The 113867-nt window shown below is 66.7% G+C and carries 104 protein-coding genes (1 of these 104 only partly in view); 47 read left to right on the top strand and 57 right to left on the bottom strand.

Features of this window, described 5'->3' with window-relative positions; genetic code table 11:
• From AC3EDY_RS03600 to AC3EDY_RS03615, 4 genes are all read right to left on the bottom strand, one after another.
• Positions 1-1021 carry the 5' portion of a TonB-dependent receptor gene (locus tag AC3EDY_RS03600; RefSeq protein WP_488571095.1) on the bottom strand. 1328 nt of this gene lie to the left of the window's left edge, so 1021 of the gene's 2349 nt are visible here — the first part of the coding sequence; it begins with the start codon at positions 1019-1021; its stop codon lies off the left edge, out of view.
• Between the two features lie 84 nt (positions 1022-1105).
• A complete protein-coding gene (arsB, locus tag AC3EDY_RS03605; protein ID WP_488571096.1) occupies positions 1106-2140 on the bottom strand; it encodes an ACR3 family arsenite efflux transporter in 1035 nt (344 codons plus the stop codon).
• Between the two features lie 2 nt (positions 2141-2142).
• On the bottom strand, positions 2143-2571 hold the full coding sequence (gene arsC, locus AC3EDY_RS03610) for an arsenate reductase (glutaredoxin) (RefSeq protein ID WP_488571097.1): 429 nt from the start codon (positions 2569-2571) through the stop codon (positions 2143-2145).
• A gap of 11 nt (positions 2572-2582) precedes the next feature.
• Positions 2583-2927, bottom strand: a complete 345-nt coding sequence (locus AC3EDY_RS03615; protein WP_488571098.1) for an ArsR/SmtB family transcription factor — start codon at positions 2925-2927, stop codon at positions 2583-2585.
• A gap of 127 nt (positions 2928-3054) precedes the next feature.
• On the opposite strand from AC3EDY_RS03615, the gene nfsB reads away from it, so the two are divergent.
• The gene (nfsB, locus tag AC3EDY_RS03620; RefSeq protein WP_488571099.1) at positions 3055-3738 is read left to right on the top strand and encodes an oxygen-insensitive NAD(P)H nitroreductase; all 684 of its coding nucleotides are present in this window, start codon (positions 3055-3057) and stop codon (positions 3736-3738) included.
• Between the two features lie 41 nt (positions 3739-3779).
• Here nfsB and AC3EDY_RS03625 read toward each other — a convergent pair whose 3' ends face one another.
• The 3 genes from AC3EDY_RS03625 to AC3EDY_RS03635 all read right to left on the bottom strand — a co-directional run bounded on the left by AC3EDY_RS03625 (position 3780) and on the right by AC3EDY_RS03635 (position 9376).
• The gene (locus AC3EDY_RS03625) at positions 3780-5528 is read right to left on the bottom strand and encodes a methyl-accepting chemotaxis protein (RefSeq protein WP_488571100.1); all 1749 of its coding nucleotides are present in this window, start codon (positions 5526-5528) and stop codon (positions 3780-3782) included.
• 36 nt (positions 5529-5564) lie between these two features.
• Positions 5565-8087: a TonB-dependent receptor domain-containing protein gene (locus AC3EDY_RS03630; RefSeq protein ID WP_488571101.1), complete on the bottom strand. Its 2523-nt coding sequence runs from the start codon at positions 8085-8087 to the stop codon at positions 5565-5567.
• Between the two features lie 158 nt (positions 8088-8245).
• Positions 8246-9376, bottom strand: a complete 1131-nt coding sequence (locus AC3EDY_RS03635; protein WP_488571102.1) for a DUF2332 family protein — start codon at positions 9374-9376, stop codon at positions 8246-8248.
• Positions 9377-9586: 210 nt separating this feature from the next.
• On the opposite strand from AC3EDY_RS03635, the gene AC3EDY_RS03640 reads away from it, so the two are divergent.
• From AC3EDY_RS03640 to AC3EDY_RS03675, 8 genes are all read left to right on the top strand, one after another.
• Entirely contained in the window at positions 9587-11752 is a 2166-nt protein-coding gene (locus AC3EDY_RS03640) for a response regulator (protein ID WP_488571103.1), read from the top strand.
• A gap of 122 nt (positions 11753-11874) precedes the next feature.
• Complete coding sequence (locus AC3EDY_RS03645) at positions 11875-12474, top strand: biliverdin-producing heme oxygenase (RefSeq protein WP_488571104.1); 600 nt, start codon at positions 11875-11877, stop codon at positions 12472-12474.
• Positions 12471-15248, top strand: coding sequence for a bifunctional diguanylate cyclase/phosphodiesterase (locus tag AC3EDY_RS03650; RefSeq protein ID WP_488571105.1), 2778 nt, complete (start codon positions 12471-12473; stop codon positions 15246-15248). Before AC3EDY_RS03645 ends, AC3EDY_RS03650 begins: the two co-directional genes overlap by 4 nt.
• Positions 15249-15360: 112 nt before the next feature.
• On the top strand, positions 15361-16293 hold the full coding sequence (locus AC3EDY_RS03655) for an MBL fold metallo-hydrolase (protein ID WP_488571106.1): 933 nt from the start codon (positions 15361-15363) through the stop codon (positions 16291-16293).
• Complete coding sequence (locus tag AC3EDY_RS03660; RefSeq protein ID WP_488571107.1) at positions 16275-16961, top strand: DUF4230 domain-containing protein; 687 nt, start codon at positions 16275-16277, stop codon at positions 16959-16961. Before AC3EDY_RS03655 ends, AC3EDY_RS03660 begins: the two co-directional genes overlap by 19 nt.
• An 88-nt stretch (positions 16962-17049) precedes the next feature.
• On the top strand, positions 17050-18036 hold the full coding sequence (gene nadA / locus AC3EDY_RS03665) for a quinolinate synthase NadA (protein WP_488571108.1): 987 nt from the start codon (positions 17050-17052) through the stop codon (positions 18034-18036).
• 22 nt (positions 18037-18058) lie between these two features.
• Complete coding sequence (locus tag AC3EDY_RS03670; RefSeq protein ID WP_488571109.1) at positions 18059-18688, top strand: FMN-binding negative transcriptional regulator; 630 nt, start codon at positions 18059-18061, stop codon at positions 18686-18688.
• Positions 18689-18862: 174 nt separating this feature from the next.
• On the top strand, positions 18863-19984 hold the full coding sequence (locus AC3EDY_RS03675; RefSeq protein ID WP_488571110.1) for an alkene reductase: 1122 nt from the start codon (positions 18863-18865) through the stop codon (positions 19982-19984).
• A gap of 26 nt (positions 19985-20010) precedes the next feature.
• Here AC3EDY_RS03675 and AC3EDY_RS03680 read toward each other — a convergent pair whose 3' ends face one another.
• Both AC3EDY_RS03680 and lipB read right to left on the bottom strand, forming a co-directional pair.
• Positions 20011-20325 carry a hypothetical protein gene (locus AC3EDY_RS03680; RefSeq protein WP_488571111.1) on the bottom strand — a complete coding sequence of 105 codons (315 nt, stop codon included), beginning with the start codon at positions 20323-20325 and terminating at the stop codon, positions 20011-20013.
• A complete protein-coding gene (gene lipB, locus AC3EDY_RS03685) occupies positions 20325-21017 on the bottom strand; it encodes a lipoyl(octanoyl) transferase LipB (RefSeq protein ID WP_488571219.1) in 693 nt (230 codons plus the stop codon). Before lipB ends, AC3EDY_RS03680 begins: the two co-directional genes overlap by 1 nt.
• Before the next feature lie 135 nt (positions 21018-21152).
• Between lipB and AC3EDY_RS03690 the strand changes: the two genes are divergently transcribed.
• On the top strand, positions 21153-21974 hold the full coding sequence (locus AC3EDY_RS03690) for a hypothetical protein (protein WP_488571112.1): 822 nt from the start codon (positions 21153-21155) through the stop codon (positions 21972-21974).
• Positions 21975-22067: 93 nt separating this feature from the next.
• On the opposite strand, the gene AC3EDY_RS03695 is transcribed toward AC3EDY_RS03690, so the two are convergent.
• The 3 genes from AC3EDY_RS03695 to AC3EDY_RS03705 form a co-directional block, all read right to left on the bottom strand.
• Positions 22068-22694, bottom strand: coding sequence for a class I SAM-dependent methyltransferase (locus AC3EDY_RS03695; protein WP_488571113.1), 627 nt, complete (start codon positions 22692-22694; stop codon positions 22068-22070).
• Between the two features lie 136 nt (positions 22695-22830).
• Positions 22831-23784, bottom strand: coding sequence for a 2-hydroxyacid dehydrogenase (locus tag AC3EDY_RS03700; RefSeq protein WP_488571114.1), 954 nt, complete (start codon positions 23782-23784; stop codon positions 22831-22833).
• Between the two features lie 55 nt (positions 23785-23839).
• Positions 23840-24355: a DUF2141 domain-containing protein gene (locus tag AC3EDY_RS03705; RefSeq protein WP_488571115.1), complete on the bottom strand. Its 516-nt coding sequence runs from the start codon at positions 24353-24355 to the stop codon at positions 23840-23842.
• 349 nt (positions 24356-24704) lie between these two features.
• Between AC3EDY_RS03705 and rpe the strand changes: the two genes are divergently transcribed.
• Genes rpe through purH form a run of 3 tightly spaced genes read left to right on the top strand, consistent with a single transcriptional unit; the run spans position 24705 to position 28921 of the window.
• Entirely contained in the window at positions 24705-25367 is a 663-nt protein-coding gene (rpe, locus tag AC3EDY_RS03710) for a ribulose-phosphate 3-epimerase (protein WP_488571116.1), read from the top strand.
• 3 nt (positions 25368-25370) lie between these two features.
• Positions 25371-27305: a heparinase II/III family protein gene (locus AC3EDY_RS03715; RefSeq protein WP_488571117.1), complete on the top strand. Its 1935-nt coding sequence runs from the start codon at positions 25371-25373 to the stop codon at positions 27303-27305.
• A gap of 11 nt (positions 27306-27316) precedes the next feature.
• Positions 27317-28921 (top strand): bifunctional phosphoribosylaminoimidazolecarboxamide formyltransferase/IMP cyclohydrolase, encoded by a 1605-nt coding sequence (gene purH / locus AC3EDY_RS03720; RefSeq protein WP_488571118.1) that lies wholly within the window; start codon positions 27317-27319, stop codon positions 28919-28921.
• Positions 28922-28949: 28 nt separating this feature from the next.
• Here the strand turns inward: purH and AC3EDY_RS03725 are convergent, their stop codons facing one another.
• A complete protein-coding gene (locus AC3EDY_RS03725) occupies positions 28950-30407 on the bottom strand; it encodes a PQQ-dependent sugar dehydrogenase (RefSeq protein WP_488571119.1) in 1458 nt (485 codons plus the stop codon).
• 73 nt (positions 30408-30480) lie between these two features.
• On the opposite strand from AC3EDY_RS03725, the gene AC3EDY_RS03730 reads away from it, so the two are divergent.
• The gene (locus tag AC3EDY_RS03730) at positions 30481-30960 is read left to right on the top strand and encodes a GAF domain-containing protein (RefSeq protein ID WP_488571120.1); all 480 of its coding nucleotides are present in this window, start codon (positions 30481-30483) and stop codon (positions 30958-30960) included.
• Here the strand turns inward: AC3EDY_RS03730 and AC3EDY_RS03735 are convergent.
• The 9 genes from AC3EDY_RS03735 to hemE all read right to left on the bottom strand — a co-directional run bounded on the left by AC3EDY_RS03735 (position 30957) and on the right by hemE (position 40229).
• Positions 30957-31928, bottom strand: coding sequence for a ParB/RepB/Spo0J family partition protein (locus tag AC3EDY_RS03735; RefSeq protein ID WP_488571121.1), 972 nt, complete (start codon positions 31926-31928; stop codon positions 30957-30959). The two genes, AC3EDY_RS03730 and AC3EDY_RS03735, sit on opposite strands and share 4 nt — an antisense overlap.
• Positions 31925-32701, bottom strand: a complete 777-nt coding sequence (locus tag AC3EDY_RS03740) for a ParA family protein (protein ID WP_488571122.1) — start codon at positions 32699-32701, stop codon at positions 31925-31927. Before AC3EDY_RS03740 ends, AC3EDY_RS03735 begins: the two co-directional genes overlap by 4 nt.
• Positions 32698-33399: a 16S rRNA (guanine(527)-N(7))-methyltransferase RsmG gene (gene rsmG, locus AC3EDY_RS03745; protein ID WP_488571123.1), complete on the bottom strand. Its 702-nt coding sequence runs from the start codon at positions 33397-33399 to the stop codon at positions 32698-32700. Before rsmG ends, AC3EDY_RS03740 begins: the two co-directional genes overlap by 4 nt.
• Positions 33400-33402: 3 nt before the next feature.
• Positions 33403-35256 (bottom strand): tRNA uridine-5-carboxymethylaminomethyl(34) synthesis enzyme MnmG, encoded by a 1854-nt coding sequence (gene mnmG, locus AC3EDY_RS03750; protein WP_488571124.1) that lies wholly within the window; start codon positions 35254-35256, stop codon positions 33403-33405.
• Positions 35257-35336: 80 nt separating this feature from the next.
• Positions 35337-36650, bottom strand: a complete 1314-nt coding sequence (gene mnmE / locus AC3EDY_RS03755; RefSeq protein ID WP_488571125.1) for a tRNA uridine-5-carboxymethylaminomethyl(34) synthesis GTPase MnmE — start codon at positions 36648-36650, stop codon at positions 35337-35339.
• Positions 36651-36682: 32 nt separating this feature from the next.
• Positions 36683-36952 (bottom strand): DUF6489 family protein, encoded by a 270-nt coding sequence (locus AC3EDY_RS03760; protein WP_488571126.1) that lies wholly within the window; start codon positions 36950-36952, stop codon positions 36683-36685.
• A 246-nt stretch (positions 36953-37198) separates the two neighbouring features.
• Positions 37199-38455: a transcription termination factor Rho gene (gene rho, locus AC3EDY_RS03765; protein ID WP_488571127.1), complete on the bottom strand. Its 1257-nt coding sequence runs from the start codon at positions 38453-38455 to the stop codon at positions 37199-37201.
• 175 nt (positions 38456-38630) lie between these two features.
• Complete coding sequence (locus AC3EDY_RS03770; protein ID WP_488571128.1) at positions 38631-39074, bottom strand: CopD family protein; 444 nt, start codon at positions 39072-39074, stop codon at positions 38631-38633.
• 126 nt (positions 39075-39200) lie between these two features.
• The gene (gene hemE / locus AC3EDY_RS03775) at positions 39201-40229 is read right to left on the bottom strand and encodes a uroporphyrinogen decarboxylase (RefSeq protein WP_488571129.1); all 1029 of its coding nucleotides are present in this window, start codon (positions 40227-40229) and stop codon (positions 39201-39203) included.
• 365 nt (positions 40230-40594) lie between these two features.
• Here hemE and AC3EDY_RS03780 point away from each other — a divergent pair, with 365 nt between their 5' ends.
• From AC3EDY_RS03780 to AC3EDY_RS03820, 9 genes are all read left to right on the top strand, one after another.
• A complete protein-coding gene (locus AC3EDY_RS03780; protein ID WP_488571130.1) occupies positions 40595-41437 on the top strand; it encodes a pyruvate, water dikinase regulatory protein in 843 nt (280 codons plus the stop codon).
• Complete coding sequence (locus AC3EDY_RS03785) at positions 41434-42018, top strand: nucleoside triphosphate pyrophosphatase (RefSeq protein WP_488571131.1); 585 nt, start codon at positions 41434-41436, stop codon at positions 42016-42018. The genes AC3EDY_RS03780 and AC3EDY_RS03785 overlap by 4 nt, the downstream gene beginning before the upstream one ends.
• Positions 42015-42890, top strand: a complete 876-nt coding sequence (locus AC3EDY_RS03790; RefSeq protein WP_488571132.1) for a shikimate dehydrogenase family protein — start codon at positions 42015-42017, stop codon at positions 42888-42890. Before AC3EDY_RS03785 ends, AC3EDY_RS03790 begins: the two co-directional genes overlap by 4 nt.
• Positions 42887-43492: a dephospho-CoA kinase gene (coaE, locus tag AC3EDY_RS03795; protein ID WP_488571133.1), complete on the top strand. Its 606-nt coding sequence runs from the start codon at positions 42887-42889 to the stop codon at positions 43490-43492. Before AC3EDY_RS03790 ends, coaE begins: the two co-directional genes overlap by 4 nt.
• A 47-nt stretch (positions 43493-43539) precedes the next feature.
• Entirely contained in the window at positions 43540-44271 is a 732-nt protein-coding gene (gene dnaQ / locus AC3EDY_RS03800; RefSeq protein ID WP_488571134.1) for a DNA polymerase III subunit epsilon, read from the top strand.
• Positions 44272-44344: 73 nt separating this feature from the next.
• Complete coding sequence (hpf, locus tag AC3EDY_RS03805; protein WP_488571135.1) at positions 44345-44926, top strand: ribosome hibernation-promoting factor, HPF/YfiA family; 582 nt, start codon at positions 44345-44347, stop codon at positions 44924-44926.
• Positions 44927-45092: 166 nt separating this feature from the next.
• The gene (locus AC3EDY_RS03810; protein WP_488571136.1) at positions 45093-45554 is read left to right on the top strand and encodes a PTS sugar transporter subunit IIA; all 462 of its coding nucleotides are present in this window, start codon (positions 45093-45095) and stop codon (positions 45552-45554) included.
• Between the two features lie 12 nt (positions 45555-45566).
• Positions 45567-45923, top strand: coding sequence for a DUF1491 family protein (locus tag AC3EDY_RS03815; protein ID WP_488571137.1), 357 nt, complete (start codon positions 45567-45569; stop codon positions 45921-45923).
• A gap of 190 nt (positions 45924-46113) precedes the next feature.
• Positions 46114-46803, top strand: coding sequence for a cell wall hydrolase (locus AC3EDY_RS03820; protein ID WP_488571138.1), 690 nt, complete (start codon positions 46114-46116; stop codon positions 46801-46803).
• Between the two features lie 24 nt (positions 46804-46827).
• On the opposite strand, the gene AC3EDY_RS03825 is transcribed toward AC3EDY_RS03820, so the two are convergent.
• Entirely contained in the window at positions 46828-47652 is an 825-nt protein-coding gene (locus AC3EDY_RS03825) for a DUF815 domain-containing protein (RefSeq protein WP_488571139.1), read from the bottom strand.
• Between the two features lie 68 nt (positions 47653-47720).
• Between AC3EDY_RS03825 and AC3EDY_RS03830 the strand changes: the two genes are divergently transcribed.
• Positions 47721-48686, top strand: a complete 966-nt coding sequence (locus AC3EDY_RS03830) for an L-threonylcarbamoyladenylate synthase (protein WP_488571140.1) — start codon at positions 47721-47723, stop codon at positions 48684-48686.
• A 27-nt stretch (positions 48687-48713) separates the two neighbouring features.
• On the opposite strand, the gene AC3EDY_RS03835 is transcribed toward AC3EDY_RS03830, so the two are convergent.
• The 6 genes from AC3EDY_RS03835 to rpoZ all read right to left on the bottom strand — a co-directional run bounded on the left by AC3EDY_RS03835 (position 48714) and on the right by rpoZ (position 53853).
• A complete protein-coding gene (locus AC3EDY_RS03835) occupies positions 48714-48968 on the bottom strand; it encodes a hypothetical protein (protein ID WP_488571141.1) in 255 nt (84 codons plus the stop codon).
• Positions 48969-49108: 140 nt separating this feature from the next.
• Positions 49109-49633 (bottom strand): CarD family transcriptional regulator, encoded by a 525-nt coding sequence (locus AC3EDY_RS03840; protein ID WP_488571142.1) that lies wholly within the window; start codon positions 49631-49633, stop codon positions 49109-49111.
• Between the two features lie 432 nt (positions 49634-50065).
• Positions 50066-50404 (bottom strand): ferredoxin FdxA, encoded by a 339-nt coding sequence (gene fdxA / locus AC3EDY_RS03845; RefSeq protein ID WP_488571143.1) that lies wholly within the window; start codon positions 50402-50404, stop codon positions 50066-50068.
• Positions 50405-50419: 15 nt separating this feature from the next.
• The gene (locus AC3EDY_RS03850; protein ID WP_488571144.1) at positions 50420-50710 is read right to left on the bottom strand and encodes an RNA-binding S4 domain-containing protein; all 291 of its coding nucleotides are present in this window, start codon (positions 50708-50710) and stop codon (positions 50420-50422) included.
• 25 nt (positions 50711-50735) lie between these two features.
• Positions 50736-53402 (bottom strand): helicase-related protein, encoded by a 2667-nt coding sequence (locus AC3EDY_RS03855; RefSeq protein ID WP_488571145.1) that lies wholly within the window; start codon positions 53400-53402, stop codon positions 50736-50738.
• A 106-nt stretch (positions 53403-53508) separates the two neighbouring features.
• On the bottom strand, positions 53509-53853 hold the full coding sequence (gene rpoZ, locus AC3EDY_RS03860) for a DNA-directed RNA polymerase subunit omega (protein ID WP_488571146.1): 345 nt from the start codon (positions 53851-53853) through the stop codon (positions 53509-53511).
• A gap of 281 nt (positions 53854-54134) precedes the next feature.
• Between rpoZ and AC3EDY_RS03865 the strand changes: the two genes are divergently transcribed.
• The 4 genes from AC3EDY_RS03865 (at position 54135) to AC3EDY_RS03880 (ending at position 58826) form a co-directional block, all read left to right on the top strand.
• On the top strand, positions 54135-54803 hold the full coding sequence (locus AC3EDY_RS03865) for a PilZ domain-containing protein (protein WP_488571147.1): 669 nt from the start codon (positions 54135-54137) through the stop codon (positions 54801-54803).
• Between the two features lie 90 nt (positions 54804-54893).
• Positions 54894-56510, top strand: coding sequence for an NAD(P)/FAD-dependent oxidoreductase (locus AC3EDY_RS03870; RefSeq protein ID WP_488571148.1), 1617 nt, complete (start codon positions 54894-54896; stop codon positions 56508-56510).
• 73 nt (positions 56511-56583) lie between these two features.
• Complete coding sequence (locus AC3EDY_RS03875) at positions 56584-56997, top strand: GtrA family protein (RefSeq protein ID WP_488571149.1); 414 nt, start codon at positions 56584-56586, stop codon at positions 56995-56997.
• The gene (locus AC3EDY_RS03880) at positions 56997-58826 is read left to right on the top strand and encodes a hypothetical protein (protein ID WP_488571150.1); all 1830 of its coding nucleotides are present in this window, start codon (positions 56997-56999) and stop codon (positions 58824-58826) included. Before AC3EDY_RS03875 ends, AC3EDY_RS03880 begins: the two co-directional genes overlap by 1 nt.
• Positions 58827-58848: 22 nt before the next feature.
• On the opposite strand, the gene purD is transcribed toward AC3EDY_RS03880, so the two are convergent.
• Positions 58849-60129, bottom strand: a complete 1281-nt coding sequence (gene purD / locus AC3EDY_RS03885) for a phosphoribosylamine--glycine ligase (RefSeq protein ID WP_488571151.1) — start codon at positions 60127-60129, stop codon at positions 58849-58851.
• Between purD and xseA the strand changes: the two genes are divergently transcribed.
• From xseA to AC3EDY_RS03900, 3 genes are all read left to right on the top strand, one after another.
• Positions 60128-61663, top strand: a complete 1536-nt coding sequence (gene xseA, locus AC3EDY_RS03890) for an exodeoxyribonuclease VII large subunit (RefSeq protein WP_488571152.1) — start codon at positions 60128-60130, stop codon at positions 61661-61663. The genes purD and xseA overlap by 2 nt on opposite strands.
• Before the next feature lie 51 nt (positions 61664-61714).
• Positions 61715-61921, top strand: a complete 207-nt coding sequence (locus tag AC3EDY_RS03895) for a DUF2093 domain-containing protein (protein WP_488571153.1) — start codon at positions 61715-61717, stop codon at positions 61919-61921.
• Positions 61922-62306: 385 nt separating this feature from the next.
• The gene (locus tag AC3EDY_RS03900) at positions 62307-65159 is read left to right on the top strand and encodes a TonB-dependent receptor domain-containing protein (protein ID WP_488571154.1); all 2853 of its coding nucleotides are present in this window, start codon (positions 62307-62309) and stop codon (positions 65157-65159) included.
• Positions 65160-65423: 264 nt separating this feature from the next.
• On the opposite strand, the gene AC3EDY_RS03905 is transcribed toward AC3EDY_RS03900, so the two are convergent.
• Entirely contained in the window at positions 65424-65978 is a 555-nt protein-coding gene (locus AC3EDY_RS03905) for a cell wall hydrolase (RefSeq protein WP_488571155.1), read from the bottom strand.
• Between the two features lie 361 nt (positions 65979-66339).
• Here AC3EDY_RS03905 and AC3EDY_RS03910 point away from each other — a divergent pair, with 361 nt between their 5' ends.
• From AC3EDY_RS03910 to AC3EDY_RS03920, 3 genes are all read left to right on the top strand, one after another.
• On the top strand, positions 66340-66879 hold the full coding sequence (locus tag AC3EDY_RS03910; protein ID WP_488571156.1) for a TIGR02594 family protein: 540 nt from the start codon (positions 66340-66342) through the stop codon (positions 66877-66879).
• A 97-nt stretch (positions 66880-66976) separates the two neighbouring features.
• Positions 66977-67186, top strand: a complete 210-nt coding sequence (locus tag AC3EDY_RS03915; protein ID WP_488571157.1) for a hypothetical protein — start codon at positions 66977-66979, stop codon at positions 67184-67186.
• A complete protein-coding gene (locus tag AC3EDY_RS03920; protein WP_488571158.1) occupies positions 67179-68192 on the top strand; it encodes a sensor domain-containing diguanylate cyclase in 1014 nt (337 codons plus the stop codon). Before AC3EDY_RS03915 ends, AC3EDY_RS03920 begins: the two co-directional genes overlap by 8 nt.
• A gap of 46 nt (positions 68193-68238) precedes the next feature.
• Here the strand turns inward: AC3EDY_RS03920 and AC3EDY_RS03925 are convergent, their stop codons facing one another.
• Together AC3EDY_RS03925 and AC3EDY_RS03930 are read right to left on the bottom strand one after the other, a co-directional pair.
• A complete protein-coding gene (locus AC3EDY_RS03925) occupies positions 68239-68982 on the bottom strand; it encodes a glucose 1-dehydrogenase (protein WP_488571159.1) in 744 nt (247 codons plus the stop codon).
• On the bottom strand, positions 68975-70456 hold the full coding sequence (locus AC3EDY_RS03930) for an aldehyde dehydrogenase family protein (protein WP_488571160.1): 1482 nt from the start codon (positions 70454-70456) through the stop codon (positions 68975-68977). Before AC3EDY_RS03930 ends, AC3EDY_RS03925 begins: the two co-directional genes overlap by 8 nt.
• Before the next feature lie 68 nt (positions 70457-70524).
• Between AC3EDY_RS03930 and AC3EDY_RS03935 the strand changes: the two genes are divergently transcribed.
• Together AC3EDY_RS03935 and AC3EDY_RS03940 are read left to right on the top strand one after the other, a co-directional pair.
• A complete protein-coding gene (locus AC3EDY_RS03935; RefSeq protein WP_488571161.1) occupies positions 70525-71925 on the top strand; it encodes an amidase in 1401 nt (466 codons plus the stop codon).
• Positions 71922-72977 carry a P1 family peptidase gene (locus AC3EDY_RS03940; RefSeq protein WP_488571162.1) on the top strand — a complete coding sequence of 352 codons (1056 nt, stop codon included), beginning with the start codon at positions 71922-71924 and terminating at the stop codon, positions 72975-72977. The genes AC3EDY_RS03935 and AC3EDY_RS03940 overlap by 4 nt, the downstream gene beginning before the upstream one ends.
• Here the strand turns inward: AC3EDY_RS03940 and AC3EDY_RS03945 are convergent.
• The 16 genes from AC3EDY_RS03945 to AC3EDY_RS04020 all read right to left on the bottom strand — a co-directional run bounded on the left by AC3EDY_RS03945 (position 72926) and on the right by AC3EDY_RS04020 (position 94314).
• Complete coding sequence (locus AC3EDY_RS03945) at positions 72926-74530, bottom strand: dipeptide ABC transporter ATP-binding protein (RefSeq protein WP_488571163.1); 1605 nt, start codon at positions 74528-74530, stop codon at positions 72926-72928. The two genes, AC3EDY_RS03940 and AC3EDY_RS03945, sit on opposite strands and share 52 nt — an antisense overlap.
• Positions 74527-75321 carry an ABC transporter permease gene (locus AC3EDY_RS03950; RefSeq protein WP_488571164.1) on the bottom strand — a complete coding sequence of 265 codons (795 nt, stop codon included), beginning with the start codon at positions 75319-75321 and terminating at the stop codon, positions 74527-74529. Before AC3EDY_RS03950 ends, AC3EDY_RS03945 begins: the two co-directional genes overlap by 4 nt.
• The gene (locus tag AC3EDY_RS03955) at positions 75318-77837 is read right to left on the bottom strand and encodes an ABC transporter substrate-binding protein (RefSeq protein WP_488571165.1); all 2520 of its coding nucleotides are present in this window, start codon (positions 77835-77837) and stop codon (positions 75318-75320) included. The genes AC3EDY_RS03950 and AC3EDY_RS03955 overlap by 4 nt, the downstream gene beginning before the upstream one ends.
• Positions 77834-79195, bottom strand: coding sequence for a tetratricopeptide repeat protein (locus AC3EDY_RS03960; RefSeq protein WP_488571166.1), 1362 nt, complete (start codon positions 79193-79195; stop codon positions 77834-77836). Before AC3EDY_RS03960 ends, AC3EDY_RS03955 begins: the two co-directional genes overlap by 4 nt.
• A 104-nt stretch (positions 79196-79299) precedes the next feature.
• The gene (locus tag AC3EDY_RS03965) at positions 79300-80256 is read right to left on the bottom strand and encodes an alpha/beta fold hydrolase (RefSeq protein WP_488571167.1); all 957 of its coding nucleotides are present in this window, start codon (positions 80254-80256) and stop codon (positions 79300-79302) included.
• A gap of 1 nt (position 80257) precedes the next feature.
• Entirely contained in the window at positions 80258-82489 is a 2232-nt protein-coding gene (locus AC3EDY_RS03970; RefSeq protein ID WP_488571168.1) for a TonB-dependent receptor, read from the bottom strand.
• Between the two features lie 72 nt (positions 82490-82561).
• The gene (gene aptA, locus AC3EDY_RS03975) at positions 82562-83902 is read right to left on the bottom strand and encodes an omega-aminotransferase AptA (RefSeq protein ID WP_488571169.1); all 1341 of its coding nucleotides are present in this window, start codon (positions 83900-83902) and stop codon (positions 82562-82564) included.
• 239 nt (positions 83903-84141) lie between these two features.
• Positions 84142-86523, bottom strand: coding sequence for a TonB-dependent receptor (locus AC3EDY_RS03980; protein WP_488571170.1), 2382 nt, complete (start codon positions 86521-86523; stop codon positions 84142-84144).
• Between the two features lie 17 nt (positions 86524-86540).
• Positions 86541-87269 (bottom strand): phosphatase PAP2 family protein, encoded by a 729-nt coding sequence (locus AC3EDY_RS03985; RefSeq protein WP_488571171.1) that lies wholly within the window; start codon positions 87267-87269, stop codon positions 86541-86543.
• A gap of 134 nt (positions 87270-87403) precedes the next feature.
• The gene (locus AC3EDY_RS03990) at positions 87404-88747 is read right to left on the bottom strand and encodes a HAMP domain-containing sensor histidine kinase (protein WP_488571172.1); all 1344 of its coding nucleotides are present in this window, start codon (positions 88745-88747) and stop codon (positions 87404-87406) included.
• Entirely contained in the window at positions 88744-89427 is a 684-nt protein-coding gene (locus tag AC3EDY_RS03995) for a response regulator transcription factor (RefSeq protein WP_488571220.1), read from the bottom strand. The genes AC3EDY_RS03990 and AC3EDY_RS03995 overlap by 4 nt, the downstream gene beginning before the upstream one ends.
• A gap of 84 nt (positions 89428-89511) precedes the next feature.
• Positions 89512-90186: a hypothetical protein gene (locus AC3EDY_RS04000; RefSeq protein WP_488571173.1), complete on the bottom strand. Its 675-nt coding sequence runs from the start codon at positions 90184-90186 to the stop codon at positions 89512-89514.
• Between the two features lie 172 nt (positions 90187-90358).
• Entirely contained in the window at positions 90359-91012 is a 654-nt protein-coding gene (locus AC3EDY_RS04005; protein ID WP_488571174.1) for an N-carbamoylsarcosine amidohydrolase, read from the bottom strand.
• Positions 91013-91041: 29 nt separating this feature from the next.
• Positions 91042-91221: a hypothetical protein gene (locus AC3EDY_RS04010; protein WP_488571175.1), complete on the bottom strand. Its 180-nt coding sequence runs from the start codon at positions 91219-91221 to the stop codon at positions 91042-91044.
• Positions 91222-91269: 48 nt separating this feature from the next.
• On the bottom strand, positions 91270-92793 hold the full coding sequence (locus AC3EDY_RS04015; protein WP_488571176.1) for an MFS transporter: 1524 nt from the start codon (positions 92791-92793) through the stop codon (positions 91270-91272).
• 207 nt (positions 92794-93000) lie between these two features.
• Positions 93001-94314 (bottom strand): dicarboxylate/amino acid:cation symporter, encoded by a 1314-nt coding sequence (locus AC3EDY_RS04020; RefSeq protein ID WP_488571177.1) that lies wholly within the window; start codon positions 94312-94314, stop codon positions 93001-93003.
• An 86-nt stretch (positions 94315-94400) separates the two neighbouring features.
• Here AC3EDY_RS04020 and AC3EDY_RS04025 point away from each other — a divergent pair, with 86 nt between their 5' ends.
• From AC3EDY_RS04025 to AC3EDY_RS04040, 4 genes are all read left to right on the top strand, one after another.
• Positions 94401-94529, top strand: a complete 129-nt coding sequence (locus tag AC3EDY_RS04025) for a hypothetical protein (protein WP_488571178.1) — start codon at positions 94401-94403, stop codon at positions 94527-94529.
• Between the two features lie 242 nt (positions 94530-94771).
• Entirely contained in the window at positions 94772-95563 is a 792-nt protein-coding gene (locus AC3EDY_RS04030; RefSeq protein WP_488571179.1) for an SIS domain-containing protein, read from the top strand.
• 1 nt (position 95564) lies between these two features.
• A complete protein-coding gene (locus AC3EDY_RS04035) occupies positions 95565-95723 on the top strand; it encodes a hypothetical protein (RefSeq protein ID WP_488571180.1) in 159 nt (52 codons plus the stop codon).
• Positions 95720-97567 (top strand): bifunctional diguanylate cyclase/phosphodiesterase, encoded by a 1848-nt coding sequence (locus AC3EDY_RS04040; protein ID WP_488571181.1) that lies wholly within the window; start codon positions 95720-95722, stop codon positions 97565-97567. Before AC3EDY_RS04035 ends, AC3EDY_RS04040 begins: the two co-directional genes overlap by 4 nt.
• A gap of 26 nt (positions 97568-97593) precedes the next feature.
• Here AC3EDY_RS04040 and AC3EDY_RS04045 read toward each other — a convergent pair whose 3' ends face one another.
• Positions 97594-98565, bottom strand: a complete 972-nt coding sequence (locus tag AC3EDY_RS04045) for a hypothetical protein (RefSeq protein ID WP_488571182.1) — start codon at positions 98563-98565, stop codon at positions 97594-97596.
• Positions 98566-98705: 140 nt separating this feature from the next.
• A complete protein-coding gene (locus AC3EDY_RS04050; protein WP_488571183.1) occupies positions 98706-99560 on the bottom strand; it encodes a LysR family transcriptional regulator in 855 nt (284 codons plus the stop codon).
• A 91-nt stretch (positions 99561-99651) separates the two neighbouring features.
• On the opposite strand from AC3EDY_RS04050, the gene AC3EDY_RS04055 reads away from it, so the two are divergent.
• From AC3EDY_RS04055 to AC3EDY_RS04075, 5 genes are read left to right on the top strand one after another with little or no spacing between them, the layout of a single operon-like run.
• Positions 99652-100818, top strand: a complete 1167-nt coding sequence (locus AC3EDY_RS04055) for an isovaleryl-CoA dehydrogenase (protein ID WP_488571184.1) — start codon at positions 99652-99654, stop codon at positions 100816-100818.
• Positions 100815-102416 carry a carboxyl transferase domain-containing protein gene (locus tag AC3EDY_RS04060; RefSeq protein WP_488571185.1) on the top strand — a complete coding sequence of 534 codons (1602 nt, stop codon included), beginning with the start codon at positions 100815-100817 and terminating at the stop codon, positions 102414-102416. The genes AC3EDY_RS04055 and AC3EDY_RS04060 overlap by 4 nt, the downstream gene beginning before the upstream one ends.
• A gap of 4 nt (positions 102417-102420) precedes the next feature.
• A complete protein-coding gene (locus tag AC3EDY_RS04065) occupies positions 102421-104268 on the top strand; it encodes an acetyl/propionyl/methylcrotonyl-CoA carboxylase subunit alpha (protein ID WP_488571186.1) in 1848 nt (615 codons plus the stop codon).
• Positions 104269-104270: 2 nt separating this feature from the next.
• Positions 104271-104738 (top strand): MaoC family dehydratase, encoded by a 468-nt coding sequence (locus AC3EDY_RS04070; RefSeq protein WP_488571187.1) that lies wholly within the window; start codon positions 104271-104273, stop codon positions 104736-104738.
• Positions 104735-105568: an HpcH/HpaI aldolase/citrate lyase family protein gene (locus AC3EDY_RS04075; protein WP_488571188.1), complete on the top strand. Its 834-nt coding sequence runs from the start codon at positions 104735-104737 to the stop codon at positions 105566-105568. Before AC3EDY_RS04070 ends, AC3EDY_RS04075 begins: the two co-directional genes overlap by 4 nt.
• Before the next feature lie 12 nt (positions 105569-105580).
• On the opposite strand, the gene AC3EDY_RS04080 is transcribed toward AC3EDY_RS04075, so the two are convergent.
• The 6 genes from AC3EDY_RS04080 to AC3EDY_RS04105 all read right to left on the bottom strand — a co-directional run bounded on the left by AC3EDY_RS04080 (position 105581) and on the right by AC3EDY_RS04105 (position 110751).
• On the bottom strand, positions 105581-106363 hold the full coding sequence (locus AC3EDY_RS04080) for an enoyl-CoA hydratase/isomerase family protein (RefSeq protein WP_488571189.1): 783 nt from the start codon (positions 106361-106363) through the stop codon (positions 105581-105583).
• Positions 106360-107445 (bottom strand): phosphotransferase family protein, encoded by a 1086-nt coding sequence (locus AC3EDY_RS04085; RefSeq protein ID WP_488571190.1) that lies wholly within the window; start codon positions 107443-107445, stop codon positions 106360-106362. Before AC3EDY_RS04085 ends, AC3EDY_RS04080 begins: the two co-directional genes overlap by 4 nt.
• On the bottom strand, positions 107435-108640 hold the full coding sequence (locus AC3EDY_RS04090; protein ID WP_488571191.1) for an acyl-CoA dehydrogenase family protein: 1206 nt from the start codon (positions 108638-108640) through the stop codon (positions 107435-107437). Before AC3EDY_RS04090 ends, AC3EDY_RS04085 begins: the two co-directional genes overlap by 11 nt.
• Positions 108641-108666: 26 nt before the next feature.
• The gene (locus AC3EDY_RS04095) at positions 108667-109737 is read right to left on the bottom strand and encodes a class 1 fructose-bisphosphatase (RefSeq protein WP_488571192.1); all 1071 of its coding nucleotides are present in this window, start codon (positions 109735-109737) and stop codon (positions 108667-108669) included.
• A gap of 97 nt (positions 109738-109834) precedes the next feature.
• Entirely contained in the window at positions 109835-110443 is a 609-nt protein-coding gene (locus tag AC3EDY_RS04100) for a DUF1465 family protein (RefSeq protein WP_488571221.1), read from the bottom strand.
• Positions 110444-110553: 110 nt separating this feature from the next.
• Positions 110554-110751 carry a YdcH family protein gene (locus tag AC3EDY_RS04105; RefSeq protein WP_488571193.1) on the bottom strand — a complete coding sequence of 66 codons (198 nt, stop codon included), beginning with the start codon at positions 110749-110751 and terminating at the stop codon, positions 110554-110556.
• Between the two features lie 405 nt (positions 110752-111156).
• Between AC3EDY_RS04105 and AC3EDY_RS04110 the strand changes: the two genes are divergently transcribed.
• Both AC3EDY_RS04110 and ptsP read left to right on the top strand, forming a co-directional pair.
• Positions 111157-111315 carry a YdcH family protein gene (locus tag AC3EDY_RS04110; protein WP_168555703.1) on the top strand — a complete coding sequence of 53 codons (159 nt, stop codon included), beginning with the start codon at positions 111157-111159 and terminating at the stop codon, positions 111313-111315.
• Positions 111316-111530: 215 nt separating this feature from the next.
• Complete coding sequence (ptsP, locus tag AC3EDY_RS04115) at positions 111531-113810, top strand: phosphoenolpyruvate--protein phosphotransferase (RefSeq protein WP_488571194.1); 2280 nt, start codon at positions 111531-111533, stop codon at positions 113808-113810.
• Positions 113811-113867: the final 57 nt, after the last annotated feature.

Raw genomic sequence — 113867 nt, forward strand, 5'->3', positions numbered from 1 at the left:
CATAAGGGGCATTGCCATAGCCGAACTGCAGATAGCCGCTGGTATCGAGCGTGAGCCCCGTGCCAAGGACCAGATGCACCGGCGCGGCGAAATAGAGGTTGCGGAACGGCTGGCGATAGAGCTTCCAGTAATCGAGGTCTCCCTGGCCATAGCGGGCCGAAAGACTGTAGGCGCGCCCCTGCGCCCGCCATTCCTCCAGCGTCGGGCTGGGATAGGTGGTGTTGCCGGCATCGTTGTACGAAACGGCCAGGCTGGCGGTGTTGCCGTTGCCCCATTCCCGGGCGATCTTGGCGTCGACATGCTGGCGCTTGTCCACGCCGGGGCCGCGCCAGTTTTCGGCCCGATTGTTGGAATAGGAGACGAAGGCACGCAGGCCGCTCTGCGCGATGGCCCCCGTGTCCACCCGCACGAAGATGCGGCGCTGGTTGAACGACCCCAGCGACGCAGCGGCGAGCACGCCGAAAGTGCGGTGCGGGGTATTGAGGCTGAGGGCCAGAAGGCCGCCCACGGCATTGACCACCGGGGCGGCAATGTCTGCCGAACCCTGGCTCAGTTCCACCCGCGCGACGTTCTCGGCATCGGCAAACTGCGCCGGATAGGCATAGTAATAGCCGATGTCGTTCTGCGGCGCGCCTTCCATCGTCACGCCAATGGCATCCTGCCCCAGCCCGCGCAGAGTCAGGCTTGACGATGTCGAAAGGCCGAAGGGATCGGTGCTGGCCACGTTGGCGCCGGGCAGGATATTGACCAGCTGAAACGCGTTGGCCGTGGCCGCCTGCTTCTGAATGAAAGCCGCGCCAACTGCGCTGAGGGCCTTGGGCGCATCGGTATCGGGCAGCAGTCCTTCGGGATCGGGATGACCGATGACGCGGATCGGGCGATTGGCGCCGGTTTCCTCGCTCTCGCCACCGGGGCCATCGGCAGCGGCCGCGCGGGCCGCGCCGGCGACAAGGGCCATGGCCATCGCGGGAACGATGGCGGCCGAAATGATCCGGGCCGTTCTGGGCCTGCTGCCGTTCATCGCCGTTACGCTTTCTTCCGCTGCAAAGCGTGGGCGCCTACACCCATATGCCCGGCAAGGCAAAGCGCGCCGGTTTCCCGGCGATCAGGCGGGTGCGCCGCCGCGTTCGTACCAGCCGCGCGTGGCTTTCACGATCGACACGATCGACAGCATCACCGGCACTTCCACCAGAACCCCCACCACCGTGGCCAGCGCCGCGCCCGATTGCAGGCCGAACAGCGAAATCGCCGCGGCGACGGCCAGTTCGAAAAAGTTCGACGCGCCGATCAGCGCGGCGGGAGCGGCCACGCACCAGGCGACGCCCAGCCGGCGCGAAAGCCAATAGGCCAGGGCCGCATTGGCATAGACCTGGATCAGGATCGGCACGGCCAGCAGCGCGATGACCAGCGGCTGCGCCACGATGGCCTTGCCCTGAAAGCCGAACAGCAAGACCAGCGTGGCCAGCAGCGCTGCGAGCGAAACCGGCGCCAGCCGCGCCAGAAGCCGATCGAGCCCGGCCTGGCCACCGCGCCCCAGCACGGCGCGTCGCAGTGCCTGGGCCACCATCACCGGCACCACGATGTAAAGCACGACCGAAAGCAGCAGCGTGGCCCACGGCACCTGCACCGCCGCCACCCCCAGCAGCAGGCCCACCAGCGGGGCGAACAGGAACACCATGATCACATCGTTGAGCGCCACTTGCGAAAGAGTGTAGGTCGGCTCCCCATCGCAAAGGTTGGACCAGACGAAGACCATCGCCGTGCAGGGCGCCGCTGCCAGCAGGACAAGCCCGGCGATGTAGGAAGGCCCCTGCCCGGCCGGCAGCAGCGGCGCGAACAGCCAGCCGATGAACAGCGTGCCCAGCAGCGCCATCGAGAATGGCTTGACCACCCAGTTGATCAGCAGCGTAACGCCCACGCCTTTCCAGTGCTGGCGCACCGCACCCAGCGCGGTAAAATCGATCTTGAGCAGCATGGGCACGATCATCAGCCAGATCAGCCCCGCCACGACCAGATTGACCTGGGCCACCTGCGCCGCCGCGATTGCGCCGAACACCCCGGGCAGCGCCTGCCCCAGAACGACGCCGGCCACGATGCACAGCGCCACCCACAGTGAAAGATATCGCTCGAACCTGCCCATGATCAGACCAGCCGGCGCCCGGCGGCATCGACGACCGCCTGCCCGTCTTCCTTGGCAAAGGCACCCCGCTGTGCGGCGGGCAGCAGATCCAGCACGGCCTCGGACGGGCGGCACAGCTTCACGCCCAAGGGCGACACCACCAGCGGGCGGTTGATAAGAATGGGATGGGCGATCATCGCATCGATCAGGGCATCGTCGTCAAGTGCGGGATCGTCGAGCCCGAGTTCGGCATAAGGAGTGCCTTTCTCGCGCAGCAGCGCCCGCGGTGTGATCCCTGCCCGCGCGATCAGGTCCACCAGCAGCGCGCGGGCGGGCGGGGTCTTGAGATACTCGATCACGTGCGGCTCTATCCCCGCGTTGCGGATCATGGCCAGGGCATTGCGCGACGTGCCGCATGCCGGATTGTGATAGATGACGATGTCCACGCTCACGCGATGTCCTTTCAGCAGCAGGGAGAAAGCGCGGCGACGAGCGGCGCGCAAAGCGCGGGATCGCCTGCGCAGCAATCGGTGACGAGGAAGAGCATCAGCGCCCGCAGGCCGTCCAGATCGGCCCGATAGACGACGCTGCGTCCCTGGCGATCAGCCCGCACCAGCCCGGCGCGCGTCAGGATGCCCAGATGGGCCGACATGGTGTTTTGCGGCACGCCCAGCACCCGCGCGATTTCGCCGGCGGGCAATCCCCCGGGCTCGCGGCGCACCAGCAGCCGGAACACGTCAAGCCGCGTGCTCTGCGCCAGGGCACCCAATCCGGCAATGGCCGATGCGTTGGCCGATGCGTTTTCCATATATCCAGATTAATGGATATTTAGCGCCTTGCCAAGCCCTGACGTTTCCTGTCTGGCCCTCTGGATCGCAGGCCGGGCAATCCCCATAGACGGTATCGTTCGTCACCCGTCCGCATGGAGTGTTCCCGTGCTCACCAATCCTGTGCCCGATATCCTTGCCACCGCGCGCAAGCGCCACACTGCCAAGGCCTATGACCCGGCGCGCCGCATCAGCGACGCCGACATGGCGAAGCTGGAAAATCTGCTGCGCTTCAGCCCGTCGAGCACCAATCTGCAGCCCTGGCATTTCATCATCGCCGGCACGCCGGAAGGCAAGGAGCGGGTCGCCAGGGCTGCGCAGCAAGACCGCTTTGCCTATAATGCCAGGTCCATCCGCAATGCTTCTCACGTGATCGTCTTCGCGAGCCTTATCGAAGTGACGCCCGACTACATTGCCCGCATCACTGCGCAGGAAGAGGCCGACGGCCGCTATGCTGTCGATCCGGAGGGCATGAAAGCCCGGGGCAATGCCGGCCGCATCACCTTTTCGGGGCTGCACAAATACGAATTGCGCGATCAGCCGCACTGGCTGGACAAACAGGTCTACCTCAATCTCGGCCAGTTCCTGCTCGGCACGGCGGCGCTGGGCATCGACGCCACCCCGATGGAAGGGATCGATACCCAGGTACTCGATGCCGAATTCGGCCTGCGCCAAAAAGGCTACAACAGCCTGTTCGTGGTCGCGCTCGGCTATGCCGATGGCGAGGCCGATTACAACGGCCGCCTGCCCAAGTCGCGCCTGCCGCTCGAAACGATCGTCACCCGCGTCTGACCGCCAGGGGGCGATCGACGGGGGGCGATAAACGGGGCGCGTCAGGCCGCGTAGCGGTGGCCCGGCGCCTCGCGCGGTGGCGCGGCCGGCCCGCCATCGATGCGGAAGCTGGCAAACGACTGCGCCAGCATGTTGACTTCGCGCGCGAGCGATTCGGTAGCGGCAGTGGTCTGTTCCACCATGGCCGCGTTCTGCTGCGTAGTGCCGTCCATCGAGGCGATCGCGCTGTTGATCTGGCTCAATCCTTCGGATTGCTGGGTCGCGGTTTCCGAAATCGCCGAAATGACGCCACCCACACCGCTGACCTTGGCAATGATCCGCTGCAGCGATTCGCCGGTGTCATGCACCAGTTCCGAGCCGGACCGGACATGCTCGGTCACCGCGCCCACGCGGGTCTTGATTTCATGCGCGGCTTCGGCGCTACGCTGGGCCAGGGCGCGCACTTCCGAGGCCACCACGGCAAAGCCCTTGCCCGCCTCGCCAGCCCGGGCCGCTTCGACCCCGGCGTTGAGCGCCAGCAGGTTGGTCTGGAATGCGATGCCATCGATCAGGGTGATGATCTCGGCGATCTCGCGGCTGGCCTGGTCCACGTCGCTCATCGCGGCGATGGCGCGGCCGACCACGTCCCCGCCGCGCGCCGCCTCGCTGCGCGCTTCGGCCATGGCCTGGTTGGCGCTGCTCGTCAGGTCGGCATATTCCACCACCTTGCGGGTGATATCGGCCATGGCCGTGGCCGAAGCCTGGACGTTGGCCGCCTGGCGCTCGCTGCGGTTGGACAGGTCGATCGTCGCCTGCTTGATTTCGCCGGTGGTGCTGCTGATGCTGGCGATGCTGCCCTTGACCGTGCGCATGGCCGCCCCAAGCCGGGCCAGGGCCTGGTTGAAATGATCGGCAAGCTCTTGGAAATCGGCCGGCAGGCCATCCAGCCGCACGGTCAGATCGGCATCGGCTAGGGCATGCAGGCCCTTGGCCAGGCTGGCCATGGCGCGTTCGCGATCGTGCACTGCGGCCACGCGCATGCGCGCGGCATCGCGGAACACTTCCACCGCCCGGGCCATTTCGCCCAGTTCGTCGCGGCGATCGGCATCGGGAATGTCGATGTCGTTGTTGCCCGCCGCCAGTTCCTTCATCGTCTGCGTCAGGACGGTGATCGGCGCGGCAATCGACCGGCTGAGCAGGCGCGAGAGAAAGAACGGCAGGCCGATCAGCAGGACGCCGCCCAGTGCCAGCGTCGTCCAGGCGAGCGTGATGGCATTGCTCTGGCTTGCGGTATTGGCATCGATCGCCGCGCCTTGCAGGTCGCGCAGCTTGCGCAGCGGCAGCACGGCGTTGGTGACCAGCACCGCCTTGCCCGCCGCGCGCACGGCCGTCTGGGCTTCCATCTGGCGGCCGGCCTTGACCACCTCGACATATTTGTCGCCCCAGTCGCGCCGCCACGATAGCGTGGCCGCGCGCGACTGCAGCACCAGATCGCGCTGTTCCGGATCGGTCAAGGTCGTTTCAAGCTCGTGGCTGACCTTGTCGTAATCGTCGCGCCCTTCGTAATAGGATTTGAGATAGGACGGGTCGGCCGTCACCAGATAGCCGCGCAACTGGCTGTTCTGGCGCAACAGCGCGGTTTCGAGCGAGAGCGCCGCGGCATGGACACCGCGGCTGTAATCGCTGCGTTTGGCCGAGCCGCTGATCTGGGCGATGTTGAGACCGAAGATCAGGCTCATCAACGCCGCGGTCAGCGCCACGGCCATCAGAGCGAAGGCCAGCTTGCGGGGAATGGGCAGGTTGCGTTCCATGTACGATCTTTCCGGCTCGGCCGTGGGGAAAAGCGATCAGAAGTTGAGGCGCACCGAACCGGTCACGGTACGGCCGTTCAGCACCTGGGCTTTGGCAACGCCGTTGGCCGGAATGCTCGAGGCCCCCAATTGCACGATCGCCAGCTTGTCGAACACGTTGAACGCGGTCACGCCCAGTTCCAGCCGCGGCAGGGGCCGCACGAAGACATAGGGATTGACGATGATATAGCCCGGCTGGCGCAACACGTTGCCATCCTGGGCATAGCTGCTGGTCTGCCCGTTGATCTGCGCGCCCACGTTGAACAGCGTGGTGGCATATTCCGGACGCGCCTGGAACAGCAGGGAAGGCTGGCGGCGCGGCGTGTTGCCCACGATCGCCGGATCGGTGAGGTCGCTGTCGATCCGCGCTTTCACGTAAGTGGCGCCCAAAGTGAGGTGATAGGGGCCATGATGCGCCTGGGCTTCCAGTTCGGCGCCTTTGGCGCTGTATTCGCGCACGAGGTTGTTGAGCACCGTCGCACCCGAGCCGTCGATCCCGATCTGCACGTTCTGTTCGCGGGTGGCCGCCCAGAACCCGGTCAGATAGACTTCAAATGCGGATTTGCGCAGCTTGAAGCCGGCTTCGGCCTGCTTGACCGGTGCGGACGCAAACGACGAGTCGGTGAGCTTGCCCGTGCCCGGGTTGAGCGCGCCCGAGAACAGCAGGCGGTCGGCCGCTGCGCGGCCGCCGCGGCTATAGCGGGCAAACACCGATGCGTCGGCGGCGAGGCGATAATTGATGCCCGCCGAATACGAAACGTAGTGATAGTTGTAATCGACCACCCCGGGCTGCTCCAGCGGCAGCACGGCCACCCGCGTTTCGGGCAGGCTGATCTGCCCGTCGCGGTTCATGTCGACGCTGGCCGCCCCCTGGCGGCCGCCGAGATCGGCACCATAGATCACGCCGCGCACTTTGCCGGTGTCGAGACGCACACTGGCGCCGATCGCCAGACGGCCGAACTGGTAGTTGGCAGAACCGTAGGGCGCCAGGATCCGGTAGTTGACGTCATACCGTTGACGCCCGGTGTAGATCGGGCCGCCATAGCCGAAGCCATAGGCCAGGACCCCGTTCTGCGTCACGGGCGTGCCACCGGCGGTGGTGATGTCGATCTGCGTGCTCTGGGCATTGCCGGCAAGATTGACGACGGTGCTGGCCAGATTGACCATCATGCCGATATCCTGCTTGGAAGCATAGAGACCGGCCGTGGTCGTCAGGGTTCCCTGCCCTACCGACCAGGACCGGCTGGCGCGAACGTCGTTCACCACGTGATCGAGCTTGTCGAGATCGGTATGGAATTCGATCTGCGCCGACAGCATGCCATTGCCGCCAAGCCCGGTGGGATCGGCAATGGCCTGGCCGGCATTCGGCCCCGTGGCATAGCTGAGCTGTGCGCCCGGCCCGCCAAAGATCGAGGCGATCGCGCCGGCCCCGCCCGTCAGGATCGGGACTTCCTGGTTGAACTGCCCGCTGTTGGCGGCATAGCGAAAGCGGTCGGTGATCGTCCAGCCGCCCAGCTCGAACTGGGCTTCCACGCCAAAGGCGCGGGACACGCCATGCGCGCCGTCGTGACCGTCGATGGGGGTGGGGCTGTTGTTCCGATCGAGGCCCAGACCGAGCGCGGTATACTTGGAATTGAGCGCATCGCGCCGCGCGTCCACGCCGCCCAGATTGCGGATGACCGGCTTGTCGTTGGTGCCCGAAAGCAGCACGGGATAATCGAGGTAGGTCGGCTGGCGATCGTCGAGATACTTGCCATAGAACCGGATATAGCCGCCCGCGAAATCGCGGGTGACGTTCAGCCGCACCTGCCCGCCGGCAAAGGCGTTGTAGCCGATGCGGCGCGGCCCTTCGCCGGTGCGATAGAAACCGCCGACGTGAAAGCGCCAGCCCTGGCCCACCGGCGAGCCATAGGAAAAGTCCACCCGGTTGAGATCATACCCCAGGCCCGCCGAATAGCGCACGGCGCCGCCGGTGGTTTCGCCCGTTTTGGAAATCAGGTTGATCACCCCGCCCGGCGAGTTGGACGCGAAGGCCGAGGCCGAACCGCCGCGAATGGCCTGAACCTGCGAGAGGCCCAGATCGACCCGCACGAACATGTCGAGCCCGGCGGAAACGATATCGCCGAACTCCAGCACCGGCAGACCGTCTTCCTGGATCAGCAGATACTTCGACAGGTCGCTCGAAATGGGCAGGCCGCGCACGGTCATCGAGGTGAAACCGTCGGTGCCTGTGTTCTCGACGCGGATGCCGGGCATGTTGCCGATGATCGCGGTCGTCGCAGTGACGCCCAGGCGCTCAATGGCGTTCTCGTCGAGCGAAGTTGCCGAAATGGCCGAATCCAGCAGATCGCGTCCCTTGGCAACGCCGGTGCTGAATGTCTTGCCCGCAGGTGCGGGGGCAGCGACCCTTCCCTGACTTCCGCTGCGGCCTTCGCCGTTGGTGTCCGCCCCATCTGCGGCATAGGCGGCGGTCGAACCGATCATCATCGCCGAAGCCAACAAGGTAAAACGCAAAGCCATTCTGGTAACCTCCCTATGCCATGGCATTTCAGGAAGGCGATTACGAAGAATTCGCGAATTTATCCGTTGTGACGATATAGGCAAATTTGCGGATTTTCTCGGCAGAGATGACGAAATAACCGTAAACTTTAGGTGGAAATACTTAAAGCATGTCCCGGTCAGTCCAACCATTCGATCCATTCGCCATAAGGATGGCAATGCGCCAGCAACCGTGTCTGCCCGCGATGGCCGTCCTCGCTGCCGCCGCCGCTGCTCGCCAGGCCGCTCCAGTGCGTGACATGCAGCTTTACCGCGCTGCGATCGGCGCTCCATTCCAGCGCGATCCAGGCCAGCGGCCGTTCCGGCGTAGCGAGGGCGCCGGCGCGGATAATGGCCGCCGTGATCTCGCCCCGGTCGGCCGCCGACAGATATTGCATGACCATCGAATGGACGATCACCCGCCGCGTGCCGGCACTCTGGGGCGCGCGCAGGCGCCTTTCCAGCCAGGGCGCGGCGCTGCCCCGATCCACCCGTGGCGGATGGTCGCGGGCGATGGCCAGAGCACGCGCCAGCCGCGCCAGCCGGTCGGGCTTGTCCGGCCAGACATAGGCCTGCATGCGCCGCACGCTGTCCGGATCGCGCGGATCGACGGGCGCCAGGTCAACGCCGCGCGCCGATGCGATGCGCAGGGCGCCGGACGGCGGCGACGGGCCGCGCCAGTCGGGCACGATGTGCAGTGACGCGGCATCCGGGCCGCATTCGGTGCGTCCCAGCGTGAAGCGATACCGCGCAAGGTTCAGATTGAGGCCGGCGCTCGCCCCCACTTCCAGCAATTCCACCGGCATTTTCGCCGGCGCGTCGAGCGTCAGCAGCGCCGCGGCGAAAGCGGCCGATCGCGCCACCTCGTTGGTCTGGGTGGGGTGGGCCATCCATTCGATGATGAAGCTCTGGTGCAAGGCCAGCGCCTCTGCCACCGCCGCGTCGAAATCGCCCTGCCGCGCGGCGATCAGGGCCGCCAGGCGCGCTGGCTGCCCGTCGAGCGCCAGGGCGTGCAGCGCCGAAGCGAGCCGGAATGCGACGGCATCGGCGCCGAATTCGCCGGGCCAGTTGTCGAACATCAGCGCAAGGCCGGGGGCACGATCCAGTTGCCGCCAGGCCGCTTCCACCAGGCGCGCCACGAAAGGGGAGCCGAGCGCGGCAATGCGGGCCGCATGCACGCACAGCCCGTCGCGCCGCGGCGCGATCGCCCGTGCCGCTTCCCGGTCAAAGGACACCGCCGTCATCGTTTGCGTCACGCCTGCCTGATCCATGATCCACGGCTTCTATGGCCGGCAAGGTCCTGCCAGTCCGCCACCGGCGCAGCCGTAGAGTTACGTAAAAGCGCCGAGAAACAACGCTGCTGTGGCCATTGGCCAAGGCCGCGTGGCGCATCGCACGGCACGTTTCGCGATCTGATGCGTTACGGGCCTACGGGTTCTTGCGCGCCCTCTCTCGCATCAATCGAGGACACCAGCCCGATCGTGACCGATCCCATGCCCGAGATGCTGTCCCGTGCCGAACTGGACGCAGAAGTGCGGCGCCTGCGCCAGTCCCTGGCCGAGGGCGGGAGCGGCATCGCCACCGAACGCGCCGAGGCCCGTCGCCAGGCATTGTTCGAAACGATCGACGATGGTTTCTGCATCATCGAATTCTTCGACGGTCCGCATGGCCCGTTGAGCGACTATCGCCATGTCGAGGCCAATTCGGGCTATGAGCGCCATACCGGCATTGCCGATATCGTCGGCAAGACCCTGCGCGACATCGCCCCGGACGAGGCGGATGACTGGCTGGCGCTTTATGGCCAGGTGCTGAGGACTGGCGAGCCGCTGCGCTTCGAACGCGAATTCCGCTCCGCCAGGCGCTGGATCGAGGTTTCCGCCCGGCGGATCGGCCAGCAGGGCGATCGCCAGGTCTCGGTGCTGTTCCGCGACATTACTGCGCGCAAGGCATCGGAACAGGCCTTGCGGCAGAGCGAGGCACTGGCCCGCGACAGTGTGCAACGCATGCAGCTGGCGCTTTCGGCCGGGGCGATCCTGGGCACATGGATGTGGGATATCGCGGCCGGGCTGGTGATCGTCGACGAAGGCTTTGCCGCCGCTTTCGGCGTGCCGGCGGGGGCGGATTTTTCGCGGCAGGAGCCCGAGCGCCTGATCGCGGCCATTCACCCCGACGACCGGGACGGCGTCCGGGCCGCCATCGCCGCCTGTCTGGCCGCGCCAGGCCCGTATCGCGTCCAGTATCGCGTCCGGGGCCACGACGGCCGCGATACCTGGGTGGAAGCGGTGGGCCGGGTCGAAACCGACGCGCATGGCGTGGCCGTGCGCTTTCCCGGGGTGCTGCTCGACCTCGAGGCGCGGCGCAGCGTGGAGGCCGAGCGCGACCGCGTGACCGAGGAACTGCGCCGTCTGACCGAAACCCTGGAACAACGCGTGGCCGATCGCACGGCCGAACTCATGCATGCCGAGGAACAGCTGCGCCAGGCGCAGAAGATGGAAGCGGTGGGGCAACTGACCGGCGGACTGGCGCACGATTTCAACAATCTGCTGGCCGGCATCTCCGGCTCGCTGGAAATGATCGGCGTGCGCCTGGCACAGGGCCGCTTTGCCGAAGTGGAAAAGTACCTGGCCCTGGCCCAGGCGGCCGGTCGCCGCGCTGCCGCGCTCACCCATCGCCTGCTGGCCTTTTCGCGGCGGCAGACCCTGGCGCCCCGCGTCACCAACATCAACGATCTGGTGGATGGCATGGCCGATCTGGTGCGGCGCACCGTCGGCCCGGCCATTGCCGTGGAATGCGTCGGCGCGGCCGGCTTGTGGACCGCGCAGGTCGATGTCAGCCAGCTGGAAAATGCCCTGCTCAACCTGTGTCTCAACGCGCGCGATGCCATGCCCGAAGGCGGGCGCATCACGATCGAGACCGCCAACCGCTGGTTCGACAAGCGCGCGGCGAGCGCGCACGACATTCCGCCCGGCCAGTACGTCGCGCTCAGTGTGACCGACACCGGCGTCGGCATGTCGGATGACGTCATCGCCAAGGCTTTCGACCCGTTCTTCACCACCAAGCCGCTGGGCCAGGGCACGGGGCTGGGCCTTTCGATGATCTACGGCTTTGCCCGCCAATCGGGCGGACATGCGCGGATCTATTCCGAACTGGGGTGCGGCACCACCGTGTGCATCCATCTGCCCCGGTATTATGGCGCCGGCGAAACGAACCCGGATGAAGGCCTCGCGACGGCCGCTGCGGCCGCCCCGCCGGCGCCGGTGCCCGGCCAGGGCACCGTGCTGGTGGTCGACGACGAACCGCTGGTGCGGATGCTGGTGGTCACCGCACTGGAAGACATGGGCCATGCCGTGCTGGAAGCCGAAGACGGGGCACAGGGGCTCAAGATCCTCCAGTCCGCCGTCGCGGTCGATCTGGTGATAACCGACGTTGGCCTGCCAGGCGGCATGAACGGGCGGCAGATGGCCGATGCGGCGCGCGGCCATCGTCCCGACATGCCGGTGCTGTTCATCACCGGCTATGCCGAAAACGCGATCATCGGCAACGGCCATCTGGACCCTGGCATGCAGATCCTGACCAAGCCCTTTGCCGTGGCCGATCTGGAACAGCGGGTACAGGCCATGCTGCCGGGCGCGGCGCACGCGGAATGATAGCGGATCAAACCCCTTCCGCGATGAGAAGATCGTTAACCAAATTGCCCTATTGCTGAAACAAAGCGCAAGGAGGGGCTTGGCATGCCGATGATAGGCTGGCGCGCCGCAAGGACGCCGCGATGACCGCGATGGTCACCGTCTCTTTAGGGACGCAGATGGTGTGCAGCCCCGCACGGCTCAGCGCCGTTCTGCGCGAACGCACCCGGCACGAGCATGAAGCCTGTGAAGATGCGATGGACCTGGCGCGCCGGCTGGGCAGTGCCGCTGCCTATGCCGGCCTGCTGCGGTCCATGCAATCGGCCTATCTCCAGCTTGACGGCGACGAAGCCATGCAGCGCGCCGGGCAGGCCCTGGGCATGCCGGGCCTCGTCCGGAATGCGCTGGATCGTCTGGCCGGCGATCTCGGCTCGGCAGGTACGGCTGCTGTGGCAAGGCCGGTGTTCTCCACCGTGGCCGAAGCCGTCGGCGGCATTTATGTCGTCCTGGGCTCCCGCCTGGGCGGGCAATTGATCGCACGGCTGGTCCGCGAACGGTTGCCCGGCGCCCCGGTGCAGTTTTTCGCCGGCCCGGACGATGGGCTGCCCTGGCCGATCTGCAAGGCGCGGCTTGACGAATATGGGCAGCGCTTTCCGGAAACGACCGAACGGGTCGTCGACGGCGCGCGCACCGCGTTCGGCCTTTTTGCCACGGCGCTGACGGAAACCGACCCGTGCAGGTGAGCGACACCGCGCTGGCGGCGTGCGACCGGGAGCCGATCCACCTGCCAGGTGCCATCCAGCAGTTCGGCGCGCTGGTGGTTGCCGATGCCCAGGGCCGGATCGTGCAGGTTTCGGCCAACCTGGCAGACTGGCTAGACATTCCCCCCGGGGCGGCGCTGGGCCGATCGATCGAGGCTCTGTTCGGCAGCGCCTTTGCCGATGCGGTGGGCAAGGCCCTGGCCAGCGATGCCAACCGCCGCGCCAATGTGCTGAAAGGCCCGCCGGGCCTGGACCTGGCCGTGACCGCGCACCAGTACCAAGGCGTGACGTTCCTCGAGTTCGAGACGAATGCGGCAAGCGGGCCGAACGACCTCGACGATGTGCATCGCCTGGTTTCCGGCCTGCGCAGCGCAACCACCAGCGACGAGCTGGCGGGCGATGTGGTCCGCGATCTCAAGCGGCTCAGCGGCTTTGACCGGGTGATGCTGTACCGGTTCGACGAACACGGCCACGGCCAGATCATTGCCGAGGCGCTGGCCGAGGGGTTGGAACCCTATCTCGGTCTGCATTACCCGGCCACCGACATACCCCGGCAGGCGCGCCGCATGTATCTTGCGCAGCGCCTTCGCTACATTGCCGATGTCGGCTACGATCCGGTGGCGATGCAGGGCCTGCCCGGGCACGAAGCGCCCGTCGACATGACTTTCTGCGCGCTGCGCAGCATCTCTCCGGTGCATATCGAGTATCTGCGCAACATGGGCGTCGGGGCAACCCTCGCCTTGTCGGTGGTCATCGACGACAAGCTATGGGGCATGGTGGTGTGCCATCACCGCACGCCGATTTTCCTGTCGCCACAGCGGCGGGCGATCTGCGATCTGGTCGGCCATCTCACTTCGGCCCTGCTGGCGGCCCGACTGCGCGCTGAAACGATGGCGGCGCGGGTGAGCCGGCAGCACATGCTGGCAGCGCTGGGTGAACGCCTGCTGACGGGGGCCAGCGTGGCCAGTGCGCTGGCAGACGATCCCGCCAGCCTGCTCGGCGTGGTGAAGGCCGACGGCGTCTACCTGCGGCTGGGCGGTGAAACGCGGCTGATCGGCAAGACGCCTGACGCCGACACCGCGCGCCTGGTCCTTGCGGGGCTCCAGGCCTCGGACGGCCAGCCGCCCTATGCTTCGGCCTCGCTGGCGCAAGCCTTTCCCGATCTGCCCCTGGGCAATATCGCCGGGGCGCTGGTCATTCCGATTTCGCACAATCCCGAAGACGGCATCGTCTGGTTCCGGCACGAGGTAACGCAGAACGTCACCTGGGGCGGGGATCCTTCGCAGCTCAAGATCGCCGACGGAGAACGCCTGACGCCCCGCAAATCGTTTGCCGCCTGGCGCGATACCGTGCGGGGGCGGGCTTTGCCGTGGACCCGCGTGGACCTGGGCAACACGCGCGAGTTGCGCCGGATGGTCACCGCCGCGCTGCTGCGCCAGACCGAACAGCAACTGGCCGTGCTGAGCCATTACGATCCGCTTACCGGCCTGCCCAACCGGCGGGCACTCCAAGAAGAGCTGACCGCGCTGAGCGGGGCGGGCGATCCGGCCGCGGCGCTGCTGTTCCTCGATCTCGATCGCTTCAAGACGGTGAACGATTCGCTCGGCCATGCCGCCGGCGACGAATTGCTTGTCCAGGTGGCAGAGCGTCTGCGGGGCGCGATCGGCCGCGAAGGCGTTGTCGCGCGGCTGGGCGGCGACGAATTCGTCGCCCTGCTGCCGGGGGCCGACGAGCATGCCGGGCGGGTTGTCGCATCGCGCATTCTCGATGCGTTCAGCCACCCTTTCCTGATCGAAAACCGCCCCCACCGCGCCAAGACCAGTATCGGCCTGGCCCTGTCGCCCGCCGTTTTGCCCGAAGACCTGCTGCGGGCGGCCGACGCGGCGATGTATGCCTCTAAGCGGCAGGGCGGCGCAGAGCTCACGGTGTACGAGGCGCGCCTCCATGCCGAAGTGATGGACCGCTTGCGGCTGGAGCAGGACCTTTTCGTGGCGGGGGAGCGCGACCAGTTCTTTCTCGTTTTCCAGCCCATCGTCGAGACCGGCACGCATCAGATCGTGGGATACGAGGCGCTGCTGCGCTGGCGCCATCCCGAACGCGGTGTCGTGGTGCCTTCGGATTTCATTCCGATCGCCGAGGAAACCGGCCAGATCCTGCCCATCGGCCGCTGGGTGCTCGATCAGGCGGTGGCCACGGTGACCGCTTGGAACCGCCGGTTCGGCACGCGGCTGTTCGTGTCGGTCAATGTTTCGCCCCAGCAGCTGGCCCACTCCCATTTCGTGCATGCGGTCGAAGCTGCGCTCGTTGCCCATCGCGCCACACCCGGGGCAATCGTTCTGGAAGTGACCGAAACCACGATGATGGACCGTTCGGCCCTGCTCCGGCTGGAAGCGCTGCGCCGGCTGGGGGCGGGAATCGCGATCGACGATTTCGGCACGGGCTTTTCCAACCTCGCCTATCTGCGCGATCTGCCGGCCGACAAGGTCAAGATCGATCGCCGCTTCATCAAGGCCGCCGTCGAAAGCGCCGATGATCGCGCGTTCCTGGGGGCGATCGTCAACCTCGCCCGCACCACGCGGATGACGGTACTGGCCGAAGGTGTCGAAACCGAGGAGGAAAGCCGTATCGTGACCGAGGTGGGTTGCGATCTGATCCAGGGGTATTTCTTCGGGCGCCCGCAAGAAACGGATGGCGTGGAAGCAACGCTGGCGGCTTTGCCGGGCACGCCCCCGATCCGGATAACCGGCGGGCGATAACCGGCAGAACGCGCGCCGCCGGGCATAACAGGGATATCATGGCCGGGTGTCGCGGCCGGATGGCGCAGGCGCGCGGCTTGCGTCGATGGCCCCGCATCCCCATAGCGGGGCTATGGCCAGTCACTCTTTTCCCGATCGTTCCACGTGGAACACCGGTATCGCCCGGCAGCTCGAGCCGCTGGTGCGGCGGGTGCTGGCGCCCAATCCATCGCCTTTCACGTTCACCGGCACGCAAACCTATCTGGTGGGGGCGGGTGACGATGTGGCGGTGATCGATCCCGGCCCGGACGGCAACGGCGCCTCCCCCGGCCCCGCCAACCATGCCGATACCAATGGCGAAGGGCACGTTGCCGCGATCCTGGCAGCGGTGGGCAACGCACGGATCGCGGCGATCGTGTGCACTCACACCCATCGTGACCACAGCCCCGCCTCGCGCCCCCTCGCGGCCCTTACCGGGGCGCCGATCATCGGTTGCGCGCCCCTGGCGCTCCATGACGAGGGGCCGCGGGCCGATGCCGCGTTCGATCCCGACTATGTGCCCACCCGCGTGCTCGTCGATGGCGATGAGTTGACCGGCGACGGCTGGACGCTGCAGGCCGTCGCGACGCCTGGCCACACCAGCAACCACTTGTGCCTGGCGCTCAAGGAAAGCGGCGCCCTGTTCACCGGCGACCATGTCATGGGCTGGTCCACCAGCGTGGTCTCGCCGCCCGACGGCGACATGGCCGCCTATATGGCTTCGCTGCAGAAGCTGTACGACCGGCCGCAGGATCGCGTCTATTACCCCGCGCACGGTGACCCGGTCGACAATCCCCACCAGTTCGTGCGCGGGATGCTGGGCCATCGCCGCCAGCGCGAGCGGCAGATCCTGCGCGTGCTCGAAAGCGGCGCGCAGGCCATTCCCGCCATGGTGGCGCAGATGTACAAGGGGCTTGACCCCCGCCTTGCCGGCGCGGCCGGCCGTTCGGTGCTGGCCCATCTGCTCGATCTGGAACGGCAAGGGCGAGTCGTTCGTTCGGAGGAAGAATGGATGATCCCGCGCTGAACTCGTCGCTGAACCCGTCACCGGGCACCGTGCCCCCTTCGCGGCCGCGTCTCGCCCTGGCCCGGCGCAGCGCTTTGCCCTGGCTGCTGTTCTTCGGCGCGCTGGCGCTTGCCGCCTTTCTCGGCTGGCGACTGTGGAAGCCGCAGGATATCGGCGATCCGCTGGCCACCAGCCTCGTCGCGTTCCAGCGGCAGAACAGCCTGACGGTATTCAGTGCCGAGCTGGCGCCCGTCGTCTCCAGCAACGATAGCCGCCTGTTCGGACTGGTGCAGTCCAAGCAGGTGGCGGTGATCCCCGCGCGCATCGATTACACGATCGATCTGGCGCAGATGAACCCTGGCCGCATGGCCTGGGACGCGGCCAGCCAGACATTGTCGGTGCGCCTGCCGCCGCTGCGACTCAGCCGGCCCAACCTGGACGAGGCGCGGGCGCAGTATCTGCGCGAAGGCGTGTGGATCACCCGCGCCGCGCAGGACGAGCTTACCCGCGACAATACCCGGCTGGCCGAACGGCTGGCCGGCCAGCAAGCCGCCAATCCGGTGCTCATGGGGCTGGCCCGCAATGCCGCCAAGGACGCGGTGCGCCAGAACCTGGCCATTCCGCTGCACGTCGCCGGCTATGGCAAAGTGAACGTTGCCGTCAGCATCGACGGGGAAACCGCGCCATAGGCCCGCTATGGCTCTTGGCATCGGGTGCGCAGGTCCCTAAGTCGCGCGCAGAGCCGGCACGCCCACCGTCCGGCAGCAGGAGCGATCGATGACGGCCCAGCCCACCAACCTGTCAGGCCTCGACCTGCGCGCCGAGATCGACCGGCTGCGCACGGAGCGCAAGGCCGTGATCCTGGCGCATTATTACCAGAAGCCGGAAATTCAGGACCTGGCCGATTTCGTCGGCGATTCGCTTGAGCTTTCGCGCAAGGCCGCCGCGACCGATGCCGAAGTCATCGCTTTTTGCGGGGTGCGGTTCATGGCCGAAACCGCCAAGATCCTGAGCCCCGACAAGATCGTGGTGCTGCCCGATCTCGATGCCGGATGCAGTCTCGAGGATTCGTGCCCGCCCGACCAGTTCGCCGCGTTCCGCGCGCAGCATCCCGATCATATCGCGTTGACCTACATCAACTGCTCGACCGAAGTGAAAGCCCTGTCGGACGTTATCGTGACGTCATCGAGCGCCGAAACGATCCTGGCCAAGATCCCGCCCGAACAGAAGATCATCTTCGGGCCGGACAAGCACCTGGGCGGCTATCTCAACCGCAAATTCGGACGCGACATGCTGTTGTGGCCCGGGGTGTGCATCGTGCACGAGGCGTTCAGCGAAACCGAGCTGCTCAAGCTCAAGGCACGGCATCCCGATGCGCCGATCGCCGCCCATCCCGAATGCCCGGCGCATATCGTCGATCATGCCGATTATGTCGGTTCCACCAGCGGCATTCTCAACTATGCCAAGACCATGGCGGGCGACACCCTGATCGTGGCGACCGAGCCGCACATCATTCACCAGATGGAACTGGCCATGCCCGGCAAGACGTTCATCGGCGCGCCGGGTGCCGATGGCAATTGCAACTGCAACATCTGCCCCTACATGGCGCTCAACACGCTGGAAAAGCTCTACCTCGCGCTGTGTGACCTGACCCCGCGGATCGAGATCGAGGAAGGCCTGCGCCTGGAAGCGAAGAAAAGCCTCGATGCCATGCTCGCGATGGCCAGCGGCACCGTGGGCCAGGGCGATCTGGGGCGGCGTTGATCTGGGCAGGGTTGGCAGCAAAATGTATTCTCCTTCAGCCTTCAAGGAAGACCGTCAGGATTTGCTGCGCGAGGCCATAGGCCGCTTTCCACTCGGCACGCTGATCACCTGCGGTACCCTGGGTCTGATCGCCAACCTCGTGCCGTTCAGCCTTCGCAGGGGCGCACACGGGGATGTTCTCTGCGCACACCTGGCCAAAGCCAATACGCAAATTGCAGATCTGAGCGCGGGAACGCAGGCACTGGTGGTGTTTCAAGGGCCGCAAGCCTATGTAAGCCCGTCGTGGTATCCCACCAAGCAGCAGCACGGGAAAGTGGTTCCAACCTGGAACTATGTGGTTGTGCAGGTTCGGGGCACGCCCCGCATCATTGACGATCTCGTCTGGCTGCGTGACCAGCTTGGCAAGTTGACCGACACGCACGAGCACGGGCGCGCGGACCCTTGGCGGATCGATGATGCTCCGGCGGACTTTATCGCCGGACAGATGAGAGGCATCGTCGGCCTGGAAGTGCCGGTCGAGCAGATCGAAGGGAAATGGAAGGTAAGTCAGAACCGGCCCCTGGCCGACCGGCTCGGAGTGGAGGCAGGACTGCGGGCGGCAGGAGCGGTTGATCTTGCTGAAGAAGTGTCTATTCGAACGGAGGGTCGGTAGACCGCAGGACAGACAGCCTCTTGACGGCCTGCGCAGTGGCAGACTTTTCTTTTGCGGTTCCAAGCAAATCCTGTGGCATCAGATGTCGGCAGCCTCTTGCGTAACGGTCAGGTCGGACGCAAACTGCGTTTCAAATGAAAACGCAGTTTGCGTCTGCATCAAGAGGCCCTTCGCATGACCCAGTCTTCTGACCAGCCCCACCATGCCCCGCTGTTCCAGCCGATCGATTTCGGCGCGATCGCGGCGCCCAACCGCATCGTCATGGCCCCGCTGACGCGCGCCCGCGCCGGGCGTGACGGGGTGCCGACGCCGATCATGGCCACCTATTACAGCCAGCGCGCCAGCGCCGGGTTGCTGATCTCCGAAGCCACCGGCATCAGCCGGGAAGGGGCCGGCTGGCCCTATGCCCCCGGCTTGTGGACCCAAGCCCAGGTGGAAGGGTGGAAGCCGGTGACCGACGCGGTGCACCAGGCGGGCGGGCGCATCGTGGCCCAGCTGTGGCACATGGGGCGCCTGGTCCATCCCGATTTCATCGATGGGCAGCGGCCCGTCTCCGCCTCGGCCACGCGTGGTCCCGGCTATGCGCATACTTATGATGGCAACCAGGACTATGTCGAAGCGCGGCCGCTGCGGGTGGACGAGTTTCCCCGCCTGCTCGACGATTATGCCCATGCCGCCGAGAATGCCCGGAAAGCCGGTTTCGACGGCGTGCAGTTGCACGCGGCGAACGGCTACCTGATCGACCAGTTCCTGCGCGATTCGGCCAATCTGCGCACCGACGATTACGGCGGCAGCCCGGAAAACCGCGTCCGCCTGCTGCGCCAGGTGATGGAGCGCCTGATTGCCGTGTGGGGCGCAGACCGCGTCGGCGTGCGCCTTTCGCCCAACGGCGAATCGCAAGGGGTGAACGACAGCGACCCGGCGGCGCTTTTCGGCGTGGCGGCGCGCGTGCTGCAGGATCTGCAGCCGGCTTTCGTGGAGCTGCGCCAGCCCGGCCCCGATGGCAGCTTCGGCGCCAGCGACGTGCCCCAGCAGGACGCGCTGATCCGTTCGCTCTATACCGGGCCGCTGGTGCTCAACAGCGATTACACGCCCCAGGGCGCGGCGGCCGATGTGGCCGCGGGCCGGGCCGATGCTATCAGCTTTGGCCGTCCGTTCATTTCCAATCCCGATCTGGTGGAACGCATCGCGCGCGACGCGCCCCTGGCACCCAATCGCGACGTGCCGGCATCGTGGTACACCCCGGGGCCGCAAGGCTATATCGACTATCCCACCCTGGCCCAGGAAACGGTCTGAAAAGCCGCTGCGACCGGGAGCCGGCGCTATGGCGCCGGGGCCTGGTCCGCGCCGGCGGGGGCGGTTGGCGGGCTTTCGCGCGGCCCGTCGTCCGGGCCGGTCGGGCCGGTCTCTTCGGGGTCCGGGCGGGCGGCCCTGCCATCGGCGGTGTTCACCACAGGCTGCAATGGCGGCGTGCCGGTGGCGCCGTCCAGATCGATCATCGCATCGCTGACCGTGCCGGGCAGAACCTCGCCGCCCGCCGCCTTGGCTGCGCCCTTGTCGCGGTCGTCGGTTTTCTGACAACCGCCCAGGCCGGCGAGGAGGACGACGGCAGACAGCGAAGCGAGCGCGGTTTTCATCAAGGGTTCTCTCCCAAGGGCGGACTTGGTTCCACAGGCGGACAGGGCACGTCGAGCTTGGCCAGAAAGCCCGGCAAACGGGCCAGCAGCGCTTCGTCCCATTGCGCGCTGCCCACCGGGCGGCCCAGGTCCTGCAGGCTGGTGACCCCGAATTCCTCGATCCCGCAAGGCACGATCCCGCCGAAATGTGCAAGATCGGGCGACAGGTTCACCGCAAAACCGTGCATCGTCACCCAACGGCGGATGCGCACGCCGATCGCGCCGATCTTGGCTTCGCGCCCGTCGGCCCCGGCGCACCAGATCCCGATGCGTCCTTCCGCTCGCCAGGCCGTAACGCCGAAATCGGTCAGGGTATCGATCACCCAGCCTTCCAGCGCATGGACGAAGCCGCGCACGTCGCGCGCGCGCCGGCGCAGATCGAGCATGACATAGCCGATGCGCTGGCCAGGCCCGTGATAGGTATAGCGCCCGCCCCGCCCCGCTTCGACCACCTCGAAACGCGGATCGAGCAGTTCGGCGCGGTCGGCGCTGGTTCCGGCGGTATAGACGGGCGGATGCTCGAGCAGCCACAGCATCTCGGCCGCGCTGCCTTCGGCAATCGCCGCATTGCGTGCCGCCATCGCGTCCAACGCCGGACGATAGGGCACGAGGGTGGTTTCCCGCACGATTTCGATGCTGTCGGGCGTGGTCATCATGCCTTGCGACTTGGCCTCGAAGCCGGCCGGGCGCAAGAGGCAAGCGGCCGGGAAGACGCGTGCGTGCCGGCGCGGGCTTTGCTAAGGGCAGGCACGCGCAAGCTGTGAACAGGCAAGCCACAAGGAAACCAAGTGACCAAACCTTCGATCGCCCCGCTGGACAGCATGGCCGCCTGGCAGGATGCCACCCGCATCGTTTCGGCCAACACCGACGTGCTGCTGGCGATCGCCGGGGTGTTCTTCCTGCTGCCGATGCTGGTCTGGGCCGTGTTCGTGACACCGCCGGTCGTCAATCCGGATATGCAACCCCAGCAACTGACCCAGGTGGTGCGGGATTACTATGTCGCCAACCTGCCCTATCTGCTGGTGCTGTCACTGCTGCTGGCTGTCGGGTTCGTCACCATGCTGGTGGGCATTCTCGATCGCAGCCGCCCCACGGTGGGGCAGGCGCTGCGCAACTGCGCCGTGCGCGTGCCCGCCTATGTCGCCGCGCAGATCCTGATAGGCCTGGTCGCCACGCTGCTGATGTCGGTGACAAGCGGCGTGCTGATCGCGCTGCGCATGCCCCCCGCGCTGGCGGCCGGTGCCGGCCTTGCGGCCATGATCTATCCCCTGCTGCGCACGATCATGGTCGGCCCGGTGCTGGGCGTGGGGCGAACGCACAACCCGATCATGGCGATCCGGGCCAGCCTGGCCCTGACACGCGGCAACACCAGCCGCATCTTCTTGTTCCTGGGCCTCGCGACAGTGACTTTCCTGGTGGCGCACAGCGTCATAACCCTGCTTGTGGGCCTGGTCGGCGCACAATTGCTGGGCGCCGAAAGCGAAACCGCGCGGGTGATCAACGAGGCCGTCTCGGCCCTGCTCTATTCGGCGGGCTACACCTATTTCGTGGCCATGCTGGCGGGCATCCACAGCCAACTGACCAAAGACCTGCCACGCCGCGCCGCCTGAACGAAACGGAACGGTTCTGTTCCATTATCGCGACGGGCCACGATCGCGACTGGCCATAATCGCGACTGGCCATGATCGCGAAAGACGTACCGGTCAGTCTTTCCAGCCCCACGAAATCACGCACGGGGGGAAGTTCGCCGGCTCGAAGCCCTTGTCGATGCGATTGAAATAACGGCTCATGAGCGTGCGGGCGCGGGCGGTGTACTGGTAGACCAGAAAGGCCCCGCCCTGGCGCAGCACGCGGTGGGTGGCGGCCATGATCGCCGGGCCGACCCCTTCGGGAAGCGTGGTGAAGGGCAAGCCCGAGAGCACGTAGTCGGCATGGTCGAACCCATGCTGGCGCACGATGCTTTCCACATCGGCCGCGGACCCGTGCACCGCGATGAAGCGGCTGTCGGCAATCGTGCGCGAGAGATAGGCGATGAAATCGGGGTTGGTGTCGATCACGATCAGCCGCGCATCGCCGCGCAGGCGATCGAGCACCGGCTGGCAGAACGTGCCGACACCCGGGCCATATTCCACGAACAGGTCGCAGCGTTCCCAATCGACCTTCGACAGCACGCGCGCGATCGTGCGGCGCGAGGACGGCGCAATTGCCCCCACCATCACCGGATGCTTGAGGAAGCCCTTGAAGAAAATGCCCGCCGGACCGAGCATGCGTTCCGCCTTGCGTCGAACCCGCTGATGCAAGGGGACACGCGCCGCCTGGGTCGAATTCATTGTGGACAGGCTTCCCTATTTTCGTTTGTACGCAGCGCACGTTGCAAATCTGCGGCATTATTGCAAGCGTTCGACATGCCACACGGTGCCATGCGGCGAACCGTTACAGAACCCGTTGTTTGCACGATCCGTCGCATCAGCCCGGCAAATGCGGCGTTTCGGGCACTGGCGTAAGCGCCCGGCCAGTGGTGAACCAGGCGGAAAGATTGTCGATCATCAACTGGCCCATGGCCTGACGCGTGGTGACCGTGCCGGAACCGACATGGGGCAGCAGCACGACATTGTCCTGCGCCAGCAGGGCGGGCGGAACATGTGGTTCGTTGGCAAAGACATCGAGCCCGGCGGCCAGGATGGTGCCGGATCGGAGAGCCGCAATCAGTGCGGCTTCATCCACGACGCTGCCCCGCGCCACGTTGATCAGCACACCTTGCGGCCCCAGCGCGGCCAGCACCCCGGCATCGACGAGCGCCGCGGTCGAAGCCATGCCGGGCACGATCACGATCAGTACGTCGACGGCCTGCGCCAGCGCCACGACGCTGGGATACCACGGATAGGCGATGTTTTCCTGCCGGGTGCGGCCGTGATAGGCGATCGCGACGTCAAAGCCCTCCAGCCGCCGCGCCACGGCCTTGCCGATGGCACCCAGGCCAAGAATGCCGATACGCCGGCCGCGCAGCGTGGGAGAAAGCGGAAAGTTGCGTTGCGGCCACTGCCCCGCGCGCAGATGCCGTTCGGCCTGCGGCAGGCGCCGGATCGTGGCGAGCAGCAGCCCGAGGGTAAGATCGGCTACTTCCTCGTCCAGCACGCCGGGGGTGTTGGTCACCACCACGCCGCGGGCACGCGCTGCCTCCACGTCGATATTGTCATAGCCAACGCCGAGGTTGGCGATGATTTCAAGCGCCGGCAGACGCGCCATCAGATCCGCCCCCAGGCGCCCGAACAGGGCATTGGTGGCAAGCGCGCGGATCGACCCGGCGGCTTCCTCGGGGAACCCGTCCTGCAGGCGGTGAACGGTGAACGCGGCTTCCAGCGGGGCCATGGTGAAAGGCGGAAACGGCGCGGCGGCAAGAACGGCGGGCTTGGTCATCATGCCGCGATCCTAGCGGGCAATCGCCCGGCCTGTCAGCCCCCGGCTGCGCTGCGCGTCAGGGGTAGCGCAGCTTGATGCGGGTGGAAAGGTTGCTCCGCGGCACGGCGAGGCGGACCGAACGGAACGCCAGCAGGCTTTCGATCGACCCGGGATTGCCGGAAAAGCCGAAACCTTCGGAGGGCAGGCCCATCGGCCCAATGCGATTGAGCGCCCCGGAACTGTCCTCGTCATGATAGACCGCCAAGGCATAGACGCCCGGACGCGGCAGAAACAGGCACAGGCGCGTCTTTTCCGCCCGCGCCGGCACCCGGCTGACATAGAGCGAGCCGCCATCGATCAGGAACTTGCCGGCATCGTCGGGATAGAGCGTGATCGTGATCGTGCCGCGATCGGATCGCACCTTGTCGACCGTGACGTTGAGCCAGGTATCGCTCGGCGGCCCGGCACATCCCAACGGGGGCAGGCGCACGCGATGGGTCTCTGCCGATGCCGCTGCGGGTGCAAGCGCTAGGGCGCAGGCCATGGTCAGGCCGGGAACGACACGGTGCAGGGATTCGATCAGCGCTTTCACACTCTTGTCGATGGCAAGCCCGGCGCATCATGGCAAGAGGGCGCCGCCACGCCCCGGTCTTTCGCCCGGCAAGCGTGGCATCGTTGCCAGTGGTGGCTGCGGAAGTGCCTCGATCGGGGCAAGCGCATGATCGGGGCTGGCGCATGAGCCCGAAACCGGACAATCCGTGTGGAAAAGACCGCCAAGGCGGCTTGTGGCTCCGATTCGGCCCGGTTAAGCGCCGGATGGCGCCTGCTTGGCGAGCGGGCCGGGCCGGGTTATCCCCGGACGGCCGGATTAAGGTCATCTGCCGGTCCTTCGCCCGGTTTCTTCACGTTCGGTCCCTTCCCGTCGCAATCGGATCCTGTCGATGCCAGTGCCGTTGATTTCCCCCTCGATCCTGTCCGCCGACTTTTCCCGGCTGGGCGAGGAAGTGCGCGCGATCGACGCGGCCGGGGCGGACTGGATCCATGTCGACGTGATGGACGGCCATTTCGTGCCCAATATCACGATCGGCCCGGCCGTGGTGAAGGCCTTGCGCCCGCATACGGCCAAGCCGTTCGACGTGCATCTGATGATCAGCCCGGTGGACCCGTACCTGGAGGCTTTTGCCGAGGCCGGGGCCGACATCATCACTGTCCACCCTGAGGCCGGGCCGCACGTGCATCGCAGCGTGCAGGCGATCAAGAACCTGGGCAGGAAGGCCGGAATCGCGCTGAACCCGGCGACCCCGGCCAAGATGCTGGACTACCTCATCGACGAGATCGACCTGGTGCTGATCATGAGCGTGAACCCCGGCTTTGGCGGGCAGAGCTTCCTTGCCAGCCAGTTGCGCAAGATCGAGGCCGTGCGCAAGGCGATCGACAAGACCGGCCGCCCCATCCACCTGGAAGTGGACGGGGGAGTCGATGCCGCGACCGCTCGCCGCTGTGTGGAGGCCGGGGCCGACGCCCTGGTGGCCGGCACTGCCACGTTCAAGGGCGGGCCGGCGCATTACGCCGCGAATATCGCGGCGCTCAAGGGGATCGGCTGACCCGTGAGCAAACCCGGCTTCTCCATCGCGCGCGGCCTGTCTGGCAAGACCCCGGCTGGCCCCACGGACGAAGCCAGCCCCGCCCTGCCCCTGGGGCTGGAAAGCGAGCCCCGGCCGCGCGACACCCCGGGCCAGACCGTGCGCGCCGCTCACCCCGCTGCTGCCGATGACGACATGCCGCTGCGCCCCGAAGTGGTCGAACCCGGCCGCGCGCTGGCCCTTGCCGATTTTTCCCCGCCGGTGGTGAGCGCGGGCGAACGCGTCATGCGTTTCGCCTATCGCCTGGGATTGCCGGCCACGGCCCTGCAACCCTTTCGCAAGCGCGCGCGACCGCGCCTGACGGCCACGGTCAGCAATCCCCTGCCCGGCGATGGCGTGGCCGGCAAGGCGCTGCGCGCCGGGCATTTCCTGGTCCACGGGATGAAGGCACCGATCGCCGATACCGAAATGACCGGGCCGCGCCTGCCCCCGCCGCTGGAACGCGTGGTACACGGCTTTGCCTGGTTGCCCGATCTGGAGGCGAGCGGCCCGCGCGCGCAATGCACAGCCATCGCCGAGCGCATCCTGGGCATGTGGCTCGATGCCAATCCCCAGCCCAATGCCAGCCCAGCCTGGGACGTGGGCCATACCGGCCACCGCCTGTTGGCCTGGCTGATCCACGCCCCGCTGCTGCTGTCCGGCAACGACAAGGCATTTCGCAGCCGCCTGCTGCATGCCATGGCCGAAACGGCCCGCTGGCTCGATCGTCATGTCGTGCGCGCCGACGACAAGCTGGCGGAGGCGGCGGGCTGGGCCGGGATCACCGCGGCCGGCCTGCTGATGGCCGATGGCGGCCCGCGCCGTCTGTTTGGCGAAGCCGGCCTGATCCGCGCGCTGGGCGACATGGTGGGCGATGACGGCGGCGTGCTTTCGCGCAGCCCGTTGGGCCAGATCGAGGCGATCACCGTCCTGGTGCGGTTGCGCGCATGCTATGCCGCCGTGCGCCGCGAGCCGCCGCAGCAGATCGAAACGATCCTTTCGCTGCTGGTGCCACCCCTGCTCGCCCTGCTGCACGGCGATGGCGCACTGGGCAGTTGGCAGGGGGCCGGCGCGGTGCCGGCCGAGCGGATCGCGGCATTGATCAAGGCCAGTGGCGTGCGCACGCGGCCGCTGCGCGATGCGCGGCAATGGGGCTATCAAAGGGTGGCAGCAGGCAAATCGGTGCTGATGCTGGATGCCGCGCCCCCGCCGATCGCCCGGCACGCCCGCGATGGCTGCGCTTCCACCCTGGCGTTCGAATTCAGCCACGGGGCCGAACGGCTTATCGTCAATTGCGGTGGCGCCGCTTTTGCCGGGGGGCTTATCCCGCTGCGCCTGGCCCAGGGCCTGCGCGCCACGGCCGCCCATTCCACGCTGACGATCGACGATTTCAATTCCACGGCCGTCCTGATCAACGGCAAGCTGGGCAGCGGCGTTTCCGAAGTGGAAGTGGATCGCCGCACGCTGCAGGCCGACAGCAGCTATGCCGCCGGCAGCCCCGGCCCCGCCGGACAATCGGCCACCCGGATCGAAGCGAGTCACAATGGCTATGTCGGCCGCTATGGCCTGTTGCACCAGCGCATTCTGATCCTGCGCGACGACGGCACCGAACTGCGCGGCGAAGATCTGCTGGTGCCCCATGGGCGGAAAGGCAAGCGCGGCACGATCGCGGTTGCTCTGCGCTTTCATCTCGGCCCGCATATCGAGCTGGCACCCGGCCAGGATGGCCTGGGCATCACGCTGGCCCTGCCCGATGGCGGCCTGTGGCAATTCCGTTCGGGGCGCGATCCGGTGACGATCGAGGATTCGTTGTGGGCCGACGGGCAGGGCCGGCCGCTCGCAACGCGCCAGTTGGTCATCACCGCCAAGGTTCCCCGTAGCGGCGAAAGTTTCTCCTGGCTGCTCAAGAAGATGAGATAGGAATTGCCAACGTGAGCGATGTAACGATCCGCCGGGCGCTGCTGTCGGTGTCCGACAAGACCGGCCTTGTCGAACTGGGCCGGGCACTGGCCGCGCATGGGGTGGAACTGATTTCAACCGGCGGTACGGCCAAGGCCCTGCGCGCGGCGGGCCTTGCCGTGAAAGACATTGCCGAACTGACCGGTTTTCCCGAAATGATGGACGGCCGCGTCAAGACGCTGCACCCCAAAGTCCATGGCGGCCTGCTGGCCGTGCGGGACAATGCCGACCATGCCGCCAGCATGGCCGCGCACGCGATCGAGGCAATCGACCTGGTGGTCGTCAATCTCTATCCGTTCGAAGCGACTGTCGCCAAGGGAGCCGGGCGCGACGAGGTGATCGAGAACATCGACATCGGCGGCCCTTCGATGGTGCGTTCGGCCGCCAAGAACCATGGTTACGTGACGATCCTGACCGACCCGGCCGACTACGCCGCGGCGATCGCGCAGCTTGAGCAGACCGGCGGCGCGACCACGCTGGCTTTCCGCCGCGCCATGGCGGCCAAAGCCTTTGCCGCCACGGCCGCCTATGACAGCGCGATCGCCACCTGGTTTGCAGGTGTGGATCAGCAGCAGCATTTCCCCCAGACGCTCGCCGCCGCGCACAGCCTTGTCACCACGCTCCGCTATGGCGAGAACCCGCACCAGGCCGCCGCGCTTTATGTGCCGCGCCGCCCCGCGGTGACCGGCCTGCCCCAGGCCCGGCAGATCCAGGGCAAGGAACTGTCATACAACAATTATAACGATGCCAATGCCGCGCTGGAACTGGTGGCCGAGTTCGCCCCCGGGGGGTTTTTCGGCGACAGGCCGACGGTGGTGATCGTCAAGCATGCCAACCCCTGCGGCGTGGCCAGCGCCGAAACGCTGCTGGAAGCCTGGCAAGCCGCGCTGGCGTGCGACAGCGTTTCGGCCTTTGGCGGCATCGTTGCGGTCAACCAGCCGCTGGACGGGCCAACGGCCAACGCGATCTGCGAAATCTTTACCGAAGTGGTCGTTGCCCCCGGTGCCGACGAGGCCGCGCGCCAGGCTTTTGCGCGCAAGAAGAACCTGCGCCTGCTGCTGGTGGACGAACTGCCCGACGCGGCGCGCGGCGGCCTTGTCACCGTGCCGATTGCCGGCGGCCTGCTGGTGCAGGATCGCGACAATGGCAGGATTTCGGCCGATGATCTGAAAATCGTGACCCGGCGCGCGCCCACCGGACAGGAACTGAACGACGCGCTGTTTGCCTGGACCGTGGCCAAGCACGTGAAATCCAACGCTATCGTCTATGCCAAGGACGGCGTCACCGCCGGCATCGGCGCGGGGCAGATGAACCGGCGCGACAGCAGCCGCATCGCCGCCGCCAAGGCACGGGAAGCCGCGCAGACCCATGGCTGGCGCGAACCCCGCACCGTGGGGTCTGCCGTGGCATCCGACGCGTTTTTCCCCTTTGCCGATGGCCTGATGGCCGCCGTCGAGGCCGGGGCCACGATGGTGATCCAGCCCGGTGGCTCGATCCGCGACGAAGACGTGATCAAGGCGGCCGACGAAGCGGGGCTTGCCATGGTCTTCACCGGGATGCGTCATTTCCGCCACTGATCGCGGACTTGCCGTGGCGCCGCATTGCTCAGGGCTTGGGCTTGTTGAGAATCGAGTCCGGGTTTTCCTGGATGCGGATTTTGCCCATCGGCGGCTGGGGCGGCAGTGGGCGATCGGCGATCCGGGTTATGGCCGGTGCCGGCCTGGCGCCTGGTGCCGTCACGCGCCAGATCACCCCGCCCACGTCATCACTCACCAGCAGGGCGCCATCCTTGGCAAAGGCGACCCACGTGGGGCGGCCATGGGCCTTGCCGTCCTTGTCGAGGAAGCCGGTCAGCACCGGGGCAGGCGGCGCCGGCAGGACGTTGCCTTGCTTGTCGAACCGGACGAAGACCACATCGTAGCCGGCTGGCGGGCGTCGGTTCCACGAACCGTGGCGAGCAATGAAAGCCCCCCCGGCAAAGCGTTCGCCCATGGTGTTGCCGCCCCGCGCGAACGCGAGGCCGAGCGGCGCGACGTGCGCGCCCAGGCCGTATTCGGGCTTGCGCACGTATTCCATCAGGTATTCGGGCATGGGCGCGTCGACGCGCCAGTCGATGTTCTTCTTCCAGTAGACCCAGGGCCAGCCATATTGCGCGCCGAGCGGCACGCTGGTCAGGTAATCGGGCACGAGATCGGGGCCGAGCATGTCGCGCTCGTTGACCACGGCCCAGAGCTCGCCGGTAAAGGGGTTGAAATCCATGCCGTTGGGATTGCGCATGCCGCCGGCAAACTGGCGCACGCGGCGCTTGGCAAAATCATACTCCAGGATCGTGGCGCGATCGGCTTCGGCATCGACCCCGTTCTCGGCGATGTTGCTTGCAGACCCGATGGAAACATAGAGCCGCTGGCCATCGGGGCTGAGCACCAGGTTGCGCGCCCAGTGCATGCCGGCGGGCGGCAGGCTCATCAGCTTGTCGGGCTTGCCGGGAAGCGCGGTCTGCCCCGGCTGGAACGGCCACGACACCACGCCATTGTGGTTTGCGACATAGAGCCGCCCGTCGCGCCAGACCATGCCGAACGGCGAGTCGAGCGCGGGGTTCTCCATCACGAAGCGCTGTGCCGCCTTGCCCGTGCCATCGTCGCGCAGCAGCACGATCTTGTTGGGCGAAGCGTCTCCGGCGCCCGCCTGGCTGAACAGGAATTCGGCGATCATGCCGGTCAGGCCGCCGATGCTGTCGCCCCGGGGGGCGTTGGTTTCCGCCGTCAGGACATCGCCATTGGGCAGAACGGCAAGCGTGCGCGGGTGCTGCAACCCATCGGCAAAACGCGTGACCACCAGGCCCTGCGCCGCAACCGGCGCTTCGCCCGCCTGCCAGCCGATAGGCTTGGCAATGGAAATGCCGGGGATGGTCTGAGGCGACGGTTCGGCCATCTTGGGATGCGGGCCGGAGGTTTCGTCGGTAGTATATTCGCCGGCCGGGCCGCGGACGGCCCAGGCCAGGAACGCGGCCGTGGCGACGAGAACGAGACCCAGCGCGATGAGGAATTTCTTGAGAGTGCTCATGGCCGTGCAAGGTAAGCCGCGCTTGGCTTCGCTGCAATGACAGCTTGCGGAAAATGGATTAGAGCGACGCCCCATGTACGATTTCCGCTTCGACGCCGCCGACAAGCCCACGCTCTATGCCGATCTTGCCGCTGCAACGCGGGGGCTGATCCACGGCGAAAGCGATGGCGTCGCCAACATGGCCAACGTGGCCGCCTTGCTGGCAATGGCGCTCCCCGATTGCAACTGGACGGGGTTTTATCGGTTGATCGGCGATACGCTGGTACTGGGCCCCTTTGTGGGAAAGCCCGCCTGCATCCGCATCCCGCTGGGACAGGGCGTGTGCGGCATGGCCGCCGCGACGGGGGAAACGCAGCTGGTGCCCGATGTCCATGCCTTTCCCGGCCATATCGCCTGCGATGCGGCGAGTGCGGCCGAACTGGTGGTGCCGATCAGGCGCAATGGCGCGGTGATCGGGGTGATCGATCTCGACAGCCCCACCCCCGCCCGCTTCGATGCGGAGGATGCACGCGGGATCGAGGCTCTCGCGGCAATTCTCGCGCCGGCGCTCTAGATCGCGCCGCCGGTCAGGCGTTGGCAGATTAAATCGAGCTGATCCAAAGACTTGTATCGGATCACGACAGTGCCGGTGCGGGGGTCCGCCTCGGCATTGATTGTCACCTTGAGGCCGAGAAATTCCTCGACGTGAGCCTGAACCGCGGCAATGTCGGCCGAATCCGACGCGTGGCGTTCGGCCCGGGCGCGGCGCGGCACGGTTTCGGGCCGGGTGGCGCGCTTGGCCAGGCGTTCCGCATCACGCACCGAGAGCCCCTTGGCAACGATCTCACGCGCCAGCGGCAGGGGATCGGGCACGACCGCCAGAGCCCTGGCATGGCCCATCGACAGGTCGTTGCGTTGCACCATGTCGAGCACGTCATCGGGCAGGGCCAGCAAGCGCATGAGATTGGCCACGTGGCTGCGGGATTTATCGACGAAGCGGGCGATTTCCTGCTGGGTCAATCCATCGTGATCGGCCAGACGCTGATAGGCGCGCGCTTCTTCGACCGGGTTCAGGTCTTCGCGCTGGAGATTCTCGATGAGCGCTAGTGCGGTCACTTCGCGCTCGTCGAGCTGGCGCACGATAGCGGGGATTTCGTGCACGCGCGCCCGCTGCGCCGCGCGCCAGCGGCGCTCCCCGGCAACGAGTTGATAACGCCCACCGGCAAGAGGGCGCACGATCACCGGTTGGATCATGCCGCGCGCCGCGATCGACTGGGCCAGTTCGTCCAGCGCTTCCTCGTCGAAATAGCGGCGAGGCTGATCGGGATGGGGCTCGATCTGGGCAACGGGCAACAAGGCCACGCCGCCGGTTGCACGGGCCGGCGCCGTGGCCGCGGCAGCCGCCCCTTCTTCGACGGAAGCAGCCGGGCCGGGGCGAACGAGCAATTCTTCGCGCCGGGTTTCGCCCAGCAAGGCGCCCAAGCCGCGGCCCAGCGCCGCGCGTTTGGCGGGTGCCGTCTTGACGCCGTCTTCGCCGCTCATGCCGCCTTCCTCCGCTCCGGCAAGCGCCCGATCAACTCGCGCGCCAGTTTCATGTAAGCCTGCGATCCCGAACACGCGTGGTCATAGATCAACGCGGGCAAGCCATGGCTGGGCGCTTCCGACAGGCGCACATTGCGCGGGATGACCGCGTCGAACACCAGATCGCGCAGGCAGGCGCGCACATCGTCGGCCACCTGATCGGTCAGGCGATTGCGGCGATCGTACATGGTCAGCACGACGCCCAGGATGCCCAAATCGGCGTTGAAGCGTTCCTGCACGCGCTCTACGGTCTGCAGCAGCTGGCTAAGCCCTTCCAGCGCGAAGAACTCGCATTGCAAAGGGACGAGCAGGCTGTCCGCCGCCGCCATCGCATTGAGCGTGAGCAGGCCAAGCGAAGGGGGGCAATCGATCAGGCAGATTTCATGGGCGGTATCCCGGCGCAGCGCAGCGCGCAGACGACCGGTGCGGTCTTCGACGCTGACCAGCTCTACTTCCGCGCCCGACAGGTCCACTGTCGCGGGCACGAGGTCGAGCCCCGGAATACGCGTGGGCACCGCGCATTCGGCCACACCCAGGCCGTCGATCAGCATGTCGTAGGACGAGCGTTCCCGATCGGCTGCATTAAGCCCGATGCCGGTGGATGCGTTGCCCTGCGGATCGAGATCGACCAGCAGCACTTTCCAGCCGGTGGCGGCAAGCGCGGTCGCGATGTTGATCGCGGTGGTGGTCTTGCCGACGCCACCCTTCTGATTCGCAATGGCGATAGTGATCATCGACGCGAGCCTCGTTGGAAAGCACCACCCGGCTGGCGGGCGGGTTTCGGGGGATGGCCACCCAGCAACCGTCCGGTGATCACGCCGGCAGCGGGATCGGTCAACGATTGTTCCACGTGAAACACATGGCGCCAGGTTTCCGGTAGTATAGCCAATTCCTGCGCGGCATTCGCCCCCTTTGGCAGCAACCACAGCGTTTCGGATGTGGAAAAACGTGCGGACAAAGCCAAGAGCTTGTCAAGCGGAGCAAAAGCGCGCGCCGATATAACGGCATGGGCCTGCGCGGGCAGATCTTCCACGCGCGATTGAATGACCGTAACGGCTGTCAATTCCAATTCCCTGGCGGCATGGGCCAGCCACTCGGTGCGCAAACGCCGCGAATCGACCAGGGTTATCGGTCGGCTCGGTTGGAGAGCAGCAGTCACCAGCCCGGGGAATCCGGCCCCCGTGCCAAGATCCAGCCACGATCCATCGGGGAGTGTTTCACGTGAAACACGCAGCAGTTGCGCACTGTCGGCGATATGGCGCTGCCAGACCTGCGGTATCGTCCCCCGGGCAATCAGGTTCTGGCGCTCGTTCTCTCTCAGCAGCAATGCGACCAGGCGCTCCAGCCGATCCATCGACGCGTCATCAACGGCCAGGCACTGGCGCAACCAGTTTCGCGCGTCGTTCTCGCTTTCGATCAAAGCCTGACCCATCAATCAGGCCGCGGCCGCACGCTTGCGGGCGTGGACCAGCAGATTGGCAAGCGCGGCTGGCGTAATGCCCGCCACGCGCCCGGCCGCTGCCAGAGTAGCGGGCCTGGCGGTGCTTAGCCGTTCGACCATCTCGGTGGAAAGACCCGGCACCAGGCCATAGGGAAAATCGTCGCCCAGGGCCACGGTCTCGTTGGCGCGCAGATCACGCAATTCCGCGTCCTGCCGAACCAGATAAGGGGCATAGGCGGCATCTTCTTCCATCTCTTCCACCAGCAATGGATCGTCGGGCAGGGCCTCGCCCAGCCAGGGCGCGAGATCCGCTAACGTCACTTCGGGAAAGCGCAGCCATTCCATCAACGCCCGCCGCGCGCCGTCTGCGCGCACCGCTAGCCCGGCGCGCACCATTTCACCGGGCGTGGTTTCCCGGGCCAGCGCATCTTCCAGCCGGGCACGCGCGTCGCGCCGCCGCTCGAACCAGGCCCGTCGTTCGGCACTGACGCAGCCGGCGGCAATCGCCAGAGGCGTCAGCCGGCTGGAAGCGTTGTTGGCACGCAAACGCAGGCGATATTCCGCCCGCGCCGTCAGCATGCGATAGGGCTCGCTGACGCCATGCAGCGTCAGATCGTCGATCATGACCGCCATATAACTCGATCCGCGATCGAGCGGCGCCGGCGGATGACCCAGCACGGCCGCCGCCGCATGCATGCCGGCCACCAGGCCTTGCGCTGCGGCTTCCTCGTATCCGGTGGTGCCGTTTATCTGCCCGGCACAATAGAGACCGGGCATGGCGCGCACTTCGAGGCTGGGTCGCAAGGCGCGGGGATCGATATGATCGTATTCCACCGCATAGCCCGGCACCACGATCTCGACTTGCTCCAGCCCTTCCATCGTGCGCACCATCGCCAGTTGCACGTCGGCCGGCAGAGAGGTGGAAAGACCGTTGGGATAGACCAGGTGATCGTCCAGTCCCTCCGGTTCCAGAAATACCTGGTGGCCGTCGCGATCAGCGAAACGATGGATCTTGTCCTCGATCGACGGACAATAGCGCGGCCCGCGCGCGCCGATGGCACCGGTGAACAGTGGCGAGCGATCGAGTCCGGCGCGGATGATATCGTGCGTGCGCGGATTGGTGCGCGTGATCCCGCAGAAAACCTGGGGCAACGGGCGGCCCGTGCTGAGCGGTGACATCGTCCAGAAATCGGCGTCACTATGCTGCTCTTCCAGCCGTGCCCAATCGATCGTGCGTCCATCGAGACGGGGCGGCGTGCCGGTTTTCAGCCGCGCCATCGGCAGCGCCGCTTCGCGCATCTGCGCCGCCAGACGGTGCGCAGCGCTTTCGCCGATCCGGCCGCCCGCCATACGTTCTTCACCGCGAAACAGACGCCCGCCCAGGAACGTGCCGGTGCAAAGCACCACCGCCGCACCATTCACAACGGAACCATCGGCCAGATCGATGCCGGTGACTCTTCCCCCCGCCTGCCGCAACGCCGCCGCTTCTCCGGCAACCACGGCCAGGCGAGGCTGGGCCTTGATCGCGGCCTGGACCGCAGACTTGAAGCGTTTGCGATCGGCCTGGATGCGTGGCCCTTGCACGGCGCTGCCTTTGGAGCGGTTGAGCATGCGATAGTGAATAGCGCCGGCATCGGCCGCGCGCGCAATGATGCCATCGAAAGCGTCGACTTCGCGCACCAGGTGCCCTTTGCCGAGGCCGCCGATGGCGGGATTGCAGCTCATGGCGCCAATCATGGCCGGGTCGAAACTGACCAGCGCGGTACGGGCGCCCATTCGCGCCGCCACGCAAGCGGCTTCCACGCCGGCATGCCCACCGCCGACCACGATGACATCGAACTCTTGCATGACCCCTGCCCTATCCCGCCATGTGCCCGGGGTCAAAGCTGTTTCACGTGAAACATCGGGACCGGTCGATCCGTCATTGCTCATTTGCCGATGCAGAACCGCCCGAACAGCGCGTCGAGCATGTCCTCGGTACCCGCCCGTCCGGTCAACGCATCCAGCGCGCGGCGGGCGAGCCGCAATTGCTCGGCTGCGAGCAGCGGATCGCTTTCCTCCCCGGCATCGCCCAGCCTCTCGCACACCTGCGACAGAAGCGCGTGCTGGCGGGCATTGAGCGCAGCCTCGCCAGGCGCCGGCAAGCTGGCACGGGCATGGGCGACGAGATCGCGGCGCAGTGCATCCACGCCTTGGCCGGTATGTGCCGAAACACGGTGACGCGGACACGCCTTGGCCGGAACGGACGAATCATCGGCCCGGGCAGCGATTTCCCAAAGCACGGCGGAATGCCCGACCGGACCCTTGCCCTCCGGACCCAGCCAGAGAACCACATCGGCCTTGGCCGCTTCGGCGCGGGCGCGAGTGATGCCGATGCGCTCGATCTCGCCCGCCCCCTCGTCGCGCAAACCGGCCGTGTCGGCAAAAGTGAACGGCACGCCATCGATCGCAACGCTGCGGGTCAGCACGTCGCGCGTGGTGCCGGGCTCGGCGGCAGTAATCGCCGCCTCGGCTTCGACCAGCACATTGAACAGGGTCGACTTGCCGGCGTTGGGCGGCCCGGCCAGAGCCACGCGAAACCCTTCGCGCAGCGGTTCGACGCGCGGACGATCGAGCCAGGCGCGGACCTGCCGGGCAATATCGCGGCACTGGCCGGGAAAGGCCGAGGGCATGACAGTGCCGCCAGCTTCGGCGACATCGTCTTCGTCGGAAAAATCGAGCAGGGCTTCAAGTTGAGCCGAGAGACCGAGAATGCCCTGGCGCCAGGTCTCGACCTGTCGCGACAGCACACCTTCGGTCATCGCCAGCGCACTGCGCCGTTGCAATTCGGTCTCGGCGCTGAGCAGGTCGGCCAGGCCCTCCGCCTCGTTGAGATCGATCCGCCCGTTGACGAATGCCCGCCGGGTGAATTCGCCTGCCTCGGCCGGCCGCAAACCCGGCAGGCGGGCCAAGGCAGCCAATACTGCGGCAGTTACCGCGCGGCCGCCATGAAGATGAAGCTCGGCGCAGTCATCGCCTGTGGCCGTATGCGGCCCCGGCAGCCAGAGGACCAGCGTGGTATCGAGCAAGGCGCCATCGGCAGGATCGGTCAGCCGCCGTACCGTGGCCCGGCGCGGCGCAGGCAAGCCGCCGCCAAGCCGCATCAGCGCCTCGCCTGCCAAGGGTCCGCTGATCCGCACCACGGCAATGCCGGCGGGCGGCAGACCGGAACTCAAGGCGAAAATCGTGGCAGTGTCTGACATGCAGCGCGCCTATCACGCGGCGATGCGAGTGCCTACTTCTTGTCGCCGGTCATTCCGGCCTTGAACCCGGCCATGGCCGCACCGGCACCCTGTTCCATCAACTGCTGAAACAGCTTGAGCCCGATTTCGCCCATCGGGGCGAGCTGCTTGGCATAGCCTTGCAATTGATCCACGCTGCTGACGCCCTGCATGGCACGCGCCACGGCGTCGATATAGATATCATTGGCTTTGGACACATCGGGCAGGCCCAGAAAGCGCCGGGCTTCCTCCGGACTGCATTCGATCTCGACATTCACTTTCATGGCCAGGCTCCCGGCGAGTGGTGGGGAACCAGCGTGTCATAGTCCGTACCGCGCGCCAAGCCGGAGATCGACCGAATTGGCGAGGGCATCGACCAAAGCCCGATCGGACGATGTGCGTTGAATTGTTCCACGTGGAACATCGGCGGAAACACCGTACCGGCCTTGAAGGCCGCCCGGCGCATCATGGCAAAATGGGCGGAAGCCTTGGACCCCGCCCGTTCTGTGCGCAGCAAAGCCTTGATAAAACTACTGATTCATTGTTGCGAAGAAATCCTCGTTGGTCTTGGAGTCCTTCATCTTGTCGAGCAGGAATTCCATCGCATCGACCGTGCCCATCTGCATGAGAATACGGCGCAGCACCCACATCTTGCCGAGCTGGTCGCGTGGCACGAGCAGTTCCTCCTTGCGGGTGCCGCTCTTGCCCACATCGAGCGCGGGGAAGATGCGCTTGTCGGCCACTTTGCGGTCGAGCACGATTTCCGAGTTGCCGGTACCCTTGAATTCCTCGAAAATCACTTCGTCCATCCGGCTGCCGGTATCGATCAGCGCCGTGGCAATGATCGACAGCGAACCGCCTTCCTCGATATTGCGCGCCGCACCGAAAAACCGCTTGGGCCGCTGGAGCGCGTTGGCATCGACGCCACCGGTCAGCACTTTGCCCGACGAAGGCACCACGGTGTTGTAGGCACGGCCGAGACGGGTGATCGAATCGAGCAGGATCACCACGTCGCGCTTGTGTTCGACCAGCCGCTTGGCCTTTTCGATGACCATTTCCGCCACCTGCACATGGCGCGATGCCGGCTCGTCGAAAGTCGAGGAAATGACCTCGCCTTTCACCGAGCGCTGCATGTCGGTCACTTCCTCGGGACGCTCGTCCACCAGCAGTACCAGCAGGAAGACTTCGGGATGATTGTCGGTGATGGCTTTGGCCATGTTCTGCAGCAGCACGGTCTTGCCGGTGCGCGGCGGCGCCACGATCAGGGCGCGCTGGCCTTTGCCCTGGGGGCTGACCAGATCGATCACCCGGGCGGACTTGTCCTTGACCGTGGGATCGAGCGTATCGAGCTTCAGCCGCTCGTCGGGATAGAGCGGGGTCAGGTTGTCGAAATTGACACGGTGGCGCACGGCCTCCGGTTCGTCGAAATTCACCTTCATCAGGCGGGTGATCGCAAAATAGCGCTCGCCATCCTTGGGGGCGCGGATCTCGCCTTCCACCGTATCGCCCGTGCGCAGACCCCACTTGCGGACCTGGTTGGGCGACACATAGATATCGTCGGGCCCGGCAAGATAGTTCGCCTCGGGGCTGCGCAGGAAACCGAAGCCGTCGGGCAGAACCTCGATCGTGCCGATCCCCAGGATTTCCTCCCCGTCTTCGGCCACTTCCTTGAGAATGGCGAACATGAGATCCTGGCGCCGCATCGTGCTGGCGCTTTCAACGCCCAGCTCCTCGGCCATTTCGACCAGCTCGGCAGGGGTTTTCCTTTTCAGTTCTTTCAAATGCATCTGTTTGTTCCGTAAGCGGAAATCGGCTGGATGAGATGACCGGCGGGCCTATGGGCTTGGAGAAAGCAGACCCCGACAGTGCGACGGGCGCGATTGCGCGAAGGCCGGTTGCAGCCTGCGTTATGCCGGGAACGGGCCGGCGTCAATTGCGGAATCGCGGGCCGGCGCCGGGTGCTCAGAACGGCTTGACGACCACCAGCACGACAATGACGGCGGCAAGAACCCCGGGAACTTCGTTGAGAAGCCGCAACTGCCGGCCGGTGAGGCCCCGCTGGCCGCGGGCAAGGGCACGGTGATAGCGCGCCAGCCAGATATGGTAGCCCGTCAGCGCCACGACAAGCAGCAACTTGGCATGGAGCCAGCCCTGCGCGAACCAGTTGCCACTGATGGCAAGGCCCAGGCCGAGAATCCACACCAGGGCCACCGAAGGCGCCAGGATGATCTTCATCAGCTTGCGCTCCCGATCGATCCATACCGCGTTTTCCGGCGCGCCGACGGGTGTTTCCTGGTGATAGACGAAAAGGCGCGGCAGCAGGAACAGCCCGGCCATCCAGAAAATCACGAAAATGACGTGGCCGGCCTTGAGCCAGAGATAGAGCATCGAGAGCACCTGGAGCATGAGGAATGTTTACCGTCTGCACGAGGGGACTGAAACGGCCTTTCGACAGGCGCTGCATGACGCGCCCCCTTGCGGCCATTGCGCATTTCGGCCTTTGCCGGCGCGATTGCAAGAACCCTGCGGGCCTTACCGGCGCTGCCAGCCCCGCACGGTCGCCAGAAGGCGCTCGACATGGGCAACGGGGGTGAACTGGCCGATGCCGTGGCCCAGATTGAACACATGCGGCCGCTCGGCAAAGGCATCGAGCACCTGGCGCGTTCTGCCGTCGAGTTCCGCCCCGCCGGCCAGCAGCAGCAGCGGATCGAGATTGCCCTGCACCGGCATGCCGGCGGGCAGCGCGCGTGCTGCCCACAGCGGATCGATCGTCTCGTCCACGCCCACGGCGCCGACCCCGGTTTCGCGGGCATAGGCCGCCAGCTTTTCCCCCGCACCTTTGGGAAAGCCGATGACCGGCACATGGGGATAGCGCGTCTGGAGCGCCGCGGCGATGCGCGCCGTCGGCGCGATCACCCAGCGTTCGAATTCGGCGGGGGCAAGGCTGCCGGCCCAGCTGTCGAACAGTTGCAGCGCTTCGGCACCGGCCTCGACCTGGCCGGCAAGATAATCGACCGTCACAGCGGCAATCGCATCGACGATCGCCTGGAACGCAGCGGGATCGCGATAGGCGAGGCTGCGCGTCTCATGATGATCGCGGCTGCCCTCGCCCGCCACCATATAAGTCGCGACTGTCCAGGGACTGCCGGCAAAGCCCAGCAGGGTCGTTTCAGGGCCGAGCGCGGCCCTGACCCTGCCCACCGTATCATAGATGGGCGCAAGACGCTGTGGCATCGCCGCAAGGGCATCGAGCGCGGTATCCACCAGCCGGGGGGCAAGCCGTGGTCCTTCGCCGGCGGTGAACGTCAGATCCTGTCCCATGGCATGGGGCACGATCAGGATATCGGAAAACAGGATGGCGCCATCGAAGCCGAAGCGGCGGATCGGTTGCAACGTGATCTCCGCTGCGGCTTGCGCATCGTAGACCAGTTCGAGAAAACCGCCCTTTTCGCTACGTAGCGCGCGATATTCCGGCAGATAGCGGCCCGCCTGGCGCATCAGCCAGACCGGCCGGCGCGAAAGGTTGTGGCCACGGAGCGTTTCGAGAAGAGGGCCGGGCATGCGCGGTCGTTTCCAATCCAATTACAAAAATAGATTCTTATTAAAGGGATGATGGAAGATGTTGGCCCTGTGGAAAGCGAGGATAGCGGGCCTCTGCCCGATTTGTCCCGCAGGCTCCACAAAATTCGCCAGGCGCGACTCCCGCCCGCCCGCCATGCAAGACAAACTTGTCCCTGTTACGCACAGGCTGTGGGAAACGCTGTTCCGATGGGGACGAAACGGGCGAGAGGCGGCCCGGAGCGGGGGTCAAATCCGGCCCGAAACTTGTCGCCAGCGCCGTCCCGTGGTTTATCCTCGCGCTATCCACAAGGTTGCCGCGGCGGCGCTGGAACAGGGCGGCGCGGGCTTTTCCACAAAGGGTTCCCATGCAGCGCCTGCATCTTCACCTGTTGTCTGACTCCACGGGTGAAACGCTTGAAATGATCGCCAAAGCCGCGCTGGCCCAGTTCGAGGACGCCGATGTGGTGCGCCATTTCTGGCCGATGGTCCGGTCGCAACAGCATCTCGACCGCATTCTGGGCGAGATTTCCGCCAATCCCGGCCTGGTGCTGTTCACGCTGGTCAATACCGAAACGCGCGACCGCCTCGAACAGCGTTGTATCGCCCTGGGCCTGCCCTGCGTGGCCGCGCTCGACGCCGTGACCAACGCGCTCGAGCAGCAGTTGGGGCAGGAGGCACGGGGCCGCCCCGGGCGGCAGCACATGATGGACGAGGCCTATTTCCAGCGGGTGGACGCCATCCAGTTCACCATAGCCCACGACGACGGGGTAGGCTGGGAAAACTGGGAAGAAGCCGATATCCTGCTGGCGGGCGTCTCGCGCAGCTCGAAGACGCCGACGTCGATCTACCTTGCCAACAGGGGCTACAAGGTCGCCAATATCCCGATCGTGGTGGAAAGCCCGCCGCCGCCGACCCTGTTCACCGTGCGCCGCCCCCTGGTGGTGGGACTGACGACCAGCCCCGAGCGGCTGATCGCGGTGCGGCGCAACCGCCTGCTGTCATTGAACCAGGCGCCCGAAACCGCTTATGTCGACAGCGAACAGGTGGCGCGCGAAGTGCAGTATGCCCGGCGCATGTTCGCCGACAACGGCTGGCCGGTTATTGACGTTTCGCGCCGGTCTATCGAGGAGACTGCGGCGGCGGTGATCACGCTCTACAACGAGCGCAAGGTTGCCGGAGACGCCAATCCGGGAATGAAAGCACTATGATCGTTCTTGCCTCGCAAAGCGCCTCGCGCAAGGCCATGCTCGACGCCGCAGGTGTCGCCTATGAAGCACGCGCCTCGAATGTCGACGAAAGCGAGATCAAGCGCGAGCTGATCGGCGTGCCGGGATGCCAGGTGGCGCAGATCCTGGCCGAGGCCAAGGCCATGCCCGTATCGGCCGCCCTGCCCGGCCGGCTGGTGCTGGGCGGGGATTCGCTGGTGGAAGTCTGTGGCCGCCTGTTCGACAAACCGCAGGGCAAGGCGCAGGCGGCCGAGCATCTGCGGTTCTTTTCCGGACAGACCATGCAATTGCACAGCGCCGCCGTGCTGCTGCGCGACGGGGCGGCGACTTGGCGCCACTGCGAGACCGCGCGGCTCAAGGTCCGCACGCTTTCCGACAGCTTTATCGACAGCTATCTCCACAAGGAATGGCCAGCGGTAGGCGCCTGCGTGGGCGTTTTCCGCATCGAGGCGCTGGGCGTGCAACTGTTCGAAAGCATCGAGGGCAGCCATTTTTCCGTGCTGGGCATGCCGCTTCTGCCTCTGCTGGGGGCGTTGCGCGCGGCAGGGGAACTTGCCGCGTGAGCGCCATCCTGCCCTATGCGGAAGTGATCGGCGATCCCATCGCGCAATCCAAGTCGCCGGTCGTCCATCGCTACTGGCTGGAACGCCTGGGGCTTGAGGCCGACTACCGCCACGCCCATGTGCGCGGCGCCGATCTTCCCGGCTACCTCGCCGCCCGCCGCGCCGACCCCGCCTGGCGCGGGTGCAATGTGACCATGCCGCACAAGCAGGCAGTGATCCCCTTGCTCGACCGGCTCGATCCGCTCGCCGCGCGTATCGGCGCGGTCAACACCATCGTGCCGGCAGACGGCGCGCTGATCGGCTACAACACGGATGCGCCCGGTTTCATGGAGCCGCTGCAGCCCTGGCTGGCCAAGGCCCACCTGTTGCGCATGGCGCGGGTACTGGGCACGGGCGGCGCCGCGCGGGCCATCGTGGCGGCGCTTTCCGACGCGGGCTTCGTCATCGTGCTCGCCGGACGCGATCCCTCGAAAGCCCGGGATCTGCTGGCCGAACTGGCGCCCGGTGCGGATCACCATGCAGTGGATATTGCCCATTTCGCCGATCCGACCGAGTTTGCCTTCGACGATCGGCGGGGCCTGTTCGATCTGGTTGTCAACGCCTCGCTGCTGGGCATGGCCGGCCAGCCGCCGCTGGCCTACGATCTATCGCACACGCCGCCGGGCGCCGTGTTCTATGACATCGTGACGAGCCCGCTGGAGACCGATCTGCTGGCGCGTGCGCGGGGCGCCGGATTTGCCGCGATCGACGGCCTGGCCATGCTTATCGGCCAGGCAGACCATGCGTTCCGCCGCTTTTTCGGTGCGGTTCCGCCGCGCGGGCCGGCCGATGATGCATTGCGCCAGCGCCTTTCAGCCGGCGTTCCGGCATGAGCCGGCCATTCGTGCTGGGCCTGACCGGCTCGATCGGCATGGGCAAATCCACCGTGGCGCAGATGCTGCGCGAGGAAGGCGTGCCGGTGTTCGATGCCGATGGCGAAGTGCACCGCCTGCAAGGACCGGGCGGCGCGCTGCTGCCCGCGATCGAGGCGGCCTTTCCCGGCACGACGGGCGCGCAGGGCGTCAACCGGGGCCGGCTGGGCGCGCTGGTCTTTGGCGATCCGGAGGCGCTTTCGCGGCTGGAGCGGATCGTGCATCCGGCCGTGGCCCGCGCACGCGAAACCTTTCTGATCGAACATGCCGGGCAGGCTCTGGTGGTGTTCGACGTGCCGCTGCTGTTCGAAAAGGGGCTGGACAGCGGGCTCGATGCGGTGGCGGTGGTTTCCGCCCCGGCCGAGGTGCAGCGCGCGCGCGTGCTGGCCCGGCCCGGTATGACCGCCGACAAGTTTGCCCATATCCTGGCTCTGCAGGTGCCGGATGCCGAAAAGCGGGCGCGGGCCGATCATGTGATCGATACCGGTCTGCCGATCGAACGCACGCGCGCGGCGGTTAACAACCTTGTTCGTCGCCTGCGGGAAAAAAACCCCCGCGCCTGATCGCCGCGCCTCTTGTCAGCCCCTTTGCGCGGGTTCACATACGATGCATGCGTGAGATCGTTTTCGATACCGAAACGACGGGACTCGATCCGCAGGGCGGTGACCGGCTGGTCGAACTCGGCTGCGTGGAAATGATCAACCGGGTGCCCACGGGCGCGACCTATCATGCCTATTTCAATCCCGATCGTGACATGCCGGCCGAAGCGGAAGCGGTTCACGGCCTTTCCGCCGCATTCCTGGCAGACAAGCCCCGCTTTGCCCAATGCGCGGCCGATTTCCTGGATTTCATCGGCGATGCCCCGCTGGTGGCGCACAATGCCGGGTTCGATTTCGGCTTCATCAATGCCGAACTGGCCGCGATCGGCATGGAACCGGTCAGCCGCGACCGCATGATCGATACGGTGGCCATCGCCCGGCGCAAGCATCCCGGCGCCAAGCTCAGCCTCGATGCGTTGTGCACCCGCTATGGCATCGATCGCAGCCACCGCACGAAGCATGGCGCGTTGCTTGACGCCGAACTGCTGGCGCAACTCTATGTCGAATTGATGGGTGGCCGGCAGATCGGCCTGGAACTTGCGGCGCAGGCCAGCGTCGTGCCTCTGGGTGCGGTCGCTGCCGCGGCAGGCCCTGTCGCCGGTCTAGTGGGCGCGGCGCAGGTGGCTGCCGCCAGAACGGCCCAAATGTTCCGTAAGCCCCGGCCGCACGCGGCCAGCGAAGCGGAATTGGCCCGCCATGCAGAATTCATGGCGGGTATCAGCAACCCGCTCTGGTCGCGTTAGGCCTGCTTGCGGCCCCTTGCGCGGGCCGCAAACGGCCCTGCCGCCAAAGCAGGCCCAAAAGGAGAGAAGACCCATGGACATTCGCGTTTCGGGACATCAGGTCGATGCCGGTGCCGCTTTCGAGGCTCACGCGGCCGAGCGGCTTTCCGGCATTGTCGACAAGTACTTCTCGCGCGCGCTTTCCTCGCAGGTCACGCTGGGCAAAGCGCCGCACGGCGGCTTTCGCTGCGACATCGTCACCCATGTGACGCAAGGGTTGATCCTCAAGGGCAGCGGCGTGGCCCAGGACGCGCATCAGGCGCTCGACCAATCGGCGGAAAAGATCGACAAGCAGCTGCGCCGGTACAAGCGGCGGATCAAAGCGCATTCCGAAGGCGCGGACTTTGCCCGGCGCAGCGAGGACGCGGCCTATACGGTGTTCGTGATCGACGAGCCGGCGGAGGACCACGACGAGAGCGAAGACGCCGACGCGCCCCTGGTGATCGCCGAAACCCGGGTCGACGTGCCCACTGCCACGGTTTCCGATGCGGTCATCATGCTCGATCTGCGCAACACCAACGCCCTGCTTTTCAAGAACGCGGGCACCGGGGTGCACAACATGGTCTATCGCCGTGGCGACGGCTCGATCGGCTGGGTCGAACCCGCCGGCGCCTGAACCGTTCCGCACGGCCCGAAAATCCGGCTGATCGGGTGGCGGGCCGTGCCCGTGTCCCGGCACTCTTTGCGCAGCAGACGATTCGGCGCTTGCATGGGAACCCAATAGAGCGCATGGCGCCGCCAACCTGACCGTGCCTTACCACAGGCTGTGGCGTTTTCATTTGATGACCGCACTCTTTTCCATTGATCCCCACGCCGTGCGCGTGATCCGTGCCCAATCCAAGGCGCAGATCCTGGATGCGCTCGCCGATTGCTTTGCCGCAGTCTATCGGCTGAACCGTGCCGAGGTGCAGGAACGCATCGAAGAGCGCGAGAGCCTGGGCAGCACCGGTTTCGGCCGCGGGGTGGCGATACCCCATGCGCGGATCGGCGGGCTGGCGCGCCCGGTGGCGGCGTTTCTGCGGTTGGAAGAGCCTGTCGATTTCGATTCCGCCGACGGCATGCCGGTCGATTGCGTGTTCGGCCTGCTGTCGCCCGAACAGGCCGGTGCCGTCCATCTTCAGGCTCTGGCGGCAATAAGCCGCCTGATGCGCGACGATCGCATGCACCAGCGGCTGAGCAGCGCACCCGACGCCGATGCGCTCTATGCCGTGCTGGTCAACGTGATCGACCGCGACGCGGCCTGAGGCCACCCTGTCTTGGCACAGGCGCGGCTTCCGGCAAGGCTTGAAATATCGGCCTGGATCAAGGCCGCGCAGACCGCCGGCGGCCATGCCATGGTACTGCACAAGGGCGATCCCGACGCCGGCACCATCGCTTTGGTGACATTGGAAAACCAGCATCCGCATCACGCCCTGGGGCAGTGGTGGGAACGTCTCCCCAACGCCGATGGCACGCGGCAATGGACCATGACCAGGGCGCAAGACCCGGACTGTAAACAGGCCTTTAACGACTATATCGCGCAAAGAACCGCGCGCGATCCCGATCTATGGGTGATCGAACTGACCATCGCAGACGCGCAACAGTTCATCGGGAACCGGGCCGGCAAAGATTGACTTGCAGCCCGCCCCGCATAGAGCGGCGCCATCACTTGCGCAGGCGGCGTTCCTTGGCACGGGGTCTGGAAACGCTGGCACGCAGACGGGGATTTCCCGCTACGGCCCCAAGGGCGGCATGTCCGGCATTTGCCGGCTGATCCTGCCAAGGCGTCGTAACCGGCAGATCACCGCCCGATGCAGATAGCTGATGACCGATCCTTTCCGCGTTGCCCGTCAGGCCGTTCTATCGGGCCTGCTTGCGCTGGCAACGCTGCCTGCGGTCGCCGCGGCGCAGGCTACGGATCACGCGACGGATCACGCTACCCTGTCGGCTACGCCCGACGCCCAGATCGTTGCCCCGGAAGGTCCCGCCAACGGGGCGATCACCCCTCCCGCCACCGGCCCTTCCCTGATCACGCCTCCGCCGGCGCCTGTTGCCGGTATGGCGCCTGTCGACCCGGCCCCCGCCGCCAACCCGGGCAGCCCAGCCAGCCTCGCCGATCTGGTGGAAGCGACACCGATTCCGGCGGCACTCTCGCCCGAGCTGGAATGCCTGGCGGGGGCTGTTTACTTCGAGTCCAAAAGCGAAAGCCTGGCCGGACAGCTGGCCGTGGCCCGCGTGATTGTCGCGCGCAGCCAGTCGGGCCGCTATCCCGCCTCCTATTGCGGGGTGGTCTATCAGCGGTCGCAATTCTCGTTCGTGCGCGGCCATGCCATGCCGGCGATCAACCGTACCGGCCGGTTCTGGGCCAATGCGGTGCGCATCGCGGTGATCGCCGATCGCAACGCATGGAAAAGTCCCGTCGAAGGCGCGCTGTTCTTTCACGCCGCCCGCGTTTCTCCGGCCTGGAGCAAGACGCGCCTGGCGGCGATCGGCGGGCACGTTTTCTACCGCTGAACGCGGCTGACGTCACAGCTTATGTCATAGGGCCTGGCCGACGCGCCCCGCAAGTTCGGTGACATACTGCCAAGCCACGCGGCCCGAACGGGCGCCGCGGCGTCTGGACCATTCCAGCGCGTCCGCCGGTTCGAACGGCAGGCCCAGATCGGTGCAGTAGCCGGCGGCGATCGCCAGGTAATCGTCCTGGTTGCAGGCATGAAAGCCGAGCGCCAGGCCAAACCGATCGGCGAGCGCCAGGCGATCGTCCACCGCATCGCGGGGATTGATCGGGTCGTCCTGCTCGCGCATGTGCCGTTCGACGATCGCGCGGCGGTTTGACGTCACCGCCAGGCGCACATTGGCCGGGCGCGCTTCCACCCCGCCCTCCAGCCACGAGCGCAACAGGCGCGCACCATCGGCATCGCCGGCATCAAAGCCGAGATCGTCGAGCAGGACGAGAAACCGTCGGTCCACGCCACGCAACTGTGCGAACAGCACTGGCAGCGTGGCATCGGGCATGGCCTGGACCAACGCGATCGCGCCGGGATGAGCCGCCGTCGCGGCGTTGACCGCCGCGCGCAGGACCGCCGACTTGCCCATGCCGCGCGATCCCCACAGCAGCATGTCGTGGGCTGCGGCTCCGCTTGCCAGACGTTCGAGGTTGGCGACCACGGCGGCTTTTTGCGCGTCGATGCCGCGCATCTGGTCAAGGCCTGGCGCGTCGAGCCGCGGCACCGCGCGCGCGGTCTGGCCCAGCCAGACATAGCCGGGGTGGGCCAGCCAATCGACCGCCGGCGGCACTGGCGGCGCAAGCCGTTCGAGCGCATCGGCAATGCGGGCGAGCAGGGCAGCGGTCTGGTCCGTCACGATGGCAACTTTGCGAAAGGAAGGGGAAGCTTTGCAAAAACGGCATTGCCGCGATAGCGACGGCGGGCATGACATCCAACACCTTTTCCACGCCGGCGCCGGCGCCCGATATCCGCCTGGCCGATGCGGCCGGGGTGGCCGCGGCCGTGGCCGTGCTGGTGGCTGGCGGCACTGTCGCCATCCCGACGGAAACGGTCTATGGCCTGGCGGCGCGGGCAGACCGCGATGATGCCGTGGCACGCATCTATCGCGCCAAGGGCCGGCCCGATTTCAATCCGTTGATCGTTCATGTGGCCAATGCAGCGGCTGCCATGCGGCTGGCCCACCTCGGTGCGCGCGCGCAGGCGCTGGCCGATGCGTTCTGGCCCGGTGCGCTGACGCTGGTGGTGCCGCGCCGCGTCGACAGTGGCCTTGCCCCCGCCGTCAGCGCCGGGTTGCCGACGGTGGCGCTGCGCTGCCCGGCGCACCCGGTCATGCAAGCCGTGCTGCGGCAATGCGGCCTGCCGCTGGCGGCGCCTTCGGCCAATCGCAGCGGGGCCATCAGCCCCACGGCGGCGGAGCATGTGGCGGCCTCGCTGGGTTCGCGCGTCGATCTGGTGCTCGATGGCGGGGAAACCCGCCAGGGCATCGAATCGACGATCGTGGGCCTGTGGCCGGAAGGGGGGTGGGCCGTGCTGCGCCCGGGGCCTGTCACCGCCGAGGCGATCGCGGCCGTCCTGGGCAGGGCGCCCGAGCGCGGCCCTGCCCGCGGGATCGAAGCGCCGGGTCAGCTTGCCAGCCACTATGCACCGGGCAAGCCGGTCCGGCTCGATGCGCAGCAGGCGGAACACGATGAATTCCTGATCGGTTTTGGCGCCATTGCCGGTGACGTCAACTTGTCCGATCGCGCCGATCCGGCAGAAGCGGCGGCGCGGCTCTATGCCTGCCTTCACGCGGCCGCAGCCGCCGCGGCCCCGCGCATTGCCGTTGCGCCCATACCTGACGAGGGGATCGGCTCGGCTATCAACGATCGCCTGCGCCGCGCCGCGGCCTGACGCCCGCTTCCGGTCTGCAGCTTGGCATTACCGGGCGCGCAGATCGTCCAGCACCGCCTGGGCGGCGATGGCGCGGCTGCAGGCGCGACGCTTGCCTCTGCCGCAGGCGGCCCGTTCGCGGGCCAGGCGAGCCTCGGCCTGGGCCAGCGCCTGGGCGTGCTGCTGCGCGCGCAGGGCCTGTGCCGCAGGATCGGGCCGGGTCGGATCGGTTATGGCCCGGTTCTGGACGGCGCAGCCGGCTATTGCCAGCGAGAGAACACCAATGACGGTCCGGCGCAGCATGCTTTGCCCCTTTTGCAACGGCGGGCCGACACACTGGTGTTTACCTTCGCCCGGCGGCGAAACGAAAAAAGCCGCAGGTGGTTCCGGCGGCTTTTTCTGAAACGGAACAAGATCCCGAAACGGCGCAGCGCCGTGGCGGCTCAGGCTGTCTCGTAATACTTGGGCGCATGCTCGTTGAGGATCGCCAGGATCTTCTTGAGTGCGGCGGGTTCGTCGGTCTTTTCCATGGCGGCCAGTTCGCGGGCCAGGCGTGATGAGGCCGCTTCGAAAATCTGCCGTTCGGAATAGCTCTGCTCGGGCTGGTCATCGGCGCGGAACAGGTCACGCGTCACTTCGGCGATCGAGACGAGATCGCCCGAATTGATCTTGGCCTCGTATTCCTGCGCGCGGCGCGACCACATCGTGCGCTTGACCTTGGGCTTGCCCTTGAGCGTATCGAGCGCTTCGCGCAGCGTCTTGTCGGAAGACAGCTTGCGCATGCCGATTGCTTCGACCTTGTTGACCGGAACGCGGAGCGTCATGCGTTCCTTTTCAAAGCGAAGCACATAGAGTTCGAGCTTGGCGCCCGCGATTTCTTCCTGCTGAAGCTCGACCACGCGGCCGACACCATGCTTTGGATAAACGACGTAATCTCCAACATCGAAGGCAAGAGCCTTGGCTGCCATTTCTTATCCTTTCGACGCCGGCAGACGGGGCGGCTGGGGCGGGATGCCCGGCTGCGGAAAGAACATGGACGGGGAACCGATCATGCCAGATTGCACCGGCCCGGTTGCAGGGCTGGTACCATGGAGCGCGAACTGGCGAAGAACCGTATGAAGCCCCGGCAGGCCCGGCAATCGACAAGGCGACCCGATAGCGATCCGTCAGCGTTTTCCCGTCAGCAATTTCCGTTTGCCGCTTGTTTCTGCCTTTTTGTAACAAAAAGGGCGCCCGGCAAACGACTTGCCCGGCGCTTGCAGCCTATGTAGCAGCTTTATGGCAAATTTACCAGAGCCGAGACGGCAAAAGACACGCTTGTTTGCGCCATACCTGCCCCAATCGGCAGGTCGGCAAGCGGGTTCGGCCGGCAGGCGTGTCCCGAAACGGTTCGGCGCGAATCAGTCGCCCTGGCCGGGTTCGGGCGAAAAGTGGTTTTCGAACTTGTTTTCCACGCCCTTCCACGCATCGGCATCGGCTGGCGCTTCCCGCTTCGTGGTGATGTTGGGCCACTCGGCGGAATACCGCGTGTTCAGTTCCAGCCACTGCTCCAGACCGCTTTCGGTATCGGGCAGAATGGCTTCGGCCGGGCATTCGGGTTCACATACCCCGCAATCGATGCATTCGCTGGGATTGATCACCAGCATGTTGTCGCCTTCGTAAAAGCAATCGACGGGGCACACTTCCACGCAGTCCATGTACTTGCAGCGGATGCAGGCATCGGTGACGACGTAAGTCATGCTGTGGGTATTTCCTCAAGGCTCGATTTCGGGCCGTGCTAGAGGCGCGAGGGGCGCCGCGTCAAGCACCCGATAGCAACCTTGCGCTTCCAGTGCCGGCCCGCGCCGTCCCGGAAGGCTGACGATTTCGATCACGCGCACCGTGTTGCGCAGCGGCAGGACCAGCACGTCGCCTACTTTCACGCCCGCGCTGCAGCGTTCCACGCGGCGCCCGTTAAGCCGGATATGGCCTTCTTCCACCCATCCCTGGGCCAGGCCGCGGCTGTCGGCAAAGCGCAGGAACCAAAGCAACTTGTCAATCCGCATCCGCGCTCCCTCGTGACCGGTTCCTTTATCGCAACAATGTGGCAAGCGCGGCAAAGGCGCCATTGCTGCCCGGCGCGCCCGGCCCGGCGGTCGTTCCTGTTTCCGCCCCGGCGGGGCGGCGGGCATTTCCGCCGGGGCGCCCCGGCGCGCGCGCGCCGGCTTGCGCCGGGCGCCATTCCCACAGCGGCGGTGCGGGTGGTCCGGCTCGCCCCGTCGCGAGGGAGCGGGGCATTGTGGCGCGAAAACCGCCCTGGCGCAAAAGCGCGGCAAAGGCAGCGGTGGTCAGCCCCATCGATCGCGCCAGCGCCGGATCGAGCGCGAAGCGCCGGCCCCGCGCACTCTGGCGCCGGGTGTGCGCGGCGTGCAGCAGCTTTTCGGCCATGTCCACCCGCAGCACCTGCGGCCCGGCGCGGCGATAGCCGGGAGGCACGATCTCGCCTGGCGCGATGTCGCCTGGCAGAACCGGGGGCATTCCGGGGGGCGGCGGCGGCGCCGGCAGACCCCAGACCTGCGCAAGCCCGGCCCAGGCGGCCAGGGGCGCGGCGCGCAGCGCGGCGGGCACGAACACGTCGATCGCCCCCACCTGAATGCCGAGCCGGCGCGCCATCGACCGCTGCGCCGGGGTCAGATCTTCGACCCGGGCCGCGTCACGGGCAATCGCACCGCCCTTTTCCACCAGTTGCAGCGCCAACGCGCGCAACGTGGCACCGGCTTCGGGATCGCGCGCCGCATCGGCCAGGCGACGCAGCGATCCCAGCGCCGAGGCCAGGCTTTGCGCCAGCCACTGGACCAGCGCGGCCTGCACCCGATCCCGCTCGGGCATAGGCAGGCGATCGAGCGCGGTATCGAGCGCGGCCCGCGGTTCGAGCAGGCTGCGCCCCTTTGTCAGACGCGCCACCGTGGCACCGCGCCAGTCGATCCGGCCATTGGCCAGGGCGAGATCCGGCTGCGTGTCCGGCGCGGCCTGTGCCGCCGCCACCAGCGTGGCCACGCGCCCGGCCAGCAGGCCCGGCAGATGGCGCTCTGCCGCCGCCAGCAGCAGCTTGCGATCCGCTGCGCGGGCCAGGGGATCGACACGGAACCGGAACCCGTCGAGATGGCCGATCGGTTCATCGTCCACCAGCACGGCGCCGTCGTGGCCCAGCCGCACCGGCAGAAGCGCGGCATCAGCCCCGGCCTTGCGCATCAGCACGGCGGTGCGGCGGTTGACGAAGCGTTCGGTCAGCCGCCCGTGCAGCGCATCGGATAAGCGCGTTTCCACGGCGCGCGCGCGGGCGGCCATCTCGTCGCGCGCCAGGATCCAGTCGGGCCGCTGCGCGATATAGGACCAGGCCCGGATGGCGGCGATGCGCCCTTGCAGCGTATCGATATCGCCAGCCGGATTGTCGAGTTGGGCAATGGCCTGGGCGACATAGTCGGCCCCCAGGTAGCCGCCGCGCAGATCCTGCCACAGCCGCGCCACGAACCGGGCATGGGTTTCGGCGCCCTGCTGGCGGAAATCGGGCAGCGAACACACGTGCCAGAACCGTTCGACGCGGCGCGCGCCCTCGACCGTGGCGGCGATATCGGGATCTTCGGCAAGCCGGCGCAGAACGGCAAGATCGATCGCCTCGCGCGGGGTGGCCAGCTCCAGGCGCGGCGGCGGGCTTTCCAGATCGGCGATCAGCGTTGCCAGGCTGTCGAAACGAGGCTCTGCCTCGCGCCAGAACAGCCGGGTCAACGGCGGGAAGCGATGCTCCTCGATGGCATAGATTTCCTCGTCGGTGAATTCCGGATCCTGTCCGCCCGTTCCCGCCCCCGTTCCCGACAGCGTGCCGAACGTGCCATCCTTGTGGTGGCGGCCGGCGCGGCCGGCGATCTGTGCCATTTCCGCGGTGGTGAGCCGGCGGTGACGATACCCGTCGTATTTCGACAGCCCGGCGAAAGCGACATGATCGACATCGAGATTGAGGCCCATGCCCACGGCATCGGTGGCCACGAGGTAATCGACCTCGCCCGACTGGTACATCGCCACCTGGGCGTTGCGGGTTTGCGGGCTGAGCGCTCCCATGACCACCGCCGCGCCGCCGCGAAAGCGCCGCAGCATCTCGGCCATGACATAGACCTGCTCGGCCGAAAAGGCGACGATGACGCTGCGTGGCGGAATGCGGCTGAGTTTCCTGGCGCCGAGATGACGAAGCGTGGAAAAGCGCGGACGGGTAACGATCTCGGCCCCGGGCACTAGCGCCTTGACCATCGGTTCCAGCGTGGCGGAACCCAGCAGCATGGTCTCTTCGCGTCCGCGCGCGTGCAACAGGCGATCGGTAAAGACATGGCCGCGTTCCGGATCGGCGGAAAGCTGCGCTTCGTCCAACGCCACGAACGCCAGGTCGGGCCTGGCGGGCATCGCTTCGGCCGTGCACAGCAGCCAGCGCGCATCTTTGGGTTCGATCCGCTCCTCGCCAGTGATCAGGGCAACCTGGCCCGGGCCTTTGATCGCGCAGACCCGCTCATAGACTTCGCGGGCCAGCAGTCGCAGCGGAAAACCGATCGCCCCAGAGGAATGCGCGCAGAGCCGCTCGATCGCAAGGTGCGTCTTGCCGGTGTTGGTGGGGCCGAGCACGGCCTTGACAGGGCCGCCCCGGCGGTTGGTGCCAGGCAGGCGATTCGCCGCAGGAGTTCCGTTGGCGGATGCGGGCACGCGGTTGGCCATGAGCCGGAATGTGGCGGCGGCGATCCGCCGGTGCAAGAAGGCGCGGCGGTTTATCCCCCGCGCCCTGCCAGGGCAAAATGCGACAAGTCCTGAAGACCGGCTGCGTTCAGCCGTCGTAATCCGCGCCCAGCGAGGTATTGCGCACCGGCGCCGCAGCCGTGATGCGCAGCGCTTCGGCCGACTGCGAAAGCGAGCCGATTTCATCGACTTCGTCGTCGTCGTCGGGCAGCACGCGCTGAAGCGACTGGATCAGGTTTTCCTTGAGCAGCGCCGGGCGCACCGTTTCCTCGGCGATTTCGCGCAGCGCCACGACCGGATTCTTGTCACGATCACGATCGACCGTGAGTTCGGCACCGCCCGCGATCGCACGGGCGCGCTCGGCCGCCAGCAGGACCAGATCGAAACGGTTGGGAACCTTGTCGACGCAATCTTCGACAGTAACGCGCGCCATGGGCACTCCGGAAACATGGGAGGGTCGGGGAACCGAGCAGCTAGGTAGCCCTGGCGGAAAAGTCAAGGAAACTTGCGGCAGATGGCAGCCGGCGCGGCATGACGCACGATGGTGTGGCGTCACGGAAGATGCTGCCATATCGGAACAATTTCATCCAACCCCCGTAGCTGTACCGCAAATAACGGTAACACAACAGCAAGACTTATCCGATATGGATCATAATCGCCGGGCCATGTGCGCCTTGCCAGACACGCAACCGCATCGATCGGAGAACGAGGGCCGTGGCCCAGCGCAAGGATCTGTCCGCATCCGGCGGGCAAGACATCGCCGCCCCATCTTCCGGCGCCGACATGCGTGCCGCGCCCCGTTTCACGCTGCTTATTCGCGCTGCCAAGCTGATCATCGACGATCGCGAGTTCCTGTGCATTCTGCGCGATGCTTCGGCCACGGGCGTCAAGATCCGCCTGTTCACGCCCATTCCCGATCATCGGACACTGGCGATTGAACTGAGCAATGGCGATCGCCACGCCGCGCGCCTGGTCTGGACCACTGGCGATCATGCCGGGCTGCAATTCCTTGAACCGATCGACGTCCAGCGCCTTATCGACGAGCGTGACGGCGCCCATCCGCGCCGGCAGGTGCGCCTGCGGCTGGTGCTGGATGCCGTGCTTCACGCCGGCGGTGAAAGCGTGCACGTGCGCTTTCACGACATTTCGCAGCAGGGCGCGCGCATCGAGTGTGACAAGTGGCTGATGGTTCACGAGCTGGTGCGGCTGGAAACCGGCGTCATGCAGCCGATTTATGCCAAAGTGCGCTGGCGCGATCATCCGCGCTATGGCCTGGTGTTCGAACAGACGTTCAAGCTTGACGAACTGGCGCGCATTTCCGCCCCGCTGCAGCTGGGCCAGGCCTTGGCCAAGGCCACCGGCAGAGGGAAGCCGAAGGACTGACGGCCAGCATCCGGTGTAGCGTTAACCGTCCCTTATCCATTTTCCGCCATCCCCGCTCCATCAGCAAAACCGCTTGGACGGGGGCATCGAATGGTTAACGGGTTTGGCGCTTCGGGGGATGAAGCCCGGCAATACGATGAAGCCCGGCAATACAATGTCGATGTGGCGATCATCGGTGCCGGCCCGGCCGGCCTTACCGCGGGCTATCTATTGACCCGGCGGGGCCTTTCCGTGGCGATCATCGAAAAGGACGCGCGCTATGTCGGCGGGATCAGCCGCACCGTGGAGCACGATGGCTATCGCTTCGACATCGGCGGCCATCGGTTCTTTTCCAAATCGCAGGCGGTGGTCGACCTGTGGAACGAGATCCTGCCCGACGATTTCATACAGCGCCCGCGAATGAGCCGCATCTATTACGAGGGCAAGTTCTATTCCTATCCGCTGCGCGCGTTCGAAGCGCTGTTCAACCTGGGCGTGATGCGATCGGCGCTGTGCATGGCCAGCTATGTCAAGGCCAAGGCCTTGCCGCGGAAAGCCGTGCGCAGTTTCGAAGACTGGACGGTCAACCAGTTCGGGCAGAAGCTCTATGCGATCTTTTTCAAGACCTATACTGAAAAGGTCTGGGGCATGCCGTGCAACGAGATGAGCGCGGACTGGGCCGCGCAGCGCATCAAGGGCCTGTCGCTTGGCGCGGCGGTTCTCGACGGGTTCAAGCGCAGCCTGGGCCTCAACCGGAAGCCCAACGACGGCATGCAGACCAAGACGCTGCTGGAAACGTTCCGCTATCCGCGCCTGGGGCCGGGCATGATGTGGGAAGCCGCGCGCGACAAGATCCGCGCCGCCGGCGGCCAGATCCTGATGGGCCATGCCCTCAAGCAACTGGCTACCGATGGCCGGGGCGGCTGGCGCCTGGCGGCCACCCGTGAAGACGGCAGCGAAACGATGATCAGCGCCACGCATGTGGTCTCGTCGGCGCCGATGCGCGAACTGGCCACGCGGCTGCATCCCTTGCCGCGGACCACGATCGAGGCCAATGATCTCAAGTATCGCGATTTCCTGACCGTGGCGCTGAAAATCCGTTCGGAAGACCTGTTTCCCGACAACTGGATTTATATCCACGACAGCAAGGTGAAAGTCGGCCGGATCCAGAATTTCCGCTCGTGGTCGCCCGAAATGGTGCCCGACGAAAGCGTGGCCTGCGTCGGGCTCGAATACTTCTGTTTCGAAGGCGACGATCTGTGGGCATCGAGCGACGACGACCTGATCGCCCTGGCAACGCGCGAGATGGAAATCCTCGGGCTCGTCCGCCCCGAACAGGTGATCGGCGGCGTGGTGGTGCGCCAGGAAAAGGCCTATCCGGTCTATGACGATACCTATGCCGCCAATGTGGCCGCGATGCGCGCCGAACTGGAAGCCGCCTATCCCAGTCTGCATCTGGTGGGCCGCAACGGGATGCACCGCTACAACAACCAGGATCACGCGATGATGACCGCCATGCTGACCGTGGAAAACATCGTTGCAGGGCGCCGCCTCTACGATACCTGGTGCGTCAACGAGGACGCCGAATATCACGAAGCCGGGGCCGAAGGCGCGGAAGCGGGCCTGCCTGCGACGCGGCCGGTCAGCGCGGACCAGGCCGCCGCGCTGGCTTCGGTGCGGGCCGTGCCGGTACGGATCGATCCGGCGGCCGACAAGCGCGCGGCCTGATCGCATGGCGAGCCCCGGTTGCGCAGGCGGCCGGGCTGCTCCATTATCGATCGCACAAAGGCAATCCCCGGCAATGATGACGACGCTCGTGCCCCTGTTTAACCGGTTCGGCCGGATCACGCTGGTGCGCTATGCCCTGGCCAGCGTCGGCGCGCTGGCTGTCGACGTGGGCAGTTTCCTGGCCCTGCTGGCGCTGGGCCTGCCGGCCGTGGCGGCTTCGGCGCTGGGTTATGGCCTTGGCATCGTGGCGCACTGGCTGCTGTCGAGCCGGGCGGTCTTTGCGCAGAACGTGGCGCAATCGGGTGCGGCGCGGGTGCGCCAGCAGGCGATGTTCGTCGGTTCGGCGCTGGTGGGCCTTGCTCTCACTACCCTGGTGGTGGGTGCCCTTGCCGCCATGGGCCAGGATCCGCGTTCGGCCAAGATCATCGCCATCGTTCTGAGCTTTGCCGCCACCTGGGTGCTGCGCAAGCAGGTGGTGTTCCGCTGATGATAACGCCGGACGTGCGCGGCCCGATGGCCGGGCAAAGTGCCGGAAAAGGCCTGCCCTGGGCCGTGGTGCTGGGCATATGGACTGTCATTCTGGCGCTGCAACTGCTTATCGGCGGGCGCAATATCCTGATGATGCGCATGGGCGATCCCGACGATGTGCTGCGCCTGGTGCAGGTGCGGGATTTCCTGGCCGGGCAGAACTGGTTCGACATGCACCAATATCGCATCATGGCGCCCGAAGGCGTCCCGATGCACTGGTCCCGGCTCGTCGACCTGCCCCTGGCCGGCGTGATTATGGCCCTTCGGCCCTTGCTCGGCCAGCCTCTGGCCGAAACGGTGGCCGCCGTGAGCGTACCGGCGGCAACGCTGCTGTGCGTGCTGATCCTGGCGATGCGTGTCGCCTTTCATCGGTTCGGCCGCGATGCCGCCGTCGCAGCGGGTTTTATCGTGGGGCTTTCTGGTACGCTGCTGCGCCAGATGCAGCCGCTGCGCATCGATCATCACGGCTGGCAAGCGGTGGCGGCCATGGGTGCCATGGCCGGCCTTCACGCGCGCGATCCGCGCCGGGGCGGCTGGATCATCGGCTTGTCGCTCGCGGTTGGCCTGACGATCTCGCTGGAAGGCCTGCCGTTGACACTGGTGTTCATCGCGGCCTTGGCCTTGCGCGCCATGCTGGACGGGCAATGGCAGCGTCTGGGCCATGCGGGCGCTGGTCTGGCCATCGGGACGGCAAGTCTGTTCCTGGCTTTTCATGGCTTTGCCGATCTGGCGCAGCATTGCGACGCGGTATCCCCGATGCATCTGGCCGCGCTGGCCTGGATGGGGCTTTGCTGTGCGGGCCTGGCGATCCAGCGCCCTCGTCGCGCCGTGCCGGCAATGGCGGTGCTGGCTTCAGCGGGCCTGGTTGCCGGTGCCATTCTGGCCACGGCCGCACCGCGATGTGTCTATGGCGCGTTTGGCGACATGGATCCGTTCGTCAAAAGCCATTGGCTCGGCAACGTCCGTGAAGGCCTGCCGATCTGGAAATCCACGTTCCAGAACACGCTGGCGCTGCTTGGCGCCCTGCCGCTGGGCTTGTGGTCATGCTGGCGGTTGTGGCAGCGCAGTGCAACCCGCCCCGAACGGCTGCTGTGGCTGCAGCATGGCCTGATCCTGCTGGGTGCGGGCATGGTCGGCGTACTGGTCAGCCGGGCGATGATCACGGCTGTGTCGCTGGCCATCGTACCCGCCGCCTGGCAGGCATGGCAGTGGCGACAGGTGGCAGTGGCGCAGACGCGTCAGAGCCGGCGCATGGGTATCAACCTGCTGATCGTGCTCGCTATAATGCCGGTTCTGGTGGTGGCCGTCGCGCGGACCGCGTGGGCGCAACTGGCCGTGCGCGATGCACCGGCCAAGCAGGAGACAGGCGGCCGCGGCGGCTGCGATTTCGCGCGCGGTTTCGCTCCACTTGCCGCCATGCCGCCCACCGACATTCTCGCCCCGCTGGACATCGGCCCCGATATCCTGCTGCGCACGCCTCAGCGCGTGGTCGCCACCGCGCATCATCGCGCGGCCTCTGCGATCGGTGACGTCATGCATGCCTTTCTGGCCGATCCTGATGCCGCGCGCGCCTATGTGCAGCGGCGCCATGCCACGTTGATCGTGATCTGCACGGTATTGCCGGAAATGGGCATCTATCGCGACGACGCGCCGCATGGCCTTGCCGCCGCGCTGCTGGCGGGCCGGCCGCCGGCCTGGCTGCGCCCCCTGCCGCAACCAGCGTCGCAACCCGCACCCGTGCCAGGGCAACCGCCGACGCATATCGCCATCTGGCAGGTGGTGGACTGACCGGCTCCCTCTGCCGGCCGGTTCAGCGGCTTTCGCGGGCGATCTCGCGCCAGCCGATGTCGCGCCGGCAGAAGCCTTCGGCGAAATCGAGGGCGGCAACGCCGGCATAGGCGGTATCGCGGGCATCGCGCACGGTCCTGCCGCGCGCGGTGACGTTAAGCACGCGGCCGCCGGCGGATATGAGCCGGCCTTGCCCGTCCAGCGCAGTGCCGGCGTGGAAAACCCGGGCGCCTGCCGCTTCGGCCGCTGCGATCCCCCCGATCGTGCCGCCCTTTTGCGGCGTGCCGGGATAGCCGCTGGCCGCCATTACCACGGTCAGGGCGGGATCGGGGCTGAACCGCGGCGGCTGAACCGCGGACAGCCGGTTTTCGGCGCAGGCCAGCAGGAGTTCCACCAGATCGCTTTCCAGCCGCATCATCAGCACCTGGCATTCCGGATCGCCGAAGCGCGCGTTGTATTCGATCAGTTGCGGTCCTTTGGCGGTCAGCATCAGCCCGGCATAGAGCACGCCGGAATAGGGGGTGCCCGCATCCTGCATCGCTTTCACCGTGGGCACGATGATCTGCGCCAGCGCCTGGGCTTCCAGCGCCGGGGTCAGCACGCGGGCCGGGCTATAGGCGCCCATGCCGCCGGTATTGGGGCCTGTATCGCCATCGCCCACGCGCTTGTGATCCTGGGCCGAGGCCAGGGGCAGCACGGTGGCACCGTCGGTCAGGGCAAAGAAGCTGGCTTCTTCGCCTTCCAGGAATTCCTCGATCACCACTTCGGCGCCGGCCGTGCCGAACTGCCCGTCGAACATGTCGTCGACGGCAAGGCGCGCCTCGTCCATGGTCAGGGCCACGACCACGCCCTTGCCCGCCGCCAGGCCATCGGCCTTGATCACCACCGGCGCGCCGAACCGGTCGAGCGCTGCATGCGCGGCAGCCGCGCTGGCGGCGCGCACATAGCCGGCGGTGGGAATGCCGGCGCGTGCGCACAGGTCTTTGGTGAAGCCTTTCGAGCCTTCCAGCTGCGCGGCCGCCTTGCCTGGTCCGAATACCGCGAAACCGGCGGCACGCAGCGAGTCGGCAAGGCCATCGACCAGTGGCGCTTCCGGCCCGATCACCACCAGGCCGATGCGATGGCCGGCACAGAAACGGCGGACGGCATCGTGATCGGCCACATCGAGCGCCACGCATTCCGCCTCCTGCGCGATGCCGGGATTTCCGGGCGCCGCATAGAGCTTGCTGCACAGCGGGGATTGGGCCAGTTTCCAGGCCAGGGCATGTTCGCGCCCGCCCGAGCCCAACAACAGGATATGCATGGCCTTCCCTTCCGCGCCTTCCGACGACGACGATGATTTTCGCAAGGACGGGCTCCTAGCCGCCGAACGCGCCGGCGACAACGCCCCGGCTCTTTCGATCTCCGAGATTTCCGCCCAGCTCAAGCGCAGTGTCGAGGATCGCTTCGGCTTCGTGCGGGTGCGCGGCGAGCTCTCGGGGGTAAAGCGCGCGGCCTCGGGGCATCTCTACATGTCGCTCAAGGACGAAGGAGCCCGGCTCGACGGGGTGATGTGGCGCGGCAGCGCGCAGCGCCTGGGCTTTCTGCCCGAAGACGGGGTGGAAGTGATCGCTACCGGCAAACTGACCACTTATCCGGGCCGTTCCAGCTACCAGATCGTGGTCGATCGCATGGAAATCGCCGGAGAAGGCGCGCTTCTGGCGCTTCTGGCCAGGACCAAGGCGCGGCTCGAGGCCGAAGGGCTGTTCGCGCCCGCGCGCAAGCGTGCGCTGCCGTTCCTGCCGCGGGTGATCGGCGTCGTCACCTCGCCCACGGGGGCCGTGATCCGCGACATTCTGCACCGCCTGTCCGACCGGTTCCCCAGCCATGTCCTCGTCTGGCCGGTGCTGGTCCAGGGGCAGGGGGCCGCGGCCCAGGTGGCGGCCGCGCTACGCGGCTTTTCCGCCCTGGAGCCTGGCGGGCCGGTGCCTCGCCCCGATGTGGTGATCGTGGCGCGGGGCGGCGGTTCGATCGAAGACCTGTGGAGTTTCAACGAGGAAGAGGTGGTGCGCGCCATTGCCGCCAGCACGATTCCGGTGATCAGTGCGGTAGGGCACGAGACCGATACCACGCTGGCCGATTTCGCCGCCGATCTGCGCGCGCCTACGCCCACGGCAGCGGCCGAACTGGCGGTGCCGGTGCGGGCCGAACTGGCCGCGCAGGTTCACGATCTGCAGGCCCGGCGTGGGCGGGCGCTGGCGCGTCTGCTGGCCCATGCGCGCGAAAGACTCGACGTGCGCAGCCAGCGTCTGCCGGCGGTGCAGGCCTTGCTCAGCCCCCAGGCGCAGCGTCTGGACGACCTGGCCGACCGCCTGCGCCGCGCGCTTGCCCACCGCACCGAGATTGCCGCGAGCGTGCTGGCCCGCCATGGCGGCGCGCTGCGGCCTGCCCTGCTGGCCCAGCGCCTGGACCGGGCGCGCGAGCGGCTGGCCGCGCAGCGCCTGCGGCCCGAGGCGCTGGGCCAGCGGATCGCGCAGGCACGCGGGCGGGTGGAGGCGCTCGATCGCCTGCGCCGCTCGCTCGATCCCGAAGCGCCGTTGCTGCGTGGCTATGTGCTGGTCACCGATCGCGCTGGCGATGTCGTGAAAGACCGCGCCACCGCCATGGCGCAGGCCGGCCTCACGCTCAAGTTCGTCGACGGCAGGCTCGATGTCGTTCCAGCCGAAGCCGCGCCTACGTCCAGCGTTCCGGCGTCCAGCGTTCCGGCCTCCAGCGGTCCGGCCTCCCGGGTTCCACTCCCGCGCGCTCCGGGCCGCCCGGGTCCCGCCCGGGAAGACAACCAGCCCAAACTGCTGTGATTTCCCTGTCGCGATTTGCCAAGCGCGGGCAGAGCCGGTAATTTGGCCGCCATGTTGATGACCCCGACCGGCCGCCTCGCCCGCCTGCATTACCTGCCCGGCACGTTCCGCCAGCTTTCCGCCGGCGATCATGTCCTTTGCGCCGTCAGCGGCGTGACGATCCCCCTCGATGCGCTGCGATACTGGAGCGCGGAATTGCAGGAAGCCTATGCCACGCCCGAGATCGCGACCCGGCGGTTGCTGGAACGGCGGGGCTGAGGCACGGCATGAGCAGGGGGATGCTGGACGCATTTCTGCACATGCACTTTAGTACAGATTGCATTTGAATTTTCGCCACTTCAGCAAAATTACGACACAATTGTAACCAAGTGTGTCTTCTGCACCGCGCAGATATTCTAGGTTTAAAAAGGGTTACACCATGACGCCGGTTATGTTGCCGGCTTGCAACACAACTGAAATGTTTTAAGCCGATCGGGCGGAACCTGCTTTCAATTGCGATCAAAAATCCCGCAAAGAGGCGCATCGATCCCGGCTCTCGTGGAACTTCGCTGCAGCCTGCCTTTGTGGGCAATAGCGATGGAGCGTCGGGATTGTCGCTTTCGGCAGGTGCGTTGTCGCGCCTGCCCCACAAGGGACATAGACTGTGACAAAAATCGCTTCTTCTACGTATTACGCCAGTGCCGCGGGCCTGGCGCTGGCCCTGGCATCGCTTGCCGGCCCGGCCATGGCGCAGGACACGGCTGCTCCTGCCGGTGCCGCCGCTGCTGCCGATGCGCCCGCAGCCGATGCGAACGCCGAGATCATCGTGACCGGTTCGCGCATTGAACGTACCGATCTTGCGGCGTCGAGCCCGGTTTCGGTGATCAATGCCGAGACCATCAGATCGGTCAACACCGTTACCGTCGAACAGATCCTGACGGTCAATCCGCAGTTTGCCGCTGGCTTCAACGGCGCCAGCAACAACCCCAGCGACGGTTCGGCCACGTTGGACTTGCGCGGCCTTGAATCGAAGCGCACGCTGGTGCTCATCAACGGCAAGCGCCTGCCCGTTTATGACGCGCAAGGCTCGGTCGACGTCAACCAGATCCCGACGGCATTGCTCAAGAACGTGCAGGTGCTGACTGGCGGTGCTTCGGCCGTTTATGGCTCGGACGCCATTTCCGGCGTTGTCAACTTCGTTCTCGACGACAAGTTCACCGGCCTCAAGTTCGACGGCGGCAGCCAGGTGACCGGTTACGGTGACGGCGCGCAATACGACGCCAGCCTGGTTGGCGGCTTCAACATCGGCGATCGTGGCCATATTGTTCTTTCGACCAACTATTCCCGGCGCGAAGGCGTCAAGTTCTCGCAGCGCAGCTATACCGACCAGACGCTGTGTTCGGACGATCTGACGCAGACCTGCGGCTCTTCCAACACCACGCCGACGCTGTTCTCGATCCCCGGCGGCGGCCTGCAGCAGGTCACGGCCAATGGCGGACTTACCAGCAACTATGCCACCTATAACTATAACCCGGTCAACTATGCGCAGACGCCGTTCGAGCGTTATGGCGGCATGGCGCTGTTCAACTATGACGTCAGCGACAAGGTCGAACTCTATGGCTGGGGGTCGTACCAGCATGTGAAGACCGTGCAGACGCTGGCCCCTACGGCCACGGCGGGCTTTTCCTTCAATATCTATCCGGACAACCCGTTCCTCAGCGATGCGCAGCGTCAGGCGTTCTTCGACACCAGCACCAATCCCGATCTCCAGATCAATTCCGACGGCAGCTCCACTATCGGCATTCGCCGCCGCGTGACCGAAACCGGGGGGCGCATCCAGACCCGCACCAGCGAAACGTGGCAGGCGCTTGCCGGCCTGCGTGGCGATTTCTTCAATACCGGGCTGAAGTTCGATGCCTCGGTCCAGTATGCCACGGTTCACAAGAGCTCGATCCAGCAAAACGATCTTTCCTATACGGCTGTGACCAATGCGATCGACGCCGTATCCGACGGCAACGGCGGGGCCATGTGCCGCAGCGCCGCCGCGCGGGCGCAGGGTTGCGTGCCTTTGAATGTGTTTGCCGTCAACGGCATCACGTCTGCGCAACTGGGATACGTGCTGCGCACGGCCGTCCAGGACGATCGCACGACCCAGTTCGTGGCCGAAGGCAACATTGCGGGCGACATCAAGTTTCTGCGCAGCCCGTTTGCCGATAACCCGGCCGCCATCGCGATCGGCGGGTCGTATCGCCGCGAAACCGCCGATACCCGGGTGAATGATGAATATGCTTCGGGCGATCTCATCTATTACGGCCAGGGCTTCAACATTCCCAACAAGAGCTATAACGTCAAGGAAGCCTTCGCCGAATTCAAGATGCCGCTGGTGCAGGACAAGCCCGGCATCTATGCGCTGAATATCGAAACCGGCTATCGTTACGCCGATTACTCGATTTCAGGAGGCGTTTCGGCCTATAAGTTCGGCGGCGACTACTCTCCAGTGCGCGGCCTCCGGTTTCGGGCCAATTTCCAGCGCTCGGTCCGTGCGCCGAACCTCTATGAGCTTTACCTGCCCAAGACTTCAGGCACCGGCAACCTGGGCACCGATCCCTGCGCCGGCCCGGGCGTGACCGGGACGACCGCGACGCTGTGCCTTGCGCAGGGCGCCACGCAGTCCCAGCTCGACAGGGGATCGATCCCTGGCCCGATTTCCGGTCAGATCAACGCCTTTTACGGTGGGAATGAGAGCCTTAAGCCGGAAAAGTCGAACACGATCACTGCAGGTGTCGTGATCGAACCCACCCAGGTGCCCGGCCTGTCGCTGACAGCGGATTATTATGACATCAAGATCGGCAACGCGATCGTCTACAACTCGACTTCGGTGGTCGTGGCCCAGTGCTTCTCGTCGGGCGACGTCAACAATCCCTACTGCCAGGGCATCCGTCGCAGCACGGTCGATGGCTCGCTGTCGGGCGACACCACGGTTGGCGTCGATGCGCTTTACGACAATATCGCCGTGCTGCGCACGCGCGGCTTCGATTTCGGGCTGAACTTCCGCCGTGGACCGCGCAGCGGCTTCCACTACGGGCTCGATTTCGCTGGTACCTATGTCATCAACAATTACCAGGTCGTTGGCAGCACCGTAATCGAGCGTGCGGGCAAGTTCGGCGCGGATGCCGACATTCCGCGGCCCAAGTGGAAGCATGTCGTAACGCTGAACCTGGGATGGAAGAACGTCGACTTTGCCACTCGCTGGCGCCTGATCGGCCAGGTCAGCCAGGATTCCAGCACGGATATCCAGACCAGCCACATCCCAACGTACAACTACTTCGATGAAACGGCCAATATCCGGGTCAACGAGCGGTACACATTCACGCTGGGCATCCTCAACATGTTCAACAAGAAACCGCCGCTGATTGGCGACACCAGCGGTGCCACCTCGTCTGCGGGCAGCACCTTCCCCACGGTGTACGACACTCTGGGACGTACGTTCTACGCGCGCGTTTCGGCCAACTTCTGATCGGCCGAGATCGGCTCGGGCTGGCCGGCATTGCCGGGCCAGCCCCGCGCTTCAAACGGGGAAAGGCCGGGTCGTTTGGCCCGGCTTTTTCTTGCGTGGCATTCTGGCCGGGTGCCTGTGACATTGGGCGATGATCGCGCCAGCCCTGGGAAGCCGCGATCATCGCGCGCTGCGGCATGGAAAAGGGCGCGGAAGCGATGTGCTTCCGCGCCTTGTGGCAAGCCGATAGGACGGCAGCATCCGGAGCGAAAATGTTCCGATGGTTCACCGATAGAACACGTGCCCTTCGATGCGGCCAAGCTGGGTGCGGCCTTTCATCGGGCTGCTGGCGGCATGGAAGAACAAGGCGCCGGGAACCGGGTCCTCGCCCTGGCCGTTCAGGACCTGAGTGGCAATGGCAACGGCTTCGCGCCATTGCGTGGTATTGCGAGCCGGGTTGTAGGCGTCGATATCGAAGAATTGACCAGGCTGGCGCACGACGGCGCAGGGTTGGGTGGCAAAGTTCGGATTGCGCGTGCGGGCGCGGATCACCTGGGCAACGGCGGCGCGCCCGCGACGGGGCTGGTTGCCGGCTTCGTGGATGATGACTTTGGCCATGCATTCGATCTGGGCGGGGTCGGGCGAGGCCTGGCCCGGCTGGGGAGCCGCCTGAGAAGCGGGTGATTCGGATGCGGGGCGCGGGTTCGTACCCGGGTTGGTCGCAGCCAGTGAATCGGCCAGCGAATCGGGCGCGATCGCGGGCTGGGTATCGGTCTGGTTGGCGGCAATGGCCGGAACCGAGATTTGCAGCGCTGCCAGAACGGTGGCTGCAGAAAGCAAGCAAGCTATTTTGCCGATGGTGTTTTTAGACATTCCCGAGCATCACAAGGGCGCAAGGTCGCCAGGTCACACGCGCTGTAAAACCATATCGAAAGGCGCATGCGGGCTTCCCCACGTCTCGCCATCAGACAAGGCCGAGGTCCGGATTGACCTCTTTCTCCGCCTGATCGGCTGAACGAAGGCATCCCCCGTGGCGTTTGCGTGGCTTTGTGTCAATCGTGTTGCGTTTATGCGCAAAGCGGGTGCGCCAGGATGCGCAACCAGGACGCGCTACAAAGCGCAAGGGGGCGCATGCACGATTCAACCTGACGGGCATCGAGGGCAGGGCAGCGATATCTCCCCCCTTTCGTCAGGAACCCGCATGCCCGTTCTTCCGCCTGCCTATCGCTGGCTCGATACCCTGCAACCCCTGCCGCGGATGCTGCGCGAGGCGCTCGGCCTGCTCGGCACGGCGGAAGCACCCGGCCCAGCCAGCAACCCCGTGATCCTGCGATGGGCGGCCGAACTGGGAGACGACGTGGCCCGCGCTTATCGCGCCGACAGCACGCCCTGGTGCGGCCTGTTCCTGGCGCTGGTGGCCAGGCGGGCCGGCAAGCCCCTGCCGCAAGGCCCGCTCTGGGCGCGCAACTGGGCAAGGTTCGGCGAGGCAGCCGCCCTGCCCATGCTGGGTGACGTGCTGGTGTTTCAGCGGCAGGGCGGTGGCCATGTCGGCCTTTACGTGGCCGAGGACGAGGCCGCCTTTCACGTGCTGGGCGGCAACCAGGCCGATCAGGTAGGCATCGCCCGCATCGCGCGCCACCGCCTTTATGCGGCACGCCGCCCCCTTTATCGCACGATGCCCGCCACGGTGCGGCCTTATCGCGTGTTACCGGGCGGTGCCTTTTCCGCCACCGAAGCGTGACCGGCAGCAACAGATTTTTGCGCAAAATGCTGATCCGTACGCGAAATATTAATCATCTTTGGTAGAAGTTGCTCCGCCGTTGGCAGGAGAACGAGGCGTGCCGAAACCGATTTATGGCGTGGGCGTGCCCCCGCAACTGCAGGAACTGGCCGCGCGGCACCAGCAGCATCTGGCCGAGCTGGTGACGAAGCTTCGCACGGTCGGCATGGAAGACGATGCGATCGAAATGGCCGTCAATCAGCTGGTCGATGCCTATCGCACGCAGCTTATTCTCGCGGTCAAAGCGATGGGAGACCGGCATGGCTGACCCTATCTTGTCCGATCCCAGACTAGTCAATTCGAAATTGGCTGACGAAGCGGCGCGCCAGGCGGCGCTGGACCGGTACGGCATTCTCGATACGCCGCGTGCTGGGCCGTTCGACAAGATCACGGCTCTGGTTCGCGACGTTCTGGGCGTGCCGATCTGCGCGGTTTCGCTGGTCGATCGGGAACGGCAGTGGTTCAAGTCGATCCAGGGCCTCGACGTGACCGAAACCCCGCGCTCGATGTCGTTCTGTTCGCACGCCATCACCGATCGCGGCATGCTCGTCGTTCCCGATGCGGTCGTAGATCCGCGTTTCACCGACAATCCGCTGGTGACCGGGGCGCCGCATATCCGCAGCTATGCCGGCGCGCCGCTGCGCACGCCGGATGGCTATAACGTGGGGGCCTTGTGCGCGATCGACACCGTGCCGCGCCAGTTCAGCGAAGCCCAGCTCGGCATTCTCAGCAGCTTTGCGGTTCTGGTGGTGGATGAACTGGAACTGCGCCGGGTCGCGCAGACCGACCAGCTTACCGGTGCGTTCAGCCGTCGCGGTTTCCTCAACCAGGCCCAGAAGGAAATCGAGCGTTTCCGGCGCGGCAACGGGCGGGCGGTGCTGGCACTGATGGATATCGACCACTTCAAGGCGGTGAACGACCGCTATGGGCACCCGGCCGGCGATGCCGTGCTTCAGGCAGTCAGCAATGCCTGCACGGCCAACCTGCGCGTCAACGATTGCTTTGGCCGGCTGGGCGGCGAGGAATTCGGCATCCTTCTGGCGGATACCGATCAGGAGGGCGGCACCCTGGCGGCCGAAAAGATCCGCAACGTGATTGCCGAGCAGCAGATAGCGGTAGGGGGCGGCATCGGGGTAACGGCAAGTTTCGGCCTGGCTGTTCTCGACGAAAGCATCGCTTCGCCCGAAGCCTGGGTGGCCAAGGCCGATCAGGCACTCTACGCGGCCAAGGGCGGCGGGCGGAACTGCTGCGTGGTTGCCGGTGACGAGGGCTAAAGCACGTCTGATCCGGCACCGTGCGGTACGCTGAAATCCACGCCGCCTAGATACACCGCCCCCCGTCGATTTCCAGCGCCACGCCGGTAATCATCGCCGCCTCGTCGGAACAGAGAAACACCGCCGCATCGGCCATGTCGCGCGGGGTGGAGAGCCGCCCCAGCGGGATGGAGTTCACCATGCGGGCGCGGGCTTGTGCGCTTTCCCCGCCCATGAACGTGGCCAGCAGCGGCGTTTCGCCCGCAACGGGATTGATCGCCACCACACGCACGCCGTCCGGCGCCAGTTCCACCGCCATTGCCTTGGTCGCCGTCACCACCCAGCCCTTGCTGGCATTGTACCACGCCAGCCCGGGCCGGGGGCGCACGGCGCCCGTTGACGCCACATTGAGAATGACGCCGCGCCCGGCTGCCCGCATTGCCGGAACGAACGCCCGGGCGGTCAGATAGATCGACCGCATGTTGACTGCGAAAAGCTGGTCGAACGCGGCCGCGTCGAGCGTTTCCAGCGGTTGTGGCGCCATCCCGACGCCGGCATTGTTGACCAGGATATCGACCGGCCCGATCTCTTCGGCTGCCCGTGCGATGTCGGCCGCCAAAGCCAGATCGGCTGCTATGGCGCGCGCAGAGGGGCCCAGTTCGCCGGCCAGCCGCGCCGCTGCTGCGCCGTTGCGGTCGAGAATCGCGACGCGGGCGCCTTCGGCCACGAACCGCCGTACGATTCCTTCGCCAAAGCCGGAGGCCCCACCCGTGACCAGCGCAAAGCGCCCCGCCAGCCGCCCTTCAGCCATGGTGCGCGGCCACCGTCTTGATCCGGGAGAACGACCGCAACGCTTCCATGCCTTTCTCCCGCCCGTGCCCGGATCGCCCGACGCCGCCGAATGGCAGTTCCACGCCACCTGCCGCGCCATAATCGTTGAGGAACACCTGGCCGGCGCGCAATTGCCTGGCAACGCGCATCTGCCGCGCCCCGTCACGCGTCCAGACGCCGGCGACAAGGCCATAGGGCGTGCCGTTGGCCATGGCGATTGCGTCGTCCTCGTCGTCGAACGGCAGCATGACGACGACCGGCCCGAACACTTCCTCTTGCGCCAGCGTGTGGCGCGGGTCAGCCGCGGCGAACAGTGCCGGCGCAACGTAATGCCCGCCGGCCGGCGCATCGGGTGCCACCTGCCCCGCCGCGAGCAGCGTAAGCTCTGCCCGTCCCAGCGCGACGTATTGCGCCACCCGTGCTGCCTGGGCGGCGGAAATCAGGGGTCCGAGGTCGCCATCGGCCAAGGCTGGCCGCGCGGTCAGGCGCTCGAACCGCGCGGCCAGCCGTTCCACGACGCTATCGTAGAGACCGCGCTGGACCAGAATGCGCGATCCGGCCGAACAGGTCTGCCCGGCGTTCTGCACCCCGGCATTGACCAGAAAGGGCAAGGCCCGATCGAGATCGGCGTCATCGAACACCAGTTGCGGAGACTTGCCGCCGAGTTCCAGCGTCACCGGCACCGCATTGGCCGCCGCGGCCGCCTGGATGGCCGCGCCGACGCCGGTGCTGCCGGTGAACGAGAGGTGATCGATGCCCGCGTGCCGAGCCAAGGCTGCGCCGGCCTCAGTGCCCGTTCCCGTCACGATGTTGAGCGCGCCATCGGGCAGCCCCGCTTCCGTCGCGATCCGGCCGAACGCGATCGCCGTGAGGCTCGCTTGCTCGGCCGGCTTGAGCACGCAGGCATTGCCCATCGCCAGTGCCGCGACGACCGAACGGCCGATGATCTGCATCGGATAGTTCCAGGGGATGATATGCCCGGTCACCCCATGCGGTTCATGCAGTGTATAGACGGTGTAGCCTGCCTGGAACGGGATCGTCTCGCCATGCAGCTTGTCCGCCGCGCCGGCATAGAATTCGCAATAGCGGGCCAGCGCCATGGCATCGGCGCGGGCCTGGCGCAGCGGCTTGCCGACATCGCGCGCTTCCAGTTCGGCCAGCATGTCGGCCCGCTGGGCGATACGCTGCCCGATCGTGGCCAGAACGCGGCCCCGTTCGGCGGCGCTCATCGCCCCCCAGGGGCCATGCAGGGCACGCCGCGCCGCATCGACCGCCTCGTCGATCTCGGCCGCCTGTCCCGCGGGAATGGCGGCAAAGATTTCGCCCGAGCTGGGGTCTTCCACCGCCACGGTGCCGCCGGCTGCCTGGCGCCAGCGTCCGCCGATCAATAGGCCTTCATCCGGCCGAAGCCATTCCATCTGCGGCACTCCGCTTGCATCGGCCGGGATCGTCACGGCCTGGAACAGGCATTGTCGAGTTTTTCGTGGCCCAGCCTATAAGCCGTGCTATCCCGCTGGCAAGCATGACCGATCCGACAGACCTCAGTGCGTGCGATCTCCTCGCCGCTTATGCCGCGCGGGCGCTTTCTCCCGTCGATGTGATCGACAGCCTGCTGGCCCGGCTGGACCTTGCCGAGCCGTTGCTGCGCGCCACCTGGGCGGTGGAGGCGGACCAGGCGCGGGCAGAAGCGAGAGCCTCGCACGCGCGCTGGGCCGGGGGGGTGCCGCGCGGCCCGCTCGATGGCGTGCCTGTCAGCATCAAGGAGATGATCGCCACCCGCGGCGTGCCCATGCCGGGTGGAACCGCCGCGGGCGATCTTGCCCCGCAGGCCCGCGATGCGCCGCCAGCAGCCCGGCTGCGCGAGGCTGGCGCAATCCTGTGGGGCAAGACTACCAATCCCGATTTCGGCATGCTGTCTTCGGGCCTGTCGAGCTTTCACGCCTTGGCGCGTAATCCCTGGGACCTTTCCAAAACGCCAGGCGGATCGAGCGCGGGCGCCGGCGCAGCGGCGGCGGCGGGATATGGCCCGCTGCACCTGGGCACCGATATCGGCGGCTCGGTGCGCCTGCCGGCGAGCTGGTGCGGCATCGTGGCGCTCAAGCCCAGCAACGGCCGCGTGCCGATAGACCCGCCCTATTTCGGCCGGGTCGCGGGACCGATGACCCGGAACGTCGCCGATGCCGCGCTGATGATGCAGGTGCTTGCGCAGCCCGACGATCGCGATTTCATGAGCCTGCCGCCCGCCGCCATCGCATGGTCCGATCTTGCGATCGAGGCGCGAGGCCTGCGCATCGGCGTGATGGGCGAAGCAGGTTGCGGCCTGCCCGTCGATCCGGCGATCGTCGCTGCGCTCGATGACGCGACGCGCCGCTTTGCCGAAGCGGGCGCGACACTTGTCGCGGTGGCACCGCTACTGTCGCGGGACATGCTCGACGGCATCGACCGCTTCTGGCGGCTGCGTTTCCTGGCGCTGACGCGGGACATGCCGCGCGAGCGTTATCAGGGCATTCTCCCCTATATCCGCGCCTGGGTGGAGGCTGCACGCGGCTATGACGCGCTGCAGGCCTATACCGGCTTTGACCAGATCATCCAGATCCGCCAGGCCGCGCGCGACGCGTTCGACGGGCTGGATTTTCTGCTCACGCCCACCGCCCCGGTTCCCGCATTTCCCGCCGAGATGGCAAGCCCGCTCGACGATCCGGCCCAACCCTTCGAACATATCGGCTTTACCATGCCCTGGAACATGACCGACCACCCCGCCGCCAGCGTGAACATGGGCTATACGCCCGATGGCCTGCCGATCGGCCTTCAGATCGTGGGCCGCAGGTTCGATGATCCGGGTGTCCTGCGCCTTGCCAGCCTGTGGGAACGGCTGCGCCCGCCGCAGCGCCCCTGGCCACGCCCGTGGGAAATGCAGGCATGAGCGGGCCCACTACGATCCAGCCCCGCCGGACCCAACCCGGCCCCCGCAATCTCATCACCGACGTTCCGGGCTTGACCGTGGGACAGGCAGTCGATGCGCAAGTCGGCACCGGGGTGACGGTGATCCGCTGCGCCGGCGAATGGGTTGGCGCGGTCGATTGCCGCGGCGGCGGCCCGGGCGTGCGCGAAACGGAAACGCTTCAGCCCGAAAACGTCGCGCCCGGCGTGCATGCCGTGGTGCTGTCGGGCGGGTCGGTCTTCGGGCTTGCCGCGGCCGACGGCGTGGTGGCGGCCTTGTCGGATCAGGATATCGGCCTGCGGCTGCGGCCGGGCAGCAAGGCAATCCCGATCGTGCCCGCCGCCGTGCTGCACGATCTGCACGGGCCCGGCGACAAGGACTGGGGCATGGCGCCGCCCTATCGGCGCCTGGGGATCGAGGCCGTCGCCGCCGCCGGTCCTGACGTTGCGCTCGGCCCGGTGGGGGCGGGGTTTGGGGCGATGGTCGGCTATCGCAAGGGCGGGGTCGGCTCGGTATCGGTCGATCTGGGCGATGGCCTGGTGGTCGGCGCGCTTGCCGCTGCCAATGCAGTGGGCACGCCCTACATGCCCGATGGGCGAACGTTCTGGGCCTGGCCGTTCGAAATGGCCGGCGAGTTCGGCGCCCGCGTGCCCGACGGCCCGGCCGACGCCCACGATCCGGTGCCGGAGCTTTCGCGCCTGGCCACGCTCGACCGGCTTCAGCCCGGCGCGGCCACCACGCTGGCGGTCGTTGCCGTCAACGCCCGACTTTCAAAAGCGGAAGCCAAGCGCGTGGCGATCATGGCGCAAGACGGCATGGCCCGGGCGCTGCGGCCGATCCATACGCCTTTCGATGGCGACGTGGTGTTCGCGCTGGCCGGCGGCGGTGCCGTGCTGGCGGAAGGAAGCGGCCGCAATGTCGATATCGCGCGTATCGGCGCCGCCGCGGCCGATTGCCTCGCCCGCGCCATTGCACGCGGCGTCTATGCGGCGGAAACCAGCGACGGCGTCGCTGCGATCAGCGAGCGGGTATAGGGGTGCTGCGGCCGCGACAGCAGCGCGGCCGTTGCCCCTTCCTCCACCACCCGGCCGTCCTTGAGGACCACCAGCCGATCGGCCATCGCCTGCATGACCCACAGGTCGTGGCTGACGAACAGATAGGCCATTCCCGTCTGCGCCTGCAGCGCGGCGAGCAGATCGAGCACGTCGGCCCGGGTCGATACGTCGAGCGCCGAGACGGCTTCGTCCAGCACGACCAGCGCCGGTTCGAGAATCAGTGCGCGCGCGATGGCGAGCCGCTGTCGCTGCCCGCCCGAGAACTGATGCGGATAGCGCCGCGCATCGGCCGCGCGCAGCCCCACCGCCTCCAGCGCCGCGGCCACCCGCGCTGCGATGGCGGGGGCGGAAAGCGGCGTGCCGAGCAGGTGCAGCGGTTCGGCAACTGCGCGGCCCACGCGCCAGCGCGGATCGAAGCTGCCCAGCGGATCCTGAAACACCGCCTGAACCTTGGCCTGCCAGCGCCGACGGTCATGCTCGCCGCCCACGATCACCTCGCCGGCGCGTGGGGTGATCAGCCCCAGCACGGAACGCAGCAGCGTGGTCTTGCCAGAGCCGGATTCGCCGATCACGCCCACGGTTTCGCCCGGCATCACCGTGAGGCTGACCCGGTCCAGCGCCGGCCGATCCGTTTCGCGATAGGCATTGCTGATGCCGCGCACGTCCAGCACGGGCGCCGTGCCGCTCTGTGGCGCCGGCCGGGCTGGCCGCGCCGGCACATGCCGCGTCCTGGCCAGCAGCAGGCGGGCATAGGCGGTGCGCGGCGCGCCGAGCAGGATCGCGGCGGGTCCTTCCTCCACCACCTGGCCGGCCTGCATGACCGCGACCCTGTCGGCCACCTGGCCGACAAGCGCCAGATCGTGGCTGACCAGCAGCAGGCCCATGTTCCGTTCGCGCACCAGTTCGGTCAGCAAAGCCATGACACGGGCCTGGGTCGTCATGTCGAGCGCGGTCGTCGGCTCGTCGGCGATCATCAGGCGCGGTTCGCCGGCAAGCGCGATGGCGATGGCGACGCGCTGCCGCTGCCCGCCCGACAGGGTGTGCGGATAGCGCGCGGGGTGCGCCACCCCCACTCGCTCCAGCAGGGTAGCCGCGCGCGCTGCCGCCTCGCGCCGTCCGGCGCCGGTATGCAGCCGGATCGCCTCGGCAACTTGGCTGCCGATCGTCATCACGGGGTTGAGCGCGTTCATCGGCTCTTGGAAAACCATGCCCGCTGCTCGCCCGCGCAGCCGGTTGCGCGCCGACTCGGGCAGCGCGATCACGTCGCTTTCGCCCAGCAGCACGCGCCCGCCGACTGTCGCCATGGCAGGCAAGAGCCCGATCGCTGCCAGTGCCACCGTCGTCTTGCCCGAGCCCGACTCGCCCACCAGACCAAGCACTTCGCCGGGGGCGACGTGCAGCGTCACATCATCGACCACGGCGGCCGCATCGTAGCGAACCGATAGCCCGGAGATCGCCAGCACGCGCGGCATCGCGTTCGTTGCCGTTCCGGCTGTTATGCCGGTTGTCGTGCCGGTTGTCTTGATCGTCATCGCGCCCTCAGCCGTTCGCCCAGCGCATCGCCGGTCAAGGTCAGTCCGAACACCGCCAGCACGATCGCCAGCCCGGGCACGATCGCCAGGCGCGGCGCGGTGCCGACCAGTGTCTGCGCGTCGGCCAGCATACGGCCCCAGCTCGGTGCCGGCGGCTGGATGCCCAGCCCGACATAGGAAAGACCCGCTTCGGCGATCAATGCCAGCGCAAACTGGATCGTCGCCTGCACCAGCAGCGGGCCGGCCATGTTGGGCAGCACGTGTTCCACCGCGATCCGGGCACGGCTTTTGCCCGCGACATGGGCGGCCGCGACGAAGTCCAGCGTCAGCAGGCGCCGCGCCTCGCTCCGGGCTACCCGGGCGAAAACGGGTACATTGAACACGGCAATGGCAATGACCGCGCTCGCGCCGCCCGGCCCGATCGCCGCCGTCAGCAGAATGGCGACAAGCAGCGCCGGAAAGGCGAAGACGATGTCCGCGCCGCGCATGGTCAGTTCGTCTGCCCAGCCCCGGGCGGCAGCCGCAAACAGACCGAGCGGGATGCCCAGGGCCGCCGCCGCCCCGACCGCCGCAACCGAAACGGCCAGCGCATTGGTCGCGCCGCCCATGATCATCGACAGCAGATCGCGGCCAAGCTGATCGGTGCCGAGCCAGTGCGCGAACGAAGGCGGCTGGAGCCGGGCCGCCACGTCGACGGCGGCGCTATCCCATGGCGTCCAGACCAGCGCAAGCAGCGCGCCGGCAATGAACAGCCCGGTCAGCACGAGCCCGGCAGCAAGCGTACCTTTCATCGGCGCACCCGTGGATCGATCCAGCCCTGCGCCAGGTCCACGATGAAACTGGCCAGCACGGTCAGCGCCACCAGCACTACAACCACCGACTGCACCACGATCAGATCGCGCTGGGCAATGGCTTGCAGGACCAGCCGCCCGATGCCGGGCAGGAAAAAGACGTTCTCGATGATTGCGCTTCCGGCGATCAGAAACGGCACCTGAAGGCCCAGCACGGTCAGCACCGGCCCCAGCGCATTGGGCAGCGCGTGGCGGGTAAGGGCGGCATCGCGGCTCAAACCCTTGGCGCGGGCGGTGCGGACATAATCCGCGCCCATCTGCCCCATCAGCGCCGCGCGCGCGACCCGGGCGAGGATTGCCGCCTGGGGCAGTGCCAGCGCCGTGACGGGCAGCACCAGCGCACCCAGCACCGCGCCAGGCGCCGCACCCCAGCCGGGAAAACCGCCGGCCGGCACCCAGCGCAGGCGGATCGCGAATAGGAACACGAGCAGGATGGCGAGCCAGAAGCTGGGCATGGCGATGCCGATGCGCGCCGCCCAGCCAAGCGCCGCGTCGAGCCGCCCGCGTGTATCGCGCGCCGCGCCGAAACCCGCCAGCACGCCCAGCACCACCGAGACCAGCGTGGCCAGCAGCGCCAGAGGGATCGACAGGGCCAGCCGTTCGCCGATAAGCGGACCGACCGGTATGCGATAGGTATAGCTGAGCCCGAAATCGCCGGTGGCAAGAGCACCCAGCCAGCGCAGATAGCGCACAAGCGCCGGGCCATCGAGACCCAGTTCGGCATGGAGCGCCGCGACGGCCTGCGGCGTGGCGTTGAGGCCGAGCATATAGGCAGCCGGATCGCCGGGCGCGATCTGGACAAGGATGAAGACGGCCACGGTCGCCACCAGCAGCGTTGCGGCCATCACGGCCAGTTTCCGGGCCAGGGCGCGCGGCCCCAGCGCACGCCAGCCCAGCAGCGTCAGTACCGCCGCCGCAACCAGCGCTGCCCAGCGCCCCGCTTTGCCGTTGCCCGTCGCTGTTGCTTCCGCGCTCGCGCCGGTATCGTCGAAATGTGCAGTGGCAAGGTTGAGCGTCTGATTGGGAGTATTGGCCCAGACGTCGCGCAGCGAAGCATCCTCGACACCAAGCCGCGGGAACTGGAACAGGAAGGCATTGGGCGCGTCCTGCGCGATCTGGCGCTGGATCGCCACCAGCAGGGCATGGCGCGTGGCCGGGTCCTGCGCCGCGCGCAGTCTCTCGAGCAGGGTGCGGAACGGCGGGCTGTCATAGCCGAAATAATAGTCCCGCTGGCCATAGATATCGTAATCGAACGGTTCGGCATGGCTGATGATCGTGAGATCGAAGGCATGGCGCGCATAGACTTCATCGAGCCACTGCGCCCATTCGATGGTCTGCATCTTCACGCGAACCCCCACCTCTGCCAGCTGCGCCGCAACGATCTCGCCCGTGCGGCGGGCATAGCTGGGGGGCGGCAGCTTGAGCGTGAGCGCGAAACCGCGCGGATAGCCCGCCTGCGCCAGCAGCGCCCGCGCGCGCGCCGGATCGTGCGGCGAAAGGCCGGTCAGATCGACGTAATCGGGACTCTGCGGCGGGAAATGGCTGCCGATGGGAATGCCATAGCCGTACATCGCCCCGTCGATGATCGCGCGCCGGTCGATCGCCAAGGCCAGCGCCCGGCGCACGCGCACATCGCGCAACGGGCCGTTGCGCGCGTTCATCGCCAGGATCACTTCGCCTTCGGTCGAGCCGATCCTTACGCTCAGCGCCGGATCGCTGCGCAACTGCGCCAGCGTTTCGGGCGCGGGAAAATCGGGAAAGAGATCGACATCGTGCGCCCGCATCGCCGCATAGGCGGCCGTCGGATCGGCAATGAAGCGGAAGGTGACGGCACGCAGCCGGGGCGGCTTGCCCCAGTACTGCGGGTTGCGGATAAGGGTCACCGCGTCGCCACGCCGCCATTCGCCCAGGCGGAACGGCCCGGTTCCGACCGGCGCAGTGGCAAGACCCGTGGCCGATCGGCGCGACACGATCACGCAATCGCCAAGGCTCAGCAACTGCACGAAGCCCGAGTCGGGCGCGGCCAGCGTGAAGCGTACCGAAAGCGGCCCGGTCGCTTCCACCCGCACGATCCGGCGCAGCGCCTCGGCCTGCGCGTTGGTCGATCCCGGCGCAGCGGCCCGGCGAAAGGAAAAGACCACGTCTGCGGCGCTCAGCGCAGACCCGTCGTGAAAGCGCACGCCCGGTCGCAAGTCAAAGTCATAGACCCGGCCCTGCCCGCTCACCTGCCAGCGGGTGGCCAGCAGGGGTTCGAACCGCCCGTCGGCGGTCGCGCGCACCAGCCCCTCGAAAATGGTCGCATAGGCCACTTCGTCGATCGCCACGGCCGCGCCAGATGTGGGATCGAGCGTCGGTGGTTCCAGCTGCAGGGCAACGGTCAGCCGGTCCTTGCCCATCGCGATACCGGGTGCCGACAGCAACAGCAGCAGCGCCAGTGTGCGCCACACGAACCTCATGCGGCAAGGCGGCGCGCGACCCGCGCCTCCGCCTCGGCGGCCTGCCGCGGCAGACCGAGATCGCGATAGACCTGGGCAAGCAGCCGGTTGAGCGCCACGCCGTCGGGATCGTGCGCCCGGCGCAGTTCCAGCCTTTGCTGGGCTTCGGTCAACCGTCCCGAGCGAATCTGCGCATCGAGCAGGATCTGGTCGAACAGGTCGCGCTGGGCATGGCTGCCCCCCATCCGGATCAGCCGCGGCATGGTGTCGGCAAGGGCGTCCGCCGCCTCGGCATGGCGGCCCCGCGCCTGGGCCATCAGCCCCCGGGCCAGTGGCAGCGCGGCTTCACGCCAGGCGCCCGCGCCGGTTTCCGTTCCGGCGCGGCAGGTGATCGCGCCGAGCAGCACGTCCGCCTCGGGCCGTCCCGCCCGCGCAAGGCCATAAAGATATTGCACCGAAAGAAACGGCTGCACCACGTCATCGGCCCGCACGGCAAGGTGGTCCGCCAGCTCCGCCCAGCGATGGCCGACGTCGATCCCGGCGATTTCGAGGCGGGCCAGCAGCGACACGGCGCCGATCTGATCCTGCGAATAGTCCTTGGCGACAGCCCAGACCTGCGCGTCATAGGCTGCCAGCGCGTCGGCCTCGCGGCCCTGGCTCAGATAGAACAGCGCCAGGTGCCACCACAGGTGCGTGACCATGAAACTGTTGAGATCGCGCCATCCCGGCGCCGCACTTTCGAGAAAGGCAGCGCCTTCGTCGATCCGCCCCTCGGTGAGCATGACGTGCGCCAGCGCGTGCTGCGCCCACGGATCGTCGGGCACGATCGCCAGCGCTCGCCGCGCCGCGTCCTCGGCCTCGCGCATCAGGTGCAGTTGCTCGTATCCGAACGCGGCCATGCCGTGAACGTAGGGCAGGTCCGGCCCGGCTGCCGTGCTGCGCTCCGCCGCGCGCAGCATGGCGGGAAATTCGCCGCGATTGAACAGGTGGTAATGAAGAAGCTTGAGCGTCGCGAGATCGCGCGGGTGTTCTGCCAGCACGGCCTCGAACGCCGCGATGGCGCCGTCGATCTCGTCCTCGATCCAGCATCGCAGCGCCTGGGCCAGCAAACTTTCGCGTGCGGTCGCGCCGGCCAGTGCCCGTTCCGCCGCCGCCAGATGGGGGCGGGCGTTGCGCTCCGCGCCCATCGCCTCGGCCAGCAGGTGAAGGCAGCCGGCATAGACGTGAACCAGCGGTGCGTCCGCGGCCTCGACCGCTGCATCGAGCACGCGCAGGGCACGGGTCTGGTAAGCCAGCATGCCAAGCACGAAATCGTCGATCGCCGCCAGGGCCGCCGCATTCGCGCCGGTGACCGGATTGCCAAAAAAGTCGGTCGTCATGTGCACCATATCATCGGGCTTTAGCCGATTGCCGCCCCCTGCCCAACCAGGTCGCGCAGCCGGTCACGAATTGGCCCAGGCAGCGTGGACTGATTCCACGCCGCCTAGGGTTCTTCCAGGAACGCGGCCGCATCCTGGGCCGATTGCTGCGGATTTTCCAGTTGCGGCATATGGCCCACGTCGGGATAGACGATCAGCTTCGCACCGGGGATGGCCTGCTTGAAACGGGTTGCCGAACTTGCCGGCAACAACGGGTCTTGCGCGCCCCACAGGATCAGGGTCGGCGCCTTGATCCGCTGCAGCAAGGCGTCGGGCGGCCCGCCCCCTTCGACCGAAACCGACATCAGGATCTGGCGATGCCCGGGAAAGCGCTGCAGTTCCGCCCAGCGCCGGATGAAGGGGTCGGTCAGGGCGGAATGCTGGACCAGATTCCGGTTCAGCCCCTCGCGTATCAACGGCGTGTTGTCGATCGAAGCGATGAAGCGGCGGCCCGCCTCGTATCGCATGATGCGGAATGCCAGGGGAAGCGGCTTGTTCGAGGGGGGCAGCGGAATGCCCGCGGCATCGACCAGGATCAGCCTGCTGACGCGACCGGGGTGGCGGACGGCCAGCTGCCAACTGACCGCCCCACCCATCGAATTGCCCGCCACCGCCACCGCGGGCACGGCGATCTTGCCCAGAAAACTGTCGAGCAGATCGGCATAGCGATCCGGGGTGGCGCGGTAATCGGCCGGGGCGGCGGTCAACCCGTGGCCGGGCAGATCGACCGTGATCACGCGATGGCGCTGGCCCAGCCGCGCGACCCACCCGTCCCAGGTAAAGGCGTTGTCGCCAAAGCCGTGGACGAGCAGCACCGGCGGCCCGTCGGGCCGCCCGGTGTCCAGATAGTGGAGCCGCACCCCGCCCGGCAGCGTGGCAAAGCGCGAAGCCGGGCGGGCATAACGCGCGCGCAGCGTCTCTTCCGGCAGATCGGGCGCGCGCAGATAGAGCCACGTTCCCAGACCCAACAAGACCGGCAACAGGGCCAGTCCGCCGATGATCCTGAGTCTTTTCGTCGCCATGTTATTGCAGCGAATAGCTCAGGCGGATGCCATAGCTTGCGGGCCGCCCCGGCGAAGCAATGCTCGCATTCCCCAGGAAATAGTTGCGGGTCAGGTCATAGCGCGTGTTGAAGATGTTGCGCCCATAGGCACCGACCGACCATCTGCCGTTATTGGGGCGCAGGGTCAGCGTGGCGTTGGCGATCCATCGCTCGCTCAGGTCATAGGTCCGCCCGAGGAACGACGGCAACTCGTCGCGGAAGTTGTAGTCGCCCTGGGCCTCGAGGCCGTAATCGCTGCCCAGCGGCAAGGTATAGCTGACAGCTCCCTGGTAGCTCCACTGTGCGATCGGGATGCGCTGCCCCGATTTATCGATCGTGTCGGCCACGTACACGCCGTTTACCTGGCGCAACGAGGTCGTATCGATATCCTGGAAATCCTTGTACTTGCCGTACTTGTACCCAAACGACTGCGTGATCCGCAAACGCGTTGTGGGCACGACGACGATCTCGAGCTCGCCGCCATAGATTTCAGACTTCGCGGCATTGACGATGCGGCCGATCAGCCCGGTGTTCGGGTTGACGGTCGTGCCCAGCACTTGCTGATCCCGGTAGTCGTAATAGAACAGGGCGCCGTTGAACTGCACCGCCTTTGCAAAGCCGGCTTTGAAACCCACTTCGTATGCATAAAGGACTTCGGGCTTGAACGCGTCGATCTGGTCGGCATTGGGAGAGTTGTAGACGGTGAATCCCCCCGATTTCACGCCGCGGCTGGCACTGGCATAGAACAGCAGCATATCGCGCGGGCGATATTCGACGCCCAGCTTGCCCGTCACCTCGTCCAGCGTCGCGTTGCGGTTGCCATCGGGGAAAAAGGGCGCGCCACCGATCTTGGTCGCGAAATCGAGCAGTTTGCGCGTCTCATGTTCGTAACGAACGCCCGCGACGACGCCGAACGTGTCTGACAGCGCCAGATCGACCTGGCCAAAGCCGCTGATCGATTCCGCCTTTTGACGGTAGGAGGTATCCGTGATGAAGCCGAGGCTGTCGGTAAAGTCCGTCAGGAACTTTTCATCGAGCGTCTGATTCGAGTAATAGGCCCCGGCAACCCAGTTAAGCGCACGCTTGCCGGTCGAGCCGAGGCGGACTTCCTGCGAAAAGACGTCGACGTCGCTGCCCCAGAACACGTTGGATTCGTTGCTTGCCGATGCGTCCCAATCCGCGAGCTCGCGCCGCTTCAAGTAATCATAGGCGGTGATCGTCGTCAGCGCGACCGTTGGCGACAGGTCGAAAACGCCGGTCAGACTGCCGCCATAGCTTCCGTTATCGCGACGCGGCTTGGAGTTGGCCGCGAACCCCGTCATCGCGGTGAAGCTTGGCGAGAAGCCCCAGCCGGTCAGGCTCGGATCGCTGTCCGCCGGAATGACCGGGCCGGGCGTGCCGGTGCCATAGCCGCGCGTCTGAAACGGGCGGAACAGGTAAAGTCCGGTTTGCTCGGAATGGTCATAGCCGCCATGCCCGTTGAGCGTGATCTTGACGGCCGCCGACGGGGTCCATTCGAAAACCGCCCGCCCGAACAGCCGATCTGCATCCCCCAGCCGTTCGTTGGTAGCGCGATTGCGCTGAAAGCCGCCGCCCTGCTCGGTAATGCCGGATACGCGCACTTTCAGCGTGTCGCTGACCGGACCCGACACGAAACCTTCGACTCGCAGCAGGTCGAACCGGCCATATTCCGCGTTGACCCCGGCAGAGAACGTGTCCGTCGGGCGGCGGGTGATGAAATTGATTGCGCCCCCTGTCGTGTTGCGGCCGTACAACGTGCCCTGCGGCCCGCGCAGCACTTCGACCCGGTCGACGTCAAACAGCGCGCCCTGGGTCATCGCCGGCACGGGATAGGCAACCTCGTCTACGTAGACGCCTACAGTCGGGGTGTTGTTGGTCGCATAGTCCTCGAAACCGACGCCGCGCAGCCGGAATTGTGGCTGCCCGCCGCCGAAGGCCGGCACCACTTCGAGGCTGGGCGTCTGGAATTGCAGGTCGTTGACGTTGCTGACCCCGCGCCTGGCGAGTTCGTCGCCGCCGATCACCGACAGGGCGATCGGCACGTTCTGCGCCGATTCCTGGCGTCGCTGCGCCGTCACGACGATGTCGCCAGGCGCATTTGCCGCTGCCGCATCGTCGACCGTCTGTGCCGATGCCATGCCCGGGGTCGCCATCAGGATCGAGCCGGCAAGAAGTAGTGCCTTGTTTTTCATCTTGGTCCCTTCACTGTTCAGACCCTTCGGTCCTTCTCCCGATGCCGCGTTTTCGCGGTCAATCCAGCGTGGTCAGCCCAGCGTGTTCAGCAGCGTGGCCAGCCGTTCGGCGATTTCGCCGATTTGTGCTTCGGTAATGATCAGCGGCGGCGACAGCGCGATGATGTCGCCCGTCACCCGGATCAGCAGCCCGGAATCGAACGCCGCGTGGAAAATGTCCTGCCCGCGTTCGCCAGGCTGCCCCGGCCTGGGCGCCAGTTCGATCCCGGCGACGAGCCCGAGATTGCGGATGTCGACGACATGGCGGGCGCCGCGCAGCCCGTGCAGCGCCGCTTCCCACACCGGGGCCAGCGCCGCGGCCCGTTCGAACAGTCCCTCGTCGCGATAGAGCGACAGCGCGGCCATGCCCGCAGCCACGGCCAGGGGGTGGGCGGAATAGGTATAGCCGTGGGCGAACTCGATCAGCCCCTCGGCAGCATTGGTGATCGTATCGTGGACCTTGGCCGATACGCCGACCGCGCCCATCGGCACCGCCGCGTTGGTCAGGCCCTTGGCCATCGTGATGATATCGGGCGTGACGCCGAAACGCTGCGCCGCGAAAGCCGCGCCCAGCCGCCCGAACCCGGTGATCACTTCATCGAATATCAGCAGGATGCCGTGCGCGTCGCAAATGCGGCGCAAGCGGGCGAGATAGCCCGCCGGCGGGATCAGCACGCCGGTCGATCCTGCCACCGGCTCGACGATAACGGCCGCGATCGTCGAAGCATCGTGCAATTGGACCAGCCGCTCCAGTGCGTCGGCCAGTTCCTCGCCATGGGCCGGCGCCCCGCGCGAAAATGCGTTGCGCGCCGGATCGTGCGTGTGGGGCAGATGATCGACCCCTGCCAGCATGGCGCCGAACTGCTTGCGGTTGCCCACGATGCCGCCAACCGAAATGCCGCCGAAGCCGACGCCGTGGTAGGCACGCTCGCGCCCGATCAGGCGGGTGCGCGTGCCCTGCCCGCGCGCGCGGTGATAGGCCAGCGCGGCCTTGAGCGCGGTATCGACCGCTTCCGACCCGGAGTTGCAGAAGAACACGTGGTCGATCCCGTCAGGCAGGATATCGACCAGCCGCCCGGCGAAATCGAACGCGGCCGGGTGCGCCATGTTGAACGAGGGCGCGAAGTCGAGCGTTGCGGCTGCCTGCTGGATGGCGCGCGTGATCGGTTCGCGGCAATGCCCGGCATTGGAACACCACAGCCCCGCGGTGGCATCCAGCACCCGTTCGCCGCCGGGCGTATAGTAGAACATGCCCTCGGCACGGGCCAGGAAACGCGGGTTTGCCTTGAAGCGCCGGTTGGGCGTGAACGGCATCCAATAGGCATCGAGCGCATTCGGCAGGCCGGCATCCGGAAAATTGGGTACGTCCAACACGCGCTTTGTCCCTCTGCCGTTTGCAGCAAGGGTTAAGACCCGATGGTGCAGCCCCCTAACAATCTTTTCTTGGGACGACCTGCTATCGCGCTTTGAAGCGGTCTGGCTTTGAAAATGCGGAACTTGCCCACGCTGCCTGGCGACACCGCGCGCCTGGGCGCGCACGGGCAACTCGGCCGGCACCGGCGGCATCCCGCCGGGGGGCGGGGAAAGCGATGATCATGCAATGTCACTCTGCTTCAGAACACCACCCGCGCATCCAGCATGAACGAGCGCGGCGCCAGGAACTGGAACTGGTCGTTCACGCCATAGCTACTGCCGTTGGCGATCGCGGTGATCGCGCGGTTGTTGAACACGTTGGAAACGGTGGCGCCGATGCGGAACCGTTCGGCGATGACCTGGCTGATGCCGAATTCGCCCACGCTGTAGGGTGCGATCCGGTAGCTGCGCGGGCCGGTGGCGCCGGCGGTGGCTTCTGTTGCGTATTGCGGGCCGGTGAACTTCTGGTTGAACGAGATCCGCGTGCCCTGGTGGTTGTAGAACAGGCCGACCGCCGCCGTGGAGAACGGCGCGTTGGCGATCTGCGCGTCGGTCGTGACGGAACGGGCATAGTTGTAGGAACCGTTGGCGAAGACCGTCAGCCCACGGACCGGCATGACGCTGACCTGTCCTTCCACGCCTTTGTACCGCACCTGGCCGATATTGACGAGAGCGTTGGCCGGCGCGGTGGCAGAGGTATCGGCCGCGATCTTGTTGTTGACGTCGATGATATAGCCATCGACGTCGACCGAGACATGATCGCCATGCCACACCGTGCCCACTTGATAGTTGGTGGACGTCTGCGGTTGCAACTCGGAAAGGATCTGCTGTTGTACCGCCTGCTGGTTGGGCGTGCCGGTAGCAGTGTAGAAGCTGGAAAGATCGGGCACGTAGATGCCCTGCGCATACTGGCCATAGAACGACCAGTTGTCCCTGGCCTGCCAGTTGATCGTGGCAAAGGGCAGGGTCTTGGTCCAGGTCGCCTTGGTATCGATCGGGGTGCGGCTCTTCTGGTTGACCGGCCCGCTGATCGAACGGTTGAAATCCACATACTTCACGCCCGGCGTGATCGCCAGGCCGGCGACCGGGCGAAACTCGAATTCGGCAAAGAACTGGTACTGGTGCCACTTGGAGTATTGCAGGTAGTTGATGTTGGCCACGTCGATGCCCGGCTGCGTGGCGGTAGCCGTCACCGCCGCGAATTTCTCGTTGTAGGATGGCAGGCCCGTGGTGCGGTCGAGATTGAACCGTGCACGGTCGGTATCGGCATATTCGTACCACCCGCCGACGCGGATCCTGCCCAGCGAAAAATCGTAGTTGAGCTGACCGATATAGCCCAGCACCCGATACTTGTTGAGCTTGGAGTAACCGAGCATATTGTTCGGCGCGGTAACCGCCTTGTATGGAGACGCAGCCGTGCCTGCGCCGGTAAAGCCGGTGACCACGGTGCCGGTGTTCCCGGACAGTGTGTTGTTGGTATAGCCATACATATAGGCGCGATTGTCCATCGACAGGCCCGGCGCCAGCTTGCTCTGCAGGCGGATATAGGAAAAATCGGTAGTCTTGTCGGTGCGGTTGTACTTCCAGTAATCCTGCCTGGTGGGATCGTTGCCCAGGCCATAGTTGAGGCCGTATTGCCCGATCTGCGACGTCGGCGTGCAGTTGTCGGCCGTCAGTTGCGTGCCGGCGGGCAGCGCGGTGCCGCCGGTGCCGCAGGTGGCGCCTTTCTGCGTATCCGACTGGTAATAGAAGTTGCGATTCCACGTGCTCATCAGAGTCAGCGTATGAGCACTGCCGATCGGGATCACCGCCTTGCCGAACAGGTTCTTGGAATTGACCGGCGAGAACGTCAGGGCGCCATCGGAACGCAGGAACTGTCCGTTCAGCACGAACTTGGCGCCGCCCAGCTTGTCGATCCGCCCGCTCTGGAATTCGGCGCGCCCGATGAACGTGTTCCAGTTGCCCAGCAGCCCCTGGACCTGGCCGCCCATGATATCGCTGACGGCGCGCGAATACATGTTGACGTTGCCGCCGAACGTCGCCTGGCCAAGCTGGCTGGCATTGCCCGGCCCGCGATCGACCACCACGGTTTCGATCGTGGTGGCGGGAAAGAAGGCGGTGGAATGGTGCGTGGGGTTGTTGGTATCGGCAAAGGGAATGGAATCGTACGTGACGTTGAAATCGCCATCCTGAAAACCGCGGATGGTGATCTTGCTTTCCGTCAGGCCGATGCCGTTGTTGTTGCCCGAAATGCTCACGCTGGGGGTAAGCGCGACGAGCTGATAGAAATCGGACGCGGCATTGGCCGTGTCGATGAAATCGCGGGCGACCACCGATTGCGGCTGCGTGGTGGTGAGCGAGGCGGCGATCGGCGCGACCCGCGCGGCGTGGCTGCCGGTGACGATGATGTCGGACGAGGTCAGCGATTGCGCATCGTTGGCCTGGCCGGTGTGATCGGCGGTCGAGGTCTGCACGCCGGCGGCGGCCGGTTCGGCCGGGGCGGCACTATCGGCAGCGTGAGCGGCGGTGGCCAGCAGGCTGGACGCGGCCAGCAGGGCGGCGCGAAGGGAGTGCTTGGTCATGATCGTTCCTCGTCGGGTCAGGAAATGGGCTTGGCGGCGGCCAGGCTCTGGCCAGCGGTCCATTCGGCGCGGGCAGCGGCCACCATGGGCGCCAGGCGCGAGTCGCCCAGCAGTGCCTGGGCCGCGGCGGTGGCCATGCCGTGGCTGGCCTCGATATCCGTGGCGAAATGCACGCCGCAGATCTGGCGGCTGAGGCCATAGTCCTGCGCCTTGGCCATCAATGCGGGTGCGCGATCGGGGGCAAGCTGCGCCAGTGTCCAGGCGACCGACCAGGCAAAGGCGGCGTGCCCGCTGGGATAGGCCTTGCGCACTGCCTCGCCCTTGCCGCAGTGCGGCAACGCGGGATCGATCATGAACGGGCGGGCGCGGCGGAAATGGGCCTTGGCCGCCGCAACCACGCGGCCCACTTCGTCCTGTACCACCGTGACGAGCGCCAGGGTATGCGGCAGCTTGTCCAGATCCTTGCCCAGCGCCTGATTGAAAATCGCCGGCTCTTCATGCTTGCCGTCCCATTCGGCCCGGACACGGCGCGCGGCCGGCGTTGCGGCGATCAGCGCGCGCAGGCGATCGAGATCGAGCCGCTCTTCCAGCGAGCCGGGGGCCGGGGGCGGGGCAAAGGCCCGCTCGGGCGCATAGGTATCGGGCGAAAGCCAGCGCGGCGCAGAATCGGGCGACGTTGCCGCGTGAACGGCGGGCGCAACCAGACAGGCGGCCGCAAGCGCGGCCGCAGACCGATGGAACAGCATCGCGTGAAAATCCCCAGGACGCGCGGCAGCATCCCCGCCGCGCCTGCAGCCGGGCTAGGCACGCGCGATGACATTTGTGCGACAAGCCGCGCCAGGGACGGCCGTTTGCAGCAACATTGCAAATTGAGAATGTTTCAGGCGGGAAACGTCATCCGCACTTCCAGGCCCGGCGCGTTGTCGGCAAGCGCCAGCGTGCCTCCGTGAAAGCGCACGATGGCCTGGGCGATCGACAGGCCCAGGCCGCTGCCGCGCCGCCCGGCGGTTTCGGGTCCGCGCTCGAACGGGCGCACCACACGGCCGCGATCGGCCTGTGCCAGGCCCGGCCCGTCATCGGCCAGAATCACCACGGCGCCCTGGCCCGTGCGCTCCACCCGCAACGTAGCGACAGTGCCCGGCGGGGTGTGCGTGGCAACGTTTTCCAACAGATTGACCAGCAGCTGGTTCACCAGGCCCGCATCGGCCCGCACCACGGCATCGTCCATCTGGCCCAGGCGCAGCGCGCCGCCACGATCGGCCAGCACGGGTTCCATCGTTTCGGCAACGTCAGCCACCAGCGTGCCCAGGTCCAGCGGCGCCACGGCCGTGGGATGCCGGCCCGATTCCAGCTCTGCCAGGCGCAGCAGGGCATCGAATATGGCAATCACCGACGCGCATTCCCGTTCTGCCCGTTCGATCAGGGCGTCGCCCTGCGTGCCGGGCGCGGCCGAGGCGAGCAGACCGCGCAGCCGGGCAAGCGGCGTGCGCAGATCGTGGGCCAGCGCGCTGGAAAACTGCCGTTGCGCGGTGACCAGTGCCTCCATCCGGTCCAGCATGCGGTTGAGGCTGGCGGCCTGCTGGGCAAACATGCCGTCCAGCCTGTCGGTGGCGATGCGGCGAGACAAATCGCCACGTGCGATGGCATCGGCTGCCGCTTGCGTTTCGGCAAGGCGCAGCGCCGTCTGCCGGGCAAACAGCATGGTTGCCGCCAGCCCGGCCATCAGCGCCGAGGCAAAGATCGCCAGCACCACGCCCGGCAGGATCGCCTGGAGGCTTTCCGATGCCTCGCTGTGCTGCACCACCACGAACAGCGCGCCATCGGCCATCCGCGTGGCAAGCGCCCGCCCCCGGTGCACCACATGCGCCCGGCTGACATAGCGCACCGGCGAAAACCCCGGCGGCGGCGGCGGAATGCGCAGGCGCCCGGCAATCAGCCGTCCATCGCGGGCAAACAGGATATAGGCGCGCTCGCTCAACGCCTTTTGCTGCAGCCAGGCGTCGATCCGCGCCGCCACCACGGCACTTGTCGCCGGCTGCCCGTTTTCCGGCGCCAGGTACTTGCCGCTGTGATATTCCAGCGCGGCGTCGATCCGGTGGGAAATGCGCTGTTCCGCCACGAGGAAGACCACCAGGCCCATGGCCGCCATGGCCAGGGCGAAAAGCACGCCGAACTGGATCGCCAGCCGCCCCACCGCGAGCGGGGACGGCACGCGCGCGTTCATGCGCAGAACGCGCCGCGCAGCACATAGCCGTGCCCGCGCTGGGTTTCGATGGGATCGATGCCCAGTTCCAGCAGCCGGGTGCGCAGCCGGCTCATGTTGCTTTCGACGATATTGGTGGTGGGGGCAAAGGCATAGCCCCAGACATGCTCGAGCAGCATGTCGCGCGTCACCACCCGGTCGGCATGGCGCATCATGTGCGCCAGCAGCGAATAGAGCTTGCGGTTCAGCAGGGCCTGCCGGCCGGCAAAGTCCGCGCTGTGGCGCGAGGGATCGAGTACCAGGCGCCCCACGGCAAGCCTCGCCCCTTCGGCGGGCGCGGCGCGGCGCCGGGTGATGGCGTTGAGCCGGGCCAGCAGTTCCTCGATCGCGAAGGGCTTGGCGAGATAATCGTCACCGCCCGCTTCCAGCCCCTCGATCCGGTCGGCCAGCGAACCCAGCGCGCTCAGCACCAGAACGGGCGGCCGCGCATCGCCACGGCGGCGGATGGCGGCCAGCACGTCGAGCCCGCCCAGATCGGGCAGCATGCGATCGAGCACCACGGCATCGTATTGTCCACGCCCGAGCCATTCGAGCGCCGCGTGTCCGCTGGCGGCATGATCGGCCGTCCGCCCTGCCGCGCGCAGTCCGTCGAGCACGTGGGCGGCAATCACCGGATCGTCTTCCACCACCAGGCAATGCATGGCCACCCCTTGTGAAGGGGTTTGGCTAGCAAGCCGATGTTGCGGCGGCGTGACGCAAGACGGCGCGGGGTCAGCCGGCGCGGGTCAGCCGGCGCCGGGGGTGCCCAGGCTGGCGACGAAGGCCTGAACCGGCGCGCTTGCCGCCAGCAGGGCGTGCGCGGGCTGGGCCAGAAAGATGATGGCCACCCCCCACACGAAAGCCGGGTGGACACGGCGATATCGCATGAGATCGTGCACCGGGCCGATAAGCGCCAAGGCCAGCATGAGGCCGATCGAGATCGGCACGATCATGTCCATGCCGAACTGCCTGACGAACCCCAGGCGGGCAATGGCCGGATAAGTCAGCAGCACCGTGGCGCAAAGCAGCAGCCGCTTGTGCCAGGCCGGCTTGCGCCGCAGGACGAGCGCCCAGGCATAGAGCCCGGCGAACAGCAGCAGGTCGAGCTGGTCCACCGCAAACATCTCTGCCGGCGTGAAGAAGGGCGGCGTCGCCCCGCGACGAATGGCAAGAATGTTGGTGGCGCTGCCCAGGGGCACCATCACCATGACAAGCGCCACGGACAGGGCCCCGAGGCTTCGATGCAATTGCCGTGCGCCGCTGCGGACCAATGCGGCCTGGATCACGAACAGGATGACCCATGCCGCCATCGCCGCGCCATGCAGATGCACCCAGATCGGCAGACCCTGCGGCGTTCCGACGCTGTGGAGGTAGGATGGGCCGAACCCGGCTGCAAAGAGCGCAGCCAGACAGACCGTCATGACGGCAAAGAAACGCCGGTCGAAAAGTTGTCGGTCAAACTGGCTGTACAACAGATGTGACGATCCGATCACGGCCACCCCCCAGGTTGCGATGATATTGCCCCTAGTTCAGGTTATAGACAGACACTTGCGATCGACAAGTCAGGCTTTTGCGCCGCCAATATGGCGGCTCTCAGAGGGCCGGCGGCGTGGGTTCGACCTTTGCCAGCAGGGCCAGTGCCTGTGCCTCGCTCACCACTTCGGCATATTTTGCCTGAAGGTCGAACAGATTGGCTTCGTGCGGCGCGGCATGCCGGTCGCCACAGGCATCGGCCACCACGAATGGCAGAAAGCCGTGCTGGCAGGCATCGAGCGCCGTCGCGCGAACGCATCCGGATGTCGAAGTGCCGCAGATCAACACCGTATCCACCGCCATGGACGTCAGCGTGGCGGCAAGGTGCGTGGCGAAAAAGCCCGAGGCATAGCGCTTGGTAATCACCACGTCGCCGTCCCGCGGGGCCAGTATCGCCGGAAAGGCGCCGAGCGGAGAACCCTTTTCGAACACTTTGAGCGCGGGCACCTTGCGATAGAACACGCCCCCGTCAGCGCCGCCCGGCTGATATTCCACATTGGTGAAAATGACCGGCAAACCGGCCGATCGCGCCGCTGCCGTCACGCGCACGGCGCTGGCCAGCGCGGCTTCGATCCCGGCATAGAGCGGCGAGCCCGGCTGAAGATAGGCTTCGACCAGATCGATCAGCAGCACGGCCGGCCGCTCTCCGAACGGCAGATGCCCGTCGAACGCGCCGGTGTAACTCGCGGCCAGATCTGCCTGTTCCCTGCTCATCGGATCGCCTTTTTATCGATGTGATCGCATCATGCCGCTATTGTATACAATAAACGACGCAGCACAATTCGGCGATTTGTTAATGGCGGGCAAAGCCCGTCCCAAGTGGCAGATTTCAGCACGACTTCGGCCGTCTCGTTGTGTTGATCGCAGAACAGCTTGTATCCCTTTGCAGGCGCGATGCAGGCCGTTTCGTAAAGCGCGGGCATGACCGCGCCTTGCGGCGGAAGCCACGCTGCCGCGCGCGGGATCACCCGCTATTGCCCGGTACGGTCTACATGACCGCTGATTTCCGCGCCGGCATCGCGGGCAAAGCGCAGGTTCCAGATCGTGGCCGAAAACGAAATGGCGGTCACGGCCCAGAAGGCTGCTGCAAAATCATCGAGCAGCGGCCGTTCATGACCCCGCGCCAGCATGGCCAGATGCAAGGCCAATGCCGCAAAACAGATGCCCAGCGAAAGCATCAGCTGCTGGAACGTGGCATAGAACGCGGTGGCGCTGCTCATCTGCGACGCGGCGATGCCGTCATAGGCGATGGTGTTGTAGGCGGTGAACTGCAACGACATGAAAAAGCCCGAGAGCACCAGCACCATGAACATGGCCCAGACCGGCCAGCCTGGCGCGAACAGGCCGCAAAGGGCATAGCCTGCTGCGGCGATGACGCCGTTCCACACCAGCGTCCGGCGAAATCCCAGCCGGCGCAGCACGCGCGGCGCGGCGCCTTTCATCGCCAGCGAGCCGACAGCCGTGGCGACCGTGATCATCCCGCTGTGCGCTGCCGAAAAGCCGAAACCCACCTGCATCATCAGCGGCAGCAGGAACGGCTGCGCCCCTTGCGTGATCCGGGTGAGCGACCCGGCGATCACCGACAGGCGAAAAGTGTGGTCGTGCATCAACGACAGGTCGAGGATCGCGCCCGGCCGCCCGCGCGCGTGGCGCACGTAAAGAATGCCGGCCAGCGTGCCCGTGATCAGCAGGCCTGCCGCCAGCGCGCCCTGTCTCGGGCGACTGGCCATCTCGAAGCCGAACAGCAGGCAGCCAAGCGATGTTCCGCTCAGGGCAAAACCCTTCCAGTCGAACCCGGCCGACGTCTCTTCGCGGAAATCGGCGATGAAACGGCTTACCAGCCACAGCCCCAGAAGCCCCATCGGCAGATTGATGTAGAAGATCCAGCGCCAGTCCAGATAGGTCACGATGAAACCGCCCAGCGGCGGCCCCACCACCGGCCCCACGAGCGCCGGCACCAGCAGCCACGACATCGCGCTGACCATATCCTGCTTGGCCACGCTGCGCAGCAGGACGAGGCGCCCCACCGGAATCATCATTGCCCCGCCCAGGCCCTGGACGAAACGCGCCAGCACCATGAATTCCAGGCTGGGTGCCTGCCCGCAGGCGAGGCTGCCTGCGGTGAACAGGCCGATTGCCGCGCCGAACACGGTGCGTGAGCCGAACCTGTCGGCAAGCAGGCCCGAAGCGGGAATGAACACGGCGAGCGCAAGGAGATAAGACGTCAGGGCGACGCTCATTTCCGCCGGGCGCACGCCGAAATCGCGCGCCATGGTGGGCAATGCCGTGGCGAGCACTGTGGCATCGACGAATTCCATGAACAGCGCCGAAGCCACGATCAGCGCGATCACCCGGTAATTCGCGCCCGACGCCGCCGGCCCGCCGGGATCGCGTGCCGGCGCCAGCGCGCTTGCTGCCGGAACGATGCCGTCGCCGATTTCGGCATTGACCGACGCCATGCCCCGGCGGCGCGGCCCTACCATGAGCGATGCCATGGGCAAGGCCGGGCGTTGAAAGCAGGGATCATGGGCTGGACTCGATTCCGTTTGATCGTATCGGCGGTTGGCGGACAAAGAACGCGCGGAAAACGCACGAATAAAGAGGCACTGGCGCCTATAGGGAAAGAGGCAAGAGTTGCAAGGCGCCCTGACCCCCCACTATGGCCCCCGGTTCTGGCCCCGCCCCGGCCGGCCTCAGCGCCGTCAAGTCGTCGCGGTCTTCGCCCGACCGAGTGCGGCGTCCAGGCGAGTCTGGTCAAGCGCGTTTTCCCAGCGCGAAACCACGATCGTTGCCACGGCATTGCCAATGAAATTGGTAAGGCTGCGGCATTCGGACATGAAGCGGTCGATCCCCAGGATCAGCGCCATGCCCGCCACCGGCACGGACGGGACGATCGAAAGGGTCGCCGCCAGCGTGATGAACCCCGCGCCGGTCACCCCGGCGGCGCCTTTGGACGAAAGCATGGCCACGCCCAGGAGCAGAATCTGCTGCCCCAGCGTAAGTTCCACGTTGCAGGCCTGGGCGATGAACAGCGCCGCCAGCGTCATGTAGATGTTGGTGCCATCGAGATTGAAACTGTAGCCCGTCGGCACCACGAGGCCCACCACGGTCTTGGAACAGCCGGCACGCTCCATCTTTTCGATCAGGGCGGGCAGCGCGCTTTCGGACGACGACGTGCCCAGGACCAGCAGAAGCTCGTCGCGCAGATAGGCGATCAGGCGCAGGATGGAAAACCCCGCCAGGCGCGCGACGAGGCCCAGCACCACCAGCACGAACAGCAGCGCGGTGATGTAGAACGCGGCGACCAGTTGCGCCAGGTTGGCAAGGCTTGCCACGCCGTATCTGCCGATGGTGAAGGCCATGGCGCCAAAGGCCCCGATCGGCGCGGCTTTCATGACGATTGCCACCAGCCTGAAGAATACCGCCGAACCGGCCTCCAGCAGATCGAGAACCGGCTTGCCCCGCTCGCCCGCCCCGGCAAGGGCAATGCCGAACAGTACCGCCACCACCAGCACCTGAAGAATGTTGTCCTGGGTCAGCGCAGCGAGGAAGGTGTCGGGGATCGTCGCCGCCAGAAAGCCGGTGATCGTGCTCTCATGCGCCTTGGCGGCATAGCCGGACACTTTGCCGGGATCGAGCGTCGAGGGGTCGATGTCGAGCCCGGCGCCAGGGCGCATGACATTGGCCACCACCAGGCCCACGATAAGCGCGAGCGTGGAAAAGAACAGGAAATAGGCAAAGGCCTTGGCCGCGACGCGCCCCACCGCGGCCAGATCGCGCATGCCGGCAATGCCCGTCGCGATCGTCAGGAAAATGACCGGCGCGATCACCATCTTGACCAGCTTGATGAAGATGTCGCCCACCGGCTTGAGTGCCTCGCCCGCGGCGGGGTGGAAATGCCCCAGTACGATGCCCGCGATGATCGCCGTCAGCACCTGGACGTAGAGATGGCCATACCAGCGGCGCGGGCGGGTGGGGGGAACCGGCGCGGACGCATCAATCGCGGGAACGATCATCGTGAAAATGCCTTTCGTCCTCGGCAGGATCGCCGTCGCCTGGCCTGCGCGGCCCGCTTTGGCCATCTTGCACTGGCACATCCGGGATGTACAACCAACCCGTCCTGCCCGGCGCGAGGCGGTCGATCGATCCGGCGGCCGGCCAAACCAGCGGCTCCAGCGTGGAAGGCCTGGTCGATCATGCCTGCAAGTCCTCTGGAACCGGGCGCTGGTGACACGGGCACCTGGATGCACCGCTAGGCGGCCGACGCCGGCCGGACGGTCGCGCGCTTTCTGGCCGCCAACGCCGGGCCGCTGGCCGCGCTGGGCGCGCGGCTGCGCCACGATCCGCCGCCGCTGGTGCTGACCTGCGCGCGGGGATCATCGGATCACGCGGCGACCTATGCCAAGTACATGATCGAAACCATGCTGGGCATTCCCACCGCCTCGGCCGCGTTTTCCACCTTTTCGCTTTACGATGCGCCGGTGCGCGCCGCCCCTGTGCATCGCCATTTCGCAATCGGGCCGCAGCCCCGACATGCTTGCCACCGTGGAGCGCTATCGCGCGGCTGGGGCGCTGGTCGTGGCGCTGGTCAATGTCGCCGATTCGCCGCTGGCGGGACTGGCTGACGAGACGCTGCCGCTCTGCGCGGGACCGGAGATTTCGGTTGCCGCCACCAAATCGTTCATTGCGTCGCTGGCCGGCATTGCCGCGCTGGCGTGCGCGTGGCGCGGAGACCCGGGCCTGGCGGCCGCCTTGCCGGCGCTGCCCGCCGCGCTGGACGCAAGCTTTGCGCTCGATTGGCAAGCCGCACGCGACGGCCTGCGCGATGCCACCAACCTGTTCCTGATCAGCCGCGGCTATGGCCTGTCGATCGCGCAGGAAGCCGCGCTCAAGCTCAAGGAAACCAGCGGGCTGCATGGCGAGGCGTTCAGCTCGGCCGAGGTGCGCCACGGCCCCATGGCGATCGTGCGCGACGGGTTTCCCGTGCTTGGTTTCGACATCGGCGGCGCGGCCGGGGCCGATGTGCGCCAGGTCTGCACCGATTTTGCCCGGCGCGGCGCGCGGGTGTTCCTTGCCACCGCCACGCCCGAAGCCATGCCGGCCGATGCAGACGTTACCATGCTGCCCGCGCTTGCGGCCGACGAAGCGCTGGCCCCGTTGCTGTGCATCGCGAGCTTCTACCGCATGGTCAACACGCTGTCGCTGGCGCGCGGGTTCAACCCGGATCAACCCCCGTTCCTGGCCAAGGTGACCCGCACGCGATGACATGCAGCGTGAAATACGCGGCGACAGAGCACCGTCCGGCCTGAAGAACAGCTATGCAAACGGCGATCTGCGGGAACCCCGAATGAACGCAGATAACAAAACCTTAATCAACCGGCCGGCATTGTCGTTTCCGATGCAAAAACAGCAGGCTGTTATATGATGGGTGAACTTCAAAGCATCATTCTCGAAATGATTGCCCGTGGCGCGCCGCTGGATGCCACGATCACCCGCCTGTGCCTGGAATTGGAACGCCAGGCGCCCGAGGTGGTCTGCTCGGTCGTGACGGTCGATGCCGGCGGACGGCTGCGCCCGCTGGCCGCGCCGGGCATCTCGCCGACGCTGCATGCCGCGATCGACGGTATACCCATCGGGCCGGGCGTGGGCACCTGCGGCACGGCCGCCGCACTGGGCATCGATGTGCTCTCGGCCGACATCGCCACCGATCCGGCTTGGGCATCCTGCCGCGACATCGCACTGTCGCTGGGTTTCAGGGCGTGCTGGTCCCGCCCGATCATGGGTTCGCACGACAAGCCGGTGGGCGTCTTCGCCCTGTATTATCGAGAAGCGCGAGGCCCGACGGCCCTCGAACAGAAACTGGCGGACCGCTGCACGTCGCTCTGCGCCATCGCGCTCGAGCGCGAACGCCGCATCGAGGAACGCGACCGGCGGGCCAATACCGATGCCCTGACCGGCCTGCCCAACCGCGCCGCGTTCAACACCGCACTGGCCCGTCTCGATTGCGGCGCGCCGGGCAACTGGGCCCTGTTCCTGATCGATCTCGACGGATTCAAGGCCATCAACGATACGTATGGCCACCAGGCCGGGGATACTTTGCTGATCCAGGTCGGCCAGCGGCTGGCCGGGGCGGTAAGGCCCGATGGCCTGTTCCGCATCGGCGGCGACGAATTTGCCGCGCTGATCGTCGACACCGCAAACCTCCGCGCGGTCGAAGCGCTGGCCGAACGGATGCTCGAGGCGCTGCACCCGCCGGTGGCCGTTTCGGGCCAGTTGCTGCGCCCGGCCGCCACGATCGGGCTTGCCATCTTTTCGGCCGGCGACTGCACACCCGAACGGGTGCAGCAAAATGCCGATTTCGCGCTCTATCATGCCAAGGACGTGGCCCGGGGCGGGTTCATCCGCTATTGGCCGGGCATCGGCACGCGCATCACCCGGCGGATCACCGCCGTGCGCGAACTCGACGCCGCGCTGCGCGATGGCCGCCTGGTCGCCCATTACCAGCCGATCGTCGAACTGAAAAGCGGCACGATCTGCGGGCTCGAAGCCTTGTGCCGTATCCGCATGGACCAGCGCATGCTGCCGGCCAAGGATTTCCACGAAGCCACCAGCGACCCCCAGACCGCCAGCGCCTTGACCCGCGAGATGATCCGGCAGGTGGCAAGCGATGCCCGCGCCTGGCTGGATGCGGGCGTGCGGTTCGGCCGCGTGGCCATCAACGTCAGCTCGGCCGATCTGCACAATGCCGGCTTTTCCAGCGCCATCGCCGCCGCTTTCGAAGAACGGGGCGTGCCGTTGGACAAGATCGTGCTCGAAGTGACCGAGGCGGTCTATATCGACGACGAGGCCGGCGTGATCCGCCGCTCGGTGGCGTCGTTGCAGGCCAAGGGGCTGAAAGTGGCCCTGGATGATTTCGGCACCGGTTTTGCCTCGCTCACTCACCTTATTTCCGTGCCGGTCGATATCATCAAGATCGACAAGTCTTTCGTCAATCGCATCGTGACGCACCGGCCCAGCCAGATCATCGTTGCCGGGGTGATCGATATTGCCACCAAGCTGGGCATCCAGGTGGTGGCCGAAGGGATCGAGGACGAGGCCCAGGCCCGCAAGCTGGCGCGAATGGGCTGCCAAGCGGGCCAGGGCTATCTGTTTTCCAGGGCTGTCGACCGAGACGGCATAGCGGCTCTGGCGCAGGCGCGAAGCCCGGGCGTGACAGTGATCGACGCGCCGGAAAAGCGCGTCTCTTCGGGTGGCAGGCTGGGCCGGTAAGGCACGCCCGCCCAGCCCGAAGCCAACTAGAACACCTTGCGCTTCAGGCCGAGCAGCGCGGCTGCCTCCCGCACGTGCCGGTCCCACGCGCTGCCGGCAAGGACGGAGCAGGAAAAGCTGACGGTCAGCCGATCGTCGCGCCCGCCATCGATCCAGCGCAGCGCCACGCCGCCACCCGGTTCGGCACCGCCGGTCGCGCAGGCCGTATCGCCCGACACCACCTTGGCCCCGATGGGGCGGTCGCCCGCCACGGCCGCGACAAAGGCGGCCGCCTGTTCCGGCCGGACCTTGGCGGTGTTGCGGTGATAGCGCCAGCGGCGGTGGCTGGCGTCCCAACTGCTGCGCTCGATCAGGACATCGCCCGCAGGCGAAACCGAAAGCTTGACCGTCTCGCATTCCGCGCAGCCCGCCGGGGGGGAAAGCGTGACCATGACCGTGGAGAGACCGGCTGCCGGCGCCGCCAGTGGGGCCGGTGCAGCGGCCTGCGCCGGCGGGGCAGGGCGCGGCGCAACCACGGCTGGCGGCGGTGCGGATGGCGGTGCAGGTGGCGGTGCAGGCGGTTCCGGCACGACAGCGGCCGGTGGCGGGGGCGCGGCCGCAACCGCGACAGGCGCGGGTGGTATCGGCAAGGGCGTGGGTTCGGGCGGTGCAGGCGGCGGCGGGGCAGGGGGCAGTGGGGCCGGCTCTGCCGCAGGCAGGGCAGGCGGCAGTGGGGTCGGCTCTGCCGCAGGCAGGGCAGGGGGCGGCGGTGCCGGTTGCGGCGCGACGGCCGGAGCTTGAACCGGAGCCTGTGCCGGTGCCTGGGGCGGCGGCGCGGCGGGTACGCCGGCGGCCGGCGTGGCTAGGGGCGCAGGCACGGCCGAGCGGGTGGCTGCCCTGTTCTGCATCGCGCGGCGCGCGGCATTGGGATGAAACAGCGCCGGCCCGCAGCCCTGCAGCGCCAGGGCCACCGTGCCGGCCAGGCCCACCATTACCAGACGCCGCGAAGAAATGTGCATTCTCTGACCCCGCCCAAAGCAAGCCGTGCGAACGGAGTCCCGCTCCCGCGCGCGCATGCTCTTATCGCGCCACGCGGCCAGCGGGTATCCCCCCTTGCGGATTTTTCAGTATATGGCCGGCTTCGCACGCCGGCGCCGGTTCAAAATCCGGTCGGCCATTCCTCTGCCAGCCGCGCCCAGCTTTCCATCAGTGCCGGATCCAGCGCCCGGCCGCCGCCGATAAGGCCGATCCGGCGCCGGAAATCATAGCCGGCCAGCGGCACGGGCACCACGCCCTGGCCGGCAAGGCAAACCGGCCCGGTGGTGACCGCCAGCCCTGCGCGCACCATGGCCAGGCACCGTTCCTCGTTGGTGCTGCGCAGCAGGAAATGGGGGCGCACGCCCTGGGCGGTGAAGAAACGGCTGGTCTCGGCCAGGATCTCGCAGCTGCGGCGCGCCACCATCACGTCGCCGGCCAGATCGAGCGCGTCGAGCACGGTACGCGCGGCGAGGGCATGATCGCGGGGCAGCAGCATCATATAGCGTTCCTCGATCACTGCCCCCTCGCCCGGCTGACCGTGCAGCAGAGTGAGAATCGCATCGAGTTGCCCTTCGCCCAGGCGGCGGCGCAGATCGGCATCGCTGCCTTCCACCAGCACCAGCGGCCGCACGCTCTGCATGTCGCGCGCCAGGCGCACCAGGACATGGCCGGGCAACGAGGGAATGGTGCCGAGCCGCAACGGCGCCGGCGCGGGCGCCAGGTCCCGGGTCGGGGCCTCGGCCAGGCGGAACTCCCGCTCTATCGCGCGGGCATGGGCCAGAAGGCGGGTGCCCGCCGCCGTCAGCCGGATCTGCTTGCGATCGCGCGACAGCAACGGCGCCCCCATCAGCCGCTCCAGCTCGGCAAGGCCGGCCGAAAGCGTCGGCTGGCTCAGGTTCAACCGCCGCGCTGCGGCCGTCACGCTGCCGGTTTCGACGATGGCCAGAAACTGGCGCAGATGGTTTCGCTTTAGCATCGGAAATATCTATGGAACGATGCTGTGAAAATCAATTTCCGCAAGAAGCGGCGACGGGTTATCCTGGCTCCCAGGAAGAGGAGACCGCCCCATGCGCGCTACACCCGATCTCGATTTCGGCTTTGACGAAAACGCGCTGATGATCCGCGAGGCCGCCGGCCGCTTTGCCGACGAGCAGATTGCTCCGCTTGCCGCGGCGATCGATGCGCAAGACCGCTTCCCGCGCGAACTCTGGGTGCCGATGGGCGCGCTTGGCCTGCATGGCGTGACCGTGGCGGAAGAGTGGGGCGGGCTGGGGCTGGGCTATCTTCACCATGTCATCGCGGTGGAGGAAGTCAGTCGCGCCTCGGGCGCGGTCGGCCTGTCCTATGGCGCGCATTCCAACTTGTGCGTCAACCAGATCCATCGCTGGGGCAATGCCGACCAGAAGGCGAAATATCTTCCCCGGCTGGTTTCGGGCGAACATGTGGGCAGCCTGGCGATGTCGGAAGCGGGCGCCGGGTCCGACGTGGTGGCGATGAAGCTGCGCGCCGACGCGGTCGAAGGCGGGTGGCGTCTCAACGGCACGAAGTTCTGGATCACCAACGGCACTTATGCCGATACCCTGGTGGTCTATGCCAAGACCGCGCCCGAGGCCGGCCCCAAAGGCATCACGGCCTTCCTCATCGAGCGCGGCATGCCCGGCTTTTCGATCGGGCAGCAGATCGACAAGATGGGCCTGCGCGGCAGCCCGACGGCCGAGCTGGTGTTCGACGATTGCTTCGTGCCGGCCGAAAACGTGATGGGTCCCGTCAACGGCGGGGTGCGCGTGCTGATGAGCGGTCTCGATTACGAGCGCGTGGTGCTGGCCGGGATGCAGATCGGGATCATGCAGGCCTGCCTCGATACCGTCATCCCCTATGTGCGCGAACGCCGGCAGTTCGGCAAACCCATCGGCGCATTCCAGCTTATGCAGGCCAAGGTGGCCGACATGTATGTGGCGCTGCAATCGGCGCGTGCCTATGTCTATACCGTGGCGCGCGCGTGCGATGCCGGGCAGACCACGCGGTTCGACGCCGCCGGGGCAATCCTGCTGGCCAGCGAAAGCGCGTTCCGCGTGGCGGGTGAAGCGATCCAGGCTTTGGGCGGCGCCGGCTATACCCGGGACTGGCCGGTGGAAAGATATCTGCGCGATGCCAAGCTGCTCGATATCGGCGCGGGCACCAACGAAATCCGCCGCATGCTGATCGGCCGCGAACTGATCGGCATCAAGGAATGAGCGCGCCGGTTCTGCCCCCCGTGGCGGATCTTGCCAGCGCGGAAGCGCAGGCGCGCGCCGCGCACAATCGCGCTCTGGCCGCGGAACTGCGCGCCCGCGTGGCCGGGGCGGCGCTGGGCGGAGACGAACGCGCCCGCGCCCGCCATACCGCGCGGGGCAAGCTTTTGCCGCGCGAGCGGGTGGAACGGCTGCTCGATCCCGCCTCGCCGTTCCTGGAAATCGGGCAACTGGCGGCCACCGGGCTTTACGGCGATGAAGTGCCGGGCGCGGGGATCATCACCGGGATCGGCCGCATATCGGGGCGGCAATGCATGGTCTTTGCCAACGATGCCACCGTCAAAGGCGGCACCTATTTCCCGATGACGGTCAAAAAGCACCTGCGCGCGCAGGAGATCGCCCAGGAAAACCACCTGCCCTGCGTCTACCTGGTGGATTCGGGCGGGGCCAACCTGCCCAACCAGGCCGAGGTCTTTCCCGATCGCGATCACTTCGGCCGGTTCTTCTTCAACCAGGCGCGGATGAGCGCGGCGGGCATTGCCCAGATCGCCGCCGTCATGGGATCGTGCACGGCCGGCGGCGCCTATGTTCCGGCGATGAGCGATGAGACGGTCATCGTCAGGCAGCAGGGCACGATCTTCCTGGCTGGCCCGCCCCTGGTCAAAGCGGCGATCGGCGAGAAGATCAGCGCTGAAGACCTGGGCGGCGGCGACCTGCACGCCCGCCAGTCGGGCGTGGTCGATCATCTGGCGGAAAACGACGCGCATGCGCTGTCGATCGTGCGCGACATCGTCTCGCACCTGGGCGCGCCCGGCAGCGCCGGTATCGCCCGGCGCGAAAGCCGCCCGCCGCTTTACGATCCGCAGGACCTCTACAGTATCATCCCGCAGGATGTGCGCGCGCCCTATGACGTGCGCGACGTGATCGCACGGATCGTCGATGGCAGTGCATTTCACGAATTCAAGGCGTTGTTCGGGACCACGCTGGTCTGCGGCTTTGCCCATATCCACGGAATGCCCGTGGCGATCCTGGCCAACAACGGCGTGCTGTTTTCGCAGAGCGCGCAAAAGGGGGCGCATTTCATCGAACTGGCTTGCCAGCGCCGCATCCCCCTGCTGTTCCTGCAGAACATCTCGGGCTTCATGGTCGGCGGCAAGTACGAGGCCGAAGGGATTGCCAAGCATGGCGCCAAGCTGGTGACGGCGGTGGCGACCGCCCAGGTGCCCAAGGTCACCGTGCTGATCGGCGGCAGTTTCGGTGCGGGCAATTATGGCATGTGCGGGCGCGCCTATTCGCCGCGTTTCCTTTTCACCTGGCCCAATGCGCGCATTTCGGTGATGGGCGGGGAACAGGCGGCCAGCGTGCTGGCCACCGTGCACCGCGACGCCGCCACCTGGAGCGCCGAGGAGGCCGAAGCTTTCAAGGCGCCCATCCGCCAGAAATACGAGGATGAAGGCAATCCCTATTACGCCACCGCCCGCCTGTGGGACGATGGCGTGATCGATCCGGTGCAGACCCGCGACGTCGTCGGCCTGGCGCTGGAAGCCTGCCTCGAAGCCCCGATCGCCGATCGTCCGGCGTTCGGCGTGTTCCGGATGTAAGCGCATGATCGAATCGATCCTCATCGCCAATCGTGGCGAAATCGCCTGCCGGATCATCCGCACCGCCCGCCGCCTGGGACTGCGCACGGTGGCGGTGCATTCCGACGCCGATGCCCGGGCCATGCACGTGCGCCTGGCAGACCGGGCGGTGGCCATCGGCGGGGCGGCCCCGCGCGAGTCCTATCTTGTGGGCGAGCGGATCATCGCCGCCGCGCTGGAAACCGGGGCGCAGGGCATCCATCCCGGCTATGGCTTCCTGTCGGAGAACGCCGCCTTTGCCCAGGCCGTGATCGATGCGGGGCTGGTGTGGATTGGCCCGCCGCCCGCCGCGATTTCCGCGATGGGGCTGAAAGACGCGGCCAAGGCCCTGATGCAGGAAGCCGGGGTGCCGACCACGCCGGGCTATCTGGGGCAGAACCAGGACGCGGCTTTCCTGGCACAGGAAGCCGCCAAGGTGGGTTACCCCGTGCTGATCAAGGCGGTGGCGGGCGGCGGCGGCAAGGGCATGCGCCTGGTGGAACGCGGCGAAGACTTTGCCGATGCGCTCGCGTCGTGCCAGCGCGAAGCCGCGGCGGCGTTCGGCAATGCCCACGTCCTGATCGAGAAGTACATCCTTTCGCCCCGCCATATCGAAGTGCAGGTGTTCGGCGACAGCCACGGCCAGGTGGTCCACCTGTTCGAGCGCGATTGCTCGCTGCAGCGCCGCCATCAGAAAGTGATCGAGGAGGCGCCGGCCCCGGGCATGGACGAGACCACACGCGCCGCGGTGTGCGAGGCGGCCGTGCGCGCGGCGCAGGCGGTCGGCTATCAGGGCGCGGGGACGGTGGAATTCATTGCCGATGCATCCGCAGGGCTGCGCGCGGACCGCATCTGGTTCATGGAAATGAACACCCGCCTGCAGGTGGAACACCCGGTGACCGAGGCGATCACCGGCCAGGACCTGGTCGAATGGCAGATCCGCGTGGCCAGTGGCGAGCCACTGCCCTGTCGCCAGGAAGACCTGGCGATCCGGGGCTGGGCAATGGAAGCACGCCTCTATGCCGAAGATCCGGCCAAGGGCTTTTTGCCCTCGATCGGGCGGCTCGATCACCTGCGTTTCGGCCAGGGCGATGGCGTGCGGATCGATACGGGCGTCGCGCAGGGCGACACGATCACGCCGTTCTATGATCCGATGGTCGCCAAGGTTATTGCCCATGGCACCACGCGGGGCCAGGCGATCGACCGGCTTGCCGCCAGCCTGCGAGAAACGGCGGTCTGGCCCGTGCGCACCAATGCCGCGTTTCTCTCGCGTCTGTTGGCCCACCGCCAGGTCGCCGCCGGGCAGGTCGATACCGGCCTGATCGCGCGCGATGGGGCTGCCATGGCAGAGCCTGTCGCACCATCGCCTGCCGCTCTGGCCCGCGCGGCCGCGCGGCTGGTCGCGCCCGGGCCGGCGCCGGGTTTGCGCCTCAATGCGGCACCCATGCGCACCGCCTGGTTCCTGCTCGAGGGCAATCCCGTGGAAATCGCGCTGAATGGCGGGGCTGCCGGCGGTGCCCCGGCCGCGTCAGCCCTGGTTTGCGAAAATGGCCAAACCTGGCTGCTCGAACCCTGGCATCATCGGCCGGGCGACGGCGCGGCCGCCGGCGATGGCGCGATCTTGGCCCCCATGCCCGGTCGCGTCCTCATGGTGGCGGTGAACCGGGGCGATGCGGTGGCCAGGGGGCAGAAGCTGCTGACGCTCGAAGCGATGAAAATGGAACACACACTTGTCGCGCCGTTCGATGGCGTGGTCGAAGCGCTGGAAACGGCGCCAGGCGCCCAGGTGCAGGTCGATGCCCTGCTGGTGCGCATCATACCGCGAGAGGATTGACGATGGCGGGACGCTATTTCGCGGAATGGCAGGAGGGTGACCGGATCGAGCATCCGATCCGCCGCACCGTGACCGAGACCGACAACCTGCTGTTTTCGTGCATGACGCACAACCCGCAGCCGCTGCACCTCGATGCCGAGGCGGCACGCGCCAGCGAGTTCGGCCAGATCCTGGTCAACGGCACGTACACGTTCGCGCTGATGGTCGGCCTGTCCGTGGGAGAAACCACGCTGGGCACCCTCATTGCCAACCTCGGGTACGACGCCGTGGTCATGCCCGCGCCGGTGTTCATCGGCGACACGCTGCATGCCACGAGCGAAGTGGTGGAAACCCGCCCCTCGCGTTCCCGCCCCGGCGCGGGGATAGTCACTTTCGCGCATGCGTTGATCAACCAGCGTGGCGAAGTGGTCTGCCGCTGCAGACGCAGCGCCTTGATCGCGGCCGGCCCCGATGCAGGCACCGCGACATGACGTGGCGGTCGCTGCTGTTCGTGCCGGCCGACCGGCCCGACCGCTTTGCCAAGGCCACCGCAAGCGGCGCTGACGCCGTCATTCTCGATCTCGAGGATTCCGTGGCGCTCGGCGCCAAGGCAGCCGGGCGCGATGCCGTGGCGCAATTCCTTGCCGGGGCGCGGCGATGCCCGGTTTTCGTGCGCGTCAATCCGTTGGAAAGCGGGCTGATCGCGGCCGATCTTGCCGCTGTCCTGCCGGGCCGGCCCGATGCCCTGGTGCTGCCCAAGGCGGAAGGGGCCGAGAGCGTTGGCACCCTGCTGGCGCTGATGGGCGGGCAAGCGGTGCCGATCCTGCCGATTGCCACCGAAACCCCCGCCGCGGTGTTCGAACTGGGCAGCTATGGCGATGTGCGCGCGGCGCTCGCCGGCCTGACCTGGGGCGCGGAAGACCTGCCGGCCGCCATCGGTGCCACCGCCGCGCGCGAAGCCGATGGCCGCTATACACCCCCTTACGAACTCGTGCGCAGCCTTACGCTGTTCGCCGCGCACAAGGCGGGCGTTGCCGCGATCGAAACGGTCTATCCGGCCCTGGCCGATGCCGCGGGCCTTGCCGCCTATGCCGCCCGCGCCCGGCGCGACGGCTTTACCGGCATGATGGCGCTTCATCCGGCGCAGGTGCCGGTGATCAACCAGGCTTTTGCGCCCACTGCGGCGGAAATCGCGCATGCGCGCCGCATCGTTGCGCTGTTCGCCGCCGATCCGGCGCTGGGCGTGGCGCAGCTTGATGGCCGCATGATCGACCGCCCGCATCTCGAACAGGCCAGGGCGATCCTGGCACGGCTGGGGTAGGCTGCCAGCCGTTCACACGAAACGCGGCGGCCGGCGCTGCGTGAAGGCGGCAATGCCTTCGGCACCTTCGGCCCCGGCGGCGGCTTCGGCAATGCGCACCAGTTCCAGATCGAGCTGGGTGGCCAGATCGTGCTGCAGGCTGCGCGCCAGCAGGCCGCGCGCGCCGGCAATGGCGCTCACCGGGCCTTGTGCCAGGCGCTGCGCCACCGCCAGGCCTTCGTCCATCAGCGCCCCGGCCGCCACCGTGCGGGTGATCAAACCAATGGCTTCGGCCTCTTCGGCGCCGACACGGCGGTTGGTCAGGATCATTTCCTGCGCGCGGCGCAGGCCCACCACGCGCGGCAGAGTCCAGCTCATGCCGCCATCGGGCGTCAGCCCGAGCAGCCCGTAAGCCGGCGTGAAATGCGCGGTGGGCACGGCCAGCACCACATCGCCCAGGATCGCCAGGCTCAGCCCGGCGCCCGCCGCCGGGCCGTTGACGAGGGTGACGAGCGGCTTGTGCATCGAGGCGAGCTTGCGCACCGTGCGATGCAGGATGCCCGCCAGGGCAAAGAGAAACGCGGCCGGGCCTTCGCTGGCACTGCCGAATGCGCCCACGTCTCCGCCGGCGCAGAACAGCTTGCCCGCCCCGGTCAGCACCACGCAGCGCACCTGCGCATCGGCGACGGCCACGTCGATCTGCCGGTCCAGCCGCTCGGCCATTGCCATGTCCAGGGCATTGCCCGCCGCGGGGCGGTTGAATGTCACGACCGCCACGGCGCCCTGCCGCTCGAAAAGGACCAGATCCTCGCTCATGCGCATGCCTCCATCGCTTCGCGGCCCAGCCGTGTGAGGCGTGGCAGCGCCTGTGCGCGGGCAGCCGCCTGGGCATTCGTTGCCGTGCCGCGCAGCACGCGGCCCTTGATCCCGTGAAAGATCGCGGCCAGCCGGAAGAACTGGAACGCGACGTGGAAATTCCAGTCGGCAATGTCGTCGCGCCCGGTAAGCGCGCAATAGCGGGCGATATAGTCCGCCTCGGTCGGCAGGCCCAGCGAGGCCGGATCGGCCCCGCCTATGCCCGCGACGATATCGGGCGGCATGCGATACATCAGCGCGTGATAGGCAAAGTCGGCCAAAGGGTGGCCCAAGGTTGAAAGCTCCCAGTCCAGCACGGCCAGCACGCGCGGTTCCTGCGGGTGAAAGATCAGGTTGTCGCAGCGGAAATCGCCGTGGACCAGGCCTGTCGCATCGTCTTGCGGAATGGCCGTGGGCAGCCATTCGACCAGCGCATCCATGTCGCGATCGCGCCCGGCCAGTCCGTCGTCCAGATACTGGCGCGACCAGCGGCCGATCTGCCGGGCGAAATAATTGCCCGGCCTGCCATAGTCGGCCAGACCAACGGCCATGGGATCGACCCCGTGCAGAGCGGCGATCGTCCGGTTCATCGCGTCGAAATAGGCGGCGCGTTCGGCCTTGGGCACCTGGGCAAGGCTGGCGTCCCAGAACACGCGCCCTTCCACCATCTCCATGACGTAGAACGCGCTGCCGATCACGCTTTCATCCTCGCACACGCCCAGGATGCGCGCCACGGGTACGGCGCTTGTCGCCAGCGCCTGCTGCACGCGCGCTTCGCGCAGCACGTCGTGTGCGCCTTTCAGCACGGCCCCGGGGGGCTTGCGCCGCAAGACGTACGATCCTGCCGGCGTATCGAGGCGATAGGTGGGGTTGGACTGGCCGCCGTTGAACTGCGCCACGCGCACCGGCCCGGTAAAGCCTTCGACATGGGCAGCCAGCCAGGCGGCCAGCGCACTTTCGTTCAGCGCCGTGCGCACCGCCCCCACGCCGGCATTGGCCTGCGCGATCTGCGCGGGGCCCGGCCCCAAGGGTTCAGTGGCCATGGGCCTGTTTCCACGTACGCTTGATCTTTCTGGCCAGGCTCCATTTGTGGACTTCGGTCGGGCCGTCATAGATCCGGAACGCGCGGATCTCGCGGAACACCTGCTCCACGATCGTCCGGTCGGTGACCCCGGTGCCGCCCATCACCTGGACGCAGCGATCGGCCACCCGCATCAGGGCTTCCGATACGGCCACTTTGGCCATGCTGCTTTCCGCAGTGCCCAGATCGCCGCTGTCGAGCACGCCGGCGCACCAATCGATCATCAGTTCGGCCTGCTTCAGATCGATCAGGTTTTCCGCCAGCATGAAACCCACGCCTTCGTGATCGATCAGGGCCTTGCCGAACGCCATGCGGCGGTTGGCATAGTCGGTGGCGATCTCGTCGGCGCGCCGGCACGCGCCCAGCCAGCGCATGCAGTGGGAAAGCCGCGCCGGCGCCAGGCGCACCTGGGCATAGCGGAACCCTTCGCCCGCCTCGCCCAGCATCTGGTCGGCCGGCACGCGCAGATTTTCGATCGATACCGTGGCATGGCCGCCCGGCATCGAGCTGTCGATCGTGTTGGGCACATGCACGATGCGGATCGCCGGGTGCGGCAGATCGACCAGGAACATGCAGGCCTCGCCCTGGCTGGCCGGGTCTTCCGATCGCGCCATGACAATGCCCACCCGGGCGCCGTCGGCGCCGGTGATAAAGCACTTCGTCCCGTCGATCACCCAGTGGTTGCCGTCCTTGCGGCAGGTGGTGACCATCATCGAAGGGTCCGACCCGGCACCTTGCAGCTCGGCCGGTTCGGTCATGAAAAAGGCCGATCGCGCACGGCCCTCCACCAGGGGCGCCAGAAACCGCTCGCGCATGGCAGGGCTGCCCACTTTGCCCAGCAGGTACATATTGCCCTCGTCGGGCGCGGCGGTGTTGCAGGCCAGCGGCCCCAGGGGGGAAAGCCCCGTGGCGATGAGCACCACGGCGGTTTCGCGCTGGGTCAGGTGGCGGCCATCGGGCAGGATATGCGGCGTTAGCACGCCCGCCTGCCGCGCCTTGTCGCGCAGTTCCTGCACCAGATCGTCGGTCGGCGCGCCATGGTGGTCACGCCGCGGGTCCCGTTCACACGGCACGACCACGTCGCGCACGAAAGCTTCCACCCGCCGCGCCAGATCCTGCGCCGCTGCCATACCGATCCCGGCCCCGATCCCGCCCATTTTCGCCCCCCTTGCGCCGGCGGCCGTCAGCCTTGCGGCTCGCTGGCCGCGGCCACTTCGGCCGGATCGCCCAGAATGACGCCGATGCGCTGGTGGAGGCTGTCGGGCTGCACGTCGAGGATGCGTGCCGTCCCGCTGCTCGCCGCCCCGCCGGCCTGCTCGATCAGGAAGCTCATCGGATTGGCTTCGTAAAGCAGGCGCAACCGTGCCTTGCCCGGCGTGCGGTGATCGGCCGGATAGAGGAATACCCCCCCACGCTTGAGAATGCGGTGCACGTCGGCCACCATCGAGCCGGTCCAGCGCATGTTGTAATCGATGCCCAAGAGGCCTTGGGTGCCCTCGATGCGGTTCTCGATGTAACGCGCCACATGGGGTGACCACTGCCGCCGCCGTGCCGTGTTGACCGCGAATTCGCGGTTGCCGTGGGGCATCTGCATCGGCCCGTCGGTCATCCGCCACGAGCCGATCTCGCGGTCGAGCGTGAATTCATAGACGCCGGTGCCGACAGTCAGCACCAACAGCGTCTGCGGGCCGTAGATGGCGTAGCCGGCAGCCACTTGCTCCGCTCCGGGCTGCAGGAAATCGGCTTCGACCACGTCGCGCCCGGCGCAGCCTTCCGGCGCGCGCAGCACGGAAAAGATCGTGCCCACCGAAAGGTTGACATCGATATTGCTCGATCCGTCGATCGGATCGAACAGCAGCAGGTATTCGCCCTTGGGAAAGCGGCCGGGAATCGGATGGAGCGTTTCCATTTCTTCCGAAGCCATGGCCGCGAGTTGCCCGCCCCATTCGTTGGCATCGAGCAGCAGGTCGTTGGCGATGACGTCCAGCTTCTTCTGCACTTCGCCCTGCACGTTGTCCGTACCCAGCGATCCCAGAACATCGCCCAGGGCGCCTTTGGAAATGGCAAAGTTGATCGCCTTGCACGTCCGTGCCACCGTTTCCAGCAGCAGGCGCAGTCCCGGCTGACACGGGGAATCCGGTCGGCGCTGCTGTTCGATCAGGAAGCGGGTGAGCGTGACCGGTTGCCCCGATTGCGGATTGGGCGCGGGGGCGGCGGGCGCGGCGCTTTCGAGCACGGAGGTCTGGGTGGTCATTGCGCGAATCTCTCCTTGCCTTGACCCGGTCCTGCCGGGCGGTGCCTTTCTCTAAGCCAGGTCTTGTGCAAATGCGAAGGCGAAAGAGTTCCGGCGATCAGGCGGCCGGCCATTGCAGCGCGCGCTCCAGCCGTTCGCGCAGATCGACCAGGGCCGGGGCATTGGGTGTCTGCCAGGCCAGCTCCAGCCGGTCGATGCGCTGGTAAAGCAGTTCGCTTTCCTGGACGATGGCCTGGGCGGCGGGGGGCAGGTGCGCGACGCAGGCGGGATCGCTTGCCGGAAAATGCGCCATCAGGCGCCCGTGGCGGCGCAGTTGCGGCTCGGTCAGTTCCCCAGCCAGCCAGGCCCGATGGTTGAGCAGCCAGGCCAGGCAATGCATGATCCGCGTGGTCGTCCGCAGCGCTTCGCAACTCGCTTGAACGCGCACAAGGTCTCGCACAAGGTCTCTGGGCAGATCTTTCGGTCGACCATCGGGCGCGGCCACGTCGTTGGCCGGTTGCTGTCGCAGCGTCCCGAATTCATCGCGCGCGCGATCGGCCAGCGTCAGCGCCTGGGCATAGAGCGCTTCGATGATGCGCGGGTTCGCGCTGGGCAGGGCGGCCATGGTGGCGATCGGGACAGGACCTTGCGAGACGTGAAGGCGGCAGACGGGCAGGCGGCAGACGTTAACGCGGCCACGACGGCCATAGGACCGATCGGGCCGCATGCTCAATGCTGTATGGTCGCCTCGGCCCGGCGGGCGTCATGCCTGTCTCGATACGGAACGCTTCGGACCATTGCCGCACGGGCTTGGGCAGAGCATGCAAGCACACCGGATTATGCGATAATATCGGGTATCAGATAGTCTTCCAGCATCGTGATCTGGTCCCGCAGCAGCAATTTGCGTTTCTTCAGCCGGGCCACTTGCAGCTGGTCTGCCGCGCCGCTCAGCCTCAGGGCATCGATCGCCACGTCGAGATCGCGATGCTCCAGCCGCAAAGCTTCGAGCCGCTTGCGCATTTCCTCTTCGGTCACGCCGACACCTCACCGAGCCGGCGCTGTCCATTTCTGATCGGGCCATTTCTGATCGGGCCATTTCTGATCGGGCCGTTCCTGATTGCGCCGTCCCTGGCTGGTCCGTCGTCCCTGGCTGTCACGCTGCCGCCCGGTTGCCGGCCAGGGGGCGGGGCCGCTTGGGCGTTGATCCTGCACATCTCGTCATCAATCCCCACACGTGACCGCGACGCCAGAGCGAACCGGCGCTGTTCCGCTTGCAAGATACGGCGAATGTGGGACCATGACAACGCACCGACTGTTGACGACTCGCAGAACAGCAACATTGGAGCCGAAGACGCCGGGGCCGACCGCACGGGAATGTCTCCCGCGCGGGTTTTGACCGGGCAGCGGCTGCTCTGGCCGCGCTCTTCAGGAGGTCAACGCATGGAAACGACGCACATCACCGCCTTGCAGACGAAGCACGCCGGCCTGGAACGCCGGATTTCCGAGGAAATGGCACGGCCCGCACCCGATGTGGCCCTGCTCATGCAGCTCAAGCGGCGCAAGTTGCGCATCAAGGAAGAACTGGCGCTGCTTCATTGATCCCGCGCCAGCGATGACCGTCCAGGCGAACATGTATCTGGATTGAAGCAAGGCCGGCGCTCCCACGGGTGCCGGCCTTTTGATATGTGCGCCTTTTGATATGTGCGCCATGCGGTCGCGCGGCGGCCGGACCTATCGGCATCGGCACGTCGCATACGAATAATTCCGCTATGGTTCATGCCCCCGTTTGCAAACGCCATGGGCTGCGCTAGGCCATGGCCATGTTGACTGCCGTTGCCTCTGCCCGCGCGATCCTCACCTCGCTGCACGAGGTCATGGCCTCGCGGTCGGGCGCGCAGGCCAAGCTCAACCGCATTGTCGACGTGATCGGCGAGAACCTGAACAGCGAAGTCTGCTCGATCTATCTCCTGCGCGAAGGCATGCTCGAACTGTTCGCGACCCGCGGGCTGGAGCAGGCGGCCGTGCACGTCACCCGCATGGCGGTGGGCGAGGGGCTGGTGGGCACGATCGCCCAGAACATCGAGACGCTGAACCTGGCCGAAGCGGCGGCTCACCCCGATTTCGCGTTCCGCCCCGAAACCGGGGAGGAACGGTTTCACTCCTTCGCCGGCGTGCCGATCGTGCGCCGGCAGCGCGCCGTGGGCGTGGTCGCTGTCCAGCATGTCGATCCCCGCCGCTATGAAGAGGTGGAGATCGAAGCCTTGCAGACCGTGGCCATGGTTCTGGCCGAACTGATCGCCAATGCCGAACTGATCGACGACGAAGACGTGCTGGGCGTGCCCGATCACCTGATGGGGCCTGACCGCCTCAAGGGGCAGACGCTGGTGAAAGGGCTGGCGGTGGGCCAGGCCGTGTTCCACCAGCCACGGGTGACGATCGAACACGTGGTCGCCGAGGATACCGAGGCCGAGCGGCAACGCGTCTATCGTGCGTTCGACAAGATGCGCGAGCAGATCGACCGCATGGCCAGCCAGGCCGAATTCGGCGTGGGGGGAGAGCACGAGGAAGTGCTCGAGACCTATCGCATGTTCGCCTATGACGAAGGCTGGAGCCGCCGCATCAACGAGGCGATCGACTCCGGCCTGACCGCCGAAGCCGCGATCGAGCGCGTACAGCAGCGCACCCGCATGCGGATGCGCCAGATTGACGATCCGCTGCTGGCCGATCGCATGCATGATCTTGAAGACCTGTCGAACCGCCTGCTGCGGATCGTGTCGGGCCAGCTGGGGACGGCCGCCAGCATGGGGCTGAAAGCCGATGCGATCCTCATCGCGCGCAACCTGGGGCCAGCCGAACTGCTGGAATACGATCGGCGGCGGCTGAAAGGCGTGATCCTGGAGGAAGGCTCGCTTACGGCGCACGTGGTGATCGTGGCGCGGGCCATGGGCATTCCCGTGGTGGGCCGCGTGCGTGCGCTGCGCGGCAAAGTGCGCGAGGGAGACATGCTGCTGCTCGATGCCGACCAGGGCGTCATCGACGTGCGCCCGGCGCCCTCGCTGGTGGAAGCGTTCGAAGCGCGCTTTGCCAAGAATCGCGAGCGGCAGGCGCACTATGCCACGATGCGCGACGTGGAGCCGGTGACCCGCGACGGGCAGCGCATCACGGTGATGATGAACGCCGGCCTGCGTGACGACATGCCGATGCTGCCCCTCACCGGGGCCGACGGCATTGGCCTGTTTCGCACCGAATTCCAGTTTCTGGTTTCGGCCACGCTGCCCCAGCGCGAGCGGCAGACCCGGCTTTACCGCGATGTGCTGGAAGCGGCCGGCGATCGCCCGGTGGTGTTCCGCACGGTGGACATCGGCGGGGACAAGGTCCTGCCCTATCTGCGCCACAACGGTGGCGAGACCGAGGAAAACCCGGCCATGGGCTGGCGGGCCCTGCGCGTGGCGCTGGAACGGGACGGGCTGCTCAAGGTTCAGGCGCGCGCCTTGATCGAGGCAGCGGCCGGCCGCACGCTGAACGTGATGTTCCCGATGGTGACCGAACCGTGGGAATTCGATGCGGCCAAGACGGTGTTCGAAAACCAGGTCGCTTTCCTGCGCCGGCAGAAGAAAGTGCTTCCCGAGGCGATCCGCTATGGCGCGATGCTGGAAGTGCCGGCGCTGGCCGAATGCCTCGATGTTCTGGCGCCACGGCTTTCGTTTCTGTCGGTCGGCACCAACGATCTCACCCAGTTCCTGTTTGCCGCCGATCGCGCCCATCCCAAGCTGGCCGAGCGCTATGACTGGCTGAGCCCGGCGATCCTGCGCTTCCTGGCGCGGGTGGTGCGCGAGGTGGCGCCGTTCGGCACCGCGCTGACCGTATGCGGGGAAATGGGCGGGCGGCGGCTGGAGGCGCTGGCACTGCTGGGCGTGGGGCTTACCCGCCTGTCGATCACGCCGGCGGCGGTCGGGCCGGTAAAGGAGTTGATCCGCAAAGTCGATCTGGCCGAAATCCGCGCTGCCATGGCTGGCTGGCTGGCGCAGCCGCAGGCCGACATGCGCGGCGTGCTGATGCAATGGGCCAGTTCGAAGGGAATCGATTGCGACTGATCGGGTCGCGCAGCCGGTTTCGCGCATTGGGCCGGTTTCGCGCATTGGACCCGTTTC

Source organism: Novosphingobium sp. DS6-6 (assembly GCF_057784975.1).

Coding starts and splice junctions, on each gene's coding strand:
- AC3EDY_RS03995 (WP_488571220.1), bottom strand. CDS start 89,427: ATGCATTGCCTGGTGGTGGAAGACGATCCGGTGATTGCCGCCCACGTG.
- AC3EDY_RS03870 (WP_488571148.1), top strand. CDS start 54,894: ATGGTTAACGGGTTTGGCGCTTCGGGGGATGAAGCCCGGCAATACGAT.
- AC3EDY_RS03700 (WP_488571114.1), bottom strand. CDS start 23,784: ATGATGACCAAGCCCGCCGTTCTTGCCGCCGCGCCGTTTCCGCCTTTC.
- nadA (WP_488571108.1), top strand. CDS start 17,050: ATGACGGCCCAGCCCACCAACCTGTCAGGCCTCGACCTGCGCGCCGAG.
- AC3EDY_RS03980 (WP_488571170.1), bottom strand. CDS start 86,523: ATGACCAAGCACTCCCTTCGCGCCGCCCTGCTGGCCGCGTCCAGCCTG.
- AC3EDY_RS03875 (WP_488571149.1), top strand. CDS start 56,584: ATGATGACGACGCTCGTGCCCCTGTTTAACCGGTTCGGCCGGATCACG.
- AC3EDY_RS03675 (WP_488571110.1), top strand. CDS start 18,863: ATGACCCAGTCTTCTGACCAGCCCCACCATGCCCCGCTGTTCCAGCCG.
- AC3EDY_RS03850 (WP_488571144.1), bottom strand. CDS start 50,710: ATGCGGATTGACAAGTTGCTTTGGTTCCTGCGCTTTGCCGACAGCCGC.
- lipB (WP_488571219.1), bottom strand. CDS start 21,017: ATGACCACGCCCGACAGCATCGAAATCGTGCGGGAAACCACCCTCGTG.
- AC3EDY_RS03660 (WP_488571107.1), top strand. CDS start 16,275: ATGGATGATCCCGCGCTGAACTCGTCGCTGAACCCGTCACCGGGCACC.
- rpe (WP_488571116.1), top strand. CDS start 24,705: ATGCCAGTGCCGTTGATTTCCCCCTCGATCCTGTCCGCCGACTTTTCC.
- AC3EDY_RS03625 (WP_488571100.1), bottom strand. CDS start 5,528: ATGGAACGCAACCTGCCCATTCCCCGCAAGCTGGCCTTCGCTCTGATG.
- rsmG (WP_488571123.1), bottom strand. CDS start 33,399: ATGGGTCAGGCTTTGATCGAAAGCGAGAACGACGCGCGAAACTGGTTG.
- AC3EDY_RS03655 (WP_488571106.1), top strand. CDS start 15,361: ATGGCCAGTCACTCTTTTCCCGATCGTTCCACGTGGAACACCGGTATC.
- AC3EDY_RS03840 (WP_488571142.1), bottom strand. CDS start 49,633: ATGGCAGCCAAGGCTCTTGCCTTCGATGTTGGAGATTACGTCGTTTAT.
- AC3EDY_RS04045 (WP_488571182.1), bottom strand. CDS start 98,565: ATGCACATTTCTTCGCGGCGTCTGGTAATGGTGGGCCTGGCCGGCACG.
- mnmE (WP_488571125.1), bottom strand. CDS start 36,650: ATGTCAGACACTGCCACGATTTTCGCCTTGAGTTCCGGTCTGCCGCCC.
- AC3EDY_RS04090 (WP_488571191.1), bottom strand. CDS start 108,640: ATGGGCGGGATCGGGGCCGGGATCGGTATGGCAGCGGCGCAGGATCTG.
- mnmG (WP_488571124.1), bottom strand. CDS start 35,256: ATGCAAGAGTTCGATGTCATCGTGGTCGGCGGTGGGCATGCCGGCGTG.
- AC3EDY_RS03855 (WP_488571145.1), bottom strand. CDS start 53,402: ATGGCCAACCGCGTGCCCGCATCCGCCAACGGAACTCCTGCGGCGAAT.
- AC3EDY_RS04080 (WP_488571189.1), bottom strand. CDS start 106,363: ATGAGCGAGGATCTGGTCCTTTTCGAGCGGCAGGGCGCCGTGGCGGTC.
- AC3EDY_RS03635 (WP_488571102.1), bottom strand. CDS start 9,376: ATGGATCAGGCAGGCGTGACGCAAACGATGACGGCGGTGTCCTTTGAC.
- AC3EDY_RS04060 (WP_488571185.1), top strand. CDS start 100,815: ATGAGCGCGCCGGTTCTGCCCCCCGTGGCGGATCTTGCCAGCGCGGAA.
- AC3EDY_RS04110 (WP_168555703.1), top strand. CDS start 111,157: ATGGAAACGACGCACATCACCGCCTTGCAGACGAAGCACGCCGGCCTG.
- AC3EDY_RS04085 (WP_488571190.1), bottom strand. CDS start 107,445: ATGGCCACTGAACCCTTGGGGCCGGGCCCCGCGCAGATCGCGCAGGCC.
- AC3EDY_RS03740 (WP_488571122.1), bottom strand. CDS start 32,701: ATGATCACTATCGCCATTGCGAATCAGAAGGGTGGCGTCGGCAAGACC.
- AC3EDY_RS03670 (WP_488571109.1), top strand. CDS start 18,059: ATGTATTCTCCTTCAGCCTTCAAGGAAGACCGTCAGGATTTGCTGCGC.
- AC3EDY_RS04055 (WP_488571184.1), top strand. CDS start 99,652: ATGCGCGCTACACCCGATCTCGATTTCGGCTTTGACGAAAACGCGCTG.
- AC3EDY_RS03945 (WP_488571163.1), bottom strand. CDS start 74,530: ATGACGATCAAGACAACCGGCACGACAACCGGCATAACAGCCGGAACG.
- AC3EDY_RS04030 (WP_488571179.1), top strand. CDS start 94,772: ATGCGCCGGTGCGCGCCGCCCCTGTGCATCGCCATTTCGCAATCGGGC.
- AC3EDY_RS04075 (WP_488571188.1), top strand. CDS start 104,735: ATGACGTGGCGGTCGCTGCTGTTCGTGCCGGCCGACCGGCCCGACCGC.
- AC3EDY_RS03940 (WP_488571162.1), top strand. CDS start 71,922: ATGAGCGGGCCCACTACGATCCAGCCCCGCCGGACCCAACCCGGCCCC.
- AC3EDY_RS04095 (WP_488571192.1), bottom strand. CDS start 109,737: ATGACCACCCAGACCTCCGTGCTCGAAAGCGCCGCGCCCGCCGCCCCC.
- AC3EDY_RS03680 (WP_488571111.1), bottom strand. CDS start 20,325: ATGAAAACCGCGCTCGCTTCGCTGTCTGCCGTCGTCCTCCTCGCCGGC.
- AC3EDY_RS03735 (WP_488571121.1), bottom strand. CDS start 31,928: ATGAGCGGCGAAGACGGCGTCAAGACGGCACCCGCCAAACGCGCGGCG.
- AC3EDY_RS03645 (WP_488571104.1), top strand. CDS start 11,875: ATGACCGCGATGGTCACCGTCTCTTTAGGGACGCAGATGGTGTGCAGC.
- hemE (WP_488571129.1), bottom strand. CDS start 40,229: ATGCCCGGCCCTCTTCTCGAAACGCTCCGTGGCCACAACCTTTCGCGC.
- AC3EDY_RS04020 (WP_488571177.1), bottom strand. CDS start 94,314: ATGATCGTTCCCGCGATTGATGCGTCCGCGCCGGTTCCCCCCACCCGC.
- AC3EDY_RS03695 (WP_488571113.1), bottom strand. CDS start 22,694: ATGAATTCGACCCAGGCGGCGCGTGTCCCCTTGCATCAGCGGGTTCGA.
- AC3EDY_RS03615 (WP_488571098.1), bottom strand. CDS start 2,927: ATGGAAAACGCATCGGCCAACGCATCGGCCATTGCCGGATTGGGTGCC.
- arsB (WP_488571096.1), bottom strand. CDS start 2,140: ATGGGCAGGTTCGAGCGATATCTTTCACTGTGGGTGGCGCTGTGCATC.
- AC3EDY_RS03760 (WP_488571126.1), bottom strand. CDS start 36,952: ATGAAAGTGAATGTCGAGATCGAATGCAGTCCGGAGGAAGCCCGGCGC.
- AC3EDY_RS03725 (WP_488571119.1), bottom strand. CDS start 30,407: ATGAGCACTCTCAAGAAATTCCTCATCGCGCTGGGTCTCGTTCTCGTC.
- AC3EDY_RS04005 (WP_488571174.1), bottom strand. CDS start 91,012: ATGAGCAGGGAACAGGCAGATCTGGCCGCGAGTTACACCGGCGCGTTC.
- AC3EDY_RS03830 (WP_488571140.1), top strand. CDS start 47,721: ATGACATCCAACACCTTTTCCACGCCGGCGCCGGCGCCCGATATCCGC.
- AC3EDY_RS03770 (WP_488571128.1), bottom strand. CDS start 39,074: ATGCTCCAGGTGCTCTCGATGCTCTATCTCTGGCTCAAGGCCGGCCAC.
- AC3EDY_RS04035 (WP_488571180.1), top strand. CDS start 95,565: ATGCAGCGTGAAATACGCGGCGACAGAGCACCGTCCGGCCTGAAGAAC.
- AC3EDY_RS04010 (WP_488571175.1), bottom strand. CDS start 91,221: ATGCCCGCGCTTTACGAAACGGCCTGCATCGCGCCTGCAAAGGGATAC.
- AC3EDY_RS03990 (WP_488571172.1), bottom strand. CDS start 88,747: ATGAACGCGCGCGTGCCGTCCCCGCTCGCGGTGGGGCGGCTGGCGATC.
- AC3EDY_RS03880 (WP_488571150.1), top strand. CDS start 56,997: ATGATAACGCCGGACGTGCGCGGCCCGATGGCCGGGCAAAGTGCCGGA.
- ptsP (WP_488571194.1), top strand. CDS start 111,531: ATGGCCATGTTGACTGCCGTTGCCTCTGCCCGCGCGATCCTCACCTCG.
- dnaQ (WP_488571134.1), top strand. CDS start 43,540: ATGCGTGAGATCGTTTTCGATACCGAAACGACGGGACTCGATCCGCAG.
- purD (WP_488571151.1), bottom strand. CDS start 60,129: ATGCATATCCTGTTGTTGGGCTCGGGCGGGCGCGAACATGCCCTGGCC.
- AC3EDY_RS03985 (WP_488571171.1), bottom strand. CDS start 87,269: ATGCTGTTCCATCGGTCTGCGGCCGCGCTTGCGGCCGCCTGTCTGGTT.
- xseA (WP_488571152.1), top strand. CDS start 60,128: ATGGCCTTCCCTTCCGCGCCTTCCGACGACGACGATGATTTTCGCAAG.
- AC3EDY_RS04025 (WP_488571178.1), top strand. CDS start 94,401: ATGTACAACCAACCCGTCCTGCCCGGCGCGAGGCGGTCGATCGATCCG.
- AC3EDY_RS03810 (WP_488571136.1), top strand. CDS start 45,093: ATGACCGCACTCTTTTCCATTGATCCCCACGCCGTGCGCGTGATCCGT.
- AC3EDY_RS03895 (WP_488571153.1), top strand. CDS start 61,715: ATGTTGATGACCCCGACCGGCCGCCTCGCCCGCCTGCATTACCTGCCC.
- AC3EDY_RS03965 (WP_488571167.1), bottom strand. CDS start 80,256: ATGGCGACGAAAAGACTCAGGATCATCGGCGGACTGGCCCTGTTGCCG.
- AC3EDY_RS03820 (WP_488571138.1), top strand. CDS start 46,114: ATGACCGATCCTTTCCGCGTTGCCCGTCAGGCCGTTCTATCGGGCCTG.
- AC3EDY_RS03785 (WP_488571131.1), top strand. CDS start 41,434: ATGATCGTTCTTGCCTCGCAAAGCGCCTCGCGCAAGGCCATGCTCGAC.
- AC3EDY_RS03910 (WP_488571156.1), top strand. CDS start 66,340: ATGCCCGTTCTTCCGCCTGCCTATCGCTGGCTCGATACCCTGCAACCC.
- hpf (WP_488571135.1), top strand. CDS start 44,345: ATGGACATTCGCGTTTCGGGACATCAGGTCGATGCCGGTGCCGCTTTC.
- AC3EDY_RS03920 (WP_488571158.1), top strand. CDS start 67,179: ATGGCTGACCCTATCTTGTCCGATCCCAGACTAGTCAATTCGAAATTG.
- rho (WP_488571127.1), bottom strand. CDS start 38,455: ATGCATTTGAAAGAACTGAAAAGGAAAACCCCTGCCGAGCTGGTCGAA.
- AC3EDY_RS03950 (WP_488571164.1), bottom strand. CDS start 75,321: ATGAAAGGTACGCTTGCTGCCGGGCTCGTGCTGACCGGGCTGTTCATT.
- AC3EDY_RS04100 (WP_488571221.1), bottom strand. CDS start 110,443: ATGCGGCCCGATCGGTCCTATGGCCGTCGTGGCCGCGTTAACGTCTGC.
- AC3EDY_RS03835 (WP_488571141.1), bottom strand. CDS start 48,968: ATGCTGCGCCGGACCGTCATTGGTGTTCTCTCGCTGGCAATAGCCGGC.
- AC3EDY_RS03955 (WP_488571165.1), bottom strand. CDS start 77,837: ATGAGGTTCGTGTGGCGCACACTGGCGCTGCTGCTGTTGCTGTCGGCA.
- fdxA (WP_488571143.1), bottom strand. CDS start 50,404: ATGACTTACGTCGTCACCGATGCCTGCATCCGCTGCAAGTACATGGAC.
- AC3EDY_RS04050 (WP_488571183.1), bottom strand. CDS start 99,560: ATGCTAAAGCGAAACCATCTGCGCCAGTTTCTGGCCATCGTCGAAACC.
- AC3EDY_RS03630 (WP_488571101.1), bottom strand. CDS start 8,087: ATGGCTTTGCGTTTTACCTTGTTGGCTTCGGCGATGATGATCGGTTCG.
- AC3EDY_RS03935 (WP_488571161.1), top strand. CDS start 70,525: ATGACCGATCCGACAGACCTCAGTGCGTGCGATCTCCTCGCCGCTTAT.
- coaE (WP_488571133.1), top strand. CDS start 42,887: ATGAGCCGGCCATTCGTGCTGGGCCTGACCGGCTCGATCGGCATGGGC.
- AC3EDY_RS04040 (WP_488571181.1), top strand. CDS start 95,720: ATGATGGGTGAACTTCAAAGCATCATTCTCGAAATGATTGCCCGTGGC.
- AC3EDY_RS04070 (WP_488571187.1), top strand. CDS start 104,271: ATGGCGGGACGCTATTTCGCGGAATGGCAGGAGGGTGACCGGATCGAG.
- AC3EDY_RS04000 (WP_488571173.1), bottom strand. CDS start 90,186: ATGACGGTCTGTCTGGCTGCGCTCTTTGCAGCCGGGTTCGGCCCATCC.
- AC3EDY_RS03780 (WP_488571130.1), top strand. CDS start 40,595: ATGCAGCGCCTGCATCTTCACCTGTTGTCTGACTCCACGGGTGAAACG.
- AC3EDY_RS03970 (WP_488571168.1), bottom strand. CDS start 82,489: ATGAAAAACAAGGCACTACTTCTTGCCGGCTCGATCCTGATGGCGACC.
- rpoZ (WP_488571146.1), bottom strand. CDS start 53,853: ATGGCGCGCGTTACTGTCGAAGATTGCGTCGACAAGGTTCCCAACCGT.
- AC3EDY_RS03730 (WP_488571120.1), top strand. CDS start 30,481: ATGTACGATTTCCGCTTCGACGCCGCCGACAAGCCCACGCTCTATGCC.
- AC3EDY_RS04015 (WP_488571176.1), bottom strand. CDS start 92,793: ATGGCATCGCTCATGGTAGGGCCGCGCCGCCGGGGCATGGCGTCGGTC.
- AC3EDY_RS03925 (WP_488571159.1), bottom strand. CDS start 68,982: ATGGCTGAAGGGCGGCTGGCGGGGCGCTTTGCGCTGGTCACGGGTGGG.
- AC3EDY_RS03960 (WP_488571166.1), bottom strand. CDS start 79,195: ATGACGACCGACTTTTTTGGCAATCCGGTCACCGGCGCGAATGCGGCG.
- AC3EDY_RS04065 (WP_488571186.1), top strand. CDS start 102,421: ATGATCGAATCGATCCTCATCGCCAATCGTGGCGAAATCGCCTGCCGG.